Here is a 115,343-nt window from a genome sequence, read left to right as displayed (position 1 = left end):
GGCCTGCTCGATATCGAACGCTTCGACCTCGAACCCGATCGCCCCCTACTGCACGGCCTCCTGGACCAACTGTCCTCCGAGCGGGTGGCCGCCATGAACCCGGCCGACCGACTACAGGTGGTCCTGCGAATCGTCGGCGGCAAAGACAGTCTGAGCCCCGCCCTTGCCGCCTCCTTCGACCAACTCGGCCACACCCTCACCAGTTGGCCCCAACTCGCCGCCGACGTCGCCCTCGGCGGCGCGCTCATCACCGACACCACCCGCCGCATCCTGCTCGGACAGCAGTGCGCCTCCGGGCGGTACTACGTCGACTTCGCCCAACTGCTCGCCCCCGACCGCGCGGTGCGGACATAGGGTCCGGCTGGTCGATGTCGGGACCGAAGCCATTGATGGGACCGGTGCTGCGCCCGAGTCCGGCGATGCGCCACGTGCCTCGCCGACACTTGTTCTCCTCGTCGTAGCGCGGCGGATCGAATTCGACTGTGACGGATTGTCTTTCGCGATCTCGTCGTAGCGGCGGGTGGCGATCCGAGCGTGTGGCGGTTCATTGAGGGGTGCCAAGGCTGGGTAGTACTGAGCGTGGCGGATGTGTTCGCCTGCCGGCTATGCTGGCGTTCGGACGTGCGAAGACTGGGCCGGGTATGGGTTAGTCCCGGCGACATCCAAGCGTTGAACACCGTATCCGGATCGGGTGCGACCTGTGCGTCTCTTCCATTGATGCTGCATGTGAAGGGACTTGTCATGTCAACGTTTACTGTCGCTATCGCGGGCGCCGGGTTGGGTGGGCTGGCCTTGGCGCAGGGATTGCGCGAGCGAGGGATCAACGCGACCGTGTACGAACGGGACACCGCACTGGATTCGCGTCGGCAGGGCTACCGATTGCATCTGGACGCTTCCGCGCGAGATGCACTGCACCGGCTGCTGCCGCCGCGTTTGACGGAGTTGTTCCATGCCACCGCTGGCACTCCGAAGTCGCGATTCACGCTGCTCGACCGGAATTTGAACGAACTGCTCGTTCGGGATTCAGCCGAGCCCGCGCTCGCTGTCGACCGACTGACCCTGCGCGCGATCCTGCTCACCGGTATCGAGGACATGGTCGTATTCGGAAAGTCGGTCTCCGGCTACGAGTTCGAAGGATGTGGCCGGATCGCGGTGCATCTTGCCGACGGTGACATCGCACCCGCCGATGTCCTCGTCGGAGCGGACGGGATCAACTCCGTTGTTCGTCGGCAGTACCTGCCCCACGCCAGGGTCGTCGACACCGGGGTGTGGCAGCTCTACGGTGCGATCCCGCTCACCGATCGCACGCGAGAGTTGTTCGACCACACCATGTTCGGCGTGTTCACCATGATCACCGGCCTGGACGGTTCGTTCGTGGGTGTCGCGCCGGTGGAGTTCCCGGACCACCCGGCCGCCGCGGCCGCTCGGCTGCTGCCCGGACCGGCTGCGCTGCCGCCGGCATCGGACTACATGACGTGTTCGTTCGGAGCGCGCGGTGAATGGTTCGGCCCCACCCGAGACCTGTTGCGGGACTTCGACGGTGAGCGGCTGCACGAAATCGTCACCGACGCGGTGCGGACCTGGCATCCCCGCGTGCGCGGGATGGTCGCTGCCTGTGACCCGCAAAGCATGTTCGCGCTACCGCTGCGCAGCAGTGTGCCGGTTCCGGCTTGGCCGACCACACCGGTCACGCTGCTCGGTGACGCCATCCACGCCATGAGCCCCGCATCCGGATCCGGGGCCTGCACCGCCCTGCGCGATGCCGCCAACCTGGCCGACGCCCTCACCGCCGCGGCAGGCGGCCGCGAACTCCGCACCGCTCTGCACGACTACGAACGCGACATGATCGACTACGGCTTCTCCGCCGTGCGCACCGGAGCGGATAGCGGGCAACGCTTCCTCGGCCAGGATCCATTGCCGGCACACTGACCGCCCGGCCCTCCGGCGCGCGGCCCGGTTCTCGCTATCGAGAGCCGGGCCGATCTGTCGTCGGCGGGTGCGGGTAAACCCGGCCTCGAAGGGGCGAGTCGAGGCCGAGGGGAAGAACTGTGGGTCAGGTCACATGATGGTGCGATCCTACCGCGCTGACCTGGTGATCAGTGGTCGCCGATAGGGTCGAGGGGGCCGCGATTCGGTGCGCGGACTGCAACGGTGGTGTGGGTCGTGGTGTAAGGATCTGCCCATGATCAGGCTGGTGGTTGCCGTCGACCTCGGGAAAACCGGGTGTCGGGGGTCGTTTCGGGAGGCGGGGGTTCAGCGGGGGTATGCCGAGGCGGCGGGTACGCCGGGGTTGGCGTATGCGGGTGGCGTGGCGGCGGCGGAGGGGGCGATACGGTCCGTTGTCGCCGAAATAGGTGTTCGGGAGGGCGGATTCGCGTTGGGGGTGGGGGCGGCGGGTGCGGTCGCCGCACCGGAGGGTGCGCGGGAGCTCGCGCGGCGGTTGGCGGATCTGCCTGGGGTGGCGCAGGTCGCGGTGACCTCGGATGCGGTGACCGCCCATGCGGGGGCGCTGGGTGGGTCGGCGGGTGTGGTGCTCGCGGCGGGGACGGGGGCGGTGGCGACGGCGGTGGACGCGGCGGGGCGGTTTACCAGGGTTGACGGTTGGGGTCCGCTGCTGGGCGATGAAGGCGGTGGCGGCTGGATCGGTGCGGAGGGTCTGCGGGCGGTGTTGCGCGCGCACGACGGTCGCGGTCCGGCGACGACGCTGTCGGAGAAGATGGCGGAGCTGTACGCGGCCCAGCCCGATGATCTACCGAAATTCCTTGGGCAGCAAGAGAATCCGACATTGATTGCGGCCAGGTTCGCGCCGCTGGTCGCGGCGGAGGCCGACCGCGACGAGGTCGCCGCCGACATCATGGCGGCGGCGGGCCGTTCGCTGGCCCGTACGGTGCGCGCGGCGGTGGTGCGCTCGGGTCTGCTGCCTCCGGTTCCGTACGCGATCACCGGCGGTTTGGTGAATCTCGGTGCGCCGCTGCTGGATCCGCTGGACGATGGGATCGCGTCGCTGATCGAGCGGCGCTCGGCCCTCGGCGGCCCGCTGGAGGGGGCGGCACTATTGGCCGTCGACCGGTCGACCGCTTTGGAAACCTTGGTCGACCGATTTCCTAACAATTATTGACAGAACATGTGATGACGCTGACACTTACTTGCGCATTGGTTCGCTGTATCACCGGGAGTCGCGATGAACGCACTCAATCTCGCCGTCATAGTCGTCTACCTCGTCGTGGTGGCGTGGATCGGGCTACGCCTGTCCGGAAAACAGAAATCGAGTAGCGACTACTTCGTCGGCGAGGGCCGAATGCCCTGGTGGACGGTGTGTTTCTCGGTGGTGGCCACCGAAACCAGCGTGCTGACCGTGATTTCGGTTCCGGGTGGCGCCTACACCGACCAGGGCTTCGGCAATGTCGAACTGGCCTTCGGCTACATCATCGGCCGCACCGTGGTCGCCATCGTGCTGATCCCGCTGTACAAGCGCGGCGGATTCGTCAGCGCCTACCAGTACCTCGAGGTGCGATTCGGTCGCTACCTGCAGGGCGTGGCCTCGGTGACCTTCGTCGGCACCCGTCTGCTCGCCGAGGGCGTGCGGCTGTTCGCCTCGGCGATCCCGATCAAGCTGCTGCTCAGCGAGTTCGGACTCAATGTCGGCTACAACGTCATCATCGTGGTGCTCACGGTGATCACCGTCGTCTACACCTACCTCGGCGGCATCAAGGCCGTCATCTGGACCGACGCGCTGCAAATGGGCCTCTACCTGGTGGGCGCGATCATCGCCATCTCGGTGCTCACCGGACATGTCGGCGCGTCCGGCTGGTCGCAGGCGTTCGACGCGGGCAAGTTCAAGCTCCTCGACACCGATTTCGGCCTCGGCCACGTGCTCACCAGCACTTTCGCCCTGCCGACCGCCGTGATCGGCGGTGCGATCTTCGCCATGGCCTCCCACGGCTCGGACCAGTTGATCGTGCAGCGCATCCTGGCCACCCGCACGCTGCGCGAGAGCCAGAAGGCCATGATCGGCTCCGGAATCTTCATCGCCATCCAGTTCGCGGCCTTCTCGCTGGTCGGCGCGCTGCTGTGGTCCTACAACGGCGGCAAGTCGGCCAAGGAACTCGGACTGACCAGCGCCGACAGCCTCTACCCCAACTTCATCCTGCACGGTCTGCCGGTGGTGATCTCGGGTCTGCTGGTCGCCGGAATCCTCGGCGCGGCAATGGGTTCGCTGTCCTCGGCACTGAACTCGATGGCCAATTCCACGGTGGCCGACATCATTCGCAGCTTCTCCCGCCGCGGCTTGGACGATGACGCGATGCTGCGCCTGGCCAGGGTGATGACGCTGGTGTGGGCGGTGCTGATGGCACTGTTCGCCATGGGCTTCAGTTCCACCGCGGGCAATGTCTACCTGACGGCGCTGACCATCGCGGGCTACACCTACGGCGCGCTGCTGGGCGCGTTCCTGCTGGGTCGACTGATCAAGCGCGCCAACCAGTTCGACGCGGTGGTGGCTTTCATCGTCACGGTGCTCGTGATGACCTTCGTGGTGCGGGTGGTAAAGGTCGATGTGGAGGTGGCCGGGAAGATGGTCCAAAAGGGTATCGCCGCACAGTGGTTGGTGCCGATCGGCGTCCTGGTGACGCTACTGGTCGGCGGGATATCCAGCCTGCTGCATCCCGCGCCGCGACCGGCGTCCGAACCGGCACGGGTGGTGGCCTAGTGCGCGTCATCGGGTTGATGTCGGGCACCTCGCACGATGCGATCGATGCGGTCGGCGCGGAGATCTCGTTGCGGGACAACGCGATCGAGGTCCGCACCGCGGGTCGGACGAGTCTGCCCTACGCCGATGAGCTGCGCGCGGAACTGATTGCCGCGCTACCGCCCGCCGCGCTGGACATGGCCACCGTGTGCCGCCTCGACACCGCGATCGGGCAGGCGTTCGCCGCGGCCGCTGGGGCGGCCATGGACGAATTCTTCGGTGGCACTGTCGATCTCGTCGCATCGCACGGGCAGACCGTCTACCACTGGGTCGAGGAAGGCGCGGTGCGCGGCACCCTGCAACTCGGTCAGCCCGCGTGGATCGCGCAACGCACCGGTGCGAGCGTGGTCAGCGACTTCCGTTCCCGCGATATCGCGGCGGGCGGGCAGGGCGCGCCGCTGGTCGCGCTGTTCGACGCGCTGTGGCTGCGCGGTCGGCCGGGCCGCGCCGCCGCGCTGAATATCGGCGGCATCGCCAACGCGACCGTGCTCGGCGATCCGCCCGTCGCCTTCGACACCGGTCCCGGCAACGCGCTCATCGACGCGGCGGTCGAGGCGGCCACCGGCGGCGCGGCCCATTTCGACCGCGACGGCGCGATGGCCGCGCGGGGTCGCGTCGATCCGACACTGCTGGCCCGGCTGCTCGCCGAGCCCTACTACGGCCTGCGTCCGCCGAAATCGACGGGTAAGGAACTGTTCAACCGCGCCTACCTCGAGCGCGTGTTGCCCGCTGACCCGTTACCGGCCGAGGATATCGTCGCCACTGTGACCGCTTTGACCGCCCGCACCATTGCCGCCGCCCTGGCCCCCTACGCGCCGACGGAGGTGATCGCCTCCGGCGGCGGCACCCGCAATCCCACGCTCATGGCCGCGCTGGCGACGCGGTTGCGCGATTCGCGGGCCGAGCTGCGCACCTCCGACGAGCTCGGTCTGCCCTCCGAGGACAAGGAGGCGCTGGCCTTCGCGGTGCTCGGGTTCCTGACCGCGCACGGTCTGCCCGGTGCGCTCCCGGCCTGCACGGGGGCGCGGCACGCGTCGGTGCTCGGTTCGCTCACGCCCGGCGCACGCGGTTTCGCCCTGCCGACGCCGCCGAGCGCACCCCCGCAACTACTGACTCTGGTGGGCTGACCCATGGCCGAAGGTGACGATGTGCGTACCCGATTGCTCGCGGCCCTGCCGCACCTGACCCCGACGGCGCTGCGGGTGGCCGGGGTGATCCGCGACGACCCGGCGGGCGCGGCCCAGTTGACGGTGAATCAGCTGGCCGAGCGGTCCGATGCCAGCACCTCCGCGGTGGTGCGGCTGGCGAAGATCCTCGGCTACGAGGGCTACCCGCAGTTGCGTTTGGCGCTGGCGGCGGCCAGCACCGAACCGGGTGCGCCGGTCTTCGCGACCGATATCGTCGCCGACGACGCACTGGGGCAGGTGTTGCAGAAGCTGACGGCCTTCGAGACCGAGGGCATGCTCGCCACCGCCGACCTGGCCGATCCGACGACAATGGAGGCCGTGGTCGGGGCGCTGGTCGCGGCGCGACGGGTGGTGATCATCGGGATCGGCGCATCCGGTCTGGTCGCCATGGATATGGATCAGAAGCTGACCAGGATCGGCATGTGGTCGCACTCCTACACTTCCGAGGACGGCGCGCTGGTGCAGACCAGTCTGCTGCGCGAGGGCGATGTGCTGGTGGCGTTCTCGCATTCGGGGGAGACCAGTTCGATCGTGGATGCCACGCGGCGGGCCATCGAGGCGGGGGCGACGACGGTCGCGGTGACGGGCGCACCGCAGTCGCGACTCGCCAGGTCGGCGGCGCACACGCTGCTGGTGGCGGGCCGCGAGGACGGATTCCGGTCGGCGGCCATGGCCAGCAGGATGAGTCAGCTACTGGTGGTCGACGCGCTGTATGTCGGTGTGCTGCAACGCACTCCGGCGTCGGCGCAGGCGCTGCGGCGCACCTATGAGGCGATCGCGCCACAGCGGCGCTATGGAACAGGTTTGGAGCGTTTCGGTGAGACCAGAGCAGGAGTGCCAGCGGTGAGCGAGATCGGCGAACTGACCACGGAGTCGGTCAATCCGCGCACGACCGCGCTGGATTCGATGTCGGTGACCGAATTATTGCGCGCGATGAACGCCGAGGACGCGGGCGTGGCGGCGGCGGTGGCGCGCGCGGTGCCCGATATCGCGCGCGCGGTGGAGACGATCGTGGCGGCGCGCGGTCGCGGTGGTCGGCTCATCTATGTGGGTGCGGGGACCAGCGGCCGGTTGGGTGTGCTCGACGCGGTGGAATGCCCGCCGACGTTCGGCACCGATCCGGGCGAGGTCATCGGACTGATCGCGGGCGGACCGGGCGCGCTGTGGCGCGCGGTCGAGGGCGTGGAGGACGATCCGAGGGCCGCTACCCGCGAATTGTCCGCGCTCACACCGGAACTCGGTGCGGACGATGTGGTGGTGGCGTTGGCCGCCAGTGGGCGCACACCCTATGCCATCGGTGCGTTGCAGTACGCGCGCTCGGTCGGGGCTGCGGCGGTGTCGGTGTCGTGCAATCGGGATGCCGAACTGACCGCATACGCCGATGTGGGGATCGAAATCGAAACCGGCCCAGAGGTTTTGACCGGGTCTACCCGGTTGAAGGCGGGGACGGCGCAGAAGATGGTGTGCAATATGCTCTCGACCGCGGCGATGGTCCGGTCCGGGAAGGTGTACGGCAACCTGATGGTCGATGTGAACCCGTCGAATGTGAAGCTCGTCGATCGCGCGCAGCGGATAGTCGCCGAGGCTACCGGAGTCGATTCGGATACGGCCGCAGTGCTTTTGGCGGCGGCGGATGGGCATGCCAAGACGGCGATCGTCATGCGGTTGGCCGGTGTCACGCAGGCGCAGGCGCATCGGTTGCTGGCCGAGGCCGACGGATCGGTGCGGCTCGCGGTGCAAGGGTGAATTACGCAGGCCGCTCGATCTTGGAAATGGCGATCGAGGTCCCCATGGCCGTCACCGTGACGAACTGCCGGTAGGTGTGCACCGCCGCGTCCGGCCTGATCTCCGACACCACCACATCGAATCGCCCGTCGAGCATGGGGGTGATCAGGACGCAGTGCCTGGTATCGCCTGGGACCGAGGTGATTCCGGTGTCGATCACCTCCGCGGGCGAGACCGAAGCGTCCGGCGTGGTGACCTGCCGCGCCGCCACTCCGGACCGGGCCACGTAGTAGGCGTGCTGGAAGGCGAGGATGACGTCGGGGCCGGAATCGGTGGAGCCGACGCCATTGCCGCGCACGAACTGTGGACTGCGCACCGGCTCACAGCCGGGGCCGCCGCCGAGCACCGGATCGACGACGACCGCCGACTGGCGCGGATTGGTCGCCGCCGCCGTATACACCAGGACCACCGTGACGGCCGCCGCCGAAACGGCCGCCGCCAGCCCGAAAACCAGCCAGACCCGGTGCACTCCGCGCCGCGCCTTCTTGCGGCGCGGTAGTCGCTGCGGCGGAATCATTCCGGGCCAGACGGTTTCGGCTGCCCTGGCGCGTCCGCGCCTAATGGCGCCGCCGCGCCGCCGGGAGTCGCCGCGGCGCGGTTCCACCCTGGACATATTCGACGACATGTCGCCACACCCCCTCTACCGGGTGTCTAGCCGGGTCGGCTCGCCCCTGCAATGCTGCTGTGAAATAACAAGATTGCACACTTCACCGCCTCGTGCCGGGTGAATGAGGGGTCGGCTTGTTCAGCGCGCCGTCACCGTGGTCGGCAGGTGGGCGAATCCGCGATTGTTGTGCGCGTGAATGCGCTCGATCCCATTCGGATCGATATCGTAATCGCTGATGGTGGCGGCGAATTCGGTCAGCGCGATCCGCATTTCCAACAGGCCGAGGTTCTTTCCGAGGCAGTGATGCCTGCCGGAGCCGAAGGCCAATGAGGCACCGGTGTCCCGATCCAGGTCGAAGATATCAGGATTGGTGAACACGTCGGGATCGCGATCACCGGAGGCCAGCAGCAGCATGACGCGCGCACCCTTCGGAATCGTCACACCGTGCAGCTCGACCGGCTCGGTGGCGGTGCGCAGTTGGGTCTGCCCGGCAGGTTCGAAGCGCAGCGTCTCGTTGACCCACTCCGCGATTCGTCCGTCGAGGGCCGCGCGGCGCTGCTGCGGATACCGCCAGCCGAGCTGCCATGCCTGCCCGAGATTCAGCATCGTGGTCTCCACACCCGCCCCGACGAGCAGGATCAGCACCCCGACGATCTCCTCCGGCGTGAGCCGTGCGCCATCGATCGTCGCATCGAGCAGGCCGGAGAGCAGATCCTCGCGGCGGTCCCGACCGCGCTCGGCGATGAGCCCGGAGTAGTAGCCGATGAGCGTGCCGATGGCCTGCACCGCCTCCGGCCGCAACTCGGTGGACTCCGAATCGGAGTACATGATCTCCATGCCGAGCTTGCGCACCATCTCCCGATCCGACTCCGGCACCCCGACCAATTCGGAGATGACATCGGTGGGGTAGACGGCCGCGAACTCCGTCATCATGTCGAAGCTGCCGCGCTCGACCAGCGGGCGAATCAGCTCGCGCGCCATCTCGCGCAGCCGTGGCTCCAACTCGCGCACCCGGCGATGGGTGAAAGCACTGGCAACCAGGCCGCGCATCCTGGTGTGCTTGGGCGCGTCCATGGCGAAGAATGAGAAGAACTGCTCGGCCTGCGGCCCCCAGAAGGCCGGTTCCAACCGCAGCCCATTGACGCTCGAGAACCGTTCGGAATCGCGCAGCACCGCCTGGATGTCGGCATATCGCGACAGCGCCCAGAAGTCGTCGACCTCGTTGCGGTAGACGGGAGCCTGCTCGCGCAGCCTGGCATAGTAGGGGTACGGATCGGCGTGAACGTCGAAATCGTATGGGCTGTACTGCGGTTCCATGGTGACTCGCTACCGGTTCGCAACTCGTGCTGACACCATGACACTAGTCGAAATGAATTGAGGGCGTAGTGAACTCGGACCCGGATCCGCTGGACAGCACCAAACCGCATCCGGCACGCCGCTACGACTACTGGCTGGGCGGCAAGGACAACTTCCCCGCCGACCGCGCATCCGCCGATATGGTCGCCGAGGCCTTCCCCACCATCCGCTTCGCCGCACTGGAGAACCGCAAATTCCTGCGCCGCGCCGTCGCCTACCTCGCCGAGGCGGGGATCCGGCAGTTCCTCGATATCGGCGCGGGCCTGCCCACGGTGGGCAATGTGCACGAGATCGCCCAGGACATCGCCCCCGAATCGCGCATCGTCTACGTCGACAACGACCCGATCGTGCTCGCGCACGCCCGCACCCTGCTCGACAGCTCCCCCGAGGGCGCGACCGCCTACCTCGACGCCGACCTGCGCGACCCGGACTACATCCTGGGCCATCCCGACCTGGCACGAGTGCTGGATCTGTCCCAGCCGGTCGCGCTCATGCTGGTGGCCGTCATGCACTTCATCACCGACGAGCACCGGCCCTACCGGTTGGTGCGCACCCTGCGCGACGCGCTGCCCTCCGGCAGCTTCCTGGTCATGACCCATGCCACCAGCGACTTCCTCACCGCCGAGGATCTGGCCGAGAACGTCGCGGCCAATCAACGCAGCGGGGTGCCGTTCCAACTGCGCTCCGGCACCGAATTCGGGGAGTTCTTCACCGGTTTGGAACTGGTGGCGCCCGGCATCGCCTCGGTCACGTCGTGGCGGCCCGAGGAGTGGCACGCCCATCCCCGACAGGAAGCCGTCTCCATGCTCGGGGCGCTCGCGCGCAAACCGTGACTTGTGGTAACCGTGTTCGGTGTGCCGCGTCACGTGTGACGGTGTCGGGCCGCCCTATTCGGTGGTGATGCGGCCGGAGTCGTTGGAGGACAACGTATGACGGTTTCCGGGGTCGGCACCGCCGCCGAGTCGCGGCTGCGCGAACTGTCGTGGCGGGCCGTCGCGGTCGCGCTGGGCGCGGGCGTGCTCGCGCTCATCGTGCAGGGTCTGGTGGTGCCGTACACGGCGGCGCCATCCTTCGGATTGCTGGTCAACCAAGCCGATCTCGCGATCTACCGGCAGGCCGCCGAGGTGGTGTTGAACGGGCGCGAGCTCTACACCGCGTCGGTCGGTGACGGCTGGTTCACCTACACACCATTCGCCGCGTTGCTGCTGACCCCACTGGCTCTGATACCGCTCGGATCGGCCCAATTGGTTTGGGCGGCACTGTCACTGCTCGCCGTTTGGGTGACCATTCGCCAGTCCGCGCTCGCCCTCGGCTACGCGCCCGGCAGCCGGCTCGGCTGGTGGTGTGTTGGATTGGCGGCGGTGGCCGTCGATTTGGAGGCCGTGCGCGCGACCCTGTGGCAGGGGCAGATCAACCTCATCCTGATGGGGCTGGTGGTCGCGGATCTGGCGCGGCCCGAATCGGCGCGGTGGCGGGGGTGGGCCGTCGGTGTCGTCGCGGGCATCAAACTGACCGCCATCGTTTTCGTGCCCTATCTGCTTGTCACCCGCCAATGGAAGGCGGCCGGAATCGCCTGCGGCAGTGGTACGGTCACCTTTCTGCTCGGCGCCGCGGTACTGCCGGGGGACAGTCGCGAGTACTGGTTGCACGCCGTGCGCGAGGTGCGGCGCATCGGGCCGGTGGGTCATCCCGGAAACCAATCCCTCATGGGTGTGCTCACCAACTGGACCCACGGGCGCCTGCCCGGATCCGTGTGGTTCCTGGCGGCAATGCTCTTGCTGGCCGCCGGATTGCTTGCGGCGCGGTGGGTTCGGGACGGCGGCAACGAAATCCTGGCGCTGGCCCTGGTTGGCATGGCAGGCTGCGTCATCTCCCCGATGGCCTGGTTCCACCACTGGGTATGGTTCGTTCCCCTCTTGGTCGTCCTTGTGGATCGGGCCTGGCGGATCGGTGAATGGTGGTGGGCCGCACTGGGTTCCACGCTCGTCGTCGCCTCGATGTGGATGTTCTCGTGGGCCTACATCGAGGTCGTCCGAATAGGCGCGACCGGACTATCGCTCTACGACGCCACCGACGCGGCGACCGACCCGATGCCCCGATGGATGAAGGTGTTCACCTGCGGGGTTCCCGTGCTGTGCTACGCGGTGGTCGTCGCAGGCGTGTGGTGGATGTGGTTGCGGCAGCGGAACGCTCGCACCGTCGCAGTGTGATGGATGAGCCGGCCCCCGAAGATGACCGAGGCGCGTCACTATGCGGGGGCGAATGTGGGGGCGCCGGCAGCCGCTGCGCGTCAAGCGAATCGTCAGCAACCGCAAGGTGATCGGTGTCCCCCTGTGCCGGGAGGACGGCGATCACCCTGCGGTGCGGCGGGATTCGGGTCAGCGTTGGCGGTTGGCGCGGGCGCGGCGGCGTTCGGCTTGGAGTTCGGCGAGTTCCTGTTCGAGGATGTCGGCGACCCGGAACTGGCCGGTGTCGTAGATGTTGCGCAGGCCGGATTCGGCGTCGGCGTCGCCATTCTTGGTGGTTTCTTTGGCGGGGGCTTCCTTGCCGTTGCGGCCGGCGGGGCTGTTCTTCTCGGTGGCGGCGGAGCGCTTCGGGGCGGCGCTCACGGCGGGTTGGGGGGCGGTAATGGGTTCCGGATCGTGCTTGGCGACCTGCTTGGGCTTGGCCGGGCCGAGCGCGGCGACGGCCTTCGTCGTGGCGCCGTTCTTCTCGGCGGCTTTGGCGCGCGGCGCGGCGGGCTTCTTGGCGGGGCCGTGCACGCCCGAACTATTGATGGCCGCGCTGAGAGCCGACCCATTGACCACCGAGCCGTTCACGGGGGCGGGGCGCTCCTCCGTGCGGGGCGCAAGGGCCGCTGTGGTGGCCGCAGCCTTCGCGGACTTCTCTTCCGCGGCCAAAGCCGCCTGGAGCGCGTCCAATTCGATCTCGACGGTCTGAGGGGTGTTGTCGTCGGTTCCCGCGGGACCGGCGGCCAACTGGAGAGTCGGCTGCGGCTGCGGCGCATTGGGATCGGGTTGGGCCGCGGTGAGGGCGGCGGGCCGGTCGACCCGGAAGGCGACGGTGGACAGGTTGCGCCGGATCTGTTCGGCCGGGTCGGGTAGTTCGCGCACGTGGTCGCTGGCGCGGGTGATGGCGAAACCGTAGCGGGAACTGGCCGCGTCGTGGATGAGCAGCGCGACGCCGATCATGACCGGTGCGACGGCGTGTACGGCGGCGTCGAACCATTGACTGTCGCGCACATACGGATAGGTGTTGAGGGTCACCGTCAGCGCCAGCAGGGCGAACTCGGCGGCGGCGACCTGTTTGCGATTGTCGAGCACACCCCATTCGGCGACCTTGTTGGTGCCGATCATGATGACGATCAGACAGACGCTGATCATCGCCTCGAGCAGATAGCTGAACCAGTAGAGCGGATCCGACGGCCCGCCGGGGGCGATATTGTGCTGCACATTCACGGCCGACCACAGCATGCCCGCGCCGACCACACCCGCCAGTGCCCGCAGCGACCAGGACCGATGACGGTACAGCGAGGCCAGTTTGGCATGCGGGCTGGACTCGCGGCGCTGTGCCGCGATGGCCCGGCGGGCGAGCAATAGGTCGCGCATGTCGGCTTTCTCGATCGCTTCTGTGGTCTGCCTGGCCCGATCCGCGGTGGCCGCGTGGGCCTGCGTCGACTTCCAGCGCTGATCACGGTCCTGATCGCGAATGCGTTCGGCGAGTTCGCGTTCGGCCTGTAGCTCGTCCTCGGACAGTGCCTCGGTCAGCGCCGGGTCGAACTGGTAGGCGAGCCTGCCGCGCGCCTTCTCGACCCGTTTCGCCAGGTGGGTGACCTCGTCCTCGAGGGGGTGCTCGATCGTCACATCGCCTCCCGGTGGGGGAGATCGGAAGTCAGACAAGTGATCACACGTGGGAACGGCACATGCGATTTATAGTCGATGTCCCCGATGAGCGAAACTGTTCATTAGCCGTGGCGTCCGGAAAATCCGGCGTGCCGCGCCCGACACACCAGTGGCTATCTGGCCAATTCGGGACCTTCGGCCATCTCGCCACGATCCGGTAAGGGGCCGTGACAGGGGCGGGTGCCGGACCGTTCTGCCCGCTCGGGCTCCTTGGCGCACCCTCGCCAGGAAAATCCCAGCAAACTACGAGATTTGGCACACGTCTTAATTCCGGGCGCGGGCGCGCCGCTTGCCCTCGTGCATGGCCGCGACCCTGGCCACGGGGATCGTGTGCCACTCGGCGACGAGGGCCTGCCGGACCAGTCCGGCGGTGGCGACTGCTCGGCGAAACGGCTGCCCCGACGTCGGATCCAGATCGAGGATGAGGTGGGTCTGTCCGCGCGCGGTGTCGGTGGTGTAGGCCGACATAAAACCAGGGGGTACGGGTAGACATGAACAACAGCGCCCCGCCACAGATTTCGAAGCGGGGCGGGCCTTCATGTTGTTCAGTCAATGGGGAATGGCGTCGATCATGCGGCGAGCGCCTTGCCGCAGCAGATCGGCACCGACGAAAAACCCTAGGGCTTGCGGCTCCTCGGGTACACCCCAGTGGTGCGAGTCGAGCCATTGTGCGCCGTCGGCGGTGAACACCTTGCCGTGTAGAGTTAGCCGTCCCGTGGCGTCGGTGCCTGCGTAGCCCGCGATGGGCGAATTGCAATGTCCTTGCAGGGCATGAAGCATGGCCCGCTCGGCTTCGGCCTGGCGGCGGGTGTCCGCGTCGTCCATCCGGGCCGTGAGGTCACGAACATCGTGGTCGTCGTCGCGGCACTGCACGGCGATGATTCCGGCTCCGATGGGCGGGCACATCGTTTCCAGATCCATGGTCTCGGTGATGCGGTGCGCCTCGTCCACGCGATGCAGCCCGGAAACGGCCGCTATCAGCACGTCGACGTGCCCTTCTCCCAGCCGCGCCAGCCGAGTATTCACATTCCCGCGCAGCGGAACTGGCGTCAGGTGCGGATGGTGTAGGCGTAGCTGGGCGACGCGCCGAACCGAGCTGGTTCCGACGGTGGTTCCAGCGGGCAGCTCGGCCAGCATCGCGCCGGTGCGGCTGATCGCAGCGTCGTGGATGTCTTCGCGCGAGAGAAATGCTGCGAATTCGAGTCCGGCGGGAATGGGCACGTCGCCGGGAAGATCTTTGAGGCAGTGCACCGCAATGTCGGCTCGGTTGTCCAACAGCGCGGCGTCCACCTCCTTGACGAACGCGCCCTTTCCTCCTAGCTTCGACAGATCCCCCATCCACCGATCCCCGGCCGTGGTCACCTTCACCAGTTCGGTTCCCGCGCCGAAGGATGCGAGTGCGGCGGCAACCTGTTCGGCCTGGTGCAGGGCCATAGGGCTGGATCGCGTGGCGATCCGGAGAACGCGCGAAGGCATGGCGGGCACTCTACTCGGACGCCTTCACTCCGAGCAGCATGCCCGAGTTCCAATGCATCGTGGTGCACAACAGCTCGGATTCATCCTGGATCTCGGCAAGGAACTGGTCGACGCGGTCTTGGTGGTCGTCGGGCCAAGTCGGTTGCGGGAGAAGGTCATCGACCACGTACAACGCACCCGGCGCGAGCCGCGCGAACAGCTCGGCGCGATGGGTGAACTTCCCCGGACGACAATCCACGAATGCCAGATCGAACGGTTCGCCAACGACGGTGGTCAGCCATTCGGCAGCATCTGCACAATGCAGGTGGGCACGTGAGTCGGTCATGATCACCCCGCGCGCGACCGCGCATCTTACAGGGTCGGACTCGATGGTGATCAGTCGCGCGTTGTGGTCCATGCCCGCGAGCAGCCATGCCGTGCCCACGCCGGTGCCAGTGCCCAGCTCGAGCACCCGACCGCCGGGCTTGCTCGCGGCCAAGGTTCGCAACACGAGCCCGGTGCGGTCGGTGCAGCTCATCGCGAATTCCGATGCCCGCGCGGCCTTCTGGGCCTGGGCCACCCTCGGCGGCACCGGCCGCGACGGCTTGTCGATACGTGGCATCACAGACCCTCCGCCAATGCTCGCGCGATGCGGGGTCCGTCGTAGGTCATCACGAAATCGGCGCCTGCGCGACACAGCATTCGCGCGTACTCGAGGACAACAGGGTTATCGACAGCGGTGTGCATCTGCTGCTCCTGCGACACCGAGAATGCGGTGAGCGGCGTATCGGTGTCCATTCGCAGCCGGGTGAGCACATCGACGGTCATCATGGCGGGTTGTATCAGTAGCCCGTCGGCCCCTTCGGACATCCAACGCTGAGCCTGGGTGAGGGCCTGACGCTGGTGCTCGGCGTCGATCTGGAATCCTCGGCGGTTTCCCCGCCCCGGATCGGTGCGCATGGCAGTCTTGTAGGCGGCGAATAGTCCCGAATCGAAAATCACGCTCGGGGTGACTCCTACATCGGGGTGCCCGTGCTCATGCAGTGCGTGGCGAATCACCTGAACGGATCCGTCCAACATCGCGGCAGGGCCGATGATGTCCGCGCCTGCCTCAGCGTGCAGCACGGCCATCTGCCCCATGAGCAGGTACGTGGCCTTCACATCGGTGCGGCCACGCGCGTCGGTGATCACACATTCGCCGCTATCGGTCCAAGCGCATCCACATACCTCGGTGGAGATCACCATGTCCCCGGTGGCTGCGCGAATGGTCTGGATAGCGGCCACCATGAGGTTGTCGGGTCGCAACGCATCGGCGGCGTCCGGGGCTTTGGATTCACAGAAGACGAACACTTTGCACGCGCGAATACCATGTTCGCGCAAACCGCTCACGTACCGTCCGAGTTGCGAAATCGGCACGGCGGTAGGCAGATACGAGTACTCCTCCCGCGGTCGCGCATCCGGTTGCACCAGGATCGGCACAATAAGATTCGCGGCGGTCAACAGCTCACGGTGGTGCAGCGCCCGCACCCGAGCCCGCGCCCGCACCGGGTTGATGCCGGTGACTTCCTGTCGGGGTCGCACTGGTGCGGTGACGGTGGTTGGCGTCGAATTCATTGTTCCTCCTCATTCATTTGGGTTAATCGGTTCGGTTGGGTATCAATCGCTTTCGGCCCGCACGTACAGGGAATCGGGCAGTCGTCAGTGTTCACCGCACCCCCTAGGCGGATCGCTTGGTGAGCACCCGCCGCCGGGGAATCGTTTGGCACGGGGTTCTTCCCGGCGGCGGGGCTGAATCTCAGCATTCCGGCTGTCCAGGCTGGCGAACAGCGCAAAACTGTAGGCAAATTGGCGCATCGGACTCGTGCGGGGGGAGCTGATGAACGAGCAATTCAAGACATTTCGGCTGGCAACAGGCTTGACGCAAGCCCAGTTGGCCGAGTTGGTGTGCGACCATGTCGAGCGCGCGACGGGTCACCGACCAGCTACCGACGAGCAGGCCATCAGCCGGATCGAATGCGGTGAGATCGCCTGGCCCAGACGTGCAACACGTCAAGCCCTCGTGGCACTGTTGAGTAGTGACTCGGAGGCATCCCTCGGGCTGTACCCGAGACGGACCAAACGTGATGCGGACAAGGACGAAGCCACGAAGCGCAGACAATTTCTCGCCCTTGCTGGACTGGCTGCCCCATTGCTTGGCGGCCGGATGCTTGTACGCGTCGGCGCAATCGACGTCGAACGGATGCGTCGGAAATTCAGAACGCTGGAAGCCCTGGACAGCGAGAACGGTGGCGGCGACACCTTCCACCTATACTTCACCGAGCTGGCCCGAACCGAACAGATCCTCCGCGCCACCTCCAGGCGGCTCGAGGTCACCGACCAACTTATCGAGCTGGCCGCACAGCAAGCGCAACAGGCCGGCTGGGCCGCCTTCGACGCCGGATTCGATGACATCGCGCTCGGCCTGTTCAACTACGGTCGCCGCGCGGCGAGGGAGTCCGGCAACCGTGAGCTGGAGGCGAACTCGCTGGTTCACATCGCCTATGCGACAGGGCAATCCGAGTCGATCGAGGCGGCTGACGCCGCTTGTGCCGCGCTCAGGCAGGGCGCGCCGGGCACCGCTGTGGCGATGCTGCAATCGCGTCGTGCGTGGTCACTGGCCACGGCCGGCGATGAGAGTGGAGCCGCTCGGGCACTCGATGTCGCCCGTTCGGGCCTGGATGGCGGCGACGATTCGCCGAGTTGGTGCTCATGGATGAACCACGCAGAACTCGACATCATGGCGGGGCGTGTCTGGTCGGTCCTTCGCAGGCCCGAGCGTGCCATTCCGCCACTACAGCGTGCGCTCGAGGGGTACCCGGACGCCTGGGCCAGAGACAAAGCCCTGTACCTGACCTGGTTGGCGGACGCCTACCTCGACGCAGGAGACCGCGCTCAGGCGCTTGACACTGCCGAGCAGGCTTTCGCCCTCGCCGGGAATGTCGCATCCGTCCGGCCGCTCGTCCGTGTCCGCGAGACGGCTCAACGCGCCCTTGCTGCGAGGGTGGCGGGTGCGGAAGACCTCGCACGCCGGGCCACTGCCGCACGGGCACCTATTCCTGTGCAGCTGTGAACTTTTCGACCCACTCGGCGTAACGGTTGATCGCCCACTCGACCGGAGCGGCAATGATCTCGGGGCTGCCCGACCACGGGTGCAACTCCAGAATTCGGTTGGCGAGCCGATCCCGGACAGCGGCCGAAGTTTTCAGGGTCACCCGCCACTCTTGGCCTTCACCCAACTCGTCGTTGTGCCAGAAAACCGACATTGCCGGGCCTGTGACCTCCGCGCCGGCGGCGAGCCGTTCGGCCACCACGGTTCGAGCGATCTTCTGAGCATCCTCTTCGGTCGGAGTTGTTGACGTAACTGACCACACGCGTGCCGCTGTCATGGGCCAACACTAGGCCCCGACCGGTGCGGCCGGCAGGGTTCCGTCTCAGTCGAACGGAGTCTGACCGTAGATAAGGCCGGCCTGCGGGCGGCCAGGGCGCGTTCCTCATCAGCGCGGCGGGTCGCTTCGGCATCGAACTGTTCGCCCCGCCGTGGCGTGCCGTCCCGCCCTCGCCAGGCAAACCCCAGCAAACTGCGAGATTTGGCACACGTCTTCATTCCGCGCGCCGGGCGCGGGCGCGCCGCTTGCCCTCGTGCATGGCCGCGACCCTCGCAACGGGGATGGTGTGCCCCTCGGCGACCAGGTCGGCGGGCAGGGTCTGCGGCGCGGGCATCCGCTCGGCCCACGGGTCGCGCCCGTCGAGGGCGGCGACCGCGGTGGCGAGCGTGAAATCCGCGGGCTGGACCGAGTCGAGATCATTCCAGTCGACAGGAAACGAGACGGTCGCGCCGGGACGGATGCGCGGACTGTAGGCGGCGACGATGGTGGCGCCATGGGAACGGGTGGCGTCGAGGAAAACCTTGCCCGCCCGGTCGTCCCGAATGAAGGCGGTGGTGGCCAGCGCCGGGTCGAGGCGTTCGGCGCGGGCGGCGACCGCGCGGGTGGCGGCGGCGACATCCTCGGGCGGCAGCCCCGCGACCAACGGGACGAAGATGTGCACCCCTTTCGCGCCGCTGGTTTTCACCGCGCCGGACAGTCTGTCGTCGGCGAGCGCCTGCCGGACCAGTTCGGCGGCGCGCACCGCTTGGCGGAACGGCTGATCCGGCGCCGGATCCAGATCGAGAATGAGATGGGTCTGTCCGCGTGCGGTGTCGGTGGTGTAGAGGGTCGGGTGGTATTCGATGGCGCGCTGATTGCCGAACCACAGCAGGGTGCGCGGATCGTCGCAGAGGGCGTAGGAGATCTCGCGCTTGGAGGTTTCGGCCCAGACAGTGGTGCGATGCACCCATTCGGGTGTGTATTTGGGCAGGTTCTTCTGCATGAAGGGTTCCTGTCCGGGACGGATGCGCAGCACGGACAGGGGCCGGTCGCGCAATTGGGCGATCAACCGGTCGGCGACGGCCTCCAGATAGTCGATGAGGGCGCGCTTGGTGGTGTTCGCGCCGTCGAACAGCGGGCCGTCGAGGTTGGTCAGCTCGACTCCGAGTCGAACCTCTTTGCCGGTCATCCGCCCACCCTGCACGTTGGGTGGGCGCGGGTCAACAGGTCAGGCATAGTGCTGTTGGAACCAGGTCAGCAGTCCGGCCTCGTCGCGCGGGGTCAGATCCGGGTTGTCGGGGCCCGCAGTGCAGAACTGGGCCAGATAGTCCGGTTGGTCGCGCAGCGCGAGCAGGCAGGTGCGGACGCCTAGGTTCGGGTCTTCGTCGCGGTAGCAGAACAGCCGACCGACGGGCGCGCCCGCACTGCGCCAGACATCATCGGGGTTGTTCGCGCAGATCCGACTTTCGAACTGGGTTCGATCCTTCTGGAAAACCTTGGTCGCCGAGTCGCGGTCGGCGAAACCGAAGAACGATCCGGAGGGGAAGTCGCGGCGGTCGCCCTCCGTGCCCGAATCCCCACACCCGGTGCGCTCGCGTCAACTGTAGGGCGTGTGAACGCGTTTCGCACCGGGTGCGCGGCAGGTCAGCGGTCGGAGCGCGGGCGGGTCAGCGTGAAGCGGTCGATGACCTTCAATTCGCTGGTCGGACCGGTCAGCGCGTAGTAGGTGCCGGTGATCGTGGTCTGCCCGCCGGGCCGACCCGGATCGACATCGAAGGCGCAGAATCCGTACGGGTGCTCGGCATCCTTGAACGCCGACCACGGCGCGTCCTCGAGCACGTACACCGGCGTGCGCTTGCCGGTGGCGTCGGGCGCGCCGACCGCCGTGATGACCCGGCACTGCGTGCCGGGGAAGAACAGTTGATTCGACGGCGCGGAGGTGCCGCCGCCGCCGATCACCAGGTGCACCGTGCCCTTGGTGGTGTCGACGACATCGGTGCGGGTGTCGGCGGGCTTCGGTGTCAGGGTGTCGGTGCCGAGCGCGCCGCGCACCGGATGCGAACGCTCGTAGTGATGTTCGTGTCCGCACAGCACCAGATCGACCTGGTACTTGTCGAACAGCGGCAGCCAGTCCTCGCGGATGCCCCGGTCCGCGCCATTGAACTTGTCGGCCGAGGAGATGGCGGTCTGATGCATGAACACCACCACCCAGTCGATGCCGCGGTCATCGCGCGCCTTGGCCAACTCGGCCTCGAGCCACCGCTTCTGGGCGCCGCCGGAATAGCCTTTGACGTAGCTGTTGCCCGCGTCCTGATAGCAGATGTCGTCATTGGCGACGGCGATTACCCGCATACCGCCCACCGTGAAGGCGTACCACAGCCCCTTGGCGTGGCCTTCCGCACCGGATTCCGGCACCTCGAAATAGGTTTGGAACGCCGCGTAGCCGATATCGCCGTTGCCCAGTTCGTTCTCGTGGTTGCCGGGCGCGGGCATCCATGGACGATAGCGCGCGGAACGGGAGTTGTTGGCCCACCAGTCATCCCAGGTGCGCACCCGGTCGGTGGCGATATTGGCGTAGCACAGGTCACCGTTCACCAGGTTGAAAAGCGGTGCGACGCGCTCGATTCCGGAGGTGACATCCCCGGCGAAAGGGGAGCCGAGATTGTCGTTGACGTACTTGCCGCCGTCGAGCTTGCCGAGAGTCGGTGTGCCCTGATCGCCGAAGCTGGTGAACCGGAAAGCCGCCCGACCCGAGGGCGCGGTGCGGATGGTGCCCAGTTCCGGCGGCGCACCCTCGTGTCCGGCCGCGTAGACGTACTCGGTGTCGGGGGTGAGTCCGGTGATGCGGGCGTGGTGTGCCTGAACCTCGGTGCCGGACTTGGCATCCCGATAGGTGCGCGTCTGCGCCTGGACCTCGGTGCCGAATCCCCCCGCGGCCGTGCCGTACCGCACCACCGGCTTGGACACCGAGGTGGTGGTGTGCCAGGAGACCACGATCTCGCGGGCGGCGTCGGCCCCGAATTGCAGGTGCAGACCCGCCACCCGCGGCGCGGCGGACGCACCGGGGGTGGTGAGCAGGTCGGCCGAGCGGGGCCACAGCGGGGCCGCCTCCGGATTCGACTTCAGCGCCGCGGTCGTCCCGGCGCCGACGGCGAGTCCGGCGACCGCCGCTCCCGCCGAAGCGCCGAACAGCCAGCGCCTGCTCACACCCGCGCGCGGCGTCTCGTTCGAACCGCCACCGGTGGTTTCTTCGTGCTCACTCACCCTGCACCTCACTGGCCATCGGCTCACTCATGCCCCATGGCTTACACAGGCGATCTCACAGGACGGCTAATGGCAGGTGAATCATTCCAAATTTCGCATATGGGTGATTTCGGATACGGCAGCGCCGGTCGGCGGGCGTGTTCGACCGGTGTCGCCGCTGTCGATCCGACGTCGCGGACCGCTTCGTAACCGGTCGGTTCGCGAATTCCGGTACGCCGCTCGATTTGTCGGCTTAAACTCCTGCAACTACTCCCACCGGATCGCGACATGCGGTCGGTCCGGTGGGATCGGTTGCGGCGTACCGCATTTCAGGGAGGCACATATGAGCAGGCTGCTGCGCATCCTCACCGTCGCGGGCGCGCTCGCACTGACCGCGTCCGCCTGCGGCGCCCCACCTGCCGATCAGGGTAAATCCGAGTCCGGCGCAAAGGGTTTCAAGGCGTGCATGGTGTCGGATTCGGGCGGCTTCGACGACAAATCCTTCAATCAGACCTCCTACAAGGGCCTCACCGACGCGGTGGCCGCGCTCGGGATCGCCAAGGCCCAGTTGGAGTCGAAGTCCGACAACGACTATCCGACGAATATCAATACGATGGTCCGCCAGAAGTGCGACATCATCGTCACCATCGGTTTCAAATACGGCGATGTCACCTACGCCGCCGCCAAGGCCAACCCGGAGACGAAGTTCGCCATCGTCGACTACAGCTACGATCCGGTGAAGAATCCGCCGCTACCGAATCTGCAAGGGCTGGTGTTCAATTCGGCGCAGCCCTCGTTCCTGGCAGGCTATCTGGCCGCCGCGACGACCAAATCCGGCAAGGTCGGCACCTTCGGCGGCATCAATATCCCCACCGTGGCCATCTTCATGGACGGATTCGCCGAGGGCATCCAGTACTACAACCAGCACAAAAACAAGCAGGTGCAGTTGCTCGGCTGGGACGAGGCCACCCAGCAGGGCGTGATCACCAATGACTTCCAGGACAAGAACACCGCCAAGACCAAGGCCAACGACCTGATCAGCCAGGGCGCGGATATTCTGCTCCCGGTCGCGGGTCCGGCCGGACTCGGCGCGCTGGAGGCCGCGCGCTCCGCCGGCGGCAAGGTCACCGCCATCTGGGTGGATACCGACGGCTGCGTGAGCGCCGCCGAATACTGCGCCTCGCTGCTGACCAGCGTGCAGAAGAGTATGGATGTCGCGGTGCAGAAGGCGGTCAGCGACGCCTATGCCAAACAGTTCAGCACCGCCACCTATGTGGGCACGCTGGCAAACAAGGGCGTCGGCCTGGCCCCCTATCACGAATTCGACGCCACCATCCCCGCCGAATTGAAGAACGAGATCACCGCTTTGGCGGCCGATATCGCCTCGGGCAAGGTGGCTCTGGTATCCAAGGCACAGCCGACGGCCGGGTGAGTCCGGAATGCGGCTCGAATTGCGCGGCCTGACAAAGCGATTCGGCTCCCTGCTGGCCAATGACCGAATCGACCTCGCGGTCGCGCCCGGCGAGATCCACTGCCTGCTCGGCGAGAACGGCGCGGGCAAGAGCACATTGATGAATATGCTCTACGGCCTGCTGCAGCCGGACGCGGGCGAGATCCTGCTCGACGGGCGCGCGCTGCGCGTGCTGTCGCCCGGCGACGCGATCGCCGCCGGAATCGGCATGGTGCACCAGCATTTCATGCTGGTCCCGGTCTTCACGGTGGCCGAGAACCTCATGCTCGGCCGGGAACCCACCAAGGGCTTCGTCCTCGATCGGGCCGCGGCCCGGCGGCGGGTGCGCGAATTGTCCGAGCGCTACGGACTTCCCGTGGATCCCGATGCCCTCGTCTCCCGGCTCTCGGTCGGCGAGCAGCAGCGGGTGGAGATCCTCAAGGCGCTCTCGCACGAGGTTTCGGTGCTCATCCTGGACGAGCCGACGGCGGTGCTCACCCCGCAGGAGATCGACGAACTGATGGGCGTGCTGCGCACCATCGCCTCGGGCGGCGCCTCGATCATCTTCATCACCCACAAACTCAGGGAGGTCACCGCGATCGCCGACCGCATCACGGTGATTCGGCGCGGCGCGGTGGTGGCCACCGTCGCCCCCGATACCCCGGAGTCGGAGTTGGCGGAGCTGATGGTCGGTCGCAGTGTGGAACTCGTCGTCGCCAAGACGCCCGCCGCGCCGAGGGGACCCGCCCTGCGGGTGCGCGAACTCACCGTGGTGGACGCGGCGGGCGCGGTGGTGGTCGACGACCTCACCTTCGATATCGACGGCGGCGAGATCGTCGGCATCGCCGGGGTTGTCGGCAACGGACAGTCGGAGTTGGTGCACGCACTGCTGGGTCTGCGGGCGCCCGTGCGCGGATCCATCGCGGTGCGCGGTCGGGAGCTGACCGGGCTCGGTCCGCGCCAACACCTGGCCGCCGGTATCGGCTACGTGCCCGAAGACCGCTCCCACGACGGGTATATCGGCTCGTTCAGCGTCGCCGAGAATCTCGTTCTCGATCTCGTCGATCGGCCCGAATTCTCCCGCCGCGGGATCCTGTCGCCAACGGCCGTGCGCCGCAACGCCTCCCGGCGCGTCGCCGAATTCGATATTCGCACCCAATCGGTCGAGGAACCGGTGCGGTCGCTGTCGGGAGGCAATCAGCAGAAGATCGTCTTGGCTCGCGAAATGTCGCGTCCCCTGGCGGTTTTGATCGCGGGCCAGCCCACCAGGGGGCTCGATGTCGGCTCGATCGAATTCGTGCACGGGCGCATTGTCCGGGAACGCGACCAGGGGACGGCGGTGCTGATCGTGTCCTCGGAGTTGGACGAGATCTACGCGCTGGCCGATCGAATCATCGTGATGTATCGGGGGCGGATCGTCGGGATCGTCGGACCGCAGACGCCTCGGGATCGGTTGGGGCTCATGATGGCCGGTGGCTCCGGGGGTGACGACGATGCCTAGGCGATTCGATCCGGCCGCGATCCTGCGTGGACGAGGGGCGCGGGATCTGCTGATCAGTGTGCTCGCGGCGGTATTGGCGCTGGCCGTCGGGGCGGTGCTCATCATCGTCGGCAATGCCGAGGTGACGGCGGCGCTCGGATACTTCTTCGCGCGACCGATGGATACGGTGACGGCGTCTTGGCGGGCGGTGTCGGGGGCGTATCGGGCGCTGTTCGAAGGGGCGTTCGGCGGGCCGAGCCAGATCGCCGAGACATTGGTGGCGGCAACGCCTTTGATCTGCACCGGGTTGTCGGTGACCTTGGCGTTTCGGACCGGCCTGTTCAATATCGGCGCGCAGGGACAACTGATCGCGGGTGCGCTGGCGGCAGGCTGGGTCGGATTCGCGGTGCGGCTGCCACCGGTGCTGCACGTGGTGGTCGCGATGGCGGCAGGCGTCGCGGCCGGGGCACTCTGGGGTGGCATCGCCGGAATACTGAAGGCGCGCACCGGCGCTCACGAGGTCATCAGCACGATCATGGGCAACTACGTCGCGTTGTACGCGCTCACCTGGCTGCTGACCACCACACCCCTGCAGCGGCCCGGCAGGCGCGAACCCATCAGCCCCGTGGTGCACGACAGCGCCCAACTGCCGCGATTCGGCGACACCCGACTGCATCTCGGGTTGGTGATCGCGCTCCTGGCGGCGGTGCTGGTGTGGTGGCTGCTGAATCGGACCACCCTCGGATTCCGGCTGCGCGCGGTCGGCGCGAATCACGAGGCGGCCCGCACCGCGGGCATGAATGTCGGCGGCGCGTACGCCATGGCCATGCTGCTGGCGGGCGGTCTCGCCGGACTCGCGGGCACCCAGATGGTGCTCGGCACCGATCTGCCGCTCACCAATGGCATCGCGGGCTCCTTCGGCTTCGACGGCATCACCGTCGCACTGCTGGGGCGCGGCAATCCGGTCGGCACCGTCTGCGCCGCACTGCTTTTCGGCGCGTTGAACGCGGGCGGTCACGAAATGCAGGCCGCCACCGGGATTCCGCTCACCCTGGTCACGGTGCTGCAAGCGGTCACGGTGCTGCTGGTGGCGGCGCCCGCACTGGTCCGAGGCATCTTCCGGGTGCGAGCCGAACGCACCGAGGCAGTCCTCGCCAAGGGATGGAACTGACCCATGGCTGTATATATGCGCGAGAAACTGGAATCCCCGGAGCATCGGCGGCGGCGGGTGCGGCTCGGTGTGCTGCTGGTGGTGCTGGCACTGGTCGCGGTCGTCCTGGCATGCACCACGAAGTCGGGCGATGTCGCGTTCCGGTTGTCCGGACCCGATGGCGGCGGTCCCGGCGATGTGCACGTGCCCGCGCGACCCGCCGGACTCGTGCTCGCGCTGGTGACGGTCGCGATCGCGGCGGCGCATCTGTGGCGTGGACTGGCGAGCCGTTGGGCAGCGGCACTGTTCACGCTGTTCGGCATCGCGTTCGTGGTGACCTTCATCTGCTGGGCGGCGGCGGGAAAGCTGTTCCCGCTGACCAATCAGATCCAGGGCACCCTGGCCCTTTCGACGCCGCTTATCCTGGGCGCGCTGGCCGGGGTGCTGTGCGAGCGGGCCGGGGTCATCAATATCGCGATCGAGGGACATCTGCTGGCCGGGGCCTGCGCGGCGGCGCTCGTCGCCACGGTGAGCGGCAGCTTCGTGGTCGGGGTGCTGGCCGCCGTGGTGGCCGGGGTGTTCATGGCCTGGCTGCTTGCGGTGTTCTCGATTCGCTACCTGGTCAATCAGATCGTGCTCGGCGTGGTGCTGGTGGTTTTCGCCACCGGGGTCACCGGATATCTGTTCGATCAGGTCATCGCGTTGCCGAATGGTTCGGCGCGTTTCAATAGTCCAGGCACCATGCAACCCCTCGCGATACCGGGACTTTCCTCGATTCCGGTGCTGGGGCCGACGATCTTTCGGCAGACCCCGCTGGTCTATGCCATGGTGGCGGCGGTCGCGCTCATCGCGTTCGCGCTCTACCGGACCAGGTGGGGTCTGCGGGTGCGGGCGGTCGGCGAGCATCCCCGCGCCGCCGCCACGGTGGGAATCGGGGTGTTGCGCACCCGGTATCAGGCGGTGTTGCTGGCCGGGGCGGTGGCGGGTCTCGGCGGCGCGTATTTCACCATCGGGTCCACGGGCGGCTTCGTGAAGGAGATGACGGCGGGCAATGGGTTCATCGCGCTGGCCGCGGTGATCATGGGCCGCTGGCATCCGCTCGGTGCGGCCTGCGCGGCGCTGTTCTTCGGTTTCACCAAGGCATTGCAGGGGCAGTTGCAGGTGCTGGCGACGCCGATCCCCACCGAGGTCTTGCAGATGACCCCCTATCTATTGACGGTCATCGCGGTAGCGGGCGCGGTCGGTCAGGTGCGTCCGCCGCGCGCCGACGGCGAGCCGTATGTTCCGGAGTAGCCGGATCAGGCGGCGCGCGCCGAGCGCAATCTGCCCAAAACCGCGTCGGTGTCGGCGACATCCAGCACCAACCTGGTGAAATCCGTTCCGGCCAGTTCGATTCGCACCGCTGCGCCATCGAACATGGTGTCCCAGAACTCTTTACGACCTTTCCCCCGGAAGGTCCCGGCCGCGATCACACCCGGAAAGAAGGTGCCGGGCGCGCGCACCCACGGTGGACGCAGATCCACCTCGGCCCGCTGTAGATGGGTGATGTGGGACAGGTCGAAGCTGATCTGATCGCGCAGCGCCAGCAGACGGTGCACCCCGAGCACGCGCACCGTCACGGTCGTTCCCGTCAGTTCCAGTTCAACCATCGCGCACCTCGCTGCTCGGCTATCGCCTCCAGCGTGCGTGCGACACCTGGCCGCATCCTGAGCGGCGTCTATGAGTTCTCTCAGAGTTGCCGAGAAGTAGCGAGATATCGATCACGGCGCGACGCATACCGTCGAACACGCCCGAATCCCGGTTCCGGAAGGTTGCGCGGTCCACAATGATCAGCACCACCTCCGGGTGGGTCCTTGTTCTTGTGTGACATCCCATGCGCGTGTTCAACAAGGCCCCATCACCCTGGCGGGCGACACGACAGAGTGGCGGGCGAAAGGTAGAGAGGTCGAACTCGATGAGCAACAACCGTTTACGTAGCTGGACGGCCCGATGCGCGGTACTCGTCGGTGTCGCTTCGGCCGGACTGCTGGCGGCCTCGCCCGCGCAGGCCGAACCCCTGTGGCCGGGAGGCCCGGATATTCCGGGGGTGCCCGCCATCATTCCGGGACCGGTGGTGGCGCCGTGTTCCAAGGCGGCGCGGGTCTGTATGCAACTGTCCTCGAACCAGGCGTGGCTGATGGACAACGGCAAGGTTGTCTACGGGCCGACCCCTATCTCGCACGGCAGGCCCGGTTTCGAGACGCCGCCCGGCACCTTCCGCGCCGCGTTCAAGAAGGAATACCACTGGAGCACAATGCATCACGCGGAGATGCGCTACGCGGTGTTCTTCAACGGCGATATCGCCACCCATATCGGTCCGATCGAGGAGAAGTCGCACGGCTGCATCCGGATGACCCCGGATGGGGCCAGGGCGCTCTACGACTACGTCTCGCCGGGTGATGTGTTCGAAGTGGTGCCGTAGCCGTCCGAGCTCCGCTCGGATCTCGAAGGCCGGGTTCGCGATCGCGCGGACCCGGCCTTCCGCGTGTCCGGAAATGATTCGCGGCTCTGTAGCGCTCGAGTTCCCGATAATCACGGCAAATCAGACAAAAAGAATAAGCTACTCAAATGACGTATACGCCGAATGATGTTTTATCGGGAAAAATAGTGCCGACGTGCCGGTTGGCGGAAAAGGTGAATCCGGAATTGATAGCCGAACAATCGCCGCATCTTCCGTCGAAGATCAATGGGAGGAAGATCAAAAACGTTGCTACACAACGTCGTTCGTATGTGTATGCTATGGATCAATCACGACCTCACTACGTGGTGAGGTGATCGGCGAGGGCGGTGTCGGAATGGATGTCAATAGTCTCCAAGTACGCCGAGCGGCCATCATCGCAGCCGTACTCGCCGCCCTGATATTGATGGCGGCGGGCTCGCTGGATCGACTGCTGCTCGGCATATTCATCTGCGGCGGACTCGCGATCGGCTGGCTGAATGCCAAACTCACGCTGCGGGCGGTCACCAAAATCGCCGACGCCGAGACACCGAAGAAGATGCGCCTGCTCAGATCCTCCGCGATACGGTTGCTCGGCATTACCGTCGGCGCGCTGGCATTGGCCTTCCTGGCCCGGCCGAACGGTGTCGGAATCTTCTTCGGCCTGGCCCTGTTCCAGGTGATCCTGGTGATCAATACGGTGCTTCCCGAATTGAAAGGGCTGCGTCAATCGCTATGACCATCGTCGCTGCTTCGATTGCCTCGCTCCCGCTGGCCGACGAAGGCAATTCCGATTCGAAGATCAAGGTCGGCGAACACGCCGTCACGCAACTGTTCGGCCTGGAATTCAATGTCGACACGATCATCGCCACGGCACTGGCCGCGCTCATCGTGCTCACCCTGGCCTTCGTGGTGCGCGTCAAGCTCACCTCGGGCGTGCCCAATGGCGTGCAGCTTTTCTTCGAGACCGTCACCGTGCAGATGCGTGACCAGGTGGAAAGCGCCATCGGCATGAAGGTGGCCCCCTTCGCGCTGCCGCTCGCGGTCACCCTGTTCACCTACATCCTGCTGTCCAACTGGCTGTCGGTGCTGCCGGTGCAGTACGGTTCCGGCGAATTCTTCTCCCCGCCCGCCTCCGACGTGAACTTCGTCTACGCGCTCGCGCTGTTCGTCTTCCTGGCCTATCACGCGGCCGGAATGTACCGGCGCGGTCCGCTGACCCACTTCAAACAGGTGGTGAAGGGGCACACCGGCTGGGGTCCGATGGTATTCATCAATATCATCGAGGAGATAGCCAAGCCGGTCTCGCTGTCGCTGCGATTGTTCGGGAATATGTTCGCGGGCGGCGTCATGGTATCGGTGATCGCGCTGTTCCCCTTCTGGATCAGCTGGGGTCCCAATGCCATCTGGAAAATGTTCGACCTGTTCGTCGGGCTGATTCAGGCATTCATCTTCTCGCTGCTGACCATCCTCTATTTCAGTCAGTCCATGACGCTTGAATCCGAACACCACTGACCGTGCGTCGCCGCAAGACCATCGATCGACACCACCGGTCGGTGCATCGTTTTACAGAGAGGCAGTAGACAAATGGCAGACCCAACCACCGCGAGTATCGTCCAGGGCGCGCTCATCGGCGGCGGCATCATCATGGCGGGCGGCGCGATCGGCGCGGGCATCGGCGACGGTCTGGCAGGCGCCGCGCTCATCAATGGCGTCACCCGGCAGCCCGAGGCGGAGGGTCGCCTGCGCGCGATCTTCTTCCTGACCGTGGGTCTGGTCGAGGCCGCCTACTTCATCAATCTGGCGTTCATGGCGCTGTTCGTCTTCGCCACACCCGGCAAGTAGCGCGACCATGCGGGCGAGAACGGATGTGGCGGCCCAGGGGAACTTCCTTATCCCCAACGGCACCTTCTTCGCGGAGTTGGCGATCTTCCTGATCGTGCTCGGCGTCATCTGGTTCTTCGTGGTCCCGCCGATCCGCAAGGTATTGGCGGACCGCGAGGCGCGGGTCACCGGGACCGCGGCGGAGAACAAACAGGCCCGGCGCCTGTTCGCCGAGGCCACGGCACGCTACCAGACGGGGCTCGAACAGGCACGGACCGAGGCGGCCGCGATTCGCAATGCCGCCAGAGCCGAGGGACAGGCCATCCTCGACGGGCTGCGCGCCGACGCGCAGGCGCAGTCCGATGCGATCGTGGCCGAGCAGACCGCGACACTGCGCGCCGAGGCGGATCAGATCGCCGCGGGACTGCGCGAGACGGTGGAACCGCTCGCGCAGTCGCTGGCCGACCGGGTGGTCGGCGTCGACGATCGGCATGCCGGTAGCAGCCACGGTCATCAGACGGGACGGTCGTCATGATCCCAACCAGCACCAATAGTCCACTGGCCGAGGGGATTTACCACATCACCTTCGACTGGCCGGTCTTCGCGAGTCAGTTGTTCGCCTTCGTGTGCATCGTCGCGGCGTTCCGGCGCTGGGTGGTGCCGCCGATCAAGCGGATGATGGGCAAGGCGCAGGAGACGGTGCGAAAACAGTTGGCGGAGAGCGATCTTGCCTCCTCCCGGCTCGCCGAGGCCAAGCAGGCATACGACAGTGCCTTGGCCGAGGCCCAGTTGGAGCTGGAGCGTCTGCGCGCCGACGCGCAGGCCGACGCGGTACGCATCGTGGAGCAGATGCGCGAGGCCGCCGCGGCGGAGGTGGCGCGGGTGCGCAAGCAGGGCCGCGATCAGATCGTGCTGTTCCGCAAGCAGGTGATTCGCGATTTGCAGGCCGATCTGACCGCCACCGTACTTGCGCGCACCGAGGAGCGGGTGCGCGGACACCTCGCCATGCCGCAGGCGCAGTCCGACAGTATCGAGCGTTTCCTGGAAGACCTGGAGATCGCTGCGAATACGCCATCGCTGGACCGCAGCCGCATCCAATCGCGCTGGAACTGAGCGGTTCTCGACCCGAACCGGTGCGGCGGCGGCGCGACCGGCCCTCGCCGCACCGGAATCGTCACTGCGGGTTGGGCTTTCCCAGCTCCGCCGCGATGTCCTCCATGCGCTGCCGCGCGGCCTGCGCCCACTCCGGATGGGTGGTGACGAACATCCGGTCGTTCTCGACGGCGTCGAGGACGATGGTCGCGGCCCGTTCGGGCGAGATCATCGCCGCCGCCATCTTCACGATGACCTCGAGTCCGGGGGAGAACCTGCCCCACTGCTCGTCGGTCATGTCGCCGAGCCAGCCTTGGCCCTTGCGCAACGCGGCATCGTCGACAATATCGCTGCTGATATCGGTGATACCGCGCAGCATTCGGGTATCGACCGGGCCGGGGCACACCACCGTCACGCCGATACCCGGTGCCATGACCGACAATTCGCCATGCAGCGCCTCCGACAACGCGACCACCGCGTGCTTGCTCGCGGTGTACGGGGCGTTGAACGGTCCGGTGGTGACGCCCGCGATCGAGGCCGTATTGACGATATGTCCGCGTCCGGCGGAGATGAGGTGCGGGACGAAGGCGCGAATACCGTTCACCACCCCGCCGACATTGATCGACCACACTCGCTGCCACTGCTCCGGATCGAGATCCCACATGGGGCCGCCGGTTCCCGTGCCCGCGTTGTTGAACACCAGATCGACCCGGCCGAAGCGCGCCAGGGTGGCGGCGGCCAGTGCGTTCACCTGGTCCGGGTCGGCGACATCGGTTGGCACCGCGAGGGTTTCCTCGCCGAGTTGCGCCGCGGCCTGCGCCAGCGCGTCGGCCTCGATATCGGCGAGGACCACGCGGACGCCGCGCGCGTGCAGTGCGGAGGCGATGGCGAGTCCGATGCCGTGCGCGGCTCCGGTGACTACGGCCACCTGTCCTGCTTCGAGCTTCATTGGTTGACGCTCCCGTCTTGGTTGCGGTGTTGTTCGTTTCAGGGACATCAGTTGCCGGTGGCCAGTTCGAAGAGTGTGACCAGTTGCGCCGCATAATGATTCAGATCGAGGCTGGTATCCGCCGCGTAGTGCACGGCCAGGGTGTCGATGGCGGCGCGAATGGTCATGGCCATGATCTTCGGATCGAAATCGCGGAATTCGCCCGCGTTTTGACCCGCCTCGAGCAGCCTTGTCAGGGCCGCGAGGGGCGCGTCCGGTTGATCTTCGGGAAGAAACGGCTTGCCGAGCGCGGCCTGTGCGTTGAAGGCGAGTTCGATCAGGGCGCGCAGCTCGGTGGTGCGGTCGCGCAGGAATTCCAGATTCGCCGCGAGGTAGGCGGCGAGCCGCATTCGATGGGTCGGTGCGGCGTCCAGGCGCGGCATCATGTACTCGATCGCGCTGTCGCGGACCCGCTCCGCCACGGCCCGCATCAGATCTTCTTTGCCGGAGAAGTGGTAGGAGATCAGGCGGGTGCTGCTGATTCCGGCCCGGTGCGCGATCCGCGCGAATGAGGTTTGCGTATAACCCGATTCGGCCAGCACCTCGATGGCGGCGGCGAGGATCTGCGCGCGGCGCGCTACCGCTGCCGGGGAGGGGCGGGCAGTTACTTGCACAAGTAAGAAGTTACTCGATTGAGTAAATCAGGCGCAACAGGTCGTGGGCGAACCCTGAGGCGGGTCCGCCCACGGATCGAGCAGCGATCAGTACTTGGCCATCAGATACGCCCCGGCGACGATCATGACGCAGGCGGCGACCCGTCGGGCATTGAGACGACGGCGGGTGAACCCCATGACGCCGTAGTGGTCCATGGCGGTGGCCAGCAGCATCTGGCCCGCGATGATCAGACCGTTGAAGGTGCTCACCCCGACGCTGGAGGCGACGGTGATCATCGCGAAGATCGCCGCGCCGCCGATGAGGCCACCGAAGGGCGCCCACTTCGGCATCGCCCGCAGATCCATCCGGGTTGGCATGATGCGCCTGCGCGAAACAATCAGTGCGACAAGGAGAATGCTCCCGACACCGGTCAATGCCACCGCATAGGAGATGACCCCGCACACCCACACGTTGTGCAGCGAGAGCTTCAAGGTGTTCTGGCAGCCCGCCTCGACGGAGCGCAGTGCGCCGCCCAGGAGCAGGAAGGCGAAGACGAGTGCGAGTGCGGATCGGGGGAGTGCGGTGCGGCGTTCGGTGCGGGCCGGGCGTTCGTCGGTGAGAGTCATCGGGCGACACCTTCCAAGGGGGCTTCGGCGGACTCATCCGCGGTGGGCGCCGAGTCGGAGGCCAGCAGGCAGACGGCCACGCAGATGAGCGCGGCGGCGACGAGTCGCGGCGGTGTCGCGGCCCTGGCGACGAACCCCATCAGGCCGAAATCGTCCATCACCAAGGCGACCAGCATTTCGCTGACGATGACCACCGCGTTGAAGGTGGCTACGCCGACATATTTGGCCACGGTGATCATGCCGACCACCGCCACCCCGCCAATCAGGCCGCCGAAGGGCGCCCACCACGGCATATGTCGGAAGTCGGCGAGCGTGGGCAGTGGCGCGTCGGAGAAAATGCGGGATACCGCGAGGAATATCGCGAATCCCGTGAGGGCGACGGCGTAGGAGATCACCGCGCAGAGCCACGGGTTGCGAATGTGGATCTGCTGGGTGTTCTGGCAGCCCACCTCGACCGAGCGCAGGCCGCCCGCCGCCAGGATGAATAGGAAGATGAGTCCAAATGTCAAGACGGCCACGATGAGCCACGTCCTTGCTGTGCCGGGTATGGGGCCGGTAGTGCGTGGCGCGCTCCCCGGCGACCCGCCGAGTATGTAACGCCAATCAATGTACCGTTGTCTGACGGTACGATCAATGACGGCGGACTGTCAACGACAGGTATTTCGGGGGCATGGCCCGGTCGAGTTCGGTCGATACCATGAGGTGATTCATCTCGCCCCGCGCGTCAGGGGGCGGCCACGTTTGTCCGGTACATCTCATGATCGATAGGACAGTTGTGACGAAAACCTTCGCGTACTATAGCTTTTCGGCGCTCGCCACCATCGCCCTCGCCTCCGCCGCGGTCATCGGCGGCGGCCCGGTCGCCATGGCAGGCCCGGTTCCGGGTTCGGAAAAGGTCTGCACCATCACCTATCCGACGCCCGACGACTTCAATGTCGAGGCGTCCAGCGACGCCTATGCCGTCCCGCACGGCGACGGCACCCTGGATCTGATCCTGGTGACCGACTCCCACTCCGATGTCGGCTACGAACAGCACTTCACCGTCACCTGGGCCAATATCGACACCAGCAGGAACGGCCAAGCCGATGTCACCGCCCAGGTCCGCGGCTCCAGCACCACCCTCGTCGTCCCCGGTGTCGCCACCAAGCCGGGCAAAGTCGCCTTCGTATTGGGCGCACACAACCACGGCTCGGCCCAGAACTACACCAACGGCGACTGCTCGGTGACCTACACCGTCCGCTGACGGGTTGGCGCATACGGTGGCGTGCTCGGCGCGGAGCGGCCCGACGCGATAACCCTCCAGGCCGAAGAACTTCGGGGTTGGGCCTGGTGTGATTGCGCCGAGGTGGTCCGGCGACTGCCCGGCCTGCCGGCTCGACGCGCCGCCGCGGCGCGTCGAGCCAGGGCCGAGGGCGTGGCGCTCTATTTGGAGGACGGCTTCGCTCTCGCTTGATGCGGCGCGATACCTCGCGCTTCAGAAGCCCTTGCCGAGAGCGGTGGCGCTTTCGTGGGCGCGGGTGCGGGTTTCGGCGGCATTGGGGTCGAAGAGGTTGGCCAGGAAGGTGATTCGCGCGGTGTCGGTGATGCCGGCGAAGTTGAGCCAGTAGTCGAAATAGGCGGCCTGGTGGTCGACGCCGAACTTGTCGGGGCTGTCGGGGTGGTAGACGGCGGCGGTGTAGACGACGGCCGCCTTCTTGTCGGTCAGCAGGCCGCGGTAGCCGTCCTCGGGGGTGATGCTGAACAGCATGTCGTTCTGCGACACCACATCGATGAAATGCTTGAGGACGTAAGGGAATCCGTGATTCCACATGGGCACGGTGAACAGGTAGTGGTCGTAGCTGTTGAAGCGGTCGAAGGTCGCCCGCACGTCGAGCCGGGTCGCCTGCTCCTCATCGGAGAGTTCGAAGCCGGCGAGTGCGTTCATCTTCGCGCGCGCGGCGGTGGCGCCTAGGTAGGGCAGGGGAGTGTCCCACAGATCCCATTCGTCGATGACTGCGTCGAGGTGGGTCTGTCGGTATCCGGTCAGGAAAGACTTTCCCAACGCTAGGGATTCGGATTGCTCGCCGCGCGGCGAGGCACTCAGGTGCAGCAGGCGTGTCATGAAAGGGTTCCTCGAATCCGCAGTGTTCAGCCGTAGATCCGCGCGTACAGGTCGCGGATTTCGGCGTCGGTGGGTACGCGGGGGTTATTGCCCGGCGAGCCGGAGGCGAGAGCCTGCTCGGCCATCAGCGGAATCAGCTCGTGCCAGCGATCCCGGTCGATGCCATAGGTTTTGGGCGTCGGCACGTGTACATCCCGGCACAGGTCCGCGAGGGCGGTGACGAGTCCGTCGGCCGCCGCGGCCGCGCTGTCGGTCGCTGTCGCCACCCCGAGCGCCCTGGCGCAGTCGGCGTAGCGGGACTCGGCGGCCCGCACCGAGAAGGCGGTCACGGCCGGGAACAGCATGGCATTGGAAAGTCCGTGCGCCACATGGAAATGCGCGCCAATGGGCCTGCTCATCCCGTGCACCAGCGCGACACTGGAATTGGAGAAGGCGATACCCGCCTGGGTGGCGGCGAGCATCATCCGCTCCCTGGCCCCTCTATCGCCGCCGTCGGCGTATACCCGGCGCAGCACTTGCCCGATGGTCTGGATGGCCGTCAGAGCGAGGCTGTCGGAGAACGGATTCGCCTTCTTGCTGACATACGCCTCGATGGCGTGGGTGAGGGCGTCCACGCCGGTGTCGGCGGTGAGTCGCGGCGGCATGGAGACGGTCAGCTCGTAGTCGACAACAGCGGCGACGGGCAGGAACGCAGGCCCGGTGCACAGCATCTTCTCATCGCTGCCGCTATCGCTGATGATGGTGAACTGCGTTGCCTCCGAACCGCTTCCGGCGGTGGTGGGCACGGCGATGATCGGCAGCGCCGGTCCGGTGTTCTGGCGTGGGGCCTTGTAGTCGCGCATCTGTCCGCCCTGGCGACCGAGCAGGCCGAGCGCTTTGGCGGTGTCCATCGGACTGCCGCCGCCGAAGCCGATGACCGAGTCGGCCCTGTGCGCTTCGAGCGCGGCGAGTCCGGCCGTGAGCGAATCGGTGGTGGGGTCCGGGACGGTCTCGGCGAACAGTCGCGGTGTGAGTCCCGCCGCCGCGAGATCATTCATCATCCGGTCGGCCGCGCCGGTGCCGACGAGGAACGAATCGGTGACGATGAGCGGTCGGGCGAGTCCGAGTCCGGAGACGACCTCGCCGATCTCGCGTACGGATCCGCCACCGATGCGCATGATCCGCGGCAGTGCGATATGTGCAGCCATGAGGTGAGTCTCATGCGATCGAGTGCAGATCACAACGGTGAATCAGGCACAGCGTTGTGCGGATTTGCACAACCCCCTACGGTGGGGTCGATGATCGTTGCGGATGATCTCCGATACTTTCTCGAGGTGGCGCGCACCCGCAGGCTGCTTACCGCCGGCCGGCGGCTCGGTGTCAACCACACCACCGTCGGGCGGCGCATTGCCGCCTTGGAGCGGTCGATCGGCAATCGGCTCTTCGATCGTGCCCCGGCGGGCTGGGTGCTCACCGATGCGGGCCATCGCCTGCTGGTCCACGCGGAGGCGATCGAGTCCACCCTGTTGGCCGCGATGGAGAGCACCGCCTCGGGCGGGGGTCGCCTGTCGGGCACGGTGCGGGTGGCGACCCCGGACGGATTCGGCACCTTCGTGCTCGCACCGAATCTGGCCGAACTGTGCGCGACCCATCCGGACCTGGATATCCAAATCGTCACCGCGACAAGGAATGATGTGCTCTCCACCCGCGAGTTCGATCTGGCGGTGACCTTGGAGCCGCCCGCACAGCGGTCGGTGGAATGCGCCGAACTCGCCGACTACGAACTCGGCCTTTACGCGACGTGCGAATACCTGGCGACGCATCCGAGGATCGCACGCGCGACCGATCTGCAAGAGCATCGGCTGATCGGCTATATCGATTCGCTGCTCGACATCGCGGCGCTGCGCATCCTCGACGACATCGTGCCGGGGCATCGCGCGCAGATCCAGACCAACAATGTCACCGGTCAGTGGACCGCGGCGGCGGCCGGATCCGGTGTGGCGGTGCTACCGCTGTATATCGGTGATCCGGACCCGCGGCTGGTGCGTGTGCTGCCCGATGAGGTCACCGTCGCGCGCAAGTACTGGCTGATCGTGCCGCGCGATCTGCGGCGGTTGGCGCGGGTGCGCGCCGTGATCGCCATGATGCGCACGATAGCGACCACTCAGCCTGGTTTGACCGTTCCGTCCTGAATCCGGTTGTCAGACACCGGGATTCCAGCCGCCTTCGGGCACCTTCATGGTGAACGCGCCGCAACTGAAGCTGAGTCCGAAGGCGACGACGATACCCTCGCCCGCGCGCCGATCGGTGGGTTCGGCCACCATCAGCGGCACCGAACAGCCGAGGGTATTGCCGTATTCGCGCAGCACCCGATACGAGGACGCGACCGTCTGCGCCTGCGGATCGACGCCGAACTGTTCGCACAGCGCGTCGAGGATACGGGTGCTGCCGGTGTGCATGAGCAGGGTGGCGGCGTCGACGGGTGCGGTGAGTCCGGTGGCCTTGTCGGCCAACAGCATTCGCACGGTTTCCCGCGCGTAGAAGGCGCCGCGCGGGGTGACGTCGGCGCTCAGGGTGTAGAGGCGGCGGCCGTGCACGACCGGGATGTCGGAGCCGCCGTCGGGAACGGTGCCGAGTTCGGTGTCCTCGGGGCGCTCATTGGTCAGATTCGCGACCGGCCCGAAGGATGGTCCATCGCCCTCTGCGCCGAAAACCATGGCGACGGCGGCGTCGGCGAAGAGAAATCCGTGCAGCGCGTCGACGGTTTTCTGGCGATCGGCCCGGTCTATCTCGGTGAAATGCGAGTAGAAATCGGGCAGTACCGGCGAGAGCGGGGTGATGGCCTCGGTGAAGCAGGCCAGCACCCGCTTTCCCGGATTGCAGCTCAGATACCAGCGCGCCGTCTCCACCACCTTGGCCATGGCCGAGCAGCCCATATATTCGATACTGAGATTGGCCACGGTGCGCGGAATTTCCGGCATGCGGGCGATGACATCGCAGACCAGGCTGGGCAGCAGTCGGCCCGGCGCGCTGGAAATACCGAGCACCAGTCCGATCGATTCCGGGTCGATATCGGACTTGGCCAGGCACTTCCGCGCCGCGAGCACCGCGAGGTCGGCGGTGGCGATATCGAGTTCCGGCTCCGCGTCCGCGAACAGAACATCGGGATAATTGGCCAGCACCGAATGCCGCTTGTGCACGCCGATGCCGTTGAGCATGCCGATGAGGGCATCGGAGAGGTGTCCGCGCCCGGCGGTGAGCAATTCCTCGGTGCTGAATTCGGGGCGGGGGAGTTCGGCGGCAATGGAAATCAGGATCGGATCGATTGTGGTGGCGGCGGTCACTTGGCTCGCTCCTGTGAATCTTGGTGGGCTGAGCGGTACGCCTTGCCGACCACGGCGGCGGCGAAACCGGCGCGTCAGCATAACACCGTAAATGCGTTGATTGACAAGTCATCGTCCGCGATAGCGATTCCGCATGCTTATGGCTCGGGAGAATGTCGATCGCGGCTAACAAAGGTTGATGAATCGTCGGCGGCCGAAATCGAAACGCCGGATGAATCTCGGTACTGTCGTGCCAGAACCTCCCGGGATTGGGAAGTTTGGACACTCTCGGCTCGGCTGGACACGGCGATACTTGGCGTGCCAAAGTACCCAGCAATCACCGCACAGCGAGCTTCCAGCGAATGCCGATCCGGTTGCCGGGCATGCGTGTGCGGTGCGGAGTCCTTGCAGAAAGTTCGACCCATGATCACCTCTCGCAGCGTCGGCGTCCGGGCCGCTATCCATCGCGCCCACGAGTCGCCGCCCATGACTGAGAGGTCCGAATCGGAAGGGGTTGTCGTGCGGCGGCGGATCGAATTGGGCCCTACCGCAGGTCCTTCGGCCGACCGGGGGCGAAATGCCCGATAGTGGCCTCGGCAGTTGGCCTCGGCGTGCGGCGCGCATTCGGCCGACGTCCGTCGCGCTTCGTCAGGGCGACCGCTCGCTCACCTACACCGAATTGGCGGCGCGCGTGGATAATTCGGCCCACGCGATGGCCGCCCTCGGGATAGGGCGCGGCGATCGTATCGCCTACCTCGGTCACAATGACATCGCTGCCTTCGAGATCTTTTTCGCCGCAGGCAGATTGGGTGCCCTGTTCGTCCCGCTCAACACCAGACTGACCGCGCCCGAAATTTCGCGACTGCTGGCGGATTCCGCGCCGCGCCTGCTATTGCACGGCCCGGAGCACGCCCCGTTGGTATCCGGGAGCGATGTCGAGTTCGTGATACCGATCGAGCAATGGGATCCGCCGCGCATCGCATCCGGCGCCGCGCACCTCATTGCGGATATCGGCCCCGACGTCGGCCTGGACGATCCCGCCGTACTGCTCTACACCAGCGGCACCACCGGGACGCCGAAGGCCGCCGTGCTCACCCACGGCAATCTGACCTTCAATACCGTCAACCAACTCGCCCACATCGATGTGCTCGCCGACGATGTCGCACTGTGCCTCGCGCCGCTGTTTCACGCGACCGGCCTCGGCCTGGTCAGCCTGCCGACGCTGTTCAAGGGCGGCACCGTGGTCGTGCTCCCGCGATTCGACCCGGCCACCGTGCTGGCCACCATCGCCGAGGCGCGGGTCAGCGCCTTCTCCGGGGTGCCGACGATGCTCCAAATGCTGTGTGATCACCCGGACTTCGCGCGCACCGACCTGGGATCGCTGCGCTATGTGATCTACGGCGGCTCCTCGGTCGCCGAGCGGGTGGCCGCGGCCTGGCAGCGGCGCGGGGTCGATATCCTGCACGGCTACGGGATGACCGAGGCCGCACCGGGGGTATGCCTGGCCACGGCCGAAGGAGCGGGCGCGCGGCCGGTCTCGGCGGGCGTGCCGCACTTCTTCACCGATATCGCGGTCGACCAACCCGCTGCCGACGGCTCGGGCGAGCTGTTGGTGCGCGGTCCGAATGTGGCGCGCGGCTACTGGCGTCGCCCCGCCGAGTACTCCTTCGCCGACGGTTGGTTTCGCTCGGGTGATGTGGTGCGCGTCGCCGAGGACGGTTGGATCCACGTGGTCGACCGCATCAAGGACATCATCATCTCCGGCGGCGAGAACATCTATCCCGCCGAGGTCGAGGCCCGCGTCAATGCCGTCGCGGGCGTGGTCGAATGTGCCGTTGTCGGGGTGCCCGATGAACGGTGGGGCGAAGTCGGGGTGGCCTATGTGGTCCGGGCCGCGCCCGACGCCGTCACCGAGGCGGAGTTGCGCGCGGCGCTGCGCGGGACGCTGGCCGCCTACAAGATCCCCAGACATATTCGCTTCGTCGACCGGCTGGCCAGGAATGCCGCCGGAAAAATCCAGAAACACACCCTTCGCTTCGCTCCGGGAGAGTCGAAATAGTGCGCACAACAATCGATGCCGTGCCCGCCACCGTCACCATTCCGGGGCGGCTGACCCCGGCACTGCTGGAGGCGGCCGCCGCGCCGATCCGGGTGGATCTCGCGCCCGAGGTGTTGGACAAGGTGGCGGCCTGTCGGGAATTCGTCTCGCGGCGACTGGCCGCCGGGGACCGAATCTACGGTTCCACCACCGGATTCGGGCCGCTGGTGGAATTCTCCGGCCGCGACACCGCCGTCGACCAGTGCGACAACATCCTCTACCACCTGACGGCGGGCCAAGGTCCGGACCTGCCGCCGCGGGTGGTGCGCGCGGCCGCGCTGGCCCGGCTGTGGTCACTGGCCCAGGGCCACTCCGGGGTGTCCGCACCGGTGCTCGAGGCGTTGGCGGCCATGCTGGGCACCGATTTCGCCCCGGCCGTGCCTCGACTCGGATCCCTCGGCGCCAGTGGCGATCTCATTCCGCTGGCCTATGTGGCGGGCGCGTTGCGCGGGGAGGGTTCGGCCTACTTCGCCGGACACCGCATGCCCGCCGGAGAAGCCCTGGTCACCGCCGGACTGACCCCACTGGCCCTCGACGGACGCGACGGGCTCGGACTGGTCAACGGCACCGCCGTCACCGCGGCCGCCGCCGGACTCGCGCTCGCCTCGGTGCGGCGCTCACACGCCGTCGCCCTCACCCTGAGCGCGGTGCTCACCGATATCCTCGGCAGCGATCCCGGCTTCCTCTCGGCCCACCTGCTGGCGGCCTTCGGTCATCCGCACGCGGGCGCCGCGGCAGCGCGGCTGCGCGAACTCCTCGACGGCACCCGACCCACCGGCACCCGATCCCTCCAGGAGCCCTACAGCATTCGCTGCACGCCGCACCTGCTCGGCGCGGTCGGCGGCTCGCTCGAGCACATCGGTTCGGTCATTGCCGACGACCTCAACGGCATCAGCGACAACCCGCTGTTCTTCCCCGAACACGACACGGTCGTGCACGGCGGCAACTTCTTCGGGCAGCCCGTCGCCTTCGCCGCCGACCAATTGACCACCGTGACAACGCAGATGGGCAATCTCGCCGAACGCCAACTGGATCTGCTGATCGACCCGCACCGCAACGGCGGACTACCACCCATGCTGGCCACCGAACCCGGCAAACAACACGGCGTGCAGGGCGTGCAGTTGGCGGCCACCGCCATCCTGGCCAACCTGCGGCGCTCCACCGTGCCCGCCTCCGTGCAGAGCCTGCCGACCAACGGCCACAACCAGGACGTCATCCCGTTCGGCACCCAGGCCGCGCTCAACGCGCTCGACGCCGCCGCCGCGCTGCGCTGGCTGCACGGATCACTGGCACTGGCCCTACGGCAGGCGGTGCACGTCGGTGGTCGCCGACCCACCGCGCCCGCCTGCGCCGCCGTCATCGAGGAACTCGTGCATGCGATTGCGGCGGTCGACCCGGATCGTCCGCTGGACGGGGATGTGCGGGTCGCGGCATCGGTGCTCGACCGGATCGTGGAGCGTGCCGCATGAAGCAGACACTGACCCGCACGGTCGTCATCGGGGCGGGCATCGCCGGGTCCTGGCTGGCCTACCGTCTCGCGCAGTGGGGCGTTCCGGTGGTGCTGCTGACCGCACCGCACGAGGACACGCCGAACGTATCTCTCGGTGCGGCAACGGTTTTCCATCGTCGACTAGTGGATGATCCGAGTCCGGAGGATATCGCCGCGGCATTCGCGGACGAGACGGCGACCCAGCATCCGGAACTGCGTCCGCTGCTCACCGACCACCTGGCGAGCGAATTCGCCGAACTGTCGGAGCTGGTCCCGTTCCAAACCCTCGAGACCATGGTGATTCCGCGCCACCCCGTGCCATTCCCCAGACTCGGCGCGGGCGGTGTGGTGATCTCGGTGCTGCACGACCAGATTCGCGCCTACGGCGGGACCATCATGTGCGGGCGCGTCACCGATCTGCTCGTCGAAGACGGGATCTGCCGGGGCGTGGCCTATTCGGCCGACGGGCAGCCCGGCATAGTCCAAGCCGGTGCGACCGTACTGGCCAGCGGCGGCTACTCCGGACTCATGCGGCACGCGCCGACCCCGAACAGCGGCAGCATGCTCGGAATCTTCGCCGCGGCGGGCGGCGCGCTCACCAATCTCGAGTTCTCCCAACGACATGCGCTCGGTGACCGCTCCGCAGGCCGCGTGCTCTACCCGCCGGACCTGGCGGGTGCGCAGTTCTACCGCGATGGACAGCGCGCCGTCTGGCTCGAACGCGCCTACCACACCCTCCCCGAGGAACGTCGCGATCTCGATATCTTCCAACAGTATTGGCGACACAACGGGCACATCCCGCACGAATTGCGGCGCGGCGAAACCCGGCACGAGATCGGCCCCGTCTACGGACTCTCCATGGGCGGCGCGGCACACACCGGCGGCGCGACCAACCTAGCCGGGGTGTACGCGTTGGGTGAAGCGCGCCACGACATCGCCGCCAACAGTATCCTCGGACGGCCGTGGGCGACCTACCTATCCAGCGCGGGCCTGCTCGCCGACACACTGCGAGAACTGCCGGACCAGCAGATGCCCGAGACGTTTTCGGTGCCCGCCCGATCGGTCGAGGTATCCGCCGAATTGCGGCGGGAAGTCCGAGAACGATTGCATGCCTTCGAGGACCATCGATTCTCCGAAGGTGCGGTCCAGGCATTCGTGCAGTGGTGCCGAACGACCCGTCGGAGCCTGCCCGCCGAGTTCAATGGGTCGGCGGGGGTGCTGATCCTCGCGGAATCGTATGCGCTGAGCGCACTTTCGCGACGGGAGAGTCGCGGCTACTTCTATCGCGCGGACTTCCCGACAGCAGATCCGGCGCTGTCCGGGCTGCGGACGGTAGCGCGCTACGACTCTTCCGCCGATGAGGTCTCGGTCGAGCTGGTCGCGAACATCGCAGGCACGAAAGTGCCGGTGGAGGTCGGATCGGCGCGTTGAAACGGCACTGACGCACCATTGGGCTGAATCCGGACAGATGCCGACAGCGGTCGGCTCATCCGAAGTTTCGGCCGTCCTCCCCATCATCCGTCGCAGCCCAACAGCGACTTTCGTACGACCACGCGCGGATCACCGCGTTCAGCGCTTGTCACACCCGGGGAGCCGATCGGTCGGTCCATCGGCTCAACTGCGCCAGGATGGCATCCGTGGCAAGTCCAGCGGATACGGGCGACTCGGGCGCGGATCCCGTCCGCCGACTCGCCGACCTCCTCGCCCGGCACGGTCCGGCGGGCTGGCGACAGGTGGACGCTGTTTTCGCCATGACCGTCGCCACCGAGGTCGGCAAACTGGTGTACTCGATCGGCGACCACACCGTCGCTCTCGAACCACCGGAATCGGTGCGCACCCTCGTGCGCACCCTCCGCGCCGCAGCCGCCCGCTCGCCCGAGGGGCCGTGGTTGCGCCTACTCGTCACCGCCGACAATGCCGGTGCCATCGAAATCGACTACGACTACGGCGAACTGCCCATGCCGCCGGGACAACTGTTTCCGCCGGAGGTATATCGCGCCGACCTGAGAACCTATCCGCGCGAACGCGTCCCGGTATGGTTGGCCGCCTACGTCGGACACGGCGATCGGCAGCGCCGTCCACCACGGGCGGCGGCCGGCCAAGCCCGCACCGATCTGGCCGCCGGAGTGTGGGCGACATTGGTGGAGAACGAATTACCGCCCTTTCCGAAACTGTGGGCACGCTGGGTGACCCTCGCCGCGGTCTTCGTCGCCGCCGGATCCGAGTGGGGTCCGCGAATATTGCCGTGGTCCGGGGTTTTCGAAGGTGCGACGCATGGCGGCTCGACACTGTACGTGCTACCCGGCGGACGCGCCGTGCTCTCGGGCGGTGTCTGGAATGACCCGGCTCTGGCCGCCGCCTATCTCGAATCCGCGCCGCTGCCGAACCTCTATGCGGGAGCGCCGGATTGGGTGGCCGATCCGGTGCTGGATCCGCGTGCCGCCTCGGGTCTGCTCTCGTTCTGCTACTGGTGGGATTCGGGGCACTGGTATCGCGCGGAAATCGGGTCGGATTGCGCCGAGGCGGTCCCCGGCGTGTGGACCGCCACCACCACACTCGACATCATCGCCACCGTCGCGCCCGATCTGCCTCGCGAACACGCGGTCGCGCTATTGACCGCGGCGGAATCGGCGCGCGTGACGCGCGCCGGTCTCGAGCACATCTTCGACGCCGACCACGATATCGACGGCGCGCTATATCAATTCACACTCGCCGGACTGGTTTCCGCTGTACCGCAACCAATGCCGGAGAATCGGGCGCTGGCCATGGTCCGCGACTACCTCGCGGGCCACGGTCTCCCCGAAACCCCAGTGGCCCAAATGATCGCCGAACGCTTCGGCATCGGCTGGATCGTCCGCGTCCCCGCCGAGGTCGAACCGGCGATCTACTACATCGTCGACGACGGCCGCCTGGAACGCACCGCGCCGACCGTGACCCCGGCGACCGCCATCGCCGAACTCGAGCGGCAGTTCCGCCGCCGCCACCGCATCGAAGGGTGAAGTCATGGACCGTTGGGAACGCGAGGGCCTGCGCGCGGCCAACACGGGCACACTCAATCAGGTGGACCACATGCTCGACATCCTCAAGGAGCAGCAGGCCTATCTCAAAAACGTGCAGGAAAAGATGACCACTCTCCGCGCCACCGCCACCTCGACCGACCGTCTCGTGACGGTAACCGTGGACGCGGCGGGCGTGGTCACCGAGGTGCGTTTCGACCAGGAAGCCTTGCGCGGCAATGCCGATGAGTTGGGTCGATCGGTCGCCGAGACCGCCCGCCAGGCGGCCGCGGCGGCTCGCGGGCAGGTTCAGGAATTGCTCGCGCCGGTCCTCGAATCCGCCGAATCCATGCCGGACTTCTCCGATCTGATCCCCGACGCGCCGAGTATGCGGCCGCACGTGGACCGGTAGTCACCGGATTCTCCGGAATGGGAACCGGTGCGTACCGAGCCGTATCGGACAATTGGGTGCTCGCAACGTCGGAGCGGAGGGTCGATCGGTGAATCAGTTCCGGATGGATCCCGCTCGGGTGCGCGATGTCGTCGGTCGACTGTCGGCCATCGCGGACAACGCCCACCGGGATCTGTCCCAGTTGCGGGCCGCCCTCGATCTCGCGGGCGCGTGCTGGGGCACCGACGAACCGGGCCGCACCATTGGCGACACCTACCTGCCCGAAGCGACGAAGGCACTGACCGGAATGCGTGTCGTCGCGGACAATATCCGGGCGCTGGGCAATGGTATTGCCGGATTCAGCCGCCAGGTGCAACAGCAGGATCAGCAATCGGCATGGTATCTCCAGCACGCCCAAAATGGGCCATCGGTGGATGCCGGCACGGGGCCGCATATCGGTCCGTTATATGACGGCACGCCACAGTATGTGACACCGGTCGGCGGCGCGGTATCGCCGCAAGTATCCGGCGGTGTCGAACCCGGTGTCGGTGCGCAGGGCGATCCGAAGCCGGTGCGGTCCGGAGGGAATCCCGCGACGCATCGGCCGCAGGCCGAAAGTCCGTCGGTGACCACGCCACAGCCGGTGTCGAGCACCGCCCGTCCCACGGCATGGCCTCCGTCGGTGTCGGTCCCGGATTCGCAGCGGGGAGCGAACAACCCGTCCCGGCCGAACAGCCCGGCGGATATGCCGCGAGTCGTATCGCCGAGTATCGCGACCGGTCCGGGTGCCACCGCTGCAGGTGTCCCGACCGATCCCGGCCCAAGGGGCAGTTCGCCGCTCCAACCCGACAAGGTCGGATCATCCGCCGCGCCCTGGCAACCGGAGGCAGGCAAAGCGGACAACCCCTGGTCGCGGCCGAATGTCACCGCCGGAACCGACACGGGCGCACCGCGATCCATGCCGAGAGGCCAATTCCCCACCGGGGCGACACCACCGAACCTCGGCGAACACCCGATGGCGCTCCCGCCGCGACGTGCCAAACCTCGCCGATACCAACCTGTTTCGGCCCACGGCGCGGAAAGTCCCGCAGTCGCCGGGCTTCGGGAACTCGCCGAACGTCATGGCCTGCGCCTCATCGGATTCGATGATCCCGCGTTCGACAGCACGACATTGGCGGAGTTGGTCTCGGCTGTGGATTCCATGCTCGGGAAGTACCCCTGTCTCGCACTCGGCGGCTTGGAGATCACCGATATCCCCGCCACTGTTTCGCGAGTGGTGGTGCGCAGAACCGAGGAAACCGGCCCGCGCCAGGCTTGGATCATGCTGGACCGGGCTTGCTTGGTGGATCGCGGGCAACTGGAGCATCGCGTTGCCCACACACACCGGCCGGGTCGACAAATCGCCGAAATATCCCAGCGGCCGATGTATTCGACAATCCTCACGGACTTCGGACGGATCATGGTGCACACGGCCGGTCCCGATGCCGTCCGGAAGGCGCGCCGCCGTCTCATCGCAGGCGCACCCGGTGATGGGAAGGGGCGTCGAACGCTCGCGCGGGTGATCGCCGCCTATCGACGCTGGCTGAATCCGCTGTGGGACAGTGCCTCCGACGGCCCCTTCGATCCCCGCCAAGCCCTGGTCACGGCCTTCGCCGAGACCGAACTGTGCGGTCGGGCGGCGTCGGTGCCCGCGCGCGTACTGCACCGACACCTCGTCGACAGCGTGGTGGCACGGCAATGAGGATCGAGATACCGCCGGGGTGGCCGTCCTGGGCAATCGAACTGCTGGTCGGTCATATTCCCAATGGCGATCCGCGACTACTGCGCGACTGTGCCGATGCGTGGGCACAGGCTGCTATCGCGGTGCGGGCGTTGTCGGTTCAGATGGGTGCGGCAGAGGTCGGCCACGTCGCCGCCGCGATCGAGGGTCAGGCGGGCGAAGCGTTCGGACACGCGATCAACGAACTGCGCGACGATTGCCGTTCGCTGGCCGAACCTTTCGACAGCATGGCCAAGTACCTCTACGGAGTGGCGAACAAGCTGGAACTTCAGATCTTCGTGGCGGTCGGAACATTGGCCTTCATGGTCGTGCAGTACTTCGTCACCGTCGCCACGAGGAACGCACCGGGCGCGGCCCTCGTCCGTGTCGAAGGCGAGATCGCGACCAAACTCACCTGGCGCGCCCTGGTCAAATGGTTGCGCCAGGGCGGCGCGAAATTCGTGCTCGAACATCCTCCGGTCAAAGTGGTCTGGCAGGGCGCCAAATGGGGCGCGCTGGTCGGCGGCGGCATCCACTTGGGCGCCGAATTGATCCAGGTCGCACAGGGACATCGCGGTTCGGTCGACGTGAAGGCCGTCGGCGAAGCGACCGTGGTGGGCGCCTCGGGTGGTGCGGCGGGCGCGATGCTGGCACTTCGGTTGGCGCCGAGGCTGCGCGACTGGGTCAATCGATTCCACACACAGCCCACCAGAGTCGCTGCCCATGTGGCGGGCGTCCTGGCGGTCGGCGCAGGCGCAGGCGCCGCAGGCGGTGTGGTCGGGGCCATTGTGCTGGCCGAAATGGAAGGGCGTCGGATCAATCTGCGCAACCTGGCGGAGGCGGCGCTGGCCGGTCTCGCGCCAGGGGCCGCGGGCGCGGCCGGAGCGGCATCGAAGGCGGGGATTGCCGCAGCGAAAACCGGTGCGCGAGTGCCGTTGCCGGTCATCGAACCCCCGGCATCCGGTTCGCATGGCGAGCCGCCGATCGAAGTTGCCGCTCGGGCTGCGCGAGAGCCGGTGCCGCCCGTGGGTGAAGCAGTGAAATCGCCTGTGCGATCGCATAATTCGGAGTCCGCCCCCGTCGAGCACGAGATGATTGGTGGCGGCCAAGAGTTTTCGGATGGGCGGGCGCCGAAGCCCGAACTCACGCCGGAAGCGATGGCGGCGGCGGCCGATATGGGTCTAAACGTCCACGAGATCTTCGAGGGAAACGATCCGTTTCTCATGCTGGCGGAGGAATTCGGAAAGCCCGACCACGGACAAGGCGCGCCCGACCCAGGGCCTGTCCTCAAACCTGATGTGGCGGATCCAAGGGTGCCGGTCGATTCGGACTTCCTGCGCATCATCCAGGAAAACTACGGTGACGGCGGCCTCGACCACGGACAATTTCTTGGACCGCCGGGTGGCGGCACATCGCCGCTCGGGCCGCCACCCGGCGGCGGGCAACCTCGAGGCGGCGGGTCGGTCGGTCAGCCTCAAGGGGGCGCGACGTCGCCCACTTTCACGCCGAGTCCGGATGGAAGTGCGGTCCGAGTCGGGTCGTCAGGCAGTCCCGGATCCGGCGGGGGAGGAGCAACCGCCCACGCCGGTGGGCAACTTGGCGGTGGATCAGCAGGCCAACCGAGTGGTTCGGCCGGACAGCCGGGAGGCATCGCACCGCAAAGCGGTGGCGGACCATCCGGTGGAACCCAGCCGGGAGGCGCTGCGCCCGGCCAGGCGAGCGGCCCGCAAAACCGCCAAGGCACTACCGATCCCACGGCCGGCGGCGGTCCCATCACCGAAGGATCTCTGCTGCCCGGCGGTGACCGACCTGCCACACCCGACACAGGGCTACAGGGCAACCGCGGCGTCGTCGCCACCGCTTTGGGCGACGTCAATGACGTATTCAAACAGATCACCGAAGGTCTGGACCTGACCCCCGAGCACACGCCACCGCACACCCCCACCGAGGCCCCACCCACAACTGCACCCACGCCGAAAGAGCCGCTCACCCCGGCACCCCCGACCACCAGGGAGCCCACGAACCCTGCGGCAACCACCCCGTGGACCGGCTCCAAAACCGAATCACCGACCCCACTTACCCAGCGCGGCACAACCCAAACCCCTGGCCACACCGCGACTCCCACCGGCACCCACACATCGGCCCCGACCGAACCCGCCACAAATACCCATGCTTCAACTCCCACAGGCACCCGCGCGTCAACCCCTCCCGAGCCGGGGACCAATACCAACACTCCGACTCCGTCGGGTACGTACACCCCGACCCCGACCGAGTCCGCGACAAATACACACACCACGCAGCCGACCCACACCGGTTCGCCTCTGGAACAGCCCGGATCAACCAGCACCCCGAAATCCGCCACGACGACACCCCCAGCCACCGACACCACCACCCACCAGGCAGCGAACCAGCCACCCGCACACACCCCGAATCCCCCCAACCCCCAAACCCACGCCGCCCTCACCTTCCAAACCCCGCCCGCTCCCGCCCCGGAAACAGCCCCCACCCAACAACACCCGACCCCCACGTTCACCACATCGAACTCAACATCCACCTGGCTGACCCCGACGAACGGCGCAACCACCCACGACCAAACCCCGACCCCACCACCAGAATTCACCCAACCCGAACCCGATTACATCCGTACCACCTTCCCCGGCTACTTCGCCGACCCCACCATCGACCGCCCCACCCAGTTCCCCTTCCCAACCCCCACGGAATTCACAACTCCCCAAGGCGATTACGTCGTCCTCCCCGGGGTCTCGGGCGCCCCCGACCCCGAAGCCCCGCACGACACCATCCCCGTCACCCCCCATCTCCCGGCCGACACCCAAACCCACCTCCCCGCCGAGGCCCCGCGCTACCGCCCCCCGGTAGACATGCCCCAACCCGACCAACCGACGACCCCCCAAACTCCACCACCGCTCCCCGAATACCTCCCCCCATCCCGCCACCAGTCGAACCCGTCCACTCACCTCCCCGCAACCCCAGCCCAAACCCCTCTCGAATCCACCCCAACACCCAAATACGCAACCCCACCCGACCCCAATACCCCTGGCGCACCCCAAGATCCATCCCAACGCCCCAGACCCCACCCCGACGACCTCGGCTACGCCCCCAACCCCTCCGCCCTCCCAGACGCAGGCCACGTCCCCGCCCGCCAACTAGCCCCCCAACCAGCCCCCGCCATCGAACCCCGCCCGATCCCTTGGACCCAAGCCACCATGGGCGAGGGCAAGAAGCGCGAACGGCATAGAGGAGGGGCGAAACCGACGTCTCCCGCCCCGTCGCCGCAGCCTGCCCCGACACCCACTCCACCGGCTACCGAACCCCCGAAGGTGTCGCCACCCGCCCTACAGCCCGCGGCCAACCCCAAACCGAAGGCAACAACCCCCGCCGGAAGATTGGCGGAGATACTCGACCTCGACCCGAACCTGCTCACCCGTGCCAGGTTCGTCCGGGCCATCGGCCAACTGAACGATCGACTACTGACGCTCGACAAAGACACCGCGAGACCCCAAAATCTCGAACATGTTCCCAAATTGGTTGGACGACTCATATCGGATGAGGTCGCCGCCCAGCAACCGGACGCGAAGCCGTCGGTTATAGATCCCCAGCGCAAGGAAACCGACCGAGCACTAGCCGCCGCCGTCGGCGCAGATCCAGATGCCATTGGCCTACGTGATCCCGAGACCCTGGATCCGCTCATCGAACTCCGGAGAATCAGCTACGAACGGGAGATCGACCTTACACTCGCCGAGTTCATCGATGTCGCGTACGGCTACCTTCAGCTCAGCTCTGCTGTAAGAGCGGAGAAAGAACTTCTCGAACACAGTTCGCTGATGTCGGCAGAAGATCACAAAACAGCCCGCGCGGTCCTCTGGGAACTTGCCGTCCAGGCTTTGGCGGACAGTGTCGAGGAGCCCGAGGTCAGTATCAAGCACGTCGGTGGCTGGATCAGGCTCACTGTTTCGAGCGCAGGTACGAAACCGCCCGTTCGTCGGACTTCCGAAGAATCGCGTGCCTTCGAGGTGGAATTGGGGTTGATCGATTCCTCCGAAGGAGCCCCGGCCGCAGGTTGGTCCGCAGTCGGATTACTCGATCGGGCTGCCGCTTGGCAGTATCGGGTTGACCATGCGTCCGAAACGACGCCTACGCTGTCGATCGACGCGTTCTGGCAGGTGTCGGGAGAAACCGCAGAATATTGGGATGGAAAAAGCGGTCGATACCTGAACGAAATACCGCGCGCGGTGCCAGAAAGTGGCAACATAACCTTCGGAATCGATGTAGTAAATGCGGCGTTGGAATCGAGTTTGCCAGTCGAACAGGTCGCCGATATTATGGGGATAATCTCGGATTGGTCCTCGGTCGCGGATGGCCTCCCCGGTGAGAGCGGGGTCTCCGTGACCGGTGAAGGGTCTCGGCTACGGGTCGAGATTATCAGCGGTACGGCCGGGCTACCGATCGGGCAGGCGGGCAAGATTCTGTTCTCGTCGCTGACCGATGACCACATGATGAATTCGATCGAATCCTTCGGTGGCTATGTGGATCGCGACCACGGTGAATCGGTCTGGTTTGTTGTAGATAGATTGGGTTCGGTCGAATACGGTGAAAATAGGCTGGAAAATCTTCCCAAGAATCTTGTCGGCCCGGCCCTCGAAAGATTTACTCGAGAGATTTCTCGCGCAAAGCAGACTATTCGAGAGGTGCTCGAACCTCTGGCTGCGGTCGGTATGGAACAAGAAGTCGAGGAACTGATCGGCAAGGACTACTTCTCGATCATCCGCGAGGTATTCGAGTTGCGGGCAAGATTGGCGGCAGATGTTGACGAAGCCATGCGGGGCCGGAGTTTCAACGAAGATGTCATTCGATTGCTGTCCTACGAGCATTATCTCGAGCATAGGCAGAAATCAATTTCCGATGCGCAAGTCATGATCGATTCTGCCAATAAGTATATGGATCGAGTGCGGGGGGCATTCTCGATCTTGGAGAACGAAATGGCTCTCCAGGAACTGGGCGCAGATGTGGACTCAATTATCTCGGGAAAGATGGCCGATGGGAGGCGAATCGTACTTTCTCACATCAATGGGCAGCGAGCGCTTCTCGGTATTCTGGTTCCCCTGGCCCGTCGTGAGAGGTCGATCCGCTACTATCGTCGCTGGGTGGACAACAATGGGGAGATAGAATATACGCCGGTTTCGGGAATCGGCTCGGACAATGAGCGTTCGCAGGATCCCTATCTGATTCCGATCGAGCGGGCTTGGGTTGAATCCCTTCGGGGGTCGGGAAGTCCCGAAGAGAGATTGAAACTGGCCGTCGAGCTCCCGATTCTATCGCGACATCTTCTCGACAACGTCGATCCGGAGCGAATGACTCCGGTGGATAATATCGCGGATCGAGTCCTATCCGTTTCCTATGCGGGACCCGATCCGATTCGCACTGTTCAGATAACCATAGACAATGAGGTCGAACGCAAGGCCTTCCTATTTGGACTCAAGGTGGCAAGGGCATTCGGTAGCGATGTTGCCGACCATGTTGTCTTCGGGTCCACTATTGTCATGGGTGATATGCCAGGGCTGTTCGATAGGGAGTCGAGGGCAGGAAGTCCGCGCGTCTGGGCCGAAGCCGTGCGGATGCGCAATGGTGAGCGGCAGGCAATGATCGACTTCGTGCTCGGCATCCAAGATCACCGGCGTGGCGAAGGGTGGTACTCGATAAATGGAATCGATGTCGGCAGCCTGGACTACCGATATGCGTTCCGGGACGAATGGAATCCGGAGGATATCCAAAGCGGCTATTTCGAAACTGCCGATGGCATGTGGTACGGTCGGCGCTACTCTCGCGAACTCATGGAGCAGGCCGAATGGAGCCTTCTCGAAATAGAAGAGGAGCTGCGAGAGCTGAGTCCCGAGTGGACGCAGGTATTGTGGGACAATATGCGACTGCTGGATAGCCGCATCGTCGACCGAGATCGCAATGTTCAACCCAACGTCGACGTGGCAATGGATCAGCTTCGTCACAGAATTGAAACTCTCGCTCGAAGCCTCGATATTCCCGAGTCGAAGGCGACGCCATCCTCGAATTGGTGGGGAACGCTTGCCGCCTTGCGGGTGAAATATCCTCCGGGTACCGAAATGGCAAGCAAAATCGGTCTTCTATACAATGCGGCTATGGTGGAGAAGCATGCCTATGCTGTATGGAAACCGGAGGAACACTCGGAAGTAGATCAAGACGATGCGGAAATAATCGGACTGATTGAAAACTCACCTGAAACAACGATACCTATATTGGCGGATGCGCAGGAAAAGCCTCGACTTGCCGACGATATCGAGGAGCGGATCCAGTCTATTCGGTCGCAAGTCGAATCGGTTCGGGCGAAAATGTTGCAGGAGTTCGGCATCGAGTCCAGTGAATATGAAGTAGATCTTCTGAGCCGAATCGAGGCCGGACTGTCGGACATAGCGGAATTCCTGAGACAGCACGATTCACGGATCGATTATCAGGCTGCTATTGCCGATTTCATTGAGACCGCCGAGTACTGGGTAACCACTCGCGAAATGGCGGTAGTATACCGAGTCGGCGCAGGTGCGGTTGCGGAGTTCAATGCGGCCGGTGAGCGTCTCGATGGTGCCATCACGGCAATGCGAGAAGGCGCGGATGGGGTCGAGAATAGTGCAGTAGATATTTCGTCGGATACAGTGTCGGAGGTAGAACTAGCGGCGATCGAGGGAAGACTCGTCAATTTGATTCAGCCCGGTAGCCTATTGCGCAAGGTGAATCCCGGTATTGTGCGGAGTCTGTCGCAGGCTCTTGAATATCTCAGCCGAGTGCACATTGAAATACCTGACAACCGGATGGCCGAGAAGCTTGTTGAATCAATTGTAGAATGGATTGCCGCATACGATGCTGTGGTCGAAGTCAACGATGCGTTTTCAGAATTGCGCAAGAGGGCCGGCAGGTTGGTTGTCGGAAAGACTATTGACGTCACCGAAGAATTATTGATAGATCTCGACAAGATTGATGAATTGAATCTCGGGGGAGATCGGTCTTCGGTTGCGGCGCAGAACCATTCGGCCGAACTGGAAGCGATGGTCGAGCAGGATTCCGGCACTCGCCAGCTATTCGACCTATCAACACAGATGCAGGGTTGGGATCCGACGGATATCGATCTCGTCGCCGCCGCTGTTCAAGCTCTTACCGACCAGGCCGTCCAGGATTTCGGCGAATCTCCGCGAATCGAGAGCACGCGGACGGATGGGCGAATAACAGTCCGAATCTCGAACGAGGGTAGGCATACGCCGATCAGATCTGGCAGTGCGGCATGGTTCGCGACGGCGCTCCTCGATGCGATCGGCGCGTGGAGTTTCGTCGTGCACTCGGGGACGACGATCGAGTTCAGCATGGAACATCCATCGGTTGCGGCGCCCGCACCAGGTCGCACGGAACCGGACCTTGTCCTGACTTTGAAGCCAGGGTCGGGTGCCGCGGCCAGTGCGCCGGCATTCGAACCAATTGGACAACTGCTGGAGCAGACGGGTTGGCCGGACGAGCGAATCGGTGCGTTCCAGAAATTTCTGTCTCGGCTAGTCAATGCGATCCGAGCGTATGCCCCCATGAACTATTCCGAGTTCGAAGAAGCGAATCCATCCGATTTTCGAACTGCTGTCTACGCAACCGGGAGCGAGCTGCGTCTCGAAATCGACACCGCGTGTAGAGATTTTCCATTCGAGAATCTCGGTACGCTGTTCGACACGATGCCTGGTCTGGCCGCTTGGGGCGGTGCGGTGACAGGTGAGACCGACCGTGTCGACTTCACTGTGGTGTCGGTGGATCCGGAACCGGGCTCAACGTCTGCCACAGCCGCCCCGAAGACGCCGCCGGGCAGCCCATCGCCCAGCCCAAAGGGCGGGAGCGCGAGTGGTCCGGTTGTCTCGCTCCACGACTTCGACCCAGCCGAAGCACTCGATCGTTCCCGACCGCGACGTCGCCGACCGCGATTCTCAGGTGTGCCGAAGGGGATCCCACACCAAGTTGTGGGGTTCCACAACGATGAGGATGGCAACGAGTGGGGTACGAAGCCGCCGCAGCGTCGAGAATCTTCGCAGTGGCAGCAGCGCTTCGATCGTGAGATGGCCGAAGCCGAGGCGGCGAGATCAGCCGCGAACGAATCCGCTGCCGGTGCTTCCGCAGCGGAGACTGGAGCGGGCGAGCACGCCGGACAAAGGCCCGCTTCGCAACCGCGGATGCCGCGTCAACCCAAAGGAGGCCGCGCTGATGACGGCCCGGGTGGGTCCCGGCGTGCATCGAATTCGATCGTGTCCGCGGAAGCGGCCGATGCCGGTGCGGACTCGCCCGCCCCTCCGGACTTGGTGCGGATCCTTGCCCCGCTGCTGGGTAGGACCGATCCGAGCGCGGTGACCAAAGGGATTGATCAGGCGCTTTCGATGGTCGAGGCGGCACTGCGAACCAACGACGAAGCCGGCCTGCGGCGGCTGATCGAGGAGGGGCGGCTCGACCACGTCACCGAGATGATCGCGGAGCTCGTACGAACCGACTACGCCAGTCAAATCGGTAACCCGACACCGGCGCAACGAGCCGAGCACGGCGCCGAACGTGCTCGTGCGATCAGCGCTGTGGAGAGTTTGAGTGCCGAAAGGGCAGAGAGGAACTGGACTCCCGTGAGGAGCGCGGACCCGGTTCGGGAACTCCGTCGCCTGAGTGGAATGCCCGGTGCGCCTGCGAGTCTGGGCCGACTTGTCGATGCGGTGACCGTGTTTCTGCGGCTCGACGGTGCGGAACGGATAGCCGCTGAGCTTCCGAGTGCCCTGGCCCCCTGGGTTGCAAGGCGCCCGACCGAAAGAGCGTCCGTGGTCGAATCCGCCGCCGAAGCTGTGTGGCTTCTGGCAACCCTGGCGGTCGCGGATTCGACGGACCGGCCGCGTATCACGCTCTCCCACAACGATGGTCGAATCGTAGTGAGCGTCGCCAATGAAAGCGACCAGCATCCGATCCGCGTGAGCGTCGCCAATGAAAGCGACCAGGATCCGATCCGCTCGGATGGGAGTGTGTGGTCATCGCTCGATGCACTGGGTACGTGGGACTTCAGTCTGAATGCCGCGGGGCGCACCGTGACATTCACCATCGGAGATCCAACGGAAGAGCCACCCGGCAAATCCGAACCTACAGTCGCGCTGCCGCTCCCGCTCACCGCCGACCATACGGCAATTGAGGCTGCGCTCGAACCGCTGGTGCGGAAGCTGACCGAGGACGGCTGGTCCACGAACCGAATTCGCGAGGTGGTCACCGTGGTGTGGGCGGTCGCCGACACGGTGGAAACGCACGCGCCGCACTTCGCATCAGAATTCGACGATGACGACTACCTGAAGGTGTTGCGCGCCACTTTCGACGACAGTGCTGGGCAGGTGCGTTTCGAACTCACAACCAACAGCATCTCCTTCCCTTTCCAACATTTAGCCGACGAGTTCGCCGCTTTCGACGCGGTGGTGGGCTGGGGAGGTTCCGTGACCGAGAACACGGATATCGTTGTATTCACCATGGCCAAGGGTGCGCCGTCCGATACCGACCCGAATCCGTCCTGGATTGAAATGGTGACCGGTCCGAGTGCGTTCAGTGCGAAGTCCCCGCTCCCCGAGATTACCGAATCCGACATGTCGGATGTTCGCGAGGGGATCTATGAACAGATCGGGAAAGCGGCATATCAGGAATGGTGGCACATTGTATCTCGCTTGCAGGCCGTGCAACCTCATCTCGAGAAGCTCGATGCGATATTGCGGAGGACTGTGCAGGCCGATTCGCAGGAGATTGGCCTGTTGGCCGAACTTTTCGCCGCAACGCGGGAGTGGCTGAAGACACGGCCTGCCGCCCATGTGGTCGAAATCGCGCGGCCCGCTGTGCACCACAAATACGTCAATGGCAAGCCGACGAAGGAGTTGAATCCCTATTGGGAACTTATCAAGGACGCGAAGCGCCGATTAAAGAAGGCGACCCGAGCGATTTCGAACGCTCTTGCCGGCGCGCCTGCAACCACGTACGACCCGTATTTCTCGGTTGATCCGGAGATGGCGGCCAGGCTGCCGTTGGCGTCGTTGTTGGTACCACTCGCAAGCGTTCTTTTGGCTGGGGCCGCAAATGACAAATGGGTGCAACCGCTCACATACTCGTACTATCTGCTGGCTCAATATGAACCAAATCCTGGCTTTCCAATGCATCCAGTCCTATCGAATATTCACAGGGCTACAGAGGAATGGTTGGCTGCCTATCGTGGCAACAGGGAAGCGCACGCCGCGCGCGACGACGCGGCAAAGGCTGTGTCGGAAGCCAGGGCAGCGATCGCCCTTTTCGAGGCTGCTGACAAACGGGTCGCCGGTTTGCTCGGCGCGTTGGAACGCCGAGCGGCGCCGGAAGGCGGGTCTGCCTCGACGGACGTCGCGGGGGGCCGCGGGCGAGTGCCGACAGACGCAAAGGTTCCGGAAGGTTCCTGGGCCGCTGGGTTGGGTGCGGGGCCGATCGCACGGCATGATGCGCGACCACAGGACGATGAATCGACCCGCAGCGCAGACCAAACGCGTGGCCCGGTCGATGAGGCGCGCGAAGGCGAACCACAAATCGGGCCTGCACCGGTTGTCGTTCCCGAAGGCGGTGAGCGCGTCCTCACGCAAGCCGAGGTTGCGGAGAGTCCCTGGGCTGTTGGACTGGGTTCGGGGCCGAAGGCAAACGGCGGTGCGGGAACGCAGGTCGATGAGTCGAATCCGATCGGTCATGAGCCGGTCTCCGGTTCGACAGTGCGATCCGGCACGGGACAGCAGTCACCGGATACGGTGCAGATCGTGGCCCCGTCGGTCGGGCCAGGCGATCCCTACGTGGCGACTATTGGCCCTGGACCACGACTTGCGGACCTGTCGATCGGCTCGGACGTGCCTGTAGGTTCTATACGGCACGGTGAATATGATCAAATCAAATATGTTTCCGGCGGAACAGCTGCAATCAGTCATGTCGGTTACCGCCATAAAAAGAACGACGATGCGCTTCTTGCTGCGGAGTATTGGTGGAACGGCCGCCGGGTTAAGTTTATAGGGGTGTTCGACGGGGTATCGACCGCAGTCCGCGGCGATTGGGCGGCACGCATGGCAGCTGCGGCTGCCAAAGAGTTCGTCGACTCGGAAATGCGTCGGCTGGTGCCGGGGCAGGAGCTCGACACCGAGGCGCTATTGGTCGGCGCTGTCGGTGCGGCTCAAGAAGCGGTAGTGCGTTTGGCCGAGCAGATTCAATACGATGGGAAGTCGGAAAACGCGCCTGCTTGCACGATAGCCCTCGCGTTCATGGATGGGAACACCGTGACGGTGGCCTGGGTCGGCGACAGTCGGGTGTACTGGATTCGGCGGGACGGTGGGGCCTCGAAGCGGTTGACCGAGGATGATTCCTTTTTGTCGGAGATCATGAAACACCAAGAGGTGCCGGATGAAGCCGAAGCTCTGAAGAACGGAATGGCCCATTGGATTACGGCGTGCCTCGGGCCGGATTTCGATTATTCGCCCGAGGTGAGGGCCTCTCATGTCAAAACCCACACTGTAGAAGGTGATGGGTTTTTGCTCGCCTGCACCGATGGGTTGTGGAATTATGCCCCCGGTGCAGATGATCTACGTTGGTATGTGGATCGCGCATTGCAGGGGCAGTTGGGCGATCTACGCAATGTAGTTCTTGAATTTGTGAATTTCGCATTAGATGAGGGCGGCGATGACAATATCACCGTCGTGGTGGCGGATAATGGTGCTACCGAGTCGAGAGGTCATGATTCGAATCTCGGCGAACCGATTGATCGAGCAGATGGTGTCGGACCACGCACCCCATGGTCCGATAAATCGCAGGGCGGCGGTTCTAATTCGGCGCCGGTGGCGGGTGATCCGCCGCATCCGGTAGTGACCTCCGAGCAAGCCGGACAAGGATCCCCCGCACAAGACTCCGAGTCCGGTCGCTTTCGTGATTTCATCCCGAAAGACCGAATCTCCGGAAGGGCGATAGATCTCTGTTTCGATGAGTTGATGCGCGCCCTCCGGACTGTTTTGTCGGAAGAATCTGCCTACCGAAATCTCCTGAGACGCGCCGACTACAATCTGCTCGAGCTGAGAGCGCTCGTCGCACAGCCCGATACGATTGTTCCCGCGAGGCGGGCTGAACTGCTTGTCGAACTCTACGATTTGATACCCGGCTGGTTGGCGGCTCGCGACCGGCATCTTGCGGGGGCTGCGGCGACTGTCATGCGCATTTGGAACGTTGACCCGCACAGGAAACTAGAGACGATCGATTATGAGCTAGTAGGGCTGGATGATGTGGTTGCCAGAAAGCTGGCAGCCGCGAGGTTGCTCCGCGTTTCTCGGCGTTCCACTCGGCCCCTGCTGGATCGCGAATGCAGAACGGTGAGTGAGGTGATCGCCGATCTGGAGAGCGCGCTGCGAGCCCAGCGGCCCGCCGACGTCCGTTGCGTGAAGATCAGGGCAACGATGGATTATCTGAAGTTGCTCATCGATCCGGAGAACCGCAAGCAAGCAGTACCGAAGGCGATGATCAAGCAATTGAAGGATCTGCTGGAGCAGGCAAAATCGTGGTCGAAACTGCTGATCGAACGGGCTGAAGTCCAAAAAGCGGTGGATATTCTCAACAGTGCTCGGCCGAACGAACAGGAATACTTGGATATCGAACAGAAGATCAGCTCCATCGCGGAGGAGTTGGACCATATGCGGGCGGCCGAGCATCAGCAAGGGGAAGGTCCGGCGATGTGATTGCCTCCGTAGCATGGCCGATCGAGATGGAGTTTACGCAGGGAACTCCTACCGAGGGCCAGTGGTGAGGTGGAGGTGCGTGGCAGTGGGATCGATGTGGTATTCGTCAACGGCTCTGTCGGGGTGGAGAAGCCGACCGTGGTGGATGCGTTGGGGGAGTCGGAGGTTGAGGAGGGGGTGCCGCATGCGGTGATCGATCTGGATCAGATCAGGCGGTGTTGGCCCGCGCCGGAGAATGATCCGTTTCAGCTAGGGGTGGAGTTGCGGAATTTGGCGGCGACGGTGGGGAACTATGGGGACGCGGGGGCGGAGCAGATTGTGGTGGAGGAGTTGGGGGTAGTCGAGCGGTACCGGGAGGCGAACCAGGCGCGTGGAATGCTGCTGTGCCGGTTGGTGATTGATCCCCGGCTGGCTGAGAGGCGTTTGCAGGCAAGGCATGTGGGGGATCCGGAGGGGCTGGAGTGGCATTCGCGCAGGCACCGCGAGCCGGCCGATATCCTTGCGGGGGCGGGATTCGAAGAATTGGTGCTGAATGTCGGAACCCGAACGCCCAGGGAGCTGGCTGCCGAGATTCGGATAGCCGCTGGATGGTCGCAGGAACAGAGGCAGCAGGGGTTGCGCGGCACTGGCCGGGTCCATGGCATAGCTGTGACGGGGGAGTAGACCTGTCAACGTCGTGCGAATGTAGCGAGGCGGCGCGGATGTAACCGCACTTCCCGGCGCGGGGAACCGAACCAAGTACCCCTACCCGGTATTGTCGCCGTCGTGCACATTCGCGCTGTGCGGCTCTCGGACCGCAAGCCTGCCCAAGGGGTAATCGGCATCTCACGCACCGCTATCGCGTTGCTGGCGGTGCTGCTGCTCGGTGCACTGATGCTGAACTGTGCCGCACACGGCCATCGCGGGCACGAACATCCCGCCGTCCAGTTCACCGCGTCCTCGGTCGGTGAGATCACCTCACCGGTCATCGATCACGATGGCGAATCCTGCGGTTGGGCCGCGCACTGCCTGGTGAAGTCGCTGCCACCGACCGCGACCGAGCCGCTGCCACTCCAGCAAATGATCTGGGCAACAACCCTTCTCGCCGTGCTTCAGGCGATCGCGGTCCTGGCACGCGGCATGCGCGGCCCGCCCATGCGCAGAGTCGTAGCAGGCCGCGAAATACTCACTCACTTCTGTATCGCCCGACGCTGACAGGTAAGCGACAGGCCGACACCCGCGGTCGGTCGGTGTCCGCTGCCCTGCTCACCTGCGCGAAATCCGATACAGGAAGTGAATACTCATGAACAGGTTCGGCAATCTCATCGATGTCCCGAACGCGGCGCACCACCCGCATGCGCTCGTCGGCAATACCCCGGTGCTGCGGATCGGCGCCCCGTTCGCCCCGGCGGGCCGCGGATTCTGGGCGAAGCTGGAAGGTTTCAACCCCGGCGGGATGAAGGACCGACCGGCCCTGCATATGGTGGCGAGCGCGCGGCGGCGCGGAGAGTTGGCGCCGGGCGCACGGATAGTCGAATCGACCAGCGGCACACTTGGTTTGGGCTTGGCGCTGGCGGGGATGACCTATCGCCACCCGGTGAGCGTGGTTACCGATCCCGGACTCGAACCCATTGTCGCCCGTATGCTCACCGCCTTTGGTGCGCAAGTGGAGACGGTGACCGAACCCCACCCCACCGGCGGTTGGCAACAGGCCCGCCGCGAGCGCGTCGCCGAATTGCTCGCCCGCGAGGATACGGCCTGGTGCCCGGATCAATACGGCAACCCGGACAACTCCGAAGGTTACGCCCCACTGGCCATGGAACTGCTCGCCCAGTTGGGTCGCGTCGATGTCCTGGTCTGCGCGGTCGGCACCGGTGGACATTCCGCCGGGGTCGCTCGGGTCCTGCGCGAGGCCAATCCGGATCTGAAAGTGATAGGCGTGGACACGATTTCGTCCACCATCTTCGGTCAGCCCGCAGGACCGCGGCTGATGCGGGGTCTCGGGTCGAGCATTCATCCACGAAATGTGGACTACGAGATGTTCGCCGAGATCCACTGGGTGGCACCGGCGGAGGCGGTCTGGGCCTGCCGCGCCCTGGCCGCGACCCGGTACGCCACCGGTGGGTGGAGCGTCGGCGCCGTGGCGCTGGTCGCGGGTTGGGCGGCCCGCACCCACGACAGGGACACCAGGATCGCGGCGGTCTTCCCGGACGGCCCGCACCGCTACTTCGACACCGTCTACAACGACATCTACTGCGCCGCCAATGGTCTGCTCGATACCACCCCGCCGACCGAACCGGATCGCATCGCGCACCCGACCGAGCGGGTCGTGGACTCGTGGACCCGCTGCACCACTGTGCTCGACCCGCGCGGATTCGCGGCGGTCGGCCGGTGAACGCGCTGCGCGGCTTCCGCAGTTTCGATCGACCCGCCCGCCTGCTGATGATCAATCAGTTCGGCATCAACCTCGGCTTCTATCTGCTGATGCCCTACTTGGCCGGATATCTGGCAGGACCACTGGGATTGGCGAGTTGGGCGGTGGGACTGGTGCTCGGCGTGCGGAACTTCTCCCAGCAGGGCATGTTCCTGGTCGGCGGAACCCTCGCCGACCGGCTCGGCTACAAGCCGCTGATCGTCGCCGGATGCCTGTTGCGCACGGCGGGATTCGCGCTGCTGGCCTTCGCGACCTCGCTGCCTGCACTGCTCATCGCCTCGGCGGCAACGGGTTTCGCGGGCGCGCTGTTCAATCCGGCGGTCCGTGCGTACTTGGCCGCCGAATCGGGGGAGCAGCGGATCCAGGCATTCGCGATCTTCAATGTCTTCTATCAAGCGGGCATACTCGCAGGTCCGCTGGCGGGACTGGCCCTGATGACATTGGATTTCCGCATCACTGCCGCCGTCGCCGCGACTGTCTTCGCCGCGCTGACCATCGCCCAACTGTTCGCGCTGCCGGCGCGCGGCGGCACTTCGGAAAGGTCCTCGGTGCTGCGTGATTGGCGCACCGTGGCGGGCAATCGTCGGTTCATGGCCTTCGCGTTGGCGATGATCGGGTCGTATGTGCTGTCCTTCCAGGTGTATCTGGCCTTGCCACTGCAAGCCGAATGGGTGACCGACGCGCGGGCCTCGACCTCGGCGATCTTCGTGGTGTCCGGAATCGTCGCCATCGCCGGGCAATTGCGCATCACCGCCTGGTTCCGATCGCGCTGGGGCGTAGAGCGCGGACTCGTGGTCGGCACCGGGGTGCTGGCGGCGGCGTTCGGGCCGCTCGCGCTGCTGCCCGATGGTCGACCACTACCGGTTGCCCTTGCGGTGCTGCTGATTTCGGCCGCGATACTGGCGATCGGGACGGCCGCGGTATTCCCCTTCGAGATGGACACCGTTGTCTCTCTCTCGGGCAACAGGTTGGTGGCCACCCACTACGGCTTCTACAACACAGTGGTAGGTGTCGGCATTCTGATCGGAAACCTGGCCACCGGAGCCGTTTTCGACGTGGCGCGCACGGCCGGATGGGATCGCGCCGTGTGGATCGGACTGATTCTGATCGGACTCACCACGACAGTCGGCGTCGCCCGCGCGACCCGACAGCGCGATCTCGTGTCGAACTAGCGGTGAGTGCGGCGCGGGAACCCGCGCCGCACTCAGCCGACCGGATACCGCCGCAGCAGGTCCTCCGACCGTCCCGGTCTTGTCGCGACTGTCACCAGATCCTCGGCGACCTGCGCGATGACCTCACGTCCTTCGATCACCCCCGCCAGTTCAGGGGGCAGCGCCGCCTCCCCGTACCGTGCACCGAGCAGATTGCCCGCCACCGCGCCGGTGGAATCCGAATCACCCGAATGATTGACCGAAAGCAGCAGTGCGAGCCGCACATCCGCGGTCCGCGCGGCCACCAGCCCGCAATACACCGCGACCGCCAAACACTCCTCGGCCACCCACCCGAGCCCCACCGATTCAACCCGCTCCGGACTCGGCTCGTGCTCGGCCGCCCGCACCGCCCGCTCCAACGCCGCGAGGGTCTCCCCGCCATTGGGCATCGCGGCGAGCTGCCCGATCGTCACCGCCACCGCCTCGGACACTTCGGCCCCCGCGACCACCAGGTCGATGATCGCCGCGAACGCCCCCGCCGCGATGTAGCCGGTCGGATGGCCGTGCGTCAATTGCGCGGCCCGCCCGGCGGTTTCGAACGCCCACGCCGGTCCGGACCGCACCAGCCCGAACGCGGCCGACCGCATGACCGTCCCGCACCCCTTCGAGGTCGGATTGACCGACCCCTCCATCCCGAACCAACGCGGCGCCACATATCCGTGCTGCTGCCGAGTCAACCCGGACATGCACGCATTGCCCGGTGCGCGACTGGCATATAGGAACGGCTGACTCGCCAACCACCCGTCCGGCCGCGGATTCGGCCACTCCATCTGCTGGGTAGTGAGCCACCGCAGATAGGCGGCCCGCAGCGTCTGGATCGGATCCCCGTCGACCGGGCAGCGCAGCAACCCCTCCGCCGTGAACAAGGTCATCTGCGTGTCATCGGTGATCTGCCCGGCCACCCGCCCTACATATCCGGAAATCCCCGCCGTCCCATACGCTTCCCGAATCTGCGCCAAAGCCAGGAATTCGATCGGGTACCCCAGCGCGTCCCCGATCGCGCCCCCGACCAAACTCCCGCGAACCCGGTCCCGATACCGTGCGACTTCATCCACCCCCAGCATCATGCCACCCGCTCGAAGCGAAATTGGTCACTGCCAGGCCCGCACCAGCTCCTCAGGCCCCCAGTGCGCCGCCAACGGCAATTCTCGATCGACCCCGGCACGGGATACCGCGACCAAACCTGTCTCCAATCCCGTTCCGGGAACCGCGAGTACACCCCGCGCCAGTTCGTCATAGTCGTGTCGATCGAAGGAGCGATTCTCCAACCATTTGATCGATCCCACGAAATGCACTGCCCCCGCGACAGGTTCGCGGTCCGCGCCGATCAGGTCCAGTTCCGGGTTGTTCTGTCGATTCCACCAGCCGCCAACGACTTCGGTGTCGGGCCAGCGTTCGTCGGGCAGCAGACGCAGCAGCGATTCCCGGATCACCGGTTCCACCGCGCGTCCGCGCCACGTCGTCCACGAGCGTTCGATGCGCTTAAGGGCCAGATCGCCGCGTCCGCGTTCGATGAGCGGAATTCCGCGCTCCAGGAAGGCGAGCCAGAATCGGAGATAGGAATCGGCGATTCGGTAGCGCTTGTTCTTGCTGTCGGACTTGGTCGACAGCGGCAGATCCGCGGCCACAATTCGCTTGTCCTGCAAGGTGTTCAGCAAGGGGACGAGGGTTCCCGCCGCCAATGCGCCGGAACCGCCCGCATCGGCGGCGATGGCGCTGTAGGTGCGTTCACCGTTGCCGATCGCCTCCAGCACGGCGCGCGAACGCGAGTTCTCGGGAAACTCGCCGAGCAGTGACAATTCGCCCGCCACCAGCAGTGGCGAGAGCGGATTCGAGGTGGCGGCCCGCAGAAAATCCTTGCGGCTCATGCCCGGTTGCCAGGACTGCACTATCTCGGGGAATCCACCGGTGATCAGCAGCGCGTCTACCGCCTCGGCTGCCGGAAGATCCGTCATAGCCTGGACATCGGCCAAATGCAGCGGCCGGACTGTCATCTTCGTCGCCCGCCCGAAGAAGGGGCGGCCATGTGTTTGTAGTGCCTCCATGGTCGAGATATCACTGCCGACGAGGATCAACAACACCGGTTTGTTCGACAGGTGTCGATCCCACACCGTCTGGAGCGCCCCTTCGAACTCGGGATCCTGCTCGACCAGCCAGGGCACCTCATCGATGACCAGGACACCGGGAGTGTCATCGGCGGCTGCCACCGCGGCGGTGCGCAATGCCTGATTCCAGTCGGTCACCGAGATCCCTGCGACGAGCTCCGCCTCCCGCAGCGGTGAATGTGCCAATGTCGCAAGGAAATCTGCGCGTTCAGCGGTGGGATTGCGTCCACGAGTCGCCTGGAAGACCGCGTAGGGAACCTCGGCGCGATCACAGAACTCCTGGACCAGGCGCGACTTTCCCACCCGCCGCCGCCCGGTCATGATCACGGCCCGTCCCCGTGTCGCGCCGGTTCTCGTGGATATCAACTCCAACTGAGATCGCAGCAGGTCGAGGTCCGTCGCGCGCCCTTTGAACTCCATCGACCCTCCTTCTGTAAACATCGGCTTGATCTTACATAGAAACAATCTTAGTAAGATTGTACCGATGTTTACCTAGGGGCTGATTGGCGGGGAAGTCCCCGCGTAGATCAGGGTGTGCTCAATGAAACGACCTGGTCGGAGAGGGTGGGATTCAAGTCGGCGCGGACGAGAGCGGCGGCCAAGTCCGCGCAGTGACCGGGTGGGCTGAGGGCTGCCAGGCGGGTCGGATCGGTCGGGAGGTGCAGTCGGCCGGCGCCGCGTAGGGCGCGTTCGTCGAAGTGGGGGCGCACCCAGGTCCAGACATCCTGGACTTCGCGCAGAAAGATATCCGCACCGACCGGGCCGATGCCGTGGAACTGCTGCACTTCGGCGGCCAGCCGGCTCGGGTTCCGACCGGTCTTGCCCGCGAGCCTGCGCAGGTCGCCACGGTAGGCGTCGAGTATGTATGCGGCATTCGCCCCGAGGGCGGTGGCCGTGGACTCGTCATAGCGCCGAAAGTGGCCGCGTCCCAGTGCGTCGACAAGATCCTGCCAGGCGGCGGCGCGCACCCGCGCCGGCGTGCGATACCCGGAGCGAAACAGTTCGCGCGCGGCCGCCACCGCGATCCCGGCCGCGATCCGGTGGCTCAGCAGTTGTGTGAGCACCAACAGCTGGAATAGCGGAGCAGGTTTATCGGACAGGGTGATTCCGGCCTCGGCCGCATAGCCGGCGCCGGCCCGATCGAGCAGTGCCCGCACGATCGCCTGGTCGTCGCTCATGGTGCACCTGATTTCCTCGGGCTACCTGTCGGCTGACAGGTGCGGCTTGCGAAGCGCCCCGAATCCGCGCACGTCTAGTGGATATCCGCCGCACGGCGACACCAAACCGGGCCGCGCGAGGTCCGGCGGCCGCACCCCACGCGCTGCCGCCGCCCCGCGGATCGGTTCTAGAGCTTTTGCGTGCAGAAAGTGACCTTCGGATCGGGCACGGTGATCGCGCTGTCCGCATCCGAACCGCACAGATTCTCATCCGATTGACCATCGATCCGGCTGACCACCCGGAAACTGGCCTTCGACGGGGTGCATTCGGCGAACGTGTAGCCGGTCAGCATATTGTCCTTGTAGCAGGACCCCTGCTGGAAATTCGGCGCGAGACACAGGAAGGCGCGCGTCATGCCCTTCATCGTCTCCTCGTAGGAGGTGTAGTCGGCGGCGCATTCGGTCTTGGCCCCATAGACCTTCGCCACCTTGTAGACGGCCTTGGGGGAGGCGCAGTCCACCGGTTCGGTCTTCGAATCCACGATCGACCCCTCGATGACATTGATGCAGTCGCCGACCTTGGAGCGTCCGGTGTCGGACTTGCCGATATTGTTCACCGCCTCCTGCGCCGCCGAGCAGCCGGTCAGGGCCATCGACAGGGCCACAAGCACCATCGGGAGGGCGCGTCGCAGCCGCGTCGCACCCTTTCGCATCGATGTCATCCGCTTCGGATTCACGTACCTCTCCACCTCGCATACCACTTGGACTCCGACAACCCAACCTGGTCGAAGGCCGGGGAGCATCCGTGGAACCACGGGATTCGCTCGGCTCAACTCCGCCCTCGCTCCTACGAACGGCATCGCCAACAGCGCCCATTAGGCTTGGGCCGAGGGCCGTTCACGGGAAGGAGCGTGCGCATCGACCCGTTCGTCGGCCGAGCCCACGAGCTCACCACCCTGGACGCGGCATACCGCGAGCCGGGGTCGCGGGTTTTCCTGGTGGAGGGTCCCGCCGGGATCGGAAAGTCCCGGCTGCTCACCGAATTCGTGCGCCGGGCGCGCGGTCTGCGGACGATCTCGGTCGCGGCCACCGAATACGAGCAGTCCACTCCGCGTCACCTGCTGCTCGAAATCGCCTGCGCGCTCGAAGTCGAACCGGGTGTCGACACTCGGGACTCGGTGCGGCGGTTGCGGATCGCGCTCGGGTCGACGCCGACCGCGCTGGTCGTCGACGATGTGCACTGGGCGGACGCGCAATCGCTGCGAGTGCTGGCCGCGCTGCTGCCGCGACTACCCGAATCCGCCTGTGCGGTATTGGCGTATCGACAGGAGCAACTGCCCGCATTCGGGTCCGCGCTGCGCGAGGTGTCCTATATAGCGGTGCCGCCATTGACGGCCGCCGAGGCGAGCGCATTGCTGCCGGACGTCCCGCCCGCGCGGCGAGCGCGATTGATCGAGGCGGCCCACGGGAATCCGCTGTATCTGCAATTGTTGGCCGAACTCGCGCCCGAGGATCTGGATGCCGCGGTTCGAGCCGACGATCCGGCTTTGGGACGGGCCGACCACGCCGCGCTGGATCGCACGATCCGGGCCGAATTGGCGAATCTGCCGCCGCGCGAACGGCTGGTGGCGCAAGCGGCGGCGGTGTGCGGCGCTACCGACAATATCGAATTGCTTTGCGCCACAGCAGAAGTTGAGGCAACGGAGTTGAGTCCGGCCGTGGACGAGCTGGCGCGACGGGGCTGGATGACCGTCACCGGCGGGACGGTGGCCTTCCGGCATCCCCTCATCCGCACCGCCGCCTATCGCCTCGCCGGACCGGCTTGGCGGGCCGCCGCCCACGGTCGCGCCGCACGGATGCTGCGCGCCTCGGACGCCCCGCTGCTCACCCGCGCCCGCCATCTCGAGCACGCTTTGGGCGGTCGCGACCTACTCGCGTCGGCCGAACTGCTGCGGGCCGCCGAATACGCGCTTGCCACCGCGCCCGCGACGAGCGCGCGTTGGATCGACGCCGCGCTGCGTGCCACGCCATATCGGGACGAGACCGCCCAGATACTGCACGGGCAGGCGCTACTACTGTCCGGATCGGCGGACAAGGCACGCGAGGTGCTGGAACCGCTACTGCCGAATGATGATTCGAGTTCGCGGGCACCGACCGAAGGTGCGGAATCATCCGATGCCGCCGACCGCATTGATGCGGCTGAACGTCTCGAGCCTGCTGGTCGCGATGAGGTCGCTGAACCCGTCGACGTGGCTGATCCGCTAGACGGTCGCAAGGTCGCCGATCGCCTCGGCGCGGCCGAACGCGCCCCCGTGGCGGACCGGATCCAAGTCGCCGATCGCGTCCGAGCGACCGACGGCGCGGCCGCCCGCAGCGCGGCGGTGCTGCTCTACGCGCGATGCGAGCGAATCCTCGGACGGATCGACTGTGCCCGAGATCTCCTGGCCGGGGATATCGCTCGCCTCGGCGCGGGCGAAAGCGGTCCCGCGCAACTGGAATTGGCCATCCTCGAACTCCAAGACAACAATGACGACGCCGCAGGCGCGAGAATCGGATCACTATTCGAATCCGGCGCGGTCCGCGACCCTGCGATCCGTGCGGCCGCATTGACCCTGCGCAGCATGGGCCACCTGAACCGGCTCGAACTGGCCTCGGCGATAGCGGACTACCGCGCGGCGAAACGAGAATTCGCGCGCCTCACCGATACTCAACTGCTCGACGGCATCCACGCGATAGCGGCCCTGGGCTGGATGTCCTACTTCCTCGACGATCAGCGCACCGGCCGCGCCCATATCGAACGAGCCATCGACGTCGGCCGCCGTCGCGGCCACAGCTTCATCCTGCCCGAACTGCACGCGGTCCACGCGTACTGCCTGTCCAAGCTGGGCCACTACGAGCAGGCCATGGCCGCCGCCGAAGACGCGGCGGAAACGGCCGTGCTGTACGGATATCCGGGTGTCGCCCCGCTCGCAGGCGCGATGAAACTCCGCATTCTGGAGGAGACCGCTCCGCCCGAGGAGGTCATGGGCTGGTGGCGCACTCTCGACGCCCTACCGCGACCGGCGATGGGGTGGTGGCGCGCCGTGGTCGATGCCGCATTGGCCGAAGTCGCCAGCCGCTTCGGCAACGTATTTCCAGGTCAGGCACCGGAATTCGACCCGATGCCCCATGCGGCGCACCCCATGCAGGTCGTAGGATTCGCCGTCATCGCTTTCCGCACCGTGACGTTGGGCGACCTGGATGCGGCCGCCGCCATGGTGACATGGGCAACCGAGGCCGCCGACCAGTTGAACCTGCCGTGGCCGCAGGCCGAAGCCGCCAGGGCGCGAGCCGAATACCTCTGTGCGCGAGGTGATCTCGAAGGGGCGCAGCGCGCGATCGAAGTGGCGATCTCGGCCTACGCGCAGGCCGAGATGCCGGTCTTCCGCGCCAGAGCAATGTTGCCCGCCGCCCGGATAGCCGGGCAGCGCGGCGATTTCGCCACCGCGACGGCACTGATCGCCGCCGCGCGCACCGAATTCGCCGCGGTGGGCGCGCATCAGTTGATCAATGCCGCCACCGCTCTGCAACGCCGCCTGGCCGGACATCGAAGCGTCAGCGGCGCGACCACTTTGAGCGAACGCGAACGCGAGGTCGCCGAACTGGCCGCCGGTGGACTCAGCAACAAGGACATCGCAGGCCGGCTGTATCTGAGCCCGCGCACCGTCGAGGACCACCTCGGTCGAATCCTGCGCAAGCTCGGGCTGAAAGGTCGCGCGGGCATCGCGCACCGCCTGGCGGAACTTGACAGCGCCTGATTCACTCGCGGCCCAGACAGTGACGTTCGGATGCTTGGACAGGCGGACGGGAGCGCCCGCCGGACAGGTCTCGCCCGGCATCACGTGATTTCGGCGCACTTGACCCTCACCTCGCGTCAGGCTCGAAGCTGCTCCATGACCGAGATCTACAACGCCTTCGATATCAGCCCCGTCCCCACACCCGGCCCCGACGCCGTGCCGCCGGAGCTGTTCCGCGGCATCTACGGGATGCCGATGTAGGTCACGGTGCCCACAACCGATCTGGTCGCGTCGGCGGACCTCTGGATTCGCGGACTCGGGTCACCGAAGATGTCATGCCGCTCAGGTTGTCGCCCGCCGGTTGCACCACCCTTGCACCCGACTTGCGCCGTGTGCGGATCCGCTGCGGCCCAGCACATCTGCCGTGCCGTCGACGCTACCGCGCGAGGTACCGCTCGACCGTCGCGACCTTGGAATTCAAGGTGTCGGTATGACCGGGCCGAATATCGGCCTTGACGACAATGCTGCACCGCCCCGAAACCGCGAGCACCGCATCCGTCGCCGCCTTGATCACCCCCATCACCTCATCCCACTCACCCTCGATCTCGGTGAAACTGGCCGCCGTCCGATTGGGCAACCCGCTCTCGCGAATCACCCGAATCGCCGCCGCGACCTGCTCCCCGACATCCTCCCCGACACCTATCGGGGTAATCGAAAATGCTGCGAGCATATCCGCTCCTCCTCATTGGTTCGACCCGAAAATGGCTCCAGCACTACAGGGTATGTCGTATTCGCCGTCAAGCCCGTTCGGCGGTTTCGGGCCGGTCGGACAAGCCTAGGCGCAAGTGCTCGCTGTCCGGTGCTCGCGCGTCCGTTGGTGGTCCACACCGTGCGGCGTTTCGGGTTGTCCGCGCGAGGCCGTCGGGATCGTCGTCGGCGCGCGGATATCGAACGCCGCCTGGGACGCCTGCCGACCGATGCCGTGGTCGTCTGCTATGTCAAGGGCCTATTTATGTAGACTTTCCGCATGAGATGGGCTTTGACGAGCAAGTGCCCGTAGTCATGGAGGAGGATGGTTGTGCTACTGCGCTTTCGACTGGCCAACCATCGGTCGATCCGGGAGGAACACGAGCTGTCATTGATCGGCACGGAGTTCAACGAGGGCACCGCCCGCAAGACCGGGTTGAGCAGCAAGGGGCGGCCCGTGACCGCGTTGCCGGTCGCGGGTGTGTTCGGGGCGAACGCCTCCGGCAAGTCGAACCTGCTCAGCGGGTTGCGCTTCATGCGCAGCGCCGTCCGGGATTCGGTGACCGAATGGGCGAAGGATCCAGGTGTTGTTCCCCGGGAACCTTTCAAACTCGACCCTCGACGTCGAGAAGACACCTCCCTCTTCGAGACCGATCTACTGCTCGGTGCCGAATCCGTCAGATACACCTACGGTTTCGAGCTGTCGGACGATCGCGTCGAAGCGGAGTGGCTGCACGCGTATCCCCAAGGGAAACGGCAAGTTTGGTTCGATCGAGACGCTGCGCGGGCCGACGAAGGCGGGGATGAGTTCGTCTTCCGAGGAACAGGATTTCGGGGGCGCAGTGCGGATTTGGTGGCCTTCACCCGGTCCAACGCGCTGTTCCTGTCGGTCGGCGCGACACTCAATGACCCGCAACTCTCCGCGATTCACCGTTGGTTCAGCGATAACCTCCGTTTGGTCACTCCGGGCGCTGACATTGCCTCTCGCGCGCGATCGACCCAGCATCTTCTCACCGATGCCAAGGAATCGCCGAAGTTCGCCGAGGACATCATCCGTATGCTGTCGATCGCGGACCTCGGAGTGACCGGAGCCGACATAGACCGTGAAACAAAGACCATTCGACTGCGACACCGCGCGACAGCCGACAGTGACGTGGCGCTCGACTTCCTGTGTGAGGAGTCGCTCGGAACGCACGCGTGGTTCGCATTCCTGGGGCCATTGCTGAAAGCGCTCGACGCCGGGGCAGTGCTGCTCGTGGACGAACTCGACTCCAGTCTGCACCCGACACTGGCAGCCGAGGTCGTGCGGATCTTCCAGGACCGGGACGCCAATCCCAAAGGCGCACAGTTGATCTTCACAACCCATGACGCAACGCTGCTGGGCAGTCCGGTCCTGGATCGTCCCCTCGACCGGGATCAGATCTGGATAACCACAAAGCAGCCATCGGGCGAAACCGAACTGTACCCCTTGATCGATGCCAAACCCCGACCTGACGAAAACCTGGAGCGCGGCTATCTACGCGGACGCTACGGCGGAATCCCTCGCCTCGCGACCGGCAAACTCCCTCGCGAACGATCCCGGCAACTGGCCGCCAGGAGGTCGCAGTGAGCACCCGAAGTGGCAAGCGACACAAGGGTTCTCCGTCACGGCGGCGTGGCACGCAACATGATGCCCGCCCGCTGGAGCGCAGGCCGGGTCGAGATCGCCGCGGGCGGGTCATCTTTATCGCATGCGAGGGCGAGCAAACCGAGCCGGATTACCTGAACTCCTGCATTTCCAGCATTTCACGGGCGCACAGCGCGGCAGCAGCGCCACGATCGTTGAGCGACTGCGGAATTCGAAGGCAACGGATGCCTTTCGCGACTACGACAAGCGCAACAACAAGAATGTCAGGTCACCGGATCGTCGAATCGCACTGCGCGACAACCACCAACGAGCCGTCGAGCATGCGCGCGCCCTTGTGAACCGCTGCGAACACGGCGATTGCCATGCCGCCAAGGCCGATTGGGAGCCCGTGCCACGGTCGACATCGACAGTTCGGGTCTCGTGGCAGCACTGGGCCGCGCGTTCCGGCCATGCCGAACATTGCCCGGTACTCAGTCGCGACCCGTCAACAGACGTGTGGCGGCTGTTGGTCAGCCTGGGGATAGCCACAACCTGATTTCTCGGCCGCGTGGTGATAGCCCGCATCGAAGCCGTGTGAAGGAGTCTGTTCGTGCAAGGCGACTTCGGCGGGCCGGGACTCGTCGGTGAACGAGTCCCGGCCGATAGCTTCTAACCGCTCGCTAGGCGGCGCTGCCCTACGTCAAGTGTCGGGCGAAGAACCGGTTCCCGGCGTCCCCCTCGAACTCCGGGATACCCGTGTGTCCGCCCATATTGGCGTGCAGCGTCTTTTCCGTGGAGCCGAAGGCGTCGAACAGGTTCAGGGCCATTTGTCGGTCGTTTCCTTCGTCGTCCCATTGCAGGAGAACGTGGAGCGGAATGGTGATTTGTCGGGCCTCGTCGAACATGGAGCCGGGTACGAAACTTCCGGCGAATAGCAGGGCGGCTGAGATGCGGGGCTCGATCACCGCCAGTCGGATGCCGATGGCGATGATCCCGCCCGCGAACCCGACTTGGCCGCCGATCTCGGGCAGCGTAAGCAGGGCGTCCAGGGTGGTCCGCCATTCCGGGACCGCCTTTTCGACCAGCGGGAGGACGAGCCGGTCGACGATCTCGTCGACCGGCTCGCCTGCCTGCAGCGCCCGGTGCAGGTCGGCGCGGGCCTGTTCGGCTTCGGCGGAACGCGGCCGGTCACCGCTGCCGGGAAGTTCGATGGTGGCCGCGGCGAAGCCCGCCGCCACAGTATGCCGCGCCCGCGCCGCAAGTCGGGGGTACATCTTCCTCAGTCCCATTCCGCCGGGTTGGCCGAGCAGGATCAGTGGGACAGGTGTGGTGGCGGATCCGGGTGTCCAAAGGATGCCGGGGATCTCGCCGACGGTGAATTCGCGCTCGCGGATATCGCCGTCGAGGCGCTGTTCGGAAGTGAATTGCACGGTCGTGCCTTTCGGGAGTGCTTTGATGGCGCTCCCGGACGACCTATCGCCCGACCGTGACCCCGGAGGGGAGCACCCACGTCGAAACTGCGTTCACGGGTACCACCTCCTCGTTTTCTTTCACGGCTTCCGGAAAGGTAGCAGTGGCCGCCGCGGTCGTCAACGGATTTCGCGGTGGCTCACATGGCATGCGATGACCGTCGTGTTCGGTGCCGCCGCCGAAGGGAAGGTGGGTCAGCGGCGCGCGTCTTGTCATTACGTTACGCGTATCGTTATAGTCCGGAAATGGTAGTCGAATCGGGTTACAGCGCAATGCCGGAACGACCGAAGGCCGCGAGCGCGGCGCGTAGGTTCGAGGGTGGGGGAGTCCGCTCGTGACGACGCTGCCCGAGACCCGGGTGCTCACCGATGCCACCGGCCGCCGCATCGCCTGGTGCGAGTACGGCGACCCGAACGGCCGGATCGCCCTCGCCGCGCACGGCACGCCCGGCAGCCGCTACCAGGGCCTACCCCTGCACGAGTCCGCCGTCGCCGCGGGTGTGCGGTTGGTCTTCCCCGATCGGCCCGGATATGGGCAGACATCGCCTCTTGGTGGAAAAGGGCAGCCGGACAGGGGATTTCACGACTGGGACGACGACGCACTGGCCATCCTCGACCACCTGGGCGCCGACAGGGTCGCGCTCGTCGGCTTCTCCGGCGGGGGCGGCTACGCGCTGGCCCTGGCCGCACGGTTCCCCGCGCGCGTCGAACGGCTGATCCTGGCCTGCGCGATGGTTCCGGGGACACCCCGAGACACCTTGCGTCACCGGATCCGTCTGATCTCGTTGCTCTACGCGGCGGCGCGGTGGACTCCGGGGATCGCGAGCGCGCTGCTGGCGGGCACCGGTGTCGCCCGCACCCGAAAGAACGCCCTCTCGGCCTGGCCCGCAGCGGACCGGGCGATCATGAACAGTCCTGTCACGCAGGCGAATTCCGCAATCGACGGCCGCGAGGCCAAGGCGCAGGGCACGGCGGCCACCCTCGCCGACCTGCGTCGCTACTACCGTGAACTTCCGGAGCCGCTCGAGTCGATAACGGTGCCGACCGTGTTCTTGCACGGAAGCGCCGACGGGAACGTCCCGATCGATGTCGCACGGCGGGCGCATGGCAGGATCCCGAACGCGACTCTAGAAGTGATCCCCGACGCCGGTCACCTGTTCCTCGTCCAGGATCCCGGCCTCCTGATGCGGTTCCTCGGATAGCTCGGATCGAGGAACGTGCCGCAGGCGGTTTCGTGAGCCCATATCCGAAACCGCCCGGCGGGGAACCTCATTCGGCTCTTGTTACCGCTGCGCATCCGCACTGCCGGTTCCAGACCGCCGCCCGCGCGTCGGGTCCTGAGGTCTCGTCACCACACGAATCCGAAAGGGCCACTCCCGGAAGAAATTCGGCGGTGGCCCCTGCTTTCTCCCCGCAGCCCAATTGGCAGAGGCACCGTACTCACGATGCGGTGGTTGCGAGTTCGAATCTCGCTGGGGGAACCGCCAGTCTCTTCGACAGCACCGTCCCGCTGCCTGCCTGCTGTGTCTTGCGCGCCGTGGGCGAGACCGGAATATTGATCGCGGCTGGCGGCGAGTCGTCCTCGGACGGTGCCGGGCAGCTCATGGCCGGTAGCGGCTGCCGTCCAAGGTGCCGTTTCGGGCGATCGAGGCGTCGGCTCCGAGTCAGGCACCCGGACTACCAGGTCATATTGCTCGATGACGCTCTAGAGCGTGTAGAAGGGCGCGGCGCCGGTGGATTTTCGGTTGGCCAGTGTGAGTGCTTCGACCTCGAATATTTCATGCTCTCCGGCAAGCACCGAAACGACTTCGGCAACCCCTTTTTGGGTGAAATTATCACCGTCCGCGACCAGCCCCAGAATGTCTATGGGAAAGACAACCACCTGGGCGTATTTCGGTCCGGTATAGACTTCTTTCGGATTGCGGTTCTGCGTCTGAATCCGCGCACCGAGAGTCCATGCCGGAAAAATTCCGTAGCCACCGATTTCGGGTATTCTCGTATATTCTACGGGCTCGGGATAGTACAGGGCGACGAAACCATTGAATACGATGGGTATCTGGTAGTCGAACCTGCGGATCTGACGTCGCTGGGTTGCCCTGACGACAACCCGGCATCCGTTGGGTGTGACGACAACCTGATGCGATGCCGTCCACCCGGCGGTCAATGAACCGCCTGCGGAGGCAGTAATTCCCTGCATCAATTGTGCCGAGAGTTCTCCGGTGCCGGTAGCCGTGCCGGTGGCGGTGGTGGTCGCCGTAGTCGTTCCCGTGGAAGTACTCGATGCCTTCGTCGTATTCGTCGTAGTTTGCTCGTTCACCTGCTGATCTTCGGTGCCGACATCGTCTTTGTGATTGTGATCCTTGTGGGTGCGCGAACTCTTCGCCGCCTGGCTCTGCTCTTGACTCGTTGCCAGACTATTTTCCATGCTGTTCGCCAAACTCTGCTGCAATTGAGCCTGCAGTTCCGCAGCGCCCCTGGCACCGAATGTCAGCTGTACCTGCCCCTCCGGCGACCAACTTATCGTGTTGGAAATCGAGAACTCAATAGTGTCTCTGATTTCCTTCAGAACGGGGTCGGTGCGATCGATGTATGCGTGTTCGGAGATCACGTCCGGCGGAGGTTGTACGATATCGTGCCGTTCATCGATGAGTGGGACGCCCATATTGAGGTAGGCGTACCAGCCGCGGTCGTGTGCCGACTGCTCGGATGCGGGGTAGTCGCCGTATCGGCGCTTGTTTATCGAGAATCCGGTCGGTGCGATGAGTCGATCGGTTCCATCGGCATTCTTCTTCTGTGCCGGCGCGTTGACGAATGTCAGTACTTTATTCCCGCCGCGCCATGTCCTCTTGTCCCAGGCCAAGATCTCTCCGACCCTGCCTGCTATTTCGAGTTCCTCCTGGTTCCGCTTCGTCAGCGGGTGTCGTACGAATCTGGAGGGCTTATATGTTGGGCCAACCTCGTGTTGACTGGGCACGATCAAACCTCCTGTATGACAACGGTTCGGGCGAGCCGGACAGCCTACGGGTTGGGCTGCTTTCCGCCTGCCGGTGCAGAAGGTTTCGGCTGATCGGGCATAGCGGGCCTGGCCGCTTCGGGGATATCCGGTTTGGCCGGTCGCGCGACATTCGGCAGCGGAGGCATCGCAGGCTTATCGGTATCCTTGATTTGCGACGGCACCGTTATCCCCTGTGAGGATGTGCCATGCGACACCTCTCCTAGGACCGACGACGCCATACCGGATGTCGAGGCCGGGTTCTCGGAAGTGGCACGCTGGCTCTCGGCTACCGTCTGATTCTGCCCGAACAGCGAGTCGAGGAAGCTCCCCACGATGGTCAGCGCCTCCGGAGACCGCTCTTTGACAATCTTCGGGTCACGTACCGGATCCTTGACCAGGCCGTCGTAGAGTTCCTCGTCGACCCCTTCCGATTCCGGCCGATAACCGGGAATCAGTCGATTGAGCGTCTGAGCGGAATCCTGAGCGGACTTGGCTTCTGTTTTGGCGCTGGTGAAGATATTGAAAAACGACACTGACTTCCCTCCTGGATGATTCGGAACACGGAAGAATCAAAGCGTGTAGAAAGGCGCGGGTCCGGCGGACTTGCGATTGGCCAAGGTGAGCGCTTCGACTTCGAATACTTCATGCTCTCCGGCGAGAACCGAAACCACTTCGGCCACCCCCTTCTGGGCGAAGTTGTCGCCGTCGGCGACCAGCCCCAGGACATCGATGGGAAATACAACCACCTGAGCGTAGCTCGGCCCGGTATAAACTGCCCCTGGATTTCGGTTCTGTGTCTGAATTCGCGGGCCGAGGGTCCATGCCGGGAATACCCCGTAGCCGCCGATATCCGGTATTCTCGTATAGTCGACCGGCTCGGGATAATACAGTGCGACGAAGCCGTTGAACACAATCGGTATTTGGTAGTCGAACCTGCGGACCTGACGTCGCTGGGTCGCCCTGACGACCACCCGGCATCCGTTGGGGGTGACAACAACCTGATGCGTAGCTTTCCACGAGGCAGTCAACTCGCCACTGGCGGTGGCGGTTATCCCCTGCATCAATTGCGCCGAGAGTTCTCCGGTGCCGGTAGCCGTGCCGGTGGCCGTGGTGGTCGCCGTGGTGGTTCCCGTGGAAGTGCTCGTCGCCGTGGTCTTGTTCGTCGTGGTCTGCTCATTCAGCTGCTGATCTTCGGTGCCGATGTTGTCTTTGTGATTGTGGTCGATATGGGTGCGCGAACTCTTCGCCTCATTGCTCAGCTCTTGGCTCGTTGCCAAGCTGCTCGCCATGCTGTTCGCCAAGCTCTGTTGTAATTGCGCTTGCAGAGATGCGGTGCCCTTGGCGCCGAAAGTCAGCTGCGTTTGCCCGGCGATCGACCATCTGACCGTGTTGGAAATCGAGAATTCGATGGTGTCGACGATCTCTTTGAGAACAGGATCGGTGCGATCGATGTACGCGTGTTCGGAAATCACGTCCGGCGGAGGTTGTACGATATCGTGTCGCTCGTCGATGAGTGGGACGCCCATGTTGAGGTAGGCGTACCAGCCGCGGTCGTGTGCCGACTGTTCCGATATGGGATAGTCGCCGTATCGGCGCTTGTTTATCGAGAATCCGGTGGGTGTGATGAGTCGATCGGTTCCGTCGGCATTCTTCTTCTGTGCGGGTGCGTTGACGAATGTCAGTACTTTATTCCCGCCGCGCCATGTCCTCTTGTTCCATGCCAGGATATCCCCGGCCTTGCCCGCTATTTCGAGTTCCTCCTGGTTCCGCTTCGTCAGCGGGTGTCGTACGAATCTGGAGGGCTTATATGTTGGGCCAACCTCGTGTTGACTGGGCATGATCCAACCTCCCGCGTGTCACAGGCATATAGGTGATGGTGTTCATGAGATGAAGTATTCGATGTCGGTGGATCCCGAAGCCGGCGCCATCGGCCGCGCCGCGACTGCCCTCCACCTCCGGTCTGCCGTCGAAAGCGCCATCGCACGACAAATGCGCTGAATCGCCGCGACTGCGCTATGGGAAATTGAGCGACTGAGGCGCCCCCGACCACGAAAGCCGGTCCGCATCGGACGAATCCGAACCCGGATTATTCCCTGGTATCGCCAAATCTGAAGAGCTGCTACAACTTTCGTGTTGCAGAACCAGTATCCAACCACTGTGAAAGTACCGTCAACCCCCTATGACACGGTCGCGGCCAACCCCTACGCGGGTGTTCTGAAACAAACTTCTCACTTCCCGGCGCGTCGCCCTCCCGAGATCGTGGATGTGGTCGGGGTGCACAACGGGATTGGCACTCGCAGCATGGTGCACACACCGGCGCCGGCCATGGCCGGCGCGTCGCTCGCGCAGATCATGCTGGTGTACCGATTGCGGCGCCGGATCACCGCCCCGGCCAGATCGTGCTCCATTGGGCCGTACGCACCTGTATGACACCCAACGAACTAGTTCGTTTGACATATGAGGGCGATCCTCCTACATTGCGAACTAACTAGTTCGCTCGCTTCTGGGCGGGCGACCCGGCTGAGGAGCGTGCATACGAAATGAGCTATCGCCTAGAAGGAAAAGTCGCGCTGGTGACGGGAGGGGCGCGCGGTATCGGGCGGGCGACGGTCGAACTGTTCGCGAGGCAGGGCGCCACCGTCTTCAGCGCGGATGTCGACTTCGCCGGAGACGATTCGGCGGGAGTCGACGGCGTTGCGGGCGTGCGCCTCGATGTCACACGAGAAGATCAGTGGCGCAAGACGATTGAACAGATCATCGGCGCGCACGGACGCATCGACGTGCTGGTCAACAACGCGGGTATCGTCGGTTCCCAATCCGGCGCCGTGGAAACCACAGTGGCCGAGTGGGATCGAGTGATCGCTGTCAATCAGACCGGGGTGTTTCTCGGGATGAAGACCGTCCTGCCCGGCATGATCGGTCGGCGAGCCGGGGCGATCATCAATACCTCCTCGACCTGGGGGCTCGTCGGCACCGACGGGGCATTCGCCTATCAGGCCAGCAAAGGCGCCATCACTCTGATGACAAAGGCCGCAGCGGTGCAGTACGCGCCAATGGGTGTGCGCATCAACGCTATTCATCCAGGAACGATCCGAACCCGGTTGACGGCCGAACTCACCCCGCAGGCGCAGCAGTCGATCATCGACGCGACACCGATGGCCCGCGCGGGAGAACCGGCCGAGATCGCCGAGGGGATGCTCTTCCTCGCCAGTGCCGCGGCGGGCTACATGACCGGCGCGTCACTCACCATCGACGGCGGCTACACCACCCGGTGACCGATTCGTCGAATCCGAAATCACCTCTATCGCAAACAAATTCGAGGAGAAACCCGTGGACAGAGATCTGAGCGTTCTGGTGGGGCAGGTGGCCGCCGCAGGCGGGAAGCCGCTGGACAAGTCGACTCCGGAGGAGGGTCGCGCGGGGGTGGCAGGCCTAATGGCCTGGCACGGTCCCGAGAGGGAAATGGACAAGGTCGATGACGTGGCGATCCCGGCGCCGTGGGGGTCGATTCCGGCGCGCGTCTATGTACCGTCGGCTCGGCGAACCCCGCAACCCATGCTGGTGTTCTTCCACGGCGGCGGCTGGTTCCAGGGAAACGTCGACGTGTGGGACAACCCGGTTCGTGCGCTGGCCGCGGCCACCGGCGCGGTCATCGTCTCGGTCGACTACCGGCTCGCTCCCGAGCATCCCTACCCCGCCGCGATCCAGGACGCCTACCTGGCGGTGATATGGGCGGCGGACGCCGCCGAGACCTACAATTCGACGCCGGATCTGATCGGCGTCGCGGGGGATTCGGCGGGCGCCACCATCGCCGCCGGGGTGAGCGTACTGGCCCGCGATATCGGTGCGCCCCGCATCGGCTTCCAGTTGCTGCTGTACCCGCCGATCAGCCCCGAACAGGACACCGAGTCCTACCGGCGCTACGCCGACGGCCCGCTGCTGACCCGTGCCGCGATGCGGGTGTGCTGGGAGCGGTATCTGCCCAATCGGGACGCGGTGACCCCGTACGCCAATCCGGCACTGGCCGATGCCGCCGGTCTGCCGCCCGCGCTGATCCTCACCAATGAGCTCGACCCGGTCCGCGACGACGGCGAAGCCTACGCGCGCAAACTCGATCAAGCCGGTGTTTCCACCAGGCACGTCAGGATGGCAGGGCTGTCCCACCTGTCTTTCCACATGTTCGGTCGGGTGCCCGCCAGTCGGCAGATCCTGGAAGAGGCGGCGAAGGCTGTCGACTCCTGGCGGTAGTCTCTCGAAGAGGTCGGCGCGATTCGTCCGGCCTCATTCGAAAGTGGTGGTTCGGAAAGAATTCGGTCGCTTCCAGCGTTTTTCTCGTTGAAGGAGATTCGTATCGAGCGTTGGCGATAGGCGATGTCGGGATTCTACGATTCCGGATATGTGCCTGCCCGGCTGATCTTCGATCGGCTGCTGGGCCTGGCGTATGTTGTCGCATTTCTGTCGACCCTCGCCCAATTCCGGGCGCTGTGCGGTGCGCGAGGTCTGCTACCGGCGCCGCGACATCTGCGTGCGGCGGGATTCCGCCGGACCCCCAGCCTGTTTCACCTGCACTACTCCGACCGGCTCGCCGCTGCCGTGGCGACGCTGGGGCTGGCGCTGTCGGTCGGGGTCGTGCTCGGTGTGCTCGATCTCGTGGCCCTGCCGATCGCGATGGTGATCCGGGCTGTGCTGTGGGTGCTGTACCTGTCGTTCGTCAATGCCGGTTCGGTGTTCTACGGCTTCGTCTGGGAGATGCTGCTGTTGGAGGCCGGTTTCCTGGCGATCTTTCTGGGAAATACGGCCACGGCCCCGCCGATCGCGGTGGTGCTGCTGCTGCGCTGGCTGCTGGTGCGGCTCGAGGTGGGGGCGGGCCTGATCAAGGTGCGCAACGATCGGGCGTGGCGTGATCTCACCGCGCTCTGCTATCACCACGAGACCCAGCCGTTGCCGAACCGGTTCAGCCGGCACTTCCATCGGCTGCCCAAACCGATCCATCGGCTGGAGGCGCTGGGAAACCATGTCGCGCAGTTGATCGTGCCGTTCGGGCTGCTGTGTCCGCAGCCGATCGCTTCGGTAGCGGCCGGGATCATCGTCGCGACCCAGTTGTGGTTGATGCTCAGCGGGAACTTCGCCTGGCTGAACCTGCTGACCATCGCGTTGGCCACCATGGCGCTCGATGGCCGGCTCCTGGCGGCCGTAGTCCCGGCCGAGCCCGCGACCGACGGACCCTTGTGGTTCGCGATCATGGTGACGATCCTGACCGTGTCGATGATCGTGCTCAGTTGGGCGCCGGTCCGCAATATGGCCGCACGGCGGCAGGTGATGAACCGCGCCTTCAACCCGTTGTATCTGGGCAACACCTACGGCCTGTTCGGACGTATCACCCGACAGCGGCTCGAACTGCTCATCGAGGGCACCGATGACCAGCCCGGTCCCGCCGCGAGCTGGAAAGCGTACGAATTCAAGGCCAAACCCGGCACGCTCTCCCGCCGTCCCCGCCAGATCGCTCCCTATCACCTGCGACTGGACTGGATGATGTGGTTCGCCGCGCTCTCACCGCTGCAAACGCAAGCCTGGTTCCCGCCGCTGATCGCGCGACTGCTGCGCGGCGACGCGGCCACGTTGCGCCTGCTCGCCACCAACCCGTTCCCGCGGCAGCCACCGAGGTATGTGCGGGCCGTTCTCTACCGCTATTGCTTCACCACCCGCGCCGAGCACCGTCGCACCGGCGCTTGGTGGACGCGTCGCCGCATCGGCGAATATTTACCGCCTGCCGCACTGCGATCACCCGCCGATGCCGCAAATGAGGACGGAAACGATTGACATACTACTGAGTAGGTTGTCACTATGACCGGGGTGGCGGCGCACGGTGCCGCCGATTGTCTTCGAGTCCCAAGGAGAGTTGACATGGACTACTCGAGTGTCGCGCCCGGTTTGCTGGTCGAGGTGGACGGTCCGCTGCGGATCGTGACGATGAATCGACCCGACGATCTCAATTCCTTCGATGACGGCTTGCACGTGGGGATGCGCAGGGTGTGGGATCTGCTGGTGGACGATGCGGACGCGCGAGCGGTGGTGCTGACCGGTGCGGGTCGGGCCTTCAGCGCGGGCGGCTACGTGCCGAACTTCATCCGCAACCACAATGACACCGCCGCGCGCCGCCGCGATATCCGCGAGGGCGAGCGGTTGGCGCGGGCGATGCTGTCGTGCGAACTGCCGGTGGTGGCGGCGGTGAACGGTCCGGCGGTGGGGCTGGGGTGCAGCCTGGCGACCATGTCGGACTTCGTGGTGATGGCCGACAACACTTTTATGAGCGACCCGCACGTGGCCATCGGTCTGGCCGCGGGCGACGGCGGGGCGGTCACCTGGCCATGGCTCACCAGCATGCTCACCGCCAAGGAGTTCATCCTGCTCGGCGACCGCATTCCCGCGACCGATGCCCTGCGCCTGGGGTTGTGCAACCGCGTCGTGCCCGCCGCGCAGGTGCTCGCCACCGCGAAAGAGTTCGCGCATCGGTTCGCGGAGCTGCCTGCGCAGGCGGTCCGCGACACCAAACGCGCGCTGAATATGCATCTGCTCGACTCCGCCAATTCGGTGTTGAATTTCGCCCTCGCCGCGGAATTCGAATCCTTCGGCACCGAGGACATCAAGGGTCGCGTCGCCGAATTCCTCGCCAAGTCCGCAGGTAAAGCCGAAAAATCCGTATAACCCCAGGGAGCCCGATGGATACCGCCGCTACAGATCACCTGCTCGCCACGACGCGCGCGGTGCGTCGTCGTCTCGATCTGGAGCGGCCGGTCGAACGCGCGGTGATCCTCGAGTGCCTGCGCCTTGCGGTGCAGGCGCCGACGGGCGGCAATCAGCAATCGTGGCGCTGGCTGGTGGTGGACGACCCGCACGTGCGCGCCGATATCGCGAAGCTGTACGCGCGCTATACGTTGCCGCTGGTCGAGCGGCGCTATCCGCGCCTGCGGGATCCGCAGACGAAACGGGTCTACGAGGGCGCCCGCTATCTCGCGCAGGTGCTGGCGCGAGTTCCGGTCCTCGTCGTGCCGTGCGTCGAGGGGCGGTTGGACGGCCCCCACGCGCCGGATCCGGCCGCGTTCTACGGGTCGATCTTTCCCGCGATCTGGAGTCTGCAATTGGCGCTGCGGTCGCGCGGGTTGGGTTCGGTGCTGACCACGCCGTTCGAGGCCGAATTCGAGCGGGAATACACCGCGATCCTGGGGCTGCCCGACAGCATGACGCCGATCGCGCTGCTGCCGGTCGCTTACACGGTCGGCACGCAGTTCAAACCCGCGCGCCGACCCCCGGTCGAGACGATCACCAGGTGGAATCGCTGGACCGAGGAGTAGCCGCGCGGGCGAGGACCGTCAGGCGCCGGTCCAGATCGGTGGGCGCTTCTCGGCGAACGCTCGCGCGCCTTCCAGCGCGTCGGCGGAGCGCAGTACCGGCTCGACCAGTGCCTGCTGCGCGGCGAAGGCCGCGGCGTCGCCGTAGTCGACCGACATCGCGACGATCCGCTTGCTGGTGCGGACGGCGAGCGGCCCGTTGGCGGCCACTTTCGCGGCCAGTTCACGTGCCGCGGCGAGGGCCTGTCCGGGTTCGGTGAGGACGTTGACCATGCCGTGCGCGTGCGCCGTCTCCGCGGCGATGGGATCTCCGGTCAGCGCCATTTGCATGGCCAGTTGATACGGGAGTGTCTTGGGCAGACGCAATAGGCCGCCCGCGCCCGCGACCAAGCCGCGCTTGACCTCGGGCAGGCCGAATCTCGCATCGCGCGCGGCGACGATGAGGTCGGCGGTCAAGGCGATCTCGCATCCGCCTGCCAGTGCCCAACCCTCGACGGCGGCGATCAGTGGTTTGGCGGGTGGTTTCTCGGTCAGGCCGCCGAAGCCGCGGTCGGGAATGATCGGGATCTCACCGCGGGTGAATGCTTTGAGGTCCAGGCCGGAGCAGAAGGTGCCGCCGGCTCCGGTGAGGATGGCGACGGCGAGATCGGCGCGTGCCTCGAATTCGTCCATGGCCGCGGCGATGCCCTCGGCCACCTCGAGGTTCACGGCATTGCGCTCTTTCGGGCGGTTGATGGTGACGACGGCGATTCCGTCGGCGCATTCGATCGAAACACTGGTCATCGGGGAATTTCCATTCTGCGCATCGGCGGATTTCGCGTATTGATGGAAATTGCGGCGCGCGAGCGGCGAAGGTGATCGGGAACAGAGACAAACTACTGCGTAGGTTATAGACCCGTCAAGGCGGCCGGTCGCCCTTGACCACGCAACCTACGCGGTAGTATGTTTTTGTCGGGGAGTTCGACCGCACCGCGCCCAGGCGCGACCGAAAGGAAATGTATGAGTTCCACTCAGCGAACGGCCATTGTGACGGGCGCGGCCCGCGGTATCGGCGCGGCGATCGCGTTGCGCCTGGCGAAAGACGGCTACGCCGTCGGGGTCGTGGATCTGCATGCCGACAAATGCGCCGACACGGTGGCGGCGATCTCGGAAATGGGTGGCCGCGCCGTGGCGGTGGGCGCCGATATCAGCAAGCCCGACCAGGCCGCCGCCGCGGTCGAAACGATCGCCGCGCAACTGGGCGGCGTGGGCGTGCTGGTCAACAATGCCGGGATCACCCGCGACAATCTGCTGTTCAAGATGTCCGACGACGACTGGGACAGCGTCATCGAGGTGCATCTGCGCGGCTCATTCCTGATGACCCGCGCCGCGCAGCGCCACATGGTCGACGCGGGCTGGGGCCGAATCATCAATATCTCCAGCACCTCCGCGCTCGGCGCGCGGGGACAGGTGAACTACTCCGCCGTCAAGGCGGGCTTGCAAGGCTTCACCAAGGCGCTCGCGATCGAATTGGGCAAGTTCGGCATTACCGCCAACGCGGTCGCGCCCGGCTTCGTCGTCACCGAGATGACCAGGGCCTCGGCCGAGCGCATCGGCATCTCGTTCGACGAGCAGGTCCAGCGGGCGCTGACCCGGATTCCGCTCGGCAGGCCGGGGCGGCCGGAGGATATCGCCAACACGGTGTCGTTCTTCGCGAGCGAGGACGCCGCATTCGTCTCCGGTCAGGTGCTCTACGTCGCGGGCGGCCCGCGCGGATGAGGTGAGCGCCACCGCGATGGCCTCGACGGCGCAAAGCCTTCGGGGCCATCGGTGTCGAACTCAGGCGCGGATTCCCATCCCGTGACATAACGGCACCGGGCAGGCAACCCGTGCGGCGCTGTCGAGCTCGGCGTCGATGGCCGCCGCGATATCGGCATCGAACCCGGTGCTGCGGCGGTTGCCGAAATCGACATTGATCGCGACCATTTCCAGCGTGCAGGCCAACTGTTCGGTCGTGTCATTGACCAGCAGCGCCATCGCGTGCACGACCTTCGTCGACCGCTCGATGACCAGCGAGTGCACCGAAACCCGGTCGCGCACCGCGGTTTCGGCGAAGTACCGAATATGGTGCTCGGCGATGAAGAACCCCTGCCTGCGGGTGGTTCGATACTCGTCGTCGACGCCGATCCGCTCGAAGAGCACCCCGATGGCCGCGGTGCAGAGATCGAAATAGTGGCGGACATTCATGTGGCCGTTCTCGTCCTCGAACGACTCCGGCACGACGAGGGGACCTTGTTCGCGCGGCAGCGCGACTACCTGGTGATAGCTGGGGATGGTCATCGAAAGCCGTTGCCGTTCATCGGTTTCCGGTGATCAGCGGCCACAGGCCCGCGCTGCCCGCCGCCAGCGCGCGCCGACCGAGGTCGGCCGACCACAGGTCCTCGTTGCCCGCCTCGTCGCGCCAGGCCCACAGCCGAGTGGTGCTGTGCCGCAGCGAATGTTCCTCGGTGTAGCCGATCGCGCCGTGGATCTGATGCGCCAGCGCGCTCACCACGCCTGCCATCTGACCCGCGACCGTCTTGGCGCCCGCCACGGCGACCGCCGCGTCGGCCCCGCTGTCCAGTGCCTGTGCCGCGGCGTCGACCGCCACCTCGCACAGCAGTACCTCGCCCGCCATGGTGGCCAAATACTGTTGAACGGCTTGGAATTTCGCGATCGGTCTGCCGAACTGCTCGCGCTCGCCCGCATAGCCGATGCTCAGATCCAGGGCGCGGCGACCCGCGCCGGAGATGAGCGCGGCGCGGGCCAGTGCGGCGCGTTGGCGCAATGCCGACGCCGACAGCCGCGAACCCGCGAAATGCACCCGGTCGGCGGGGATGATCGTGCCGACGGTGACGGTGTCGCGGGGTTCGCCCGCGACATTGGCGCCAGGGTGCGTCGAGAAGTCCGTGCGCCGCAGCACGATCACGCGCTCCTGGGTCAGCACCACGAGGTGGTCGACGTAGCGTGCCCAGGGCACCCTGGTCATCGTTCCGCTGACCGACAGGCCGTCGGCCCCTGGCCTGCACCGCAATTCGGGACCCGCGAGGCAGGCCGTCATCGAACCCGGCGGCAGCGCGACACCGCATTCGGCGAGCAGCCATCCCGCCAGCAGCGCGGTTTCGGCGAGCGGGACCTTCGCCGAGTGTCGACCAAGTGCCCGCAGCACCGCCACGGCGGTGCCGAGATCGCCACCGGCGCCGCCGTATTCGTCGGCGACGCCGATCGTGGTGACGCCGATCCGCGCCAGTGTCGCCCAGAGGCGCTCATCCCACCCGTCGGCCTCGGGGTCGCCGTGCTTGGCGCACGCGTCGGCGACCGCCGAAACAAGTTCGGCGACAATGTCGTTCATCGCACCCCCAACCCTCGGGCGACGACGCCGCGCAGGATCTCGTTGGTGCCGCCGCGCAGCGTGAAGCCGGGGCTGTGCAGTATCGATTCGGCCAGCATGCGGGGTATCTCCTGATCCGAGCCCGGATCGGGCTCCAATTGGGTGAGCAGCCGGACCGTGTCGATGACGACGGTCTCGAATCGGGTGCCGAGATCCTTGACCGTGGCCGCCGCCACGGCGGGCGCGGCACCGGATTCGAGCTGTCCGGCCACCGCCAGCGACATCTGACGCAAGGCCCAGATGCGCGCGACCACCGCACCGAACCGGGTCGCGTCGGTGCGGGCGGTGAGCTGGTCCACCGCGGCCGCCAACAGTGGAAAGGTCGACAGAATCCGTTCCGGACCGCTGCGTTCCATAGCCAGTTCGCTGGTGACCTGCTGCCAGCCGGAGCCGGGCGCGCCCAGGACCATGGCGTCGGGGACGAAGACGTCGTCCAGCACCACCTCGTTGAAGTGGTGTTCGCCGGTGAGCAGTCGAATCGGCCTGATGTGCACGTCCGGATGCGGCAGTTCGATGATGAACTGGGTCAGTCCGGCGTGTCGATCCTCGGTCCCGGATTTGGTGCGGGCCAGGACGATCAGTACGTGCGCCAGGTGCGCGCCGCTGGTCCAGACCTTGGTGCCGCGCAGCCGCCAACCACCCTCGACCCGATCGGCGCGGCTGCGCACCGAGGCCAGGTCCGAGCCGGTGTCGGGTTCGCTCATCCCGACGGCGAAGAAGCATTCCCCGCGCGCGATTCGGGGGAGGAAGGCGGCTTTCTGTTCGGCCGTGCCGAATCTGAGCAGTCCCGGTCCGGACTGTCGGTCGGCGATCCAGTGCGCCGCCACCGGCGCGCCCGCGGCCAGCAGTTCCTCGGTGACCACGAAGCGGGCCAGCGCACCGGCGGCCGAACCGCCGTACTGCGCGGGGAAGGCCATGCCGATCCAGCCTCGTTCGCCGAGCCTGCGGCTGAATTCGGCGTCCCAGCCGCCGAGCCATTGGTCGCAGTGCGGGGTGATCCGACCGGCCGAGATCTCCTCGGCCAGGAATTCGCGCACCCGCCGCCGCAGCGCGTCGTGTTCCCGCGGCAGTGTCACGGGTTCGAGTAGCAGTTCCATTGGCCTCACCCGCGTCCTATCGCCCACCGGCCGGTGTAGACCGGCGGTGCGGATTTGTCGAGGAAGGCGCGGTAGGCGGCGGGAACATCCTCGGTCGCCAGATTGACCACCTGCGCGCGTGCCTCGTTCTCCAGTGCCTCGTGCAGGGTCTGATCGGCGCCGCGATGCAGCAGCGATTTCGTCTGCGCGAGGGCGACGGGCGGGAGTGCGGCCAGCCGCCGAGCCAATTCCGCGGTGAAGTCCACGACTTCGGTATCGGGCCGGACCCAGGTAACCAGCCCGTATTCCGCCGCCTGCTCGGCGCTGAGCATTTCGGCGAGCATGGTCAGGCGCTTGGCCTGCTGCAGGCCGACCAGGCGTGGCAGCAGCCAGGATCCGCCGAAGTCCATCGACAGACCGCGCAGCGCGAAGATCTCGCTGAAGCGCGCGGATTCCGCCGCGACGACGAAATCGCAGGACAGCGCCAGATTCATGCCCGCGCCGACCGCCGCGCCCTCGACGAGGGCGATGACCGGTTTCGGGAATTCGTGCACGGCGAGGGCGACCTTGCCGATCCGGCGCATCCGCGCGAGGGGGTGTTCCTCGCGCGACCGGTTCCCCAGATCGGCTCCGGCGCAGAAGTTGCCGCCGGCGCCGGTCACCGTGACGATCCGGACGGCATCGTCGCCTGCGAGGTCTTCCAAGGCTTGATACAGTGCTGTCCAACCATCGGGATCGAGCGCGTTCTTGCGATCGGGTCGGTTGAGGGTGAGTGTCGCGATCGGGCCGTCGCGCGAAACGAGTATCGGGATTTCGGTTCGGTCGGCCGCTATTGATGCTGTTGTCATATCACTTCCTCCGGATCAGCGGCCCTGGAAGACCGGTGGGCGGCGCTCGCGGAATGCGGTCATCGCCTCGGCGGAGTCGCGGGTGCTGAAGACGACACCCATATGCGAGGAGATCAGGTCGAGCGCGGTGCGCACATCGGCGCGGGCGGATTGATAGGCCGCCCGTTTGATCATCCGCACATTGATGGGTGGTTGTGCGGCGATGCGCCGCGCGAATTCCGTTGACGCGGCGCGGAATTCCGCATCCGGGTAGATATGGTCGGCGATGCCGATCCGCGCCGCCTCCTCGGCGTCGAGGAAATCACCGGTCCACAGCAGTTCGAGCGCCTTGGCCATGCCGACCAGCCGCGGCAGGTAGTAGCAACCGCCGTCGCCGGGGACGAGTCCGACTCGGATGTATCCCTCCGACCAGGTCGCCGAGGCGGCCACCAACCGGATATCGCACATCAGCGCCATATCCATGCCCGCGCCGACCGCCGTGCCGTTGACGGCCGCGATCATCGGTTTGTCCAGGTCCTCCAGCGCGTAGGCGACGCGGTGAATGCGTTCGTGCAGCAGCGATTTGAGGTCGTAGGGCTGGGTGATCTTCGCGTTGAACTCGTCGAGGTCGACGCCGGAACAGAAGGCGTCGCCCGCGCCGGTGACAACGACTACGCGCACGTCGGGGTCGGTGCGGGCCGAGTGCAGTGCCTCGGCCCACTGATCGATCATCTCGAAGGTGAACGCGTTCTTCATGTGTGGACGATTCAGCAGGATCGTGCCGATCCCGTCCTCGACCGTGTATTCCAGGTCCGCCATCTATTGCTCCTACCGCGATGTTCCGCCGAGACGCCGGCGAGGTTGTGGTCCGCTCGACACGACGGCGAGCTTCTCGGGACCCGAAACAACCTACTGGGTAGAATGTAATGGACCGCTCGATGATGTGGCAACCCGCGCGGGATGCCGATCGAACAGCTCAGGCGAGTACGCCGCGCACCGCGTACTCGGCGATCTCCGCCGCGATGCGCTGCCGCTCGGCGGGTGAATCCTGCGGCGTGTCGGGCTGGAACCACACGTGCATCCAGTTCACCGTGCCGAGGATGGCCTTGACGAGCAGGTTCACATCCGCGTCGCGGAACACCCCCGCCGCGATACCCGCCGCCATCACCTCGACGTAGCGTGCCTCGAATCGCCGCCGCATCTCGAAGATCCGCGCGATCGCGTCGCCCTTGTGGCGGCCTTCGCTGGCCAGGCCCATCTCGATGTGATGCTGGGCCGGCCCCATGTAGGTGGCCCGATTCATCAGGTGCATGGCGTGCTGGTGCACCATCTCGCGCAGCTGCTCGGCCGGGCCGAGATCGGTGCGATCGGCGGCGGGTTCGATGGCCTCCAGTGCCCATTCCAGGGCCTGGTGGTGGATGCCGATGAACAGATCGCCCTTGGTGCGGAAGTAGTGGTAGATCCGGCCCTTCGTGCATCCGAGCACGTCGGCGACGTCATCGATCGAGGTCGCCGCGTAGCCGCGCTCGGAGAATGCCTTCGCCGCGGCGTCGAGGATCTCGCCGGCGTTCGCCCGCTTCTTCGGATCGAGTTCACTGATCCGCCCATTGCCAAAGCCGTTCGTCACGGCTACATACTACTCGGGCGTATGTCGAAGCCGACCGTCTCCGGGTGACAACCTACTCAGTAGTATGTAACACTGTGTGTGCTGGACCACGCTTCGGAGAAATGGATGCCCATGCGAGAAGTCGTCATCGTCGACGCGGTTCGATCGCCCATCGGCAAGCGCAACGGCGGGTTGGCGCAGACACACTCGAACGAACTGCTCGGTGACATCCTCGCCGGCCTGCTCGATCGCAACAACCTCACCGGCGCCGAGGTCGACCACGTCATCGGCGGATGCGTCCTACAACTGGGGATGCAGGCCGCCAATGTCACGCGCAACGCCTGGCTCGCCGCGGGTCTGCCCTCGGAGGTGCCCGCCGCGACCGTGAACGCGCAATGCGGTTCCGCGCAGGAGGCCATGCTCATGGCGCACGCGCAGATCGCGGGCGGACTCGCCGATATCGCGATCGCCTGCGGCGTCGAGGTGATGAGCCGAATTCCGTTGGGTAGCAACATGCCTCCCGACGGCCCCTACGGCAACCCGCGCGGCGGCCGCTACGCCGAGGTCTATGAGCCGACGATCCAGTTCGAGGGGGCCGACCGGATCGCCGAACGCTGGAATCTGAGCCGCGAGGCGTTGGATCGGTTCGCGAAGACCTCCCAGGACCGCGCCGCCCTGGCCTGGGAGCAGGACCGCTTCGGCACCCAGATCATCCCCGTCGAGGCCCCGTTCCTCGACGAGAACGGCGCGATCGCGGGCACCCGCACGGTGACCCGCGACGAGGGCATCCGCGCCACCGCGCTCGAGACGCTCGCGGGACTGCGGACCGTGCAGCCCGCGCGTGTTCCGCCGAGTCGGCACACCGCCGGTAACTCCTCGCAGGTCTCCGACGGGGCGAGTGCGGTCCTGCTGATGAGTCGCGAGCGAGCGGATCGGCTGCGGCGACCGGCGCGGGCGCGCATTGTCGACTCGGTCCTGGTCGGTTCCGACCCGGTGCTGATGCTGACCGGTCCGATTCCGGCGACCGCGAAAATACTGGCCCGCACCGGCCTGACACTGGCGGATATCGACGTCGTGGAGATCAATGAGGCATTCGCCGCGGTGGTGGGCGCGTGGGCGGCGGAATTCGACGCCGATATGTCTCGGGTGAATATCAACGGCGGCGCGATCGCGCTGGGTCATCCGGTCGGCGCGACCGGAACCATCCTGGTCACCAAGGCACTGTACGAGCTCGAGCGATCGGGTGGCCGCTACGGACTGATCACCATGTGCTGCGGGGGCGGGCTCGGCACGGCGACGGTCATCGAACGTCTCGCGTAGGAGAAATCAAGTGAGTGACACCCTGGCACAGCCGTGGATGACCGAGGAGGCGGCCGACCTGTTCGCGATGGCCTGCGGCTTCTTCGATCGCGAAGTACCGGCCAATCGGGCGAAGTGGGAGACCCAACGGCACGTCGACCGTTCGTTCTGGCGCAAATGCGGCGAACTCGGTTTGCTGTGCGCGAGCGTTCCGGCCGCGTACGGCGGCGGTGACGGAAACTTCCTGCATCAGGCGACGATTCAAGAGGCGTACGCGCGCCTGGGCGATCGGTCCTGGGGAAATACGATCCACAGTGGCGTCGTCGCCGACTATCTCGCCGCGTACGGCACCGAGGAGCAGCGTCTGCGCTGGCTGCCGCGGATGGCGACCGGCGAACTGATCGGCGCGCTGGCTATGACCGAGCCGTCGACCGGTTCGGATCTCAAGGCGATCCGCACCAGCGCCGTGCGGACCGATGCCGGGTGGCGGATCAATGGGACCAAGATCTTCATCACCAATGGCGGCAGCGCGGATCTGGTGCTCGTCGCCTGCTCCACCGATCCGTCGAAAGGCGCCAAGGGCATCTCCTTGATCGTGGTGGAGACGAAAGACGCGGTGGGCTTCGCTCGGGGCAAGGTCCTGGACAAGATCGGCCAGCACGGCGCGGATACGACCGAACTGTTCTTCGACGATGTCGTTGTGCCGCACGACAATCTGCTCGGCGAGGAGGGCAAGGGCTTCGCGATCATGATGGGCAAGCTTCCGCAGGAGCGCCTGATGATCGGCATCACGGCCGTGAACGCCATGGAGTTGGCGGTGGCCGTGACCACGGAGTATGTGAAGCAGCGGCACGCGTTCGGTGGCCCCCTGCTCGACAAGCAGCACATTCGCTTCGAGTTGGCCGAATGCGCGACGCTGGCGAAGGTCGCGCGGGTGTTCCTCAACGACTGCATGGAAACGCACCTGTCGACCGGGTTGGATCTGACGACCTCCTCGATGTGCAAGTGGTGGCTCACCGATGTGCAGTGTCAGGTGATCGACCGGTGTCTGCAATTGCACGGTGGTTACGGATACATGACCGAATACCCGATCGCTCGGCTCTACGCCGATGCCAGGGCGCAGCGCATCTATGGCGGAACCAATGAGATTCAGAAAGAGCTGATCGCCAGGTCGCTGTGACCTCGGGAAAGCCGTTCCGCTCGGCATTGACGAAACCACCTACGCAGTAGTATGTTTTTGGTCACGCCCTCCGGCAGTGAATTTCCGGCAAGCTGATCCGAGACTCGCCGCACACCACCTGTCGGCGAATTCCTCGGATGAAACGCAAGAAATCGCGATGGCCTCTACGCACATCGCACCGTCCTCAAGGGAGAGGATCCTCGGTGACAACCCAGCGGGCACTCGACGGCATCGTCGTGCTTGACCTGAGCCAGGTCTACAACGGTCCCTACTGCACCACACTGCTCGCGCAGCTCGGCGCCGAGATCATCAAGATCGAACCGTTCGGCGGCGAGCCGGTCCGGTGGCGGGTCGTCGACGAGCAGCAGACCGCGGCCTTCGACCTGCTCAACGGCGGAAAGAAGAGTCTGCGCCTCAATCTCAAGGACGCCGAGGGCCGCGCACTGTTCCTGCGCCTGGTCGAACGCGCCGACATCGTGGTCGAGAATTTCAGCCCCGGCACCCTGGCGCGGCTGTCCCTCGACTACGACGTGCTCGCCGAGGTGAACGAGCGGATCATCCTCGCCTCCGGGCGGGGCTACGGCGCCCGGACGCCACAGGCCGCGCACCGCGCCATGGACCTCACGATCCAAGCGATGACCGGCGTCATGGCCACCACGGGGCAGCCCGACCAGCCGCCCACCAAGGCGGGGCCTGCCATCGCGGACTTCTTCGGCGGCACCCACCTCATGGCCGCGATCACCGCCGCGCTCTACCAGCGCACGGTGACCGGACGGGGCCAGCACGTCGAAGTGGCGATGCAGGACGCGGTCGTCCCCTCACTGACCTCGAGCATCGCGGGCTATCTCGACAGCAAGGCGACGCTTCCGGAACGAACGGGCAACCGGCACAGCGGATTGGCGGTGTGCCCGTACAACGTGTACCCGACCTCGGACGGCTGGGTCGCCATCCTCTGCATGAACGACGCGCACTGGAAATCGCTGTGCGGACTCATGGCCCGTGCGGACCTCGCCGACGATCCGGCCTTCGGCTCACCGCCCGCCAGGGTGGCGCGGATGGACGAACTCGACGAGATCGTCGGCGCCTGGACCGCGACCACCACCAGAGACGATGTCGTCGAGCGGTTGCAGCAGTTGCGCGTGCCGTGCGCGCCGGTGCTCGGCCTGTCCGATCTGATGCACGGACCGCTCGTCGGCTCCGGCGCCATGATCCAGCCGGTGCGCGACGAAGCGGGACGCGAGTCCTATGTGCTCGGCACCCCGCTGCGGCTCGCCGCGTCCCCGCCGGTGCCTGCCGCGCCCGCGCCCGCGCTCGGCGCGCACACCGAGGAGGTCCTGCGGGATCGACTCGGCCTGGACACCGCCGACCTCGCGCGATTGCGCGACCGCAAAGTCGTTTAGGAGAGTTCATGCCCGTCGACGAGGCATTGTTGGAGTCGATCCGCACCAGTATCGGTGTCGAGACCAGCCATTCGATCGGCCGGATCACCGGTCTGATGATCCGCAGGTACGCGCGCGCGATCGGCGAAACCAATCCGCTGTACTACGACACCGAATTCGCGCGCAGTTGCGGATATGTCGACATCATCGCCCCGCCGAATTTCGTCACCGCGGTCAGCAGTTGGGATGAGGGGCCCGCGGAGACGGATATGCGCACGGACGGTGTTCCGAAGGCCATCCAATTGACCGGACTGCCCACCGAGGGCGTCCGGGTCATGGGCGGGGGAGAGGATATGGAATTCCACGCTCCCATCGCGGCGGGCACCTCGCTCGTCGAGCGATCGATGATGGTCGACGCCGAATTGCGCGAAGGGAGCAGGGGGAAATTCATTGTCGTCAGCTATCGACACGAATTCGTCGACGAAGTCGGAAAGACTCTGCTGACATCGATACGGAAGGTTCTGCTCCGATGAACAGTTCTGTCGCCGCCGCGGGCAGCGATCTTCGTTTCGGTGCGGTCGGGATCGGTGACCGATTGCCGGAATTGCGAAATACGCCGACCCGCGTGCAGTTGTTCCGATACAGTGCGGTGACCTGGAATACCCACCGCATTCATTTCGACAGCGATTACGCGGCGGTCGAGGGTTATCCGGATGTGCTGGTGCAGTCGCATCTGCACGGCGCCTTCCTGACCCGGCTGTGCACGGACTGGATGGGTGCGCGCGGCCGCCTGACCAGGCTCGCCGTCACGGTCAAGCGTTTCGCCGTCCCCGGTGACGTGCTGATCTGTGCGGGCACGGTCACCGGGGTCGAAAAGGTCGACGACCACAGCGGATTGGTCCATCTCGGCCTCGAGGAGATCCGGGAATCCGATGCGACGGTCTGCGCCGTCGGGACCGCGTCCGTCGCACTGCCAGTGTGATCGCCGCCTCGGCGATCGCGAAACGATTCAATGAAGAAGGTGCTCATGCCGGCTACCCGCGACATCCTCCGAATCGGAAATTGTTCCGGATACTACGGTGACCGATTCTCCGCCGCCCGTGAAATGGTCGAGGGCGGTCCGCTGGATGTGCTGACCGGTGACTACCTCGCCGAGCTCACCATGCTGATTCTCTGGAAGAGCCGACAGCGCGATCCCGAAGCGGGCTATGCGACGACCTTTCTGAAGCAAATGGAGCAGATTCTCGGAACCTGCCTCGATCGCAATATCAAGGTGGTCACCAACGCGGGTGGGCTCAATCCGAACGGTCTCGCGCGGCAGCTCGGACTGCTCGCCGAGAAGCTCGGCCTGCGGCCGAGTATCGCCCATGTCGAGGGCGACGACCTCTTGGATCGTCTCGGCGATTTGCAGAGCCAGGGGCAGCCGCTCGCCAATATGAGCACCGGACAAAGCCTCGCCGAAGCAGGTGTGCAGCCGGTGACGGCGAATGCCTACCTCGGTGCGTGGGGGATCACCGAGGCGCTGCGCGGAGGCGCGGATATCGTCGTATGCCCGCGAGTGACCGACGCCTCGCTGGTGGTCGGCCCGGCGGCGTGGGCCTTCGATTGGCAGCTCGACGACTTCGACCGGCTGGCAGGCGCCGTGGTCGCGGGCCACATCCTCGAATGCGGGCCGCAGGCCACCGGTGGCAATTACTCGTTCTTCACCGAATTGCCGAAGTTCCGCCGACTCGGCTATCCGCTCGCGGAGATCGCGCCGGACGGTAGCTGCGTCATCACGAAACACCCCGACACCGGCGGCGCGGTGACGGTCGAAACGGTCACCGCGCAGATCCTCTACGAAATCGGTGCACCGGATTACCTGAATCCCGATGTCGTCACCCGATTCGACACGATCGAACTGACCGACGACGGGCCGGACCGGGTCAAGGTTGCCGGTGTGCGCGGTCGCCCGGCCCCGGATGTCGCCAAGGTCTGCCTGAACTACCACGGCGGGTATCGCAATAGCGCGGTATTCGTGCTCACCGGGCTGGATATCGAGGCCAAGGCCGATTTCGCCCTCCAGTGTCTCGATGACGCGTTCGGCGGTCTCGACGATTTCGCCGAAACCGATATCCGACTGCTACGCACCGACACCCCGAACGCGCCGGACAATTTCTCGGCCGAGGCCCGACTGCGGGTCACCGTGAAGGATCCCAGCGAGCACAAGGCGGGCAGGCGCTTCTTCAACGCCGTCGCGGAATTCGGCCTTGGGACCTTCCCCGGCCTGTATGTCGAGCGGGCCGACCGCGCGGCCACCTCCTACGGTGTCTATTGGCCCGCGCTGGTGCCCGCCGATGTGCTGGATCCCGCGGTGGTATTCCAGGACGGTCGGCGACTGCCCGTGCCGCGCCCACCGACCGAGCCGTATCGGCCGGATGACGGTCCGGTGTCGACCACCGCGCGCAGGCCCGATGAAGGAGAAACGGTTTCCGTGCCACTGGGTCGACTCATCGGCGCGCGCTCGGGCGACAAAGGCGGCGACGCCAATATCGGATTCTGGGCGCGCTCGGACGAAGCCTATGAATGGTTGCGGTCCTACCTGGATGAATCGCGACTGCGCGCCTTGCTCACCGAGGCGGCCGAGTCGCGGATCGACCGGTACGAACTGCCGAACCTGCGGGCCGTCAATTTCGTGGTGCGCGGTCTGCTCGGCGAGGGCGTCGCCGCGACGACCCGACCGGATCCGCAGGCCAAGGGTTTGGCCGAATACTTGCGCTCACGCTTCGTGGAAATGCCGCGAGCACTGCTGGTGAATGGCCCCGCCATCCCGAACGCACCCGAGGAGGTCGCGACAAAATGAGTATCTTCATGACCAAGGAGTGGACACCGCTCACGATCGAGGCCGTCGCGCGGGTGCCCGCGTCGGTCGGCGTCTATCAGATCTCCGACGAGCACGGCATCATCGTCATCGATTTCGCGGGCGGCGGCAGCCTGTTCGGGATGCGCGGCAGGCTCGAGGAATGGATCGACACCCAACCGGGACTCACCTTCCGATACGAGCGGACCAATGCCTACCTCTCGCGCTTCCGCGAACTGGTGCAGGTATTCACGAATGAGTTCGGCAGACCGCCGCAGAACCTGGCGGGCACGGCGGCGCCGACCGGACACATTCGACCGAATTAGAAATTGGAGTAGCCACAAATGGGTTTCGTCCCGACCGATCTGCAAAAAGATCTGATCGATAATGTTCGGCGGTTCGTCCGCACCGAGATCCTCCCGTTGGAATTGGAACTCGATCCCGACGAGAGCGAGTTGAGCGAGCCCGTGCTGGCCCGACTCCGCGCCAAAACCAAGCAGATGGGGCTCTACAACCTGGACGTCCCGGAGGAATTGGGCGGTGTCGGCGCCGATACGGTGACCCGCACCCTGCTGGCGATGGAGATGGCCCAGCACCGCGCCGGGCTCTACTCCCCGTGCTACGCCGCGTTCGGTCAGCAGGATATGGCCCAGTTGTACGAGGCGACCGACGCGCAGAAGGAGAAGTACCTCTTTCCGATCCTGCGTGGGGAGAAGAGTTCGTTCTTCGGGTTGACCGAACCCGCGGGCGGGAGCGATCCGGCGCGGTCCATCCAGACCAGGGCCAAGCAGCACGGCACCGACTGGGTCATCAACGGCAGCAAGGTCTTCATCAGCGGCGCCGATACGGCCGATTTCGGGTTGGTATTCGCCCGCACCGGTGAACCCGGTTCCGGTCGCGACGGCATCACCTGCTTCATCGTCGACGCGGACACCCCCGGATTCTCGGTGCGTCGCGTAATCCACACACTGCGGTCCGGCCACTACCCGACCGAGTTGAGTTTCGAGGATGTGCGCGTGCCCGCCGAGAATGTGCTCGGCGAGGTCGGCGGCGGATTCGCGCTGGCGAGCGAGCGATTGACCAAGAATCGGATCCCCTACGCCGCAGGCTGTGTCGGCGTGGCGATGGCGGCCCATCGGATGGCCGTCGAGTACGCGGGCACCCGTTCGGTATTCGGCGCCAAACTCGCCGACCACGAGGGCATTCAGTGGATGCTCGTCGACAATGAGATCGATCTGCGCTCGGCGGCGTTCTTCGTCCTGGACGCGGCCGAGCGCGCCGACAGCGGTCAACCGTTCCGCAGCGAGGTGGCCCTCGCCAAGATCGTCGCGACCGAGGCGGCGGGCCGCGTGGTCGACCGCGCCATCCAGATCCACGGCGGCTACGGCGTGACCAAGGACCTGCCGCTGGAACGCTGGTACCGCGAACTGCGGATCCGCCGGATCGGTGAGGGCACCACCGAAACCCAGAAGATGATCGTCAGCCGCGATATGCTGCGCGGCCGCTACAAGGGCCTGCTCGACCGATGACGGATGCGCGATGAATTCCGACGAACAGCGGGTGCGGGCGCTGCTGGAGGTGTTCGGTCTACGCATGGATCCGGCCGAACTGGCCGCCATCGTGGCCGACTATCCGGTGCTGCGCTACCAGGCCGACGAGATCCACCGCACCGCGACCGACGGCCTCGCTCGCGACACCTCGAAGCCGAAGGTGTTCCGGGCGGTCGGGTCGGCCGATCCCGCAGCCTCGGTCACCGGTGTGACGATCGAGGCCGCCGCCGCGGCCCTGCGCGCGGGCACCAGTTCGGCGCGCGAGTTGGTGACGGCCGCCTTCGCGCGCATCGATCAGTTGAACGACCGGTTCGGGGCCTATGTGAGCACCTTCCGGCAGAGCGCCATCGCGGCGGCAGATCAGGCCGATCGGGAACTCGCCCGCGGCGTGGATCGCGGTCCGCTGCACGGGATTCCGCTCAATATCAAGGATGTCATCGCGACCGTCGAAGGACCGACCCGCGCCAACAGTCGTGTCCCACCGCCGCATTGGCGCGGCGACCGCGACGCGACGGTGGTGACCCGGTTGCGCGCGGCGGGCGCGATCGTCCTCGGCAAGACGACGACCAATGAATTCGCTCTCGGCCCGAACGATCCGGCCTCGGGTTTCCCGATGCCGCGCAATGCGTGGTCGGATCGGCACTACGCGGGCGGGTCGAGTTCCGGCGCGGCCATCGCGGTGGCCTCCGGGATGTCCTTGGGCGCCATCGCGACCGATACGACGGGTTCGATCCGGCATCCGGCGGCCCTGAACGGCGTCACCGGGCTCAAAGTGAGCTACGGCCGGGTGCCGATCACGGGGGCGGTGCCGCTGGCCGCCTCCCTCGACACGGTGGGACCGATCGCGCGATCCGCGCGCGATTGCGCGCTCCTGCTTCAGGTCATGGCGGGCGTCGATCCGAGCGATCCCGCGTCGAGCGTGCAGCCGGTCCCGAATTATCTTGCCGCGCTCGATGGTTCGGTGCGTGGTCTGCGGATCGGTCTGCCGGAGCGCTACTTCTACGACCTCGGCAATGTCGCCGAGCCGGTCGCCCGCGCGGTGCGTGCCGCGGTCGACGAATTGCGCTCGGCGGGTGCGGTTGTCAAGGAAGTGGCACTGCCCAACGCCGATATGGCGCGGATCGCGGCCACCCTCGTCGTCATGAGCGAGGCGTTCGCCTATCACCGCGACACTGTGGTCGCGCGCTGGGACGAATACGGGGTCAATCTGCGCGGATTACTCGCTCGCGCGGCACTTTTCACCGCCGCCGACTACATCCAGGCCCAGCGGATCGCCGCCGCGTTCCGCGCGGAGGTGGCCGCCGTGATGCGCGAATGCGATGTGCTGGCCATGCCGATGATGCCGACCGGCGCGCGCCTGCTCGACGAGACCGACCCCACCATGATGGATCGCTATTCGAGCGCCTCGTTCAACTCGCAGTGGAATCTGGCCGGACTGCCCGCGTGCGCCATTCCGGTCGGCTTCGACCACGCGGGGATGCCCGTCTCGATGCAACTCGTCGGACGGCCATTCGACGAGGCGACCGTGTTGCGAGTCGCCGACGCCTACCAGCGCGGGACCGAGTTCCATCTGATGGTCCCCGACGACTAGTCGTCACACCGTGGCCAATGGTCACACCGTCGCCCAAAAGCGACACCAGAGCAGCAAGTGTTGAACAAAGGAGTACACACATGGCTGACAACAACCCGTCCTCCGGCGCGGGCCGCCAGGTCGCCACGAGCCCCTACGGACCCGATGACCAGATCGGCAGGCTCAACCTGATGACCGCGCGATCCCGCGCGGAGGTCATCGCCAATATCGACGCGAGCCGAATGTTCGATCTGTCGGTCGACTACTTCATCGGCATGCCGTCGTGGCAGCTGATCGGTGATCCGCCCTATCAGATCTGGATGACCCACACCCCGTCCGGCAATGTGCTGGAAGGGCTTCCGGGTATCGCACGGGAAATGACGGAGTACATCAGCTACTCCGGGGACGCCATGACGATGTACACCCACACCGGCACCCACATCGACACGCTCAATCACTACGGCTACCACGGCAGCATCTACAACAACTTCACCGAGAAGGAGCATCTGGGTTCGCGGCACTGGCGCGTCTCCGGCGCGGACAAGATGCCGCCGATCGTGGCGCGCGGGATCCTGCTCGACTTCGCGGCGCTGCGCGGCGTCGACATGCTCCCGGACCGATACGGGATCACCCCCGAGGATGTCGAGGAATGTCTTGCCGCCCAAGGCGTCGAGATTCGGCTCGGCGATGTCGTGCTGGTGCGCACGGGTCGGATGCGGGCCTGGCCGGATGCCGAGCAGTGGGGTGAGAACCCGCCCGGCCTGACGCGTGCCGCCGCCGTGCATCTGGTGGAGAGCGGGGCGATGATCGTCGGCTCCGACACCATGTGCGTCGAGCAGGGCCCCTCGGCCGACCCGGACAACTACACACCGGTGCACACCTACCTGCTCGCCGAGGCGGGCGCGCCCTTGATCGAGGTGCTCGATCTGGAGGAGCTCGCCGAGTCGCGAGTGTACGAATTCGGTTTCTTCGCGGCCTGTTTGCGGCTGCGCGGCGCGACCGGATCGCCGCTGCGGCCATGGGCCTTTCCGTATCGGCAAGAGTGAGTTCGAAAAACCATAGGATTCAAGGAGATTCACATGCGAGATGCCGTAGTCGTCGCGGCCGTTCGATCCCCCGTCGGCCGACGGGCGGGCGCGTTGTCGGGCATCCATCCGGCGGACCTGTCGGCGCGGGTGCTCTCGGCACTGGCCGAGACCGCCCACCTGGATCCGATCGTGGTCGACGATGTGGTCTGGGGTTGTGTCAGCCAGGTCGGGGAACAGACCTTCGATATCGCGCGCACCTCGGTGCTGTCGGCGGGCTGGCCGGAGTCCGTGCCCGGCACCACCGTCGACCGGCAATGCGGTTCCTCCCAGCAGGCAATACATTTCGCCGCCGCCGGGGTCATCGCCGGACACTACGATGTGGTCGTCGCGGGCGGTGTCGAATCGATGTCGCGCATCCCGATGGGGTCGGCGGCGGGAACCCAATCCCCGCTCGGCGAGCTGTACACCGAGCGATACGGCGCGGGTATGCCGAATCAGGGGATCGGCGCCGAACAGATCGCCGAGCAATGGTCGCTCAGCCGCGCCGAACTCGACGCCTACGCGCAGCGTTCGCACCTGCGGGCCGCGCGGGCCGCGGCCGAGGGCGCGTTCGACGCGCAGCTCATCGAGGTGCGGACACCGGATGGCGTGGTGCTCGCCGACGAGGGCGTGCGTCCGGACTGCACGCTCGCGGCACTGGCGAAACTGCGCACCCCGTTCCTCGAAGGCGGCGTCGTCAGCGCGGGCAATAGTTCGCAGATCAGCGACGGCGCCGCGGCCCTGCTGATCACCTCATCGGATATCGCGAAAGCGCACGGCTGGCGGCCGCTCGTGCGGATCCACACGGCCGTTGTCGCGGGCAGCGAACCCGGCATCATGCTCACCGGACCGATCCCGGCCACCGCCAAGGCACTCGCGAAAGCCAATCTGCGCATCGACGATATCGGCGCGTTCGAGGTGAACGAGGCGTTCGCCGCGGTGCCGCTGGCCTGGCAGGCCGAATTCCACGCCCCCGAATCGGCGTTGAATCCGCTCGGCGGTGCGATCGCGCTGGGTCATCCACTGGGCGGATCCGGCGCCCGCATCGCCACGACACTCGTGCATCACATGACCGATCGCGGTATCCGCTACGGCTTGCAGACCATGTGCGAGGGTGGTGGCCAGGCGAACGCGACGATCTTCGAACTGGTCGAATAGTGGTGTGCCCGAACCAGAAAGGTGACACAGTGGTCGACTTCGACGATCTCGGCAAGCTGCGGGCCGCGGTCGGCACGGAAATCGGTGTGAGCCAATGGCTCACCATCGATCAGTCGCGCATCGACACCTTCGCCGCCGCCACCGGGGATCACCAGTGGATCCACGTCGACGGCGAACGCGCGGCCGCCGGACCCTACGGCCGGACCATCGCGCACGGCTTGCTGACCCTGTCGCTGACAGTGCCACTTGTCGCCGAGGTCATGACGGTCAGCGCGGCCCGCATGGCCATCAACTACGGCCTCGACAAGGTTCGGTTCATCAACCCGGTGCCGGTCGGCAGTCGCATTCGCGCGCGCGTGCGCCTCGACTCGGTCACCGATATCCCCGGCGGCGCGCAGGCTCGGCGCACCGTCACCATCGAGATCGACGGCGCGAGCAAACCGGCCTGCGTCGCCGAGAGCATCGCCCGCTATCTCACCTGATCGCCTTCACAACTCGGTGTAGAACTCGATCTCCGGCGGCCCGGCAAGAACCTCTTCCCGTTCGAAGAACGCGAAAAGAGATGCCACCGCCGGAGATCGGCGATGCTCGTCGAATGCGGACCTGCTCACATACCGCTCATAGGCGATGAACCGATCACCCGACCGGGCCAGATGGTAGTGAGTATTGCCCACCTCGTGCTCGCGCACCTGATCCCGCGCCCCCCGCAGGGCCTCGGCGATCATCTCCGCTTTGCCAGGCGCGGCCGTGAACACCGCGCCGACGATCACCGCCCTGTCCGACGCTTCCCCGATCGCTTCCGCCACCGCACGATAATCCACCGTCCGCCCCACCCTGTCAAAGGTTCGTGTTGAAACCCAAGTGGCGCAACATATTTAGACGCCCGCCCGGTCACTCGCGACCACCGATATACCGCTCCGACTCGACCAGACCTTCCTCGCTCGGTGCGAGACCGCGCTCGAAGACCCGTTGCTCCTGCTCTCGACGCAGATCCGGATGGGCCAGCGCCGGGCGGTCGAAGCCGTAGCGCGCCTGCGCCTCGCGAGGGGTCATCATGACCGGAGTGCGCGCCTCGATGCCGAGTATGGCCGGGGCGAGGACAGATACGGTGTCGGGAATGAAGAATCTCGCGACGCGGATATGACGGACCGGGTCGCGCGCGAGAAACGCGAACAATCGGCGCAGCGCGAAACGGAGCAGCACCTGTTCGGCGGCGGACTGCCGCAGGCCGAACATCTTGCGCTGATAACGGGGATAGGTGGCGATCACCGCCCGACCGACCAATCGACCGACAACCGTGCGAACAGGTTTCGTCCACCAGGGCAGTGCGGCCGGAAAGATGAAGTCGCTCCGCAGAATATAGGCGGTCATCGATTGGGCGGCCTCGGACGCCGCCAGGCGCGGCCGCCACGCCGCGAAGTAGTCGACGACCTCGGCCCGCGAACGCGGCACATCGACCGGATCGATGGTCTGGCATTCGGCGGCCCGCGCACACTCGGCCCAATACCGGCGCTCCTCCGCGTCGGAGAGTCCGCCGGGGCCGTAAACCTCATAGCAGTACAGGATGGAATGCCAGGCGGTCATGTGGATCCACAGCTGGGCGGCCGGATCGTTCGCGTCGTAGCGCCCGCCGGTGACCGGATCGGTGCCGATGACCTTGGAATGCACCTTCACCAGCACATCGGCCACTTTGGCCGCGCTCGCGGTATCACCGAACGCGATCAGGGCGAAGTACCGCATGGTGCGTTCGTAGCGGGTCCTGGTCCGCTCCCGGACATCACCGGTCGCCTCCACGGCGGCGTTCAGGTGCGGGTTCAACTGCTCGATGGTCACCGCCCGCACGAATCCGACCGCCATCGAGGTGGGATACGACCAAACCTTCCAGGTCGCCGAGCCGGGACCGAAGAATCCTTCATCGGCAGCGGGCGCGTACTGCTGCGCCACGGGCCGCCCGAAGATCCTCGCCACACCAACCATGACGCATCCTCTCGCCGATCCGCAGCCCAGACCGACACGCTTGACCTGCGGAAACGTTCAATTGTCCGCGACCCACCTGTCATGATAGCCGTGCGGTTGCTATTTCCGGTTCGCTCCGCGAGGGCGCTCGTCGACAGCCGGCGCCCTGTGGGTTGCGGTCGGCGAGAACTGCCCCGGATATCGCGGCTCGACGTTCGAAATCCCACTGTGGCAGTGGGGTTCGCGGCGGACGAGCCCATACCGTGATATTTGTAATCCCTTGGGGCTAAGCTGGATCCACCTTCCCAGCAACAGGAAGCCGCTGTGTCGCGCGCTTCGGTGGGGTCGAAAAACGAGGTGGGACATGGCGGACAAGGTGGAGGTGACCCCGCATGAGCTGCGCAAGGTCGCCGATGATCTGGATGGTTCGGCTCGCAACGTGAAGGCCGTACTCGACCGGCTGGCGGGAGCGCGGCATGCCCACGAGGGGAAGTGGGGTGGCGACGATTTCGGAAAACAGTTCTCCGGGGGCAATGGGTACAAGAAGGGGGCCGAGAACCTCGACTCGGCGGTCGGGTCGAAAGTTCAACTGCTGCACGACTATGCGGGTGGGCTGCGCGGTGGCGCCGACGAGCTGGAAGGCGCCGAAGACGACAACAGGCGCCGGTTCAAGTCCTGATCGCGAGGGGGAGCGGTGGCGAATGAGGCCGCGAAGGCGGAGCTGGCCGAGCTGCTGACCTCGGTCCAGACCGGGATCGCCGAGATCGCTCGGATGCAGCGCGAGCACGCGAAGCTCACCGCCTCGGCCACGGTGGCGGGCAAACGAGTCACGGTGGTGGTCAATGCCAATGGTGATGTGATCCAAACCGTGCTGGGCCGCAATGCGGACGAGCTCACCCATGCCCAGCTCGCACAGGCGTTCACCGAGGCGCAGCAGCAGGCCGCCGCCGCGGTCCGCGCGCGAACCAAGGCGATGGTCGCTCAGGTGCGCCAGAAAAACGCACGGCTGCCGGGGCTTTCGGATTTCGTGCCCGGCTTGCCCGACCTGCGCGAGCTGATTCCCGACCCGCCGCAACCATCGCTCGACCCGCCTGCGGCCCGTGCGCGCGCGGTCGTCGTGGACGATGGGGCTGCCGGGATGGAGTTCACCGATGTCGAACAGCTGGACCGGGATTCGGGGGGATCCGATGTCGCGAACTCGGGCTGGTGAGTTCGCGGGGGCGGTTCGCTGATGTCGATCACTTCGTCGTGGGAGTGGATTCCGGGTTGGATCCTTTCCGCGCTCAACTTCGGCGCGGAATATCCCGAAGGCGACGAGGACGCGATGTTCACCCTCGGCGATGCCTGGCACCGGGCCGCCAAGGAGTTGCTGGCGCTGGAACCGGAGCTGCGCGAAATCACCGACCGCACACTGAAGTTCTATACCGGCGAGGGCGCCACCACGGCGCACAAAGAATTCGGCAACCTTTTCGCAGGCAAGTCGTCCATCGAGGAATGCGCCAAGGCGCTGCACGACCTCGGCGACTACACCAGGGGCGGCGCGACCCAGATCGAGCACAGCAAGATTCTGCTTGCCGGTTTCGCCGCCTGGACGGCGTGGACGGTCATCGATCTCGCCGCGGCGTGGCCCTTCGGTGAGGCGGGAATTCCGTTCGCGCTCGCGGCGGGCCGCAAGACCATACAGGTGGCGGCCGGACAGGGCCTCAAGGCGCTGAGTGAACAGGCGGCCAGGCAGGGCCTGAAGAATCTGCTCCTCCCATACCTGAAGAAGATCGCCGTACTGAGCTTCAGAGAAGGGGTGAAAGGCGCCGGAATCGATGCGGCGATCCAGACGTATCAGATCACGGTCGGCCACCGCGACGGGTTCGATCCGACACAAAGCCTCCAGTCCGGGTTCCAATGGGCTGCGGGCGCGGCCGTCGGCGCGCCGATCAGTATGGGTGCGGGTGCGCTGGGGAACAGGCTGCGGCTCGGTCCCCGACTCAACGGCACGCTGGCCGGCACGCTCGGCGGCGTGGGTGGCGGGCTCGGCATGTACGGTTCGGGACTGGCCTGGCAGGCCGGAAATCAGTTGTTGCACGGCCATTTCGACCCGAGCAAGATCGACACCACCTTCGACCCGCAAGTGGTCCTGGCCGGTGGGGGATTCGGGGCTCTACATGGGCTTGGGAGCGGCCTCGAGAGAATGGCGCTGTCTCGGCTGCGCGAATCCGGTCTGTCCACGGACGGATCCGTAGATACCGTCCCGAAATCCATAGCGCCCAAACCAGACGCGGTCGCACCCGCAGGCGATCCGAGCGCGCCGACCGATTCGACCCGCGCTCCCGGATCGCATTCCGGTCCGCCGCCGGAGATTTCGGCCGGACCCGAGGCGAAAGGCGCAGGACGCGCGCCGGAGACAACCGCCGGAGCGGGTCCGGCCACACATGACGGCGCGGGTCCGGCCCCGGCCGCGCACGGTGAACCCGACGCCAGGGCTGCCGTACACGCCGCACCTGACGCCGAGGGTTCCTCCCATGCCGCATCCGATTCCGCGGCCGCCGCGCACACCACATCGGAGGGTGGGGCGGCTGCGCGCACGGCACCCGATGGTGGGGCTGCCGCGCACACCCCATCGGACACCGCACATGCCGCACCCGATTCCACCGCTGCCGCACAAAGGCCGCTTGATGCTGGGGCTGCTGGGCGGAGTGCGTCTGAAGCCGGGGCTGCGCGCACCGGATCCGATGCGGGGGCCGGCCCGCGTTCCGTACCCGACGCGCACACCGCACCCGCCCGTTCGGATCCTGCTGCGCGCGTGGCGGATCCGCAGTCCGCCTCAACCGAATCGAAATCCACGGACTCCGCGAGACCGGTCGGGGCCGACAGGTCCGCGAGCGGAGCCTCCGAAGCAGGCAAGCAGCCTGCGGATCGGATAGCCAAACCGGCGGGCCGAGAGGGCGCATCCGAACGCCCTACCGTCACCGACCGCCCTACCGCCCGCGCGGCGGATGCTTCGAGCCGCGACGCGAATCTCACTGCGGGACAGCGGGATACTGCTGCCGTGCCCCGCCGATCCGCGGTGTCCGACTCCGGTCGTCCTGTCGACCAGAGTCCACATGCACCGGAGGAGCCTCGCCCCCATCCGACCCCGGAGCAGCGAACCCAGCCTGAGCAGCGTGCTGGCGCAGCGCCGCGTAGCGAGTCGACCCCGGCGGGCAATGACGGGCAGCCGCATCGCGGCACCGCCTCGAATGTCGGGGAATTCACAGGCAATTCGCGCACCGGGGAGGCCGGCCTCACGCAGCGGGAACTGGACCGGCAAGCTGCGAACAACCGGTCGCTGATCATGCCGAAGGAGATGACCTTCGACGAGGACCGCAACGTTTTCCGGACCAAGGATGGACGCCCGATCTCGATCCGCGTGGCCGAACAGACACTGACCGATGCGGTGGCCCGCTTCACCGAACGCGGCGAAGGCTACGAGATCGAGGTCTCCCCGCGCGCCAGAACCGAGGACGTGCCCAGAGCGCTCGCCCACGAACTCGCCGAAATAGATCTGGCGCGCGATCCCGCGCTCTCCCGAGATCCGAGCAATGATCGGCCCGATGGACTCACCGCACATCTGGCCGGACGCTATGCGGAATTGCGAGTGCTGAATGCCGAGATCGAAGAGGCCAGAGCGGATCCCGCGCGCGACCGCGAGTTGAAGCGGTTGATGACCGAGCGCAGGGACCTAATCGACCATTTGGGGCTGCGTGAGATCGATGCGGCGGGAAGCCAACGAAGATCGCTGCTTCAGCAGCATGATTCGGTGGTGGCAGACCATCTCGGCGTAAATCACAATGGTGTCGATTTCCGTGAAGTCGAGCAATGGCGCGATCGCAACGGTCGCAACCACTATCTGCGCGATCCGGAGGGCACCAGGCGGAATGGTCTTGGCCGCATAATCGACAGTCATGGGGACTACGTCGACGATCCGTATTCGAAGAAAGATATCGACGTCAAGGCTTCCCATACGCCTTTCGAGGAATACAAGCTCTCGGATGATGCGGAACTCGCGCACGACTATCTGGTTGCCAAGCGAGCCGCCGCGATACCAGTGCGCGACGCCGCGATAGCCGAATTCAACCGCCAAGCGGATGGTCTCGGCATCTCCAAGGACGGTCGCAAATCCGATAATATCGATGGTACTATCCGTGAATTGAATTCCGCAGTTGCGGCCGGTGACGCCGATCTTCAAAAGGTGCAGGAATTCAAGCAGGCGGCGCGGGACAAGTCCAAGGCAATCGATGCGGTGAAATTATACTCCGAGTACATCGGTATGAATGCCGCTCAGGATTACCTCGCCCACGAGTATCCGGGGGAAAGCAGGATCTTGTTGACCGGGCGTGCGAGTGACGGGCGAGGTAAATCGGACACATTCGACATCGTCGCATTGGTTCGGACTCCCAGCGGCAATCAAGTGGTCATCATCGAGGCGAAAGGCGTTGGATCGTCGATTGGGACCAGAACGGTCAACGGACTCAAGGTGGAGCAGGGCACCCTCCCTTACCGTGATGACCTGCTGATAGAAGACAAAGACCTGCGGGCTGCGGTCGAAAAGTTGGCTGCCTCGGACCCCGAGAAGGCCCGGTTGTTCCGCGAGGCCATCGAAGCGGAAAATATTCGATATCTGTTGGTCAGAGGTGAACTCAAACGGGTCCGCGTCGCCGAGTTCACAATGGATCGGGGCCAGGCCGCTGCCGTGACAGCGCCGACATCCGGCGCGCCGCCGCCCGCGCCGGACCAGATACGGTCCGAGGAGCTGGATGAGTACGCTGCCGAACTCGACCAACTGCGGACCGGAGAGGAGGTCGATCAGTGACCGATAGGGTGCTGGCCGATATCGATGCCGCCGTCGCCATAGTTCGTGCGGCGCGAACCTTCCCGTGGACGTGGCGGCCAGGGGACATCGGCAGATTCGGTGCGATGGTCGGATGGACCGAGCCGCGGGAAACCGCCTCGGGGGTGTGGATGCGGTCCAATTCGCAGATCCCGGAATCATATTCCCGCTTCCGCATCATCGACGGCGTCGTGGTCGAGGTGAACTTCCAACTCGCCGAGATACCCGAAGCTTCCGCTCGGGACCGCCTGCTCACGGTCTTCCACGACGCGGCCCACCGCTTCGAGGACAGGTTGGGCGTCGCCGCGGAGCGCGTCTTCGGCGACAATCCGAAGTCGTGGTGGCGTACGGATCGGGTGGTTGTCGAACTGGCCGCCCTGGACGTCATGGTGAAGGTCACGCTCCGCGAACCGGAGGCATTGGCGACCGACACGCAGTGGCGTGTTTTCACCGAGGCGCTTTCGCGAACCCTTGCGGACTTGGTGCCCGGCGCGAAGCTGATTATTCGCGACCGCGCGAAAAGATTCGTGCAATTCGCCCGAGACGACGACCAGCTCGATTCGGAAGTGGTCGGGAATAGATATCTCGACCCACCACTGGACAGTGCGGTTCAGCAGTTGATCGAATCCGCGGGCTGGGCCGGACCACTCGACGAGATCGACGATTCGGGCAACTGGCACCGGATGTTGCCCGTGCCCATAGCCTCCGACTCCTATCTGGATCTGGCACAGGCGACAGAGCGGATCCTGCGCCATGCGTTCGCCGTCGGCGCGCCCGCCGAACTCAACGCCGAAGGCTGGGTGGATGGCCCCGGCTTCATCGATCTCTCGGAACTGGTTCCGATCATTGGTGAAGTGCGAGAAGAGGATCAGTAGGTCTCATGTGCCGGGTTGAGCAGTGTCAAGGCGACACTGCGGTCCAGTTGCATGAGTTCGACGTGGATTTCGGGTCGTTCCCACTGCAATCCCGGTCGGCGTCCGGGCGAAACCCTGGTGGCCGCGCCGAGCACCTCGGCGACGCGCGCGCTCGAGGTGGCGAAGGCGTCGCTCAGAAACTCCTGCTGTGTCGGATCGACCCGATCTGTGGCCTGCACGGTGATCTCCTGGATCACACCATTGTCCAGATCGAACCAGGCGCTGGGACTGTCGATCGAAGCCCCGGTGGTCATGAAGATGGTTGTCTCATCACCGAGATCCCTCGGCTGCCACCCGGCCGCGCCCGCGAATCGGGCCACATCCGAGGCATCCCACGTCCAATCGAAGGCCAAGGCGAGGCGAAGCACCGCGAGGGTGGCCTCCACATCGAGCCGCGCGGCGTAAACCATGAGACCTCGATTCTGTGGCACGTGTCGTGGCACACAGTACTACTCGCGCACCGCCTCGGCGTCGCCGATCCGCCCGTCGGGTCAACCGGTCTTGGCCACAACGGAATTCACGCGCCGCGCCGGTGCGTAGCGCAAGATGGACACCAGTCCGAACTCGACGTTGTGAAGGAGCGATCGTGCCCGACACGCTGCCACCGGCTCGCACCAGCGCCGAGGCGCACCTGTTCCTCGCGCTGCAGCCGTGCCCGGCGTGCGGGGAGACCCGGTGTGAATTCCGCGGTTCGGTTGTCTACGTCGGTGATGTCCTGGCGAGCCGCTACGTCGGCGCCTGCCCGAGATGCGGGGCCGAACGGATCCATCAATTCCGGCTACCGGACGAAATCGTTCCTCCACCAGCCGATTCCGTGCGCTTCGGCGGACCGGAGCCCTCGGCGCTCATCGATCCCGGTGTGTGGCTGTGGTATTCGGACACCACTGCCGAACGGGTGCCCGAGCATGCATCCGGTCCGTACCCGGAGTCGACCGGTCGCGCGTTGTCCACCGCACTCGCCGCGGTCGATGAGGTGCTGAAATTCATTCCACCGGACGGGGATCGGGTGCCGGCGGAGGCATTCACCTCCCTGGACGGTCGCGCGCTGTACGCGCGCGAGCCGGGTCGCTTCTCCAGGCTCCGGTTGACCGCGATCCGTGACCACTACGCGCAGCGGTTGGCGCGGGGAGCCAACGGTGCCGACTGAGTGTTCGAACGGTGTCGTCACATGATCCGATCCGGCGGGTGGATGGCCCACTTCGGCCGGTGTCGTAGTGACGATTTGTGACAGGATATTGGTGGGTGCGTAGGGAGGCGACCAATGGCCGACGATCTGAAGGCAATCAAGGGGTTGGCGAGTCAAGGGGAGTTGAAGTTCGATCCGAAGTCGGTCAAGGAGATCGTCGATCGGATCGGCGCCGTTCAGCAGCAGTTGCGTGGCGTGCAGGGGGCGCTCGATCCGATCGCCGACCTGAATCCGTTCTCCGCGCTGGATTCCAGTGCCGAACTGGCGCGGCGGTTCTCCTCGCGCACCACCGCACTGCGCACCACGCTCGGCAATCAGGTGGGCCACCTGGACGACATGATCGATGTCTACCTGCGCGCGGCCGAGAATTATCGCGGCGCGGATGAGCTGAGCGAACAGGCATTCGACCGGATCCGCAGCGGGATTCCCTCCGGCACAGCCAAGCTCGATACGTCGACGCTCAAACCGTCGAACCTGGACGGGAACAAGCACCCGCCGTTGATCAACCCGAAGTCGAAGGAGAACGAGAAGACCGGCGGACTGCCACCCAGCCTGCAAGGCGGCTCCGACGCGTCCTACGAGGGCAAGCAGATCAACGGCGAAGTGTCCACCGATATCACGGGTAAACGCTATGACGCGATCCTGATCTCGATGCGGCAAGCGAGTCCGGCGCCATGGGTGAGCGCCTCGACGGCCGGACAGCATTGGCAGTGGCTCGGCGAGACGGTCAAGAAGCAATACGACGACCTGCTCCAGGCCGTGGTGAAGTCGCAGAACCTGTGGGACAGCCCGGTGGGAGCGCCGCGCGCCCGCGCGGCGACCTCGGCGTACAGCTCGTCCGGATCCGAGCTCGGCGTCGCCATGACACGCATCGGTGAACTGCTGGAGTACACCTCGAGCTGGCTCTACTCTTTCGCGGACGCATTGGGGCGCGGTGGCACGCTTCCGAATGAGCACGAAACCACCGCGCAATACCAGGCGCGCTTCGAAGAGAGCATGCGCAACGCGGGTATCGGTGCGATGGATTCGGTGTACAAGCCGGGAATTCAGCATGCCTCGACCCGGATGGCCGCGCTGCCCGATCCGCAGTCTCCGGTCGTCCCCGCGCAGCCGGGTCCACCCGCGCAGCCGGGTCCACCCGCGCTGCCGGGGCCACCGGGTCCGCCGGGACGTGGCGCCACGGGCGATCCCGCGTCGGCCCGGCAGGCGCTGGAGAATGGGGTGCTGCGCGCACAGCCCGTTGCCCGCGGGCTTCCTGCGCCGGGCCAACCGGCCGGCCCGGATTACTCGCGTGTGCGGCCCGGTCCGGTCCGGGGAGGGTTTCCCTCCGAGCCGGAGAAGCCGGGCGCGCCGGGGCAAGGTACGCCGGGGCAGGGGACACCGGGGCAGGGCACGCCGGGCCAAGGTCAAGGCATGGGTCAAGGCATGCAGGGCTTGCAGCAGGCGCTCTCGACCGCGCAGCAGGCGCTGGGGCAGGGCCGCACCGACATGGCGAAGGATTTCGCGGCGAATCTACCGAAAACAGTTCCGACGGCGGCGGATTCGGCGAAGAAGCTCGGCGCGGGTCCCGGACCGGGTCCGGGCAAAGGCGGCGCCGCGGTCGGTGTGCCGAAGCCTCTGTCGAAGGATGTCGCGGCCGCCGCCAAACTGTTCCCTCGCGCGTCGGCCGCCGCCGATGCCTCCGGCGCGATTGCCCGCTCGGGTTTGACGGCCGCTCCCGGCGCCCCCGGCATGGCAGGCTCGCCGGGTATGGCCGGACATCCCGCCGCAGGACAGGGACAGGGTAAGGAGCACAAGCGCGCCGACTATCTCGATTCTCCCGAACATCTCGACGAGGCCCTGGGCACCCCGCCGCTGGTGGCGAAACCCGTTGTGGAGAAGCGAATTTGAGCTGGCGCCTGACCGATCTCGAATTCGCCGCCGCGTGGGCCGAATTGCGGGAGGACTACATGCCTTCTCCGCTCACGTATTCCGCGCACACGGGCGACCACGACGAGCACGAACGTCAAATGTTCCGGGCGCGTGCGGAATTACGCGATCGTCTTGGCGCCGAAGAGTTCCCCTACCTGTTGCGCGAGATCGCCCACCCGGATATTCGGGTCTCGGTGCGCGGCCTGAACGGCCGCGACGCCGAAAACCCGAACGGTTGCGTCCGTGTACTCGCCACCAGGAAAGGTAGCCGCGCCTTTCTGATCGAGCAGCATATGGGCGGAACCATCTGGGCGGCTACCGGATTCACGATCACCGAGTATCCGGCGCCGGATCTGGCCGCGGCGATCGTCGCGGCGCTGCCCACGGCCGCGGCGGGCAGACAGCCCGATGTAGTGCTCGATGAC

Annotated in this window: 98 protein-coding genes, 1 tRNA gene and 1 pseudogene (2 of these 100 cut by a window edge); 63 read left to right on the top strand and 37 right to left on the bottom strand. The window is 65.7% G+C overall.

The annotated features are described in order from the left end of the window. From D5S18_RS17635 to murQ, 7 genes and pseudogenes are all read left to right on the top strand, one after another. Window positions 1–354: the final stretch of a ThiF family adenylyltransferase gene (locus tag D5S18_RS17635; protein WP_120042056.1), read on the top strand. 1,497 nt of this gene lie to the left of the window's left edge; the window shows 354 of its 1,851 coding nt (coding positions 1,498–1,851); the start codon falls outside the window, past its left edge; it ends in the stop codon at window positions 352–354. Between the two features lie 387 nt (window positions 355–741). Beyond that, on the top strand, window positions 742–1,929 hold the full coding sequence (locus tag D5S18_RS17630) for an FAD-dependent oxidoreductase (protein WP_120042230.1): 1,188 nt from the start codon (window positions 742–744) through the stop codon (window positions 1,927–1,929). A 253-nt stretch (window positions 1,930–2,182) separates the two neighbouring features. After that, complete coding sequence (locus D5S18_RS17625; protein ID WP_162500979.1) at window positions 2,183–3,118, top strand: BadF/BadG/BcrA/BcrD ATPase family protein; 936 nt, start codon at window positions 2,183–2,185, stop codon at window positions 3,116–3,118. A gap of 63 nt (window positions 3,119–3,181) precedes the next feature. Beyond that, entirely contained in the window at window positions 3,182–4,708 is a 1,527-nt protein-coding gene (locus D5S18_RS17620) for a sodium:solute symporter (protein ID WP_120042055.1), read from the top strand. Then, complete coding sequence (locus D5S18_RS17615; protein WP_120042054.1) at window positions 4,708–5,874, top strand: anhydro-N-acetylmuramic acid kinase; 1,167 nt, start codon at window positions 4,708–4,710, stop codon at window positions 5,872–5,874. The genes D5S18_RS17620 and D5S18_RS17615 overlap by 1 nt, the downstream gene beginning before the upstream one ends. 3 nt (window positions 5,875–5,877) lie before the next feature. Further along, a pseudogene (locus D5S18_RS35755) lies at window positions 5,878–6,639 on the top strand (MurR/RpiR family transcriptional regulator); the annotation flags it as partial. Window positions 6,640–6,777: 138 nt separating this feature from the next. Continuing rightward, the gene (murQ, locus tag D5S18_RS35750; protein ID WP_239003855.1) at window positions 6,778–7,680 is read left to right on the top strand and encodes an N-acetylmuramic acid 6-phosphate etherase; all 903 of its coding nucleotides are present in this window, start codon (window positions 6,778–6,780) and stop codon (window positions 7,678–7,680) included. A gap of 1 nt (window position 7,681) precedes the next feature. Here the strand turns inward: murQ and D5S18_RS17605 are convergent, their stop codons facing one another. Continuing rightward, entirely contained in the window at window positions 7,682–8,344 is a 663-nt protein-coding gene (locus D5S18_RS17605) for a DUF8176 domain-containing protein (protein WP_239003822.1), read from the bottom strand. Between the two features lie 120 nt (window positions 8,345–8,464). After that, on the bottom strand, window positions 8,465–9,643 hold the full coding sequence (locus tag D5S18_RS17600; RefSeq protein WP_120042051.1) for a cytochrome P450: 1,179 nt from the start codon (window positions 9,641–9,643) through the stop codon (window positions 8,465–8,467). A 68-nt stretch (window positions 9,644–9,711) separates the two neighbouring features. Between D5S18_RS17600 and D5S18_RS17595 the strand changes: the two genes are divergently transcribed. Together D5S18_RS17595 and D5S18_RS17590 are read left to right on the top strand one after the other, a co-directional pair. Next, window positions 9,712–10,515 (top strand): SAM-dependent methyltransferase, encoded by an 804-nt coding sequence (locus tag D5S18_RS17595; protein ID WP_239003821.1) that lies wholly within the window; start codon window positions 9,712–9,714, stop codon window positions 10,513–10,515. A 96-nt stretch (window positions 10,516–10,611) separates the two neighbouring features. Next, window positions 10,612–11,892: a glycosyltransferase 87 family protein gene (locus D5S18_RS17590; protein WP_120042050.1), complete on the top strand. Its 1,281-nt coding sequence runs from the start codon at window positions 10,612–10,614 to the stop codon at window positions 11,890–11,892. A 168-nt stretch (window positions 11,893–12,060) separates the two neighbouring features. Here D5S18_RS17590 and D5S18_RS17585 read toward each other — a convergent pair whose 3' ends face one another. The 5 genes from D5S18_RS17585 to D5S18_RS17565 all read right to left on the bottom strand — a co-directional run bounded on the left by D5S18_RS17585 (window position 12,061) and on the right by D5S18_RS17565 (window position 16,653). Beyond that, window positions 12,061–13,545, bottom strand: coding sequence for a hypothetical protein (locus D5S18_RS17585; RefSeq protein WP_120042049.1), 1,485 nt, complete (start codon window positions 13,543–13,545; stop codon window positions 12,061–12,063). A 303-nt stretch (window positions 13,546–13,848) separates the two neighbouring features. Further along, on the bottom strand, window positions 13,849–14,052 hold the full coding sequence (locus tag D5S18_RS17580; RefSeq protein ID WP_120042048.1) for a hypothetical protein: 204 nt from the start codon (window positions 14,050–14,052) through the stop codon (window positions 13,849–13,851). A gap of 81 nt (window positions 14,053–14,133) precedes the next feature. Next, a complete protein-coding gene (gene hemC, locus D5S18_RS17575) occupies window positions 14,134–15,060 on the bottom strand; it encodes a hydroxymethylbilane synthase (RefSeq protein ID WP_120042227.1) in 927 nt (308 codons plus the stop codon). A 10-nt stretch (window positions 15,061–15,070) separates the two neighbouring features. Further along, the gene (locus D5S18_RS17570) at window positions 15,071–15,619 is read right to left on the bottom strand and encodes an O-methyltransferase (RefSeq protein ID WP_203236781.1); all 549 of its coding nucleotides are present in this window, start codon (window positions 15,617–15,619) and stop codon (window positions 15,071–15,073) included. Window positions 15,620–15,660: 41 nt separating this feature from the next. Continuing rightward, window positions 15,661–16,653, bottom strand: a complete 993-nt coding sequence (locus tag D5S18_RS17565) for a porphobilinogen synthase (protein WP_120042046.1) — start codon at window positions 16,651–16,653, stop codon at window positions 15,661–15,663. 262 nt (window positions 16,654–16,915) lie between these two features. Between D5S18_RS17565 and D5S18_RS17560 the strand changes: the two genes are divergently transcribed. Further along, the gene (locus tag D5S18_RS17560) at window positions 16,916–18,148 is read left to right on the top strand and encodes an NsdA family TPR-like regulatory protein (protein ID WP_147403986.1); all 1,233 of its coding nucleotides are present in this window, start codon (window positions 16,916–16,918) and stop codon (window positions 18,146–18,148) included. On the opposite strand, the gene cutA is transcribed toward D5S18_RS17560, so the two are convergent. The 3 genes from cutA to D5S18_RS17545 form a co-directional block, all read right to left on the bottom strand. Then, window positions 18,129–18,464 (bottom strand): divalent-cation tolerance protein CutA, encoded by a 336-nt coding sequence (gene cutA, locus D5S18_RS17555; protein WP_120042044.1) that lies wholly within the window; start codon window positions 18,462–18,464, stop codon window positions 18,129–18,131. The two genes, D5S18_RS17560 and cutA, sit on opposite strands and share 20 nt — an antisense overlap. Before the next feature lie 214 nt (window positions 18,465–18,678). After that, window positions 18,679–19,632: a DNA polymerase domain-containing protein gene (locus D5S18_RS17550; protein WP_120042043.1), complete on the bottom strand. Its 954-nt coding sequence runs from the start codon at window positions 19,630–19,632 to the stop codon at window positions 18,679–18,681. A gap of 455 nt (window positions 19,633–20,087) precedes the next feature. Next, on the bottom strand, window positions 20,088–21,707 hold the full coding sequence (locus D5S18_RS17545) for a purple acid phosphatase family protein (RefSeq protein WP_439651138.1): 1,620 nt from the start codon (window positions 21,705–21,707) through the stop codon (window positions 20,088–20,090). Window positions 21,708–22,029: 322 nt separating this feature from the next. Between D5S18_RS17545 and D5S18_RS17540 the strand changes: the two genes are divergently transcribed. The 4 genes from D5S18_RS17540 to D5S18_RS17525 are packed head-to-tail and all read left to right on the top strand — an operon-like array spanning window position 22,030 to window position 27,059. Then, the gene (locus D5S18_RS17540) at window positions 22,030–23,118 is read left to right on the top strand and encodes a BMP family lipoprotein (protein WP_120042042.1); all 1,089 of its coding nucleotides are present in this window, start codon (window positions 22,030–22,032) and stop codon (window positions 23,116–23,118) included. 7 nt (window positions 23,119–23,125) lie between these two features. Beyond that, complete coding sequence (locus D5S18_RS17535) at window positions 23,126–24,637, top strand: ABC transporter ATP-binding protein (protein ID WP_120042041.1); 1,512 nt, start codon at window positions 23,126–23,128, stop codon at window positions 24,635–24,637. Next, window positions 24,630–25,787 (top strand): ABC transporter permease, encoded by a 1,158-nt coding sequence (locus tag D5S18_RS17530; protein WP_120042225.1) that lies wholly within the window; start codon window positions 24,630–24,632, stop codon window positions 25,785–25,787. The genes D5S18_RS17535 and D5S18_RS17530 overlap by 8 nt, the downstream gene beginning before the upstream one ends. Window positions 25,788–25,790: 3 nt before the next feature. Continuing rightward, window positions 25,791–27,059 carry an ABC transporter permease gene (locus tag D5S18_RS17525; RefSeq protein WP_120042040.1) on the top strand — a complete coding sequence of 423 codons (1,269 nt, stop codon included), beginning with the start codon at window positions 25,791–25,793 and terminating at the stop codon, window positions 27,057–27,059. A 5-nt stretch (window positions 27,060–27,064) separates the two neighbouring features. On the opposite strand, the gene D5S18_RS17520 is transcribed toward D5S18_RS17525, so the two are convergent. After that, a complete protein-coding gene (locus D5S18_RS17520; protein ID WP_120042039.1) occupies window positions 27,065–27,415 on the bottom strand; it encodes a hypothetical protein in 351 nt (116 codons plus the stop codon). A gap of 305 nt (window positions 27,416–27,720) precedes the next feature. On the opposite strand from D5S18_RS17520, the gene D5S18_RS17515 reads away from it, so the two are divergent. From D5S18_RS17515 to D5S18_RS17490, 6 genes are all read left to right on the top strand, one after another. Then, on the top strand, window positions 27,721–28,227 hold the full coding sequence (locus D5S18_RS17515) for a L,D-transpeptidase (protein WP_120042038.1): 507 nt from the start codon (window positions 27,721–27,723) through the stop codon (window positions 28,225–28,227). A gap of 373 nt (window positions 28,228–28,600) precedes the next feature. Further along, window positions 28,601–28,981: a hypothetical protein gene (locus D5S18_RS17510; protein WP_239003820.1), complete on the top strand. Its 381-nt coding sequence runs from the start codon at window positions 28,601–28,603 to the stop codon at window positions 28,979–28,981. After that, complete coding sequence (atpB, locus tag D5S18_RS17505) at window positions 28,978–29,757, top strand: F0F1 ATP synthase subunit A (protein ID WP_120042037.1); 780 nt, start codon at window positions 28,978–28,980, stop codon at window positions 29,755–29,757. The genes D5S18_RS17510 and atpB overlap by 4 nt, the downstream gene beginning before the upstream one ends. Before the next feature lie 72 nt (window positions 29,758–29,829). After that, window positions 29,830–30,087: a F0F1 ATP synthase subunit C gene (locus tag D5S18_RS17500; RefSeq protein WP_120042036.1), complete on the top strand. Its 258-nt coding sequence runs from the start codon at window positions 29,830–29,832 to the stop codon at window positions 30,085–30,087. A 7-nt stretch (window positions 30,088–30,094) separates the two neighbouring features. Then, window positions 30,095–30,601 (top strand): F0F1 ATP synthase subunit B, encoded by a 507-nt coding sequence (locus D5S18_RS17495; protein WP_120042035.1) that lies wholly within the window; start codon window positions 30,095–30,097, stop codon window positions 30,599–30,601. Further along, the gene (locus D5S18_RS17490) at window positions 30,598–31,179 is read left to right on the top strand and encodes a F0F1 ATP synthase subunit B family protein (RefSeq protein ID WP_120042034.1); all 582 of its coding nucleotides are present in this window, start codon (window positions 30,598–30,600) and stop codon (window positions 31,177–31,179) included. Before D5S18_RS17495 ends, D5S18_RS17490 begins: the two co-directional genes overlap by 4 nt. Window positions 31,180–31,240: 61 nt before the next feature. On the opposite strand, the gene D5S18_RS17485 is transcribed toward D5S18_RS17490, so the two are convergent. From D5S18_RS17485 to D5S18_RS17470, 4 genes are all read right to left on the bottom strand, one after another. Then, window positions 31,241–32,107 (bottom strand): SDR family NAD(P)-dependent oxidoreductase, encoded by an 867-nt coding sequence (locus tag D5S18_RS17485; RefSeq protein ID WP_120042033.1) that lies wholly within the window; start codon window positions 32,105–32,107, stop codon window positions 31,241–31,243. A 47-nt stretch (window positions 32,108–32,154) separates the two neighbouring features. Then, the gene (locus D5S18_RS17480) at window positions 32,155–32,760 is read right to left on the bottom strand and encodes a TetR/AcrR family transcriptional regulator (protein ID WP_120042032.1); all 606 of its coding nucleotides are present in this window, start codon (window positions 32,758–32,760) and stop codon (window positions 32,155–32,157) included. An 87-nt stretch (window positions 32,761–32,847) separates the two neighbouring features. Then, window positions 32,848–33,366: a DMT family transporter gene (locus D5S18_RS17475; protein ID WP_120042031.1), complete on the bottom strand. Its 519-nt coding sequence runs from the start codon at window positions 33,364–33,366 to the stop codon at window positions 32,848–32,850. Then, on the bottom strand, window positions 33,363–33,875 hold the full coding sequence (locus D5S18_RS17470) for a DMT family transporter (protein ID WP_158607894.1): 513 nt from the start codon (window positions 33,873–33,875) through the stop codon (window positions 33,363–33,365). The genes D5S18_RS17475 and D5S18_RS17470 overlap by 4 nt, the downstream gene beginning before the upstream one ends. A 248-nt stretch (window positions 33,876–34,123) precedes the next feature. Between D5S18_RS17470 and D5S18_RS17465 the strand changes: the two genes are divergently transcribed. Then, a complete protein-coding gene (locus tag D5S18_RS17465; RefSeq protein WP_147403985.1) occupies window positions 34,124–34,609 on the top strand; it encodes a hypothetical protein in 486 nt (161 codons plus the stop codon). Window positions 34,610–34,630: 21 nt separating this feature from the next. Then, entirely contained in the window at window positions 34,631–34,819 is a 189-nt protein-coding gene (locus D5S18_RS34475) for an NUDIX hydrolase (RefSeq protein WP_147403984.1), read from the top strand. Window positions 34,820–34,840: 21 nt separating this feature from the next. On the opposite strand, the gene D5S18_RS17460 is transcribed toward D5S18_RS34475, so the two are convergent. Continuing rightward, window positions 34,841–35,467, bottom strand: coding sequence for an FMN-dependent NADH-azoreductase (locus D5S18_RS17460; RefSeq protein WP_120042028.1), 627 nt, complete (start codon window positions 35,465–35,467; stop codon window positions 34,841–34,843). A 26-nt stretch (window positions 35,468–35,493) separates the two neighbouring features. Continuing rightward, the gene (locus D5S18_RS17455; RefSeq protein ID WP_120042027.1) at window positions 35,494–36,654 is read right to left on the bottom strand and encodes an iron-containing alcohol dehydrogenase; all 1,161 of its coding nucleotides are present in this window, start codon (window positions 36,652–36,654) and stop codon (window positions 35,494–35,496) included. Between the two features lie 90 nt (window positions 36,655–36,744). Here D5S18_RS17455 and D5S18_RS17450 point away from each other — a divergent pair, with 90 nt between their 5' ends. Further along, window positions 36,745–37,638, top strand: coding sequence for a LysR family transcriptional regulator (locus D5S18_RS17450; protein ID WP_120042026.1), 894 nt, complete (start codon window positions 36,745–36,747; stop codon window positions 37,636–37,638). A gap of 9 nt (window positions 37,639–37,647) precedes the next feature. On the opposite strand, the gene D5S18_RS17445 is transcribed toward D5S18_RS17450, so the two are convergent. After that, entirely contained in the window at window positions 37,648–38,790 is a 1,143-nt protein-coding gene (locus D5S18_RS17445; RefSeq protein ID WP_120042025.1) for a 3-oxoacyl-[acyl-carrier-protein] synthase III C-terminal domain-containing protein, read from the bottom strand. Between the two features lie 556 nt (window positions 38,791–39,346). Between D5S18_RS17445 and D5S18_RS17440 the strand changes: the two genes are divergently transcribed. The 11 genes from D5S18_RS17440 (at window position 39,347) to D5S18_RS17380 (ending at window position 63,884) form a co-directional block, all read left to right on the top strand. Beyond that, the gene (locus tag D5S18_RS17440) at window positions 39,347–40,828 is read left to right on the top strand and encodes an acyl-CoA synthetase (protein WP_120042024.1); all 1,482 of its coding nucleotides are present in this window, start codon (window positions 39,347–39,349) and stop codon (window positions 40,826–40,828) included. Next, window positions 40,828–42,336, top strand: a complete 1,509-nt coding sequence (locus tag D5S18_RS17435) for an aromatic amino acid ammonia-lyase (RefSeq protein WP_203236779.1) — start codon at window positions 40,828–40,830, stop codon at window positions 42,334–42,336. Before D5S18_RS17440 ends, D5S18_RS17435 begins: the two co-directional genes overlap by 1 nt. Further along, the gene (locus tag D5S18_RS17430) at window positions 42,333–43,787 is read left to right on the top strand and encodes an FAD-dependent oxidoreductase (RefSeq protein ID WP_120042023.1); all 1,455 of its coding nucleotides are present in this window, start codon (window positions 42,333–42,335) and stop codon (window positions 43,785–43,787) included. The genes D5S18_RS17435 and D5S18_RS17430 overlap by 4 nt, the downstream gene beginning before the upstream one ends. 206 nt (window positions 43,788–43,993) lie before the next feature. Further along, window positions 43,994–45,355, top strand: a complete 1,362-nt coding sequence (locus D5S18_RS17425; protein WP_203236778.1) for a hypothetical protein — start codon at window positions 43,994–43,996, stop codon at window positions 45,353–45,355. A gap of 4 nt (window positions 45,356–45,359) precedes the next feature. After that, window positions 45,360–45,764, top strand: a complete 405-nt coding sequence (locus D5S18_RS17420; RefSeq protein ID WP_120042022.1) for a YbaB/EbfC family nucleoid-associated protein — start codon at window positions 45,360–45,362, stop codon at window positions 45,762–45,764. 88 nt (window positions 45,765–45,852) lie between these two features. Next, window positions 45,853–47,484, top strand: coding sequence for a hypothetical protein (locus tag D5S18_RS17415; RefSeq protein ID WP_120042021.1), 1,632 nt, complete (start codon window positions 45,853–45,855; stop codon window positions 47,482–47,484). Then, window positions 47,481–60,299 (top strand): PP2C family protein-serine/threonine phosphatase, encoded by a 12,819-nt coding sequence (locus tag D5S18_RS17400; protein ID WP_147403983.1) that lies wholly within the window; start codon window positions 47,481–47,483, stop codon window positions 60,297–60,299. The genes D5S18_RS17415 and D5S18_RS17400 overlap by 4 nt, the downstream gene beginning before the upstream one ends. Window positions 60,300–60,368: 69 nt before the next feature. Beyond that, window positions 60,369–60,962 (top strand): hypothetical protein, encoded by a 594-nt coding sequence (locus tag D5S18_RS17395; protein WP_147403982.1) that lies wholly within the window; start codon window positions 60,369–60,371, stop codon window positions 60,960–60,962. 102 nt (window positions 60,963–61,064) lie between these two features. Beyond that, a complete protein-coding gene (gene lpqS / locus D5S18_RS17390; RefSeq protein WP_120042016.1) occupies window positions 61,065–61,493 on the top strand; it encodes a putative copper homeostasis (lipo)protein LpqS in 429 nt (142 codons plus the stop codon). An 88-nt stretch (window positions 61,494–61,581) separates the two neighbouring features. Continuing rightward, window positions 61,582–62,673, top strand: coding sequence for a PLP-dependent cysteine synthase family protein (locus D5S18_RS17385; RefSeq protein ID WP_120042015.1), 1,092 nt, complete (start codon window positions 61,582–61,584; stop codon window positions 62,671–62,673). A 47-nt stretch (window positions 62,674–62,720) separates the two neighbouring features. Beyond that, on the top strand, window positions 62,721–63,884 hold the full coding sequence (locus D5S18_RS17380) for an MFS transporter (RefSeq protein WP_120042222.1): 1,164 nt from the start codon (window positions 62,721–62,723) through the stop codon (window positions 63,882–63,884). 32 nt (window positions 63,885–63,916) lie between these two features. Here D5S18_RS17380 and D5S18_RS17375 read toward each other — a convergent pair whose 3' ends face one another. The 4 genes from D5S18_RS17375 to D5S18_RS34900 all read right to left on the bottom strand — a co-directional run bounded on the left by D5S18_RS17375 (window position 63,917) and on the right by D5S18_RS34900 (window position 67,898). Continuing rightward, complete coding sequence (locus D5S18_RS17375) at window positions 63,917–64,978, bottom strand: ADP-ribosylglycohydrolase family protein (RefSeq protein WP_239003818.1); 1,062 nt, start codon at window positions 64,976–64,978, stop codon at window positions 63,917–63,919. Window positions 64,979–65,014: 36 nt separating this feature from the next. Further along, a complete protein-coding gene (locus tag D5S18_RS17370; RefSeq protein WP_120042013.1) occupies window positions 65,015–66,448 on the bottom strand; it encodes an ATP-binding protein in 1,434 nt (477 codons plus the stop codon). 107 nt (window positions 66,449–66,555) lie between these two features. Then, the gene (locus D5S18_RS17365) at window positions 66,556–67,206 is read right to left on the bottom strand and encodes an endonuclease (RefSeq protein ID WP_120042012.1); all 651 of its coding nucleotides are present in this window, start codon (window positions 67,204–67,206) and stop codon (window positions 66,556–66,558) included. 167 nt (window positions 67,207–67,373) lie between these two features. Continuing rightward, window positions 67,374–67,898, bottom strand: coding sequence for an LppU/SCO3897 family protein (locus D5S18_RS34900; RefSeq protein WP_158607893.1), 525 nt, complete (start codon window positions 67,896–67,898; stop codon window positions 67,374–67,376). 198 nt (window positions 67,899–68,096) lie between these two features. On the opposite strand from D5S18_RS34900, the gene D5S18_RS17360 reads away from it, so the two are divergent. After that, on the top strand, window positions 68,097–70,982 hold the full coding sequence (locus D5S18_RS17360; protein WP_158607892.1) for a helix-turn-helix transcriptional regulator: 2,886 nt from the start codon (window positions 68,097–68,099) through the stop codon (window positions 70,980–70,982). Between the two features lie 415 nt (window positions 70,983–71,397). On the opposite strand, the gene D5S18_RS17350 is transcribed toward D5S18_RS17360, so the two are convergent. Continuing rightward, window positions 71,398–71,691 carry an MTH1187 family thiamine-binding protein gene (locus D5S18_RS17350; RefSeq protein ID WP_120042010.1) on the bottom strand — a complete coding sequence of 98 codons (294 nt, stop codon included), beginning with the start codon at window positions 71,689–71,691 and terminating at the stop codon, window positions 71,398–71,400. 483 nt (window positions 71,692–72,174) lie between these two features. Between D5S18_RS17350 and D5S18_RS17345 the strand changes: the two genes are divergently transcribed. Continuing rightward, the gene (locus D5S18_RS17345; protein ID WP_203236777.1) at window positions 72,175–73,317 is read left to right on the top strand and encodes an AAA family ATPase; all 1,143 of its coding nucleotides are present in this window, start codon (window positions 72,175–72,177) and stop codon (window positions 73,315–73,317) included. 692 nt (window positions 73,318–74,009) lie between these two features. On the opposite strand, the gene D5S18_RS17340 is transcribed toward D5S18_RS17345, so the two are convergent. Continuing rightward, window positions 74,010–74,744 carry an alpha/beta hydrolase gene (locus tag D5S18_RS17340; protein ID WP_120042009.1) on the bottom strand — a complete coding sequence of 245 codons (735 nt, stop codon included), beginning with the start codon at window positions 74,742–74,744 and terminating at the stop codon, window positions 74,010–74,012. A gap of 374 nt (window positions 74,745–75,118) precedes the next feature. Between D5S18_RS17340 and D5S18_RS17335 the strand changes: the two genes are divergently transcribed. Both D5S18_RS17335 and D5S18_RS17330 read left to right on the top strand, forming a co-directional pair. Next, window positions 75,119–75,985: an alpha/beta fold hydrolase gene (locus tag D5S18_RS17335; protein WP_120042008.1), complete on the top strand. Its 867-nt coding sequence runs from the start codon at window positions 75,119–75,121 to the stop codon at window positions 75,983–75,985. A 205-nt stretch (window positions 75,986–76,190) separates the two neighbouring features. Further along, window positions 76,191–76,264 (top strand) — tRNA-Val (locus D5S18_RS17330). Between the two features lie 224 nt (window positions 76,265–76,488). Here the strand turns inward: D5S18_RS17330 and D5S18_RS17325 are convergent. The 3 genes from D5S18_RS17325 to D5S18_RS17315 form a co-directional block, all read right to left on the bottom strand. Beyond that, window positions 76,489–77,643, bottom strand: coding sequence for a hypothetical protein (locus D5S18_RS17325; protein ID WP_203236776.1), 1,155 nt, complete (start codon window positions 77,641–77,643; stop codon window positions 76,489–76,491). 158 nt (window positions 77,644–77,801) lie between these two features. Further along, the gene (locus tag D5S18_RS17320; RefSeq protein WP_120042006.1) at window positions 77,802–78,311 is read right to left on the bottom strand and encodes a hypothetical protein; all 510 of its coding nucleotides are present in this window, start codon (window positions 78,309–78,311) and stop codon (window positions 77,802–77,804) included. A 36-nt stretch (window positions 78,312–78,347) separates the two neighbouring features. Then, window positions 78,348–79,616, bottom strand: a complete 1,269-nt coding sequence (locus D5S18_RS17315) for a gluconolaconase (RefSeq protein WP_120042005.1) — start codon at window positions 79,614–79,616, stop codon at window positions 78,348–78,350. Window positions 79,617–80,318: 702 nt separating this feature from the next. Between D5S18_RS17315 and D5S18_RS17305 the strand changes: the two genes are divergently transcribed. The 5 genes from D5S18_RS17305 to D5S18_RS17285 all read left to right on the top strand — a co-directional run bounded on the left by D5S18_RS17305 (window position 80,319) and on the right by D5S18_RS17285 (window position 85,130). Next, window positions 80,319–81,053, top strand: a complete 735-nt coding sequence (locus tag D5S18_RS17305; protein ID WP_120042003.1) for an SDR family NAD(P)-dependent oxidoreductase — start codon at window positions 80,319–80,321, stop codon at window positions 81,051–81,053. 55 nt (window positions 81,054–81,108) lie between these two features. Further along, entirely contained in the window at window positions 81,109–82,026 is a 918-nt protein-coding gene (locus D5S18_RS17300; protein WP_147403980.1) for an alpha/beta hydrolase, read from the top strand. 123 nt (window positions 82,027–82,149) lie between these two features. After that, window positions 82,150–83,598, top strand: a complete 1,449-nt coding sequence (locus D5S18_RS17295) for a lipase maturation factor family protein (RefSeq protein WP_120042001.1) — start codon at window positions 82,150–82,152, stop codon at window positions 83,596–83,598. A gap of 84 nt (window positions 83,599–83,682) precedes the next feature. Continuing rightward, window positions 83,683–84,483 (top strand): enoyl-CoA hydratase/isomerase family protein, encoded by an 801-nt coding sequence (locus D5S18_RS17290; protein WP_120042000.1) that lies wholly within the window; start codon window positions 83,683–83,685, stop codon window positions 84,481–84,483. A gap of 14 nt (window positions 84,484–84,497) precedes the next feature. Beyond that, window positions 84,498–85,130, top strand: coding sequence for a nitroreductase family protein (locus D5S18_RS17285; RefSeq protein WP_120041999.1), 633 nt, complete (start codon window positions 84,498–84,500; stop codon window positions 85,128–85,130). Between the two features lie 18 nt (window positions 85,131–85,148). Here the strand turns inward: D5S18_RS17285 and D5S18_RS17280 are convergent, their stop codons facing one another. Continuing rightward, window positions 85,149–85,910 (bottom strand): crotonase/enoyl-CoA hydratase family protein, encoded by a 762-nt coding sequence (locus D5S18_RS17280; protein WP_120041998.1) that lies wholly within the window; start codon window positions 85,908–85,910, stop codon window positions 85,149–85,151. Window positions 85,911–86,126: 216 nt separating this feature from the next. On the opposite strand from D5S18_RS17280, the gene fabG reads away from it, so the two are divergent. Beyond that, entirely contained in the window at window positions 86,127–86,885 is a 759-nt protein-coding gene (fabG, locus tag D5S18_RS17275) for a 3-oxoacyl-ACP reductase FabG (RefSeq protein ID WP_120041997.1), read from the top strand. A gap of 60 nt (window positions 86,886–86,945) precedes the next feature. Here the strand turns inward: fabG and D5S18_RS17270 are convergent, their stop codons facing one another. The 6 genes from D5S18_RS17270 to D5S18_RS17245 all read right to left on the bottom strand — a co-directional run bounded on the left by D5S18_RS17270 (window position 86,946) and on the right by D5S18_RS17245 (window position 92,066). Then, complete coding sequence (locus tag D5S18_RS17270) at window positions 86,946–87,446, bottom strand: thioesterase family protein (RefSeq protein ID WP_120041996.1); 501 nt, start codon at window positions 87,444–87,446, stop codon at window positions 86,946–86,948. 16 nt (window positions 87,447–87,462) lie between these two features. Further along, entirely contained in the window at window positions 87,463–88,497 is a 1,035-nt protein-coding gene (locus tag D5S18_RS17265) for an acyl-CoA dehydrogenase family protein (protein ID WP_120041995.1), read from the bottom strand. Then, window positions 88,494–89,633 (bottom strand): acyl-CoA dehydrogenase family protein, encoded by a 1,140-nt coding sequence (locus tag D5S18_RS17260; RefSeq protein ID WP_120041994.1) that lies wholly within the window; start codon window positions 89,631–89,633, stop codon window positions 88,494–88,496. The genes D5S18_RS17265 and D5S18_RS17260 overlap by 4 nt, the downstream gene beginning before the upstream one ends. Window positions 89,634–89,638: 5 nt before the next feature. Then, window positions 89,639–90,460 carry an enoyl-CoA hydratase/isomerase family protein gene (locus D5S18_RS17255; RefSeq protein ID WP_120041993.1) on the bottom strand — a complete coding sequence of 274 codons (822 nt, stop codon included), beginning with the start codon at window positions 90,458–90,460 and terminating at the stop codon, window positions 89,639–89,641. Window positions 90,461–90,475: 15 nt separating this feature from the next. Continuing rightward, on the bottom strand, window positions 90,476–91,258 hold the full coding sequence (locus D5S18_RS17250) for an enoyl-CoA hydratase/isomerase family protein (RefSeq protein ID WP_120041992.1): 783 nt from the start codon (window positions 91,256–91,258) through the stop codon (window positions 90,476–90,478). A 157-nt stretch (window positions 91,259–91,415) separates the two neighbouring features. Continuing rightward, complete coding sequence (locus D5S18_RS17245) at window positions 91,416–92,066, bottom strand: TetR/AcrR family transcriptional regulator (RefSeq protein ID WP_120041991.1); 651 nt, start codon at window positions 92,064–92,066, stop codon at window positions 91,416–91,418. Window positions 92,067–92,177: 111 nt separating this feature from the next. On the opposite strand from D5S18_RS17245, the gene D5S18_RS17240 reads away from it, so the two are divergent. The 12 genes from D5S18_RS17240 (at window position 92,178) to D5S18_RS17185 (ending at window position 104,569) form a co-directional block, all read left to right on the top strand. Then, window positions 92,178–93,365, top strand: coding sequence for an acetyl-CoA C-acyltransferase (locus tag D5S18_RS17240; RefSeq protein ID WP_120041990.1), 1,188 nt, complete (start codon window positions 92,178–92,180; stop codon window positions 93,363–93,365). A 37-nt stretch (window positions 93,366–93,402) separates the two neighbouring features. After that, window positions 93,403–94,524: an acyl-CoA dehydrogenase family protein gene (locus D5S18_RS17235; RefSeq protein WP_120042220.1), complete on the top strand. Its 1,122-nt coding sequence runs from the start codon at window positions 93,403–93,405 to the stop codon at window positions 94,522–94,524. 203 nt (window positions 94,525–94,727) lie between these two features. Then, a complete protein-coding gene (locus D5S18_RS17230; RefSeq protein ID WP_203236775.1) occupies window positions 94,728–95,924 on the top strand; it encodes a CaiB/BaiF CoA transferase family protein in 1,197 nt (398 codons plus the stop codon). 8 nt (window positions 95,925–95,932) lie between these two features. Continuing rightward, entirely contained in the window at window positions 95,933–96,436 is a 504-nt protein-coding gene (locus tag D5S18_RS17225) for an FAS1-like dehydratase domain-containing protein (protein ID WP_120041988.1), read from the top strand. Then, complete coding sequence (locus D5S18_RS17220; RefSeq protein WP_120041987.1) at window positions 96,433–96,885, top strand: hotdog family protein; 453 nt, start codon at window positions 96,433–96,435, stop codon at window positions 96,883–96,885. The genes D5S18_RS17225 and D5S18_RS17220 overlap by 4 nt, the downstream gene beginning before the upstream one ends. A 45-nt stretch (window positions 96,886–96,930) precedes the next feature. Next, window positions 96,931–98,745 (top strand): acyclic terpene utilization AtuA family protein, encoded by a 1,815-nt coding sequence (locus tag D5S18_RS17215; protein ID WP_120042219.1) that lies wholly within the window; start codon window positions 96,931–96,933, stop codon window positions 98,743–98,745. Further along, window positions 98,742–99,068: a DUF7508 domain-containing protein gene (locus D5S18_RS17210; RefSeq protein WP_120041986.1), complete on the top strand. Its 327-nt coding sequence runs from the start codon at window positions 98,742–98,744 to the stop codon at window positions 99,066–99,068. The genes D5S18_RS17215 and D5S18_RS17210 overlap by 4 nt, the downstream gene beginning before the upstream one ends. An 18-nt stretch (window positions 99,069–99,086) precedes the next feature. Further along, window positions 99,087–100,271: an acyl-CoA dehydrogenase family protein gene (locus tag D5S18_RS17205; RefSeq protein WP_120041985.1), complete on the top strand. Its 1,185-nt coding sequence runs from the start codon at window positions 99,087–99,089 to the stop codon at window positions 100,269–100,271. 10 nt (window positions 100,272–100,281) lie between these two features. Then, complete coding sequence (locus tag D5S18_RS17200; RefSeq protein ID WP_120041984.1) at window positions 100,282–101,883, top strand: amidase; 1,602 nt, start codon at window positions 100,282–100,284, stop codon at window positions 101,881–101,883. A gap of 80 nt (window positions 101,884–101,963) precedes the next feature. Then, window positions 101,964–102,908 carry a cyclase family protein gene (locus D5S18_RS17195; RefSeq protein WP_203236774.1) on the top strand — a complete coding sequence of 315 codons (945 nt, stop codon included), beginning with the start codon at window positions 101,964–101,966 and terminating at the stop codon, window positions 102,906–102,908. Between the two features lie 33 nt (window positions 102,909–102,941). Then, complete coding sequence (locus D5S18_RS17190) at window positions 102,942–104,087, top strand: thiolase family protein (RefSeq protein ID WP_120041982.1); 1,146 nt, start codon at window positions 102,942–102,944, stop codon at window positions 104,085–104,087. A gap of 29 nt (window positions 104,088–104,116) precedes the next feature. Beyond that, complete coding sequence (locus D5S18_RS17185) at window positions 104,117–104,569, top strand: MaoC family dehydratase (protein WP_120042218.1); 453 nt, start codon at window positions 104,117–104,119, stop codon at window positions 104,567–104,569. A 6-nt stretch (window positions 104,570–104,575) separates the two neighbouring features. On the opposite strand, the gene D5S18_RS17180 is transcribed toward D5S18_RS17185, so the two are convergent. Together D5S18_RS17180 and D5S18_RS17175 are read right to left on the bottom strand one after the other, a co-directional pair. Continuing rightward, window positions 104,576–104,893: a putative quinol monooxygenase gene (locus D5S18_RS17180; RefSeq protein ID WP_147403979.1), complete on the bottom strand. Its 318-nt coding sequence runs from the start codon at window positions 104,891–104,893 to the stop codon at window positions 104,576–104,578. A gap of 85 nt (window positions 104,894–104,978) precedes the next feature. Next, window positions 104,979–106,064, bottom strand: a complete 1,086-nt coding sequence (locus D5S18_RS17175) for an oxygenase MpaB family protein (RefSeq protein ID WP_120041980.1) — start codon at window positions 106,062–106,064, stop codon at window positions 104,979–104,981. A gap of 343 nt (window positions 106,065–106,407) precedes the next feature. Between D5S18_RS17175 and D5S18_RS17170 the strand changes: the two genes are divergently transcribed. The 4 genes from D5S18_RS17170 to D5S18_RS17155 are packed head-to-tail and all read left to right on the top strand — an operon-like array spanning window position 106,408 to window position 111,782. Continuing rightward, window positions 106,408–106,722: a WXG100 family type VII secretion target gene (locus D5S18_RS17170; protein WP_120041979.1), complete on the top strand. Its 315-nt coding sequence runs from the start codon at window positions 106,408–106,410 to the stop codon at window positions 106,720–106,722. A gap of 15 nt (window positions 106,723–106,737) precedes the next feature. Then, on the top strand, window positions 106,738–107,253 hold the full coding sequence (locus D5S18_RS17165; protein WP_120041978.1) for a YbaB/EbfC family nucleoid-associated protein: 516 nt from the start codon (window positions 106,738–106,740) through the stop codon (window positions 107,251–107,253). A gap of 21 nt (window positions 107,254–107,274) precedes the next feature. Continuing rightward, on the top strand, window positions 107,275–110,889 hold the full coding sequence (locus D5S18_RS34895; RefSeq protein WP_158607891.1) for a WXG100-like domain-containing protein: 3,615 nt from the start codon (window positions 107,275–107,277) through the stop codon (window positions 110,887–110,889). Continuing rightward, a complete protein-coding gene (locus D5S18_RS17155) occupies window positions 110,886–111,782 on the top strand; it encodes a DUF6301 family protein (protein ID WP_120041977.1) in 897 nt (298 codons plus the stop codon). The genes D5S18_RS34895 and D5S18_RS17155 overlap by 4 nt, the downstream gene beginning before the upstream one ends. On the opposite strand, the gene D5S18_RS17150 is transcribed toward D5S18_RS17155, so the two are convergent. Continuing rightward, entirely contained in the window at window positions 111,776–112,231 is a 456-nt protein-coding gene (locus tag D5S18_RS17150) for a DUF6301 family protein (RefSeq protein ID WP_120041976.1), read from the bottom strand. The two genes, D5S18_RS17155 and D5S18_RS17150, sit on opposite strands and share 7 nt — an antisense overlap. A 176-nt stretch (window positions 112,232–112,407) precedes the next feature. On the opposite strand from D5S18_RS17150, the gene D5S18_RS17145 reads away from it, so the two are divergent. From D5S18_RS17145 to D5S18_RS17135, 3 genes are all read left to right on the top strand, one after another. Then, window positions 112,408–112,968: a hypothetical protein gene (locus D5S18_RS17145; RefSeq protein WP_203236773.1), complete on the top strand. Its 561-nt coding sequence runs from the start codon at window positions 112,408–112,410 to the stop codon at window positions 112,966–112,968. Between the two features lie 114 nt (window positions 112,969–113,082). Continuing rightward, the gene (locus D5S18_RS17140; protein WP_120041975.1) at window positions 113,083–114,897 is read left to right on the top strand and encodes a hypothetical protein; all 1,815 of its coding nucleotides are present in this window, start codon (window positions 113,083–113,085) and stop codon (window positions 114,895–114,897) included. After that, window positions 114,894–115,343: the 5' portion of an ESX secretion-associated protein EspG gene (locus D5S18_RS17135; RefSeq protein WP_120041974.1), read on the top strand. 330 nt of this gene lie beyond the right edge of the window; the window shows 450 of its 780 coding nt (coding positions 1–450); the start codon lies at window positions 114,894–114,896; the stop codon falls past the right edge of the window. Before D5S18_RS17140 ends, D5S18_RS17135 begins: the two co-directional genes overlap by 4 nt.

The organism is Nocardia panacis, from assembly GCF_003598715.1.
GTDB lineage: Bacteria > Actinomycetota > Actinomycetes > Mycobacteriales > Mycobacteriaceae > Nocardia > Nocardia panacis.
This window is presented reverse-complemented; position numbering and strand designations above follow the sequence as displayed.

What these genes read in the sequence shown, in the direction of transcription:
- D5S18_RS17630 (WP_120042230.1), top strand. Translation starts at nt 742, where the DNA reads ATGTCAACGTTTACTGTCGCTATCGCGGGCGCCGGGTTGGGTGGGCTG.
- D5S18_RS17625 (WP_162500979.1), top strand. Translation starts at nt 2,183, where the DNA reads ATGATCAGGCTGGTGGTTGCCGTCGACCTCGGGAAAACCGGGTGTCGG.
- D5S18_RS17620 (WP_120042055.1), top strand. Translation starts at nt 3,182, where the DNA reads ATGAACGCACTCAATCTCGCCGTCATAGTCGTCTACCTCGTCGTGGTG.
- D5S18_RS17605 (WP_239003822.1), bottom strand. Translation starts at nt 8,344, where the DNA reads ATGTCGTCGAATATGTCCAGGGTGGAACCGCGCCGCGGCGACTCCCGG.
- D5S18_RS17600 (WP_120042051.1), bottom strand. Translation starts at nt 9,643, where the DNA reads ATGGAACCGCAGTACAGCCCATACGATTTCGACGTTCACGCCGATCCG.
- D5S18_RS17590 (WP_120042050.1), top strand. Translation starts at nt 10,612, where the DNA reads ATGACGGTTTCCGGGGTCGGCACCGCCGCCGAGTCGCGGCTGCGCGAA.
- D5S18_RS17580 (WP_120042048.1), bottom strand. Translation starts at nt 14,052, where the DNA reads ATGTCGGCCTACACCACCGACACCGCGCGCGGACAGACCCACCTCATC.
- hemC (WP_120042227.1), bottom strand. Translation starts at nt 15,060, where the DNA reads ATGCCTTCGCGCGTTCTCCGGATCGCCACGCGATCCAGCCCTATGGCC.
- D5S18_RS17565 (WP_120042046.1), bottom strand. Translation starts at nt 16,653, where the DNA reads ATGAATTCGACGCCAACCACCGTCACCGCACCAGTGCGACCCCGACAG.
- D5S18_RS17560 (WP_147403986.1), top strand. Translation starts at nt 16,916, where the DNA reads ATGAACGAGCAATTCAAGACATTTCGGCTGGCAACAGGCTTGACGCAA.
- cutA (WP_120042044.1), bottom strand. Translation starts at nt 18,464, where the DNA reads ATGACAGCGGCACGCGTGTGGTCAGTTACGTCAACAACTCCGACCGAA.
- D5S18_RS17550 (WP_120042043.1), bottom strand. Translation starts at nt 19,632, where the DNA reads ATGACCGGCAAAGAGGTTCGACTCGGAGTCGAGCTGACCAACCTCGAC.
- D5S18_RS17540 (WP_120042042.1), top strand. Translation starts at nt 22,030, where the DNA reads ATGAGCAGGCTGCTGCGCATCCTCACCGTCGCGGGCGCGCTCGCACTG.
- D5S18_RS17535 (WP_120042041.1), top strand. Translation starts at nt 23,126, where the DNA reads ATGCGGCTCGAATTGCGCGGCCTGACAAAGCGATTCGGCTCCCTGCTG.
- D5S18_RS17530 (WP_120042225.1), top strand. Translation starts at nt 24,630, where the DNA reads ATGCCTAGGCGATTCGATCCGGCCGCGATCCTGCGTGGACGAGGGGCG.
- D5S18_RS17525 (WP_120042040.1), top strand. Translation starts at nt 25,791, where the DNA reads ATGGCTGTATATATGCGCGAGAAACTGGAATCCCCGGAGCATCGGCGG.
- D5S18_RS17520 (WP_120042039.1), bottom strand. Translation starts at nt 27,415, where the DNA reads ATGGTTGAACTGGAACTGACGGGAACGACCGTGACGGTGCGCGTGCTC.
- D5S18_RS17515 (WP_120042038.1), top strand. Translation starts at nt 27,721, where the DNA reads ATGAGCAACAACCGTTTACGTAGCTGGACGGCCCGATGCGCGGTACTC.
- D5S18_RS17510 (WP_239003820.1), top strand. Translation starts at nt 28,601, where the DNA reads ATGGATGTCAATAGTCTCCAAGTACGCCGAGCGGCCATCATCGCAGCC.
- atpB (WP_120042037.1), top strand. Translation starts at nt 28,978, where the DNA reads ATGACCATCGTCGCTGCTTCGATTGCCTCGCTCCCGCTGGCCGACGAA.
- D5S18_RS17500 (WP_120042036.1), top strand. Translation starts at nt 29,830, where the DNA reads ATGGCAGACCCAACCACCGCGAGTATCGTCCAGGGCGCGCTCATCGGC.
- D5S18_RS17495 (WP_120042035.1), top strand. Translation starts at nt 30,095, where the DNA reads ATGCGGGCGAGAACGGATGTGGCGGCCCAGGGGAACTTCCTTATCCCC.
- D5S18_RS17490 (WP_120042034.1), top strand. Translation starts at nt 30,598, where the DNA reads ATGATCCCAACCAGCACCAATAGTCCACTGGCCGAGGGGATTTACCAC.
- D5S18_RS17485 (WP_120042033.1), bottom strand. Translation starts at nt 32,107, where the DNA reads ATGAAGCTCGAAGCAGGACAGGTGGCCGTAGTCACCGGAGCCGCGCAC.
- D5S18_RS17475 (WP_120042031.1), bottom strand. Translation starts at nt 33,366, where the DNA reads ATGACTCTCACCGACGAACGCCCGGCCCGCACCGAACGCCGCACCGCA.
- D5S18_RS17465 (WP_147403985.1), top strand. Translation starts at nt 34,124, where the DNA reads ATGATCGATAGGACAGTTGTGACGAAAACCTTCGCGTACTATAGCTTT.
- D5S18_RS17460 (WP_120042028.1), bottom strand. Translation starts at nt 35,467, where the DNA reads ATGACACGCCTGCTGCACCTGAGTGCCTCGCCGCGCGGCGAGCAATCC.
- D5S18_RS17455 (WP_120042027.1), bottom strand. Translation starts at nt 36,654, where the DNA reads ATGGCTGCACATATCGCACTGCCGCGGATCATGCGCATCGGTGGCGGA.
- D5S18_RS17450 (WP_120042026.1), top strand. Translation starts at nt 36,745, where the DNA reads ATGATCGTTGCGGATGATCTCCGATACTTTCTCGAGGTGGCGCGCACC.
- D5S18_RS17440 (WP_120042024.1), top strand. Translation starts at nt 39,347, where the DNA reads ATGCCCGATAGTGGCCTCGGCAGTTGGCCTCGGCGTGCGGCGCGCATT.
- D5S18_RS17430 (WP_120042023.1), top strand. Translation starts at nt 42,333, where the DNA reads ATGAAGCAGACACTGACCCGCACGGTCGTCATCGGGGCGGGCATCGCC.
- D5S18_RS17420 (WP_120042022.1), top strand. Translation starts at nt 45,360, where the DNA reads ATGGACCGTTGGGAACGCGAGGGCCTGCGCGCGGCCAACACGGGCACA.
- D5S18_RS17400 (WP_147403983.1), top strand. Translation starts at nt 47,481, where the DNA reads ATGAGGATCGAGATACCGCCGGGGTGGCCGTCCTGGGCAATCGAACTG.
- D5S18_RS17385 (WP_120042015.1), top strand. Translation starts at nt 61,582, where the DNA reads ATGAACAGGTTCGGCAATCTCATCGATGTCCCGAACGCGGCGCACCAC.
- D5S18_RS17380 (WP_120042222.1), top strand. Translation starts at nt 62,721, where the DNA reads ATGATCAATCAGTTCGGCATCAACCTCGGCTTCTATCTGCTGATGCCC.
- D5S18_RS17370 (WP_120042013.1), bottom strand. Translation starts at nt 66,448, where the DNA reads ATGGAGTTCAAAGGGCGCGCGACGGACCTCGACCTGCTGCGATCTCAG.
- D5S18_RS17365 (WP_120042012.1), bottom strand. Translation starts at nt 67,206, where the DNA reads ATGAGCGACGACCAGGCGATCGTGCGGGCACTGCTCGATCGGGCCGGC.
- D5S18_RS34900 (WP_158607893.1), bottom strand. Translation starts at nt 67,898, where the DNA reads ATGCGAAAGGGTGCGACGCGGCTGCGACGCGCCCTCCCGATGGTGCTT.
- D5S18_RS17350 (WP_120042010.1), bottom strand. Translation starts at nt 71,691, where the DNA reads ATGCTCGCAGCATTTTCGATTACCCCGATAGGTGTCGGGGAGGATGTC.
- D5S18_RS17315 (WP_120042005.1), bottom strand. Translation starts at nt 79,616, where the DNA reads ATGCCCAGTCAACACGAGGTTGGCCCAACATATAAGCCCTCCAGATTC.
- D5S18_RS17305 (WP_120042003.1), top strand. Translation starts at nt 80,319, where the DNA reads ATGAGCTATCGCCTAGAAGGAAAAGTCGCGCTGGTGACGGGAGGGGCG.
- D5S18_RS17295 (WP_120042001.1), top strand. Translation starts at nt 82,150, where the DNA reads ATGTCGGGATTCTACGATTCCGGATATGTGCCTGCCCGGCTGATCTTC.
- D5S18_RS17290 (WP_120042000.1), top strand. Translation starts at nt 83,683, where the DNA reads ATGGACTACTCGAGTGTCGCGCCCGGTTTGCTGGTCGAGGTGGACGGT.
- D5S18_RS17285 (WP_120041999.1), top strand. Translation starts at nt 84,498, where the DNA reads ATGGATACCGCCGCTACAGATCACCTGCTCGCCACGACGCGCGCGGTG.
- D5S18_RS17280 (WP_120041998.1), bottom strand. Translation starts at nt 85,910, where the DNA reads ATGACCAGTGTTTCGATCGAATGCGCCGACGGAATCGCCGTCGTCACC.
- fabG (WP_120041997.1), top strand. Translation starts at nt 86,127, where the DNA reads ATGAGTTCCACTCAGCGAACGGCCATTGTGACGGGCGCGGCCCGCGGT.
- D5S18_RS17270 (WP_120041996.1), bottom strand. Translation starts at nt 87,446, where the DNA reads ATGACCATCCCCAGCTATCACCAGGTAGTCGCGCTGCCGCGCGAACAA.
- D5S18_RS17265 (WP_120041995.1), bottom strand. Translation starts at nt 88,497, where the DNA reads ATGAACGACATTGTCGCCGAACTTGTTTCGGCGGTCGCCGACGCGTGC.
- D5S18_RS17260 (WP_120041994.1), bottom strand. Translation starts at nt 89,633, where the DNA reads ATGGAACTGCTACTCGAACCCGTGACACTGCCGCGGGAACACGACGCG.
- D5S18_RS17255 (WP_120041993.1), bottom strand. Translation starts at nt 90,460, where the DNA reads ATGACAACAGCATCAATAGCGGCCGACCGAACCGAAATCCCGATACTC.
- D5S18_RS17250 (WP_120041992.1), bottom strand. Translation starts at nt 91,258, where the DNA reads ATGGCGGACCTGGAATACACGGTCGAGGACGGGATCGGCACGATCCTG.
- D5S18_RS17240 (WP_120041990.1), top strand. Translation starts at nt 92,178, where the DNA reads ATGCGAGAAGTCGTCATCGTCGACGCGGTTCGATCGCCCATCGGCAAG.
- D5S18_RS17235 (WP_120042220.1), top strand. Translation starts at nt 93,403, where the DNA reads ATGACCGAGGAGGCGGCCGACCTGTTCGCGATGGCCTGCGGCTTCTTC.
- D5S18_RS17225 (WP_120041988.1), top strand. Translation starts at nt 95,933, where the DNA reads ATGCCCGTCGACGAGGCATTGTTGGAGTCGATCCGCACCAGTATCGGT.
- D5S18_RS17220 (WP_120041987.1), top strand. Translation starts at nt 96,433, where the DNA reads ATGAACAGTTCTGTCGCCGCCGCGGGCAGCGATCTTCGTTTCGGTGCG.
- D5S18_RS17215 (WP_120042219.1), top strand. Translation starts at nt 96,931, where the DNA reads ATGCCGGCTACCCGCGACATCCTCCGAATCGGAAATTGTTCCGGATAC.
- D5S18_RS17210 (WP_120041986.1), top strand. Translation starts at nt 98,742, where the DNA reads ATGAGTATCTTCATGACCAAGGAGTGGACACCGCTCACGATCGAGGCC.
- D5S18_RS17205 (WP_120041985.1), top strand. Translation starts at nt 99,087, where the DNA reads ATGGGTTTCGTCCCGACCGATCTGCAAAAAGATCTGATCGATAATGTT.
- D5S18_RS17200 (WP_120041984.1), top strand. Translation starts at nt 100,282, where the DNA reads ATGAATTCCGACGAACAGCGGGTGCGGGCGCTGCTGGAGGTGTTCGGT.
- D5S18_RS17195 (WP_203236774.1), top strand. Translation starts at nt 101,964, where the DNA reads ATGGCTGACAACAACCCGTCCTCCGGCGCGGGCCGCCAGGTCGCCACG.
- D5S18_RS17190 (WP_120041982.1), top strand. Translation starts at nt 102,942, where the DNA reads ATGCGAGATGCCGTAGTCGTCGCGGCCGTTCGATCCCCCGTCGGCCGA.
- D5S18_RS17175 (WP_120041980.1), bottom strand. Translation starts at nt 106,064, where the DNA reads ATGGTTGGTGTGGCGAGGATCTTCGGGCGGCCCGTGGCGCAGCAGTAC.
- D5S18_RS17170 (WP_120041979.1), top strand. Translation starts at nt 106,408, where the DNA reads ATGGCGGACAAGGTGGAGGTGACCCCGCATGAGCTGCGCAAGGTCGCC.
- D5S18_RS34895 (WP_158607891.1), top strand. Translation starts at nt 107,275, where the DNA reads ATGTCGATCACTTCGTCGTGGGAGTGGATTCCGGGTTGGATCCTTTCC.
- D5S18_RS17150 (WP_120041976.1), bottom strand. Translation starts at nt 112,231, where the DNA reads ATGGTTTACGCCGCGCGGCTCGATGTGGAGGCCACCCTCGCGGTGCTT.
- D5S18_RS17140 (WP_120041975.1), top strand. Translation starts at nt 113,083, where the DNA reads ATGGCCGACGATCTGAAGGCAATCAAGGGGTTGGCGAGTCAAGGGGAG.